Origin of the sequence: Buchnera aphidicola (Mindarus keteleerifoliae) (assembly GCF_039392895.1) — a bacterium.
GTDB lineage: Bacteria > Pseudomonadota > Gammaproteobacteria > Enterobacterales > Enterobacteriaceae > Buchnera_A > Buchnera_A aphidicola_A.
Window position 1 is genome coordinate 230,687 of sequence record NZ_CP135027.1, and the last position, 115,343, is coordinate 346,029.

General features: G+C 23.3%; 95 protein-coding genes, 7 tRNA genes, 1 rRNA gene and 4 pseudogenes (2 of these 107 running past the window's edge). 54 read left to right on the forward strand and 53 right to left on the reverse strand.

The features are described 5' to 3' along the window. Window positions 1–179 carry the 5' portion of an arginine--tRNA ligase gene (gene argS, locus RJT62_RS01030; RefSeq protein ID WP_343153916.1) on the reverse strand. Its footprint begins 1,555 nt before the window's first position, so 179 of the gene's 1,734 nt are visible here — the first part of the coding sequence; it begins with the start codon at window positions 177–179; its stop codon lies beyond the left edge, outside the window. A 303-nt stretch (window positions 180–482) separates the two neighbouring features. On the opposite strand from argS, the gene RJT62_RS01035 reads away from it, so the two are divergent. The 3 genes from RJT62_RS01035 (at window position 483) to RJT62_RS01045 (ending at window position 2,262) form a co-directional block, all read left to right on the forward strand. After that, window positions 483–2,035, forward strand: a 16S ribosomal RNA gene (locus tag RJT62_RS01035). A gap of 62 nt (window positions 2,036–2,097) precedes the next feature. Then, window positions 2,098–2,174, forward strand: a tRNA-Ile gene (locus RJT62_RS01040). 15 nt (window positions 2,175–2,189) lie between these two features. Then, window positions 2,190–2,262 (forward strand) — tRNA-Ala (locus RJT62_RS01045). A gap of 3 nt (window positions 2,263–2,265) precedes the next feature. On the opposite strand, the gene gloB is transcribed toward RJT62_RS01045, so the two are convergent. Together gloB and rnhA are read right to left on the reverse strand one after the other, a co-directional pair. Then, complete coding sequence (gene gloB, locus RJT62_RS01050; protein WP_343153917.1) at window positions 2,266–3,042, reverse strand: hydroxyacylglutathione hydrolase; 777 nt, start codon at window positions 3,040–3,042, stop codon at window positions 2,266–2,268. After that, complete coding sequence (gene rnhA, locus RJT62_RS01055; protein ID WP_343153918.1) at window positions 3,023–3,502, reverse strand: ribonuclease HI; 480 nt, start codon at window positions 3,500–3,502, stop codon at window positions 3,023–3,025. The genes gloB and rnhA overlap by 20 nt, the downstream gene beginning before the upstream one ends. A 34-nt stretch (window positions 3,503–3,536) precedes the next feature. Here rnhA and dnaQ point away from each other — a divergent pair, with 34 nt between their 5' ends. The 5 genes and pseudogenes from dnaQ to RJT62_RS01080 all read left to right on the forward strand — a co-directional run bounded on the left by dnaQ (window position 3,537) and on the right by RJT62_RS01080 (window position 6,844). Beyond that, entirely contained in the window at window positions 3,537–4,286 is a 750-nt protein-coding gene (dnaQ, locus tag RJT62_RS01060) for a DNA polymerase III subunit epsilon (protein WP_343153919.1), read from the forward strand. A gap of 58 nt (window positions 4,287–4,344) precedes the next feature. After that, window positions 4,345–4,418: transfer RNA gene (locus RJT62_RS01065), tRNA-Asp, on the forward strand. A 234-nt stretch (window positions 4,419–4,652) separates the two neighbouring features. Further along, window positions 4,653–5,238, forward strand: a pseudogene (gene lpcA, locus RJT62_RS01070) (D-sedoheptulose 7-phosphate isomerase). Between the two features lie 179 nt (window positions 5,239–5,417). Beyond that, on the forward strand, window positions 5,418–5,879 hold the full coding sequence (gpt, locus tag RJT62_RS01075) for a xanthine phosphoribosyltransferase (protein WP_343153920.1): 462 nt from the start codon (window positions 5,418–5,420) through the stop codon (window positions 5,877–5,879). Between the two features lie 236 nt (window positions 5,880–6,115). Continuing rightward, window positions 6,116–6,844 (forward strand): nucleotide exchange factor GrpE, encoded by a 729-nt coding sequence (locus RJT62_RS01080; RefSeq protein WP_343153921.1) that lies wholly within the window; start codon window positions 6,116–6,118, stop codon window positions 6,842–6,844. 64 nt (window positions 6,845–6,908) lie between these two features. On the opposite strand, the gene RJT62_RS01085 is transcribed toward RJT62_RS01080, so the two are convergent. Further along, entirely contained in the window at window positions 6,909–7,190 is a 282-nt protein-coding gene (locus RJT62_RS01085; protein ID WP_343153922.1) for an RnfH family protein, read from the reverse strand. Between the two features lie 60 nt (window positions 7,191–7,250). On the opposite strand from RJT62_RS01085, the gene smpB reads away from it, so the two are divergent. After that, on the forward strand, window positions 7,251–7,715 hold the full coding sequence (smpB, locus tag RJT62_RS01090) for an SsrA-binding protein SmpB (protein ID WP_343153923.1): 465 nt from the start codon (window positions 7,251–7,253) through the stop codon (window positions 7,713–7,715). Window positions 7,716–7,744: 29 nt separating this feature from the next. Beyond that, a complete protein-coding gene (tadA, locus tag RJT62_RS01095) occupies window positions 7,745–8,203 on the forward strand; it encodes a tRNA adenosine(34) deaminase TadA (protein ID WP_343153960.1) in 459 nt (152 codons plus the stop codon). A 4-nt stretch (window positions 8,204–8,207) separates the two neighbouring features. Here tadA and acpS read toward each other — a convergent pair whose 3' ends face one another. From acpS to lepA, 5 genes are all read right to left on the reverse strand, one after another. Beyond that, complete coding sequence (gene acpS / locus RJT62_RS01100; RefSeq protein ID WP_343153924.1) at window positions 8,208–8,588, reverse strand: holo-ACP synthase; 381 nt, start codon at window positions 8,586–8,588, stop codon at window positions 8,208–8,210. 61 nt (window positions 8,589–8,649) lie between these two features. After that, window positions 8,650–9,480: a GTPase Era gene (gene era / locus RJT62_RS01105; RefSeq protein ID WP_343153925.1), complete on the reverse strand. Its 831-nt coding sequence runs from the start codon at window positions 9,478–9,480 to the stop codon at window positions 8,650–8,652. Beyond that, the gene (rnc, locus tag RJT62_RS01110; RefSeq protein ID WP_343153926.1) at window positions 9,477–10,157 is read right to left on the reverse strand and encodes a ribonuclease III; all 681 of its coding nucleotides are present in this window, start codon (window positions 10,155–10,157) and stop codon (window positions 9,477–9,479) included. Before rnc ends, era begins: the two co-directional genes overlap by 4 nt. Before the next feature lie 76 nt (window positions 10,158–10,233). Further along, window positions 10,234–11,157: a signal peptidase I gene (gene lepB, locus RJT62_RS01115; protein ID WP_343153927.1), complete on the reverse strand. Its 924-nt coding sequence runs from the start codon at window positions 11,155–11,157 to the stop codon at window positions 10,234–10,236. A 17-nt stretch (window positions 11,158–11,174) separates the two neighbouring features. Further along, window positions 11,175–12,968 (reverse strand): translation elongation factor 4, encoded by a 1,794-nt coding sequence (gene lepA / locus RJT62_RS01120; protein ID WP_343153928.1) that lies wholly within the window; start codon window positions 12,966–12,968, stop codon window positions 11,175–11,177. Between the two features lie 187 nt (window positions 12,969–13,155). Between lepA and mnmA the strand changes: the two genes are divergently transcribed. The 8 genes and pseudogenes from mnmA (at window position 13,156) to ribA (ending at window position 22,501) form a co-directional block, all read left to right on the forward strand. Then, window positions 13,156–14,286: a tRNA 2-thiouridine(34) synthase MnmA gene (gene mnmA, locus RJT62_RS01125; RefSeq protein WP_343153929.1), complete on the forward strand. Its 1,131-nt coding sequence runs from the start codon at window positions 13,156–13,158 to the stop codon at window positions 14,284–14,286. 150 nt (window positions 14,287–14,436) lie between these two features. Continuing rightward, the gene (gene purB / locus RJT62_RS01130) at window positions 14,437–15,807 is read left to right on the forward strand and encodes an adenylosuccinate lyase (RefSeq protein WP_343153930.1); all 1,371 of its coding nucleotides are present in this window, start codon (window positions 14,437–14,439) and stop codon (window positions 15,805–15,807) included. A gap of 341 nt (window positions 15,808–16,148) precedes the next feature. Next, window positions 16,149–16,931, forward strand: a complete 783-nt coding sequence (locus RJT62_RS01135) for an enoyl-ACP reductase FabI (protein ID WP_343153931.1) — start codon at window positions 16,149–16,151, stop codon at window positions 16,929–16,931. 124 nt (window positions 16,932–17,055) lie between these two features. Continuing rightward, window positions 17,056–19,005 (forward strand): exoribonuclease II, encoded by a 1,950-nt coding sequence (locus RJT62_RS01140; protein ID WP_343153932.1) that lies wholly within the window; start codon window positions 17,056–17,058, stop codon window positions 19,003–19,005. A 172-nt stretch (window positions 19,006–19,177) separates the two neighbouring features. Next, a complete protein-coding gene (locus tag RJT62_RS01145; RefSeq protein WP_343153933.1) occupies window positions 19,178–19,813 on the forward strand; it encodes a YchE family NAAT transporter in 636 nt (211 codons plus the stop codon). 103 nt (window positions 19,814–19,916) lie between these two features. Next, window positions 19,917–20,543: a lipoyl(octanoyl) transferase LipB gene (gene lipB / locus RJT62_RS01150; RefSeq protein WP_343153934.1), complete on the forward strand. Its 627-nt coding sequence runs from the start codon at window positions 19,917–19,919 to the stop codon at window positions 20,541–20,543. A 102-nt stretch (window positions 20,544–20,645) separates the two neighbouring features. Then, window positions 20,646–21,500 (forward strand): annotated as a pseudogene (lipA, locus tag RJT62_RS01155) (lipoyl synthase); the annotation flags it as partial. Between the two features lie 413 nt (window positions 21,501–21,913). After that, window positions 21,914–22,501: a GTP cyclohydrolase II gene (ribA, locus tag RJT62_RS01160; RefSeq protein ID WP_343153935.1), complete on the forward strand. Its 588-nt coding sequence runs from the start codon at window positions 21,914–21,916 to the stop codon at window positions 22,499–22,501. 954 nt (window positions 22,502–23,455) lie between these two features. On the opposite strand, the gene yciA is transcribed toward ribA, so the two are convergent. The 6 genes from yciA to trpD form a co-directional block, all read right to left on the reverse strand. Continuing rightward, the gene (yciA, locus tag RJT62_RS01165; RefSeq protein WP_343153936.1) at window positions 23,456–23,851 is read right to left on the reverse strand and encodes an acyl-CoA thioester hydrolase YciA; all 396 of its coding nucleotides are present in this window, start codon (window positions 23,849–23,851) and stop codon (window positions 23,456–23,458) included. A 353-nt stretch (window positions 23,852–24,204) separates the two neighbouring features. After that, complete coding sequence (locus RJT62_RS01170; protein WP_343153937.1) at window positions 24,205–24,966, reverse strand: YciC family protein; 762 nt, start codon at window positions 24,964–24,966, stop codon at window positions 24,205–24,207. A 97-nt stretch (window positions 24,967–25,063) separates the two neighbouring features. Next, complete coding sequence (gene trpA / locus RJT62_RS01175) at window positions 25,064–25,876, reverse strand: tryptophan synthase subunit alpha (RefSeq protein WP_343153938.1); 813 nt, start codon at window positions 25,874–25,876, stop codon at window positions 25,064–25,066. A gap of 1 nt (window position 25,877) precedes the next feature. Further along, window positions 25,878–27,065 (reverse strand): tryptophan synthase subunit beta, encoded by a 1,188-nt coding sequence (trpB, locus tag RJT62_RS01180; protein WP_343153939.1) that lies wholly within the window; start codon window positions 27,063–27,065, stop codon window positions 25,878–25,880. 31 nt (window positions 27,066–27,096) lie between these two features. After that, window positions 27,097–28,461: a bifunctional indole-3-glycerol-phosphate synthase TrpC/phosphoribosylanthranilate isomerase TrpF gene (gene trpCF, locus RJT62_RS01185; RefSeq protein WP_343153940.1), complete on the reverse strand. Its 1,365-nt coding sequence runs from the start codon at window positions 28,459–28,461 to the stop codon at window positions 27,097–27,099. Beyond that, complete coding sequence (gene trpD / locus RJT62_RS01190; RefSeq protein ID WP_343153941.1) at window positions 28,454–29,461, reverse strand: anthranilate phosphoribosyltransferase; 1,008 nt, start codon at window positions 29,459–29,461, stop codon at window positions 28,454–28,456. The genes trpCF and trpD overlap by 8 nt, the downstream gene beginning before the upstream one ends. A 183-nt stretch (window positions 29,462–29,644) precedes the next feature. Between trpD and RJT62_RS01195 the strand changes: the two genes are divergently transcribed. Then, complete coding sequence (locus RJT62_RS01195; protein WP_343153942.1) at window positions 29,645–30,592, forward strand: DMT family transporter; 948 nt, start codon at window positions 29,645–29,647, stop codon at window positions 30,590–30,592. 177 nt (window positions 30,593–30,769) lie between these two features. Here RJT62_RS01195 and RJT62_RS01200 read toward each other — a convergent pair whose 3' ends face one another. Then, a complete protein-coding gene (locus RJT62_RS01200; RefSeq protein ID WP_343153943.1) occupies window positions 30,770–31,549 on the reverse strand; it encodes an inositol monophosphatase family protein in 780 nt (259 codons plus the stop codon). 158 nt (window positions 31,550–31,707) lie between these two features. On the opposite strand from RJT62_RS01200, the gene rlmN reads away from it, so the two are divergent. The 3 genes from rlmN to glyA all read left to right on the forward strand — a co-directional run bounded on the left by rlmN (window position 31,708) and on the right by glyA (window position 35,573). Beyond that, a complete protein-coding gene (gene rlmN, locus RJT62_RS01205) occupies window positions 31,708–32,796 on the forward strand; it encodes a 23S rRNA (adenine(2503)-C(2))-methyltransferase RlmN (RefSeq protein ID WP_343153944.1) in 1,089 nt (362 codons plus the stop codon). A 39-nt stretch (window positions 32,797–32,835) separates the two neighbouring features. Then, window positions 32,836–34,122, forward strand: a complete 1,287-nt coding sequence (gene hisS / locus RJT62_RS01210) for a histidine--tRNA ligase (protein ID WP_343153946.1) — start codon at window positions 32,836–32,838, stop codon at window positions 34,120–34,122. A gap of 194 nt (window positions 34,123–34,316) precedes the next feature. Continuing rightward, window positions 34,317–35,573 (forward strand): serine hydroxymethyltransferase, encoded by a 1,257-nt coding sequence (gene glyA, locus RJT62_RS01215; RefSeq protein WP_343153948.1) that lies wholly within the window; start codon window positions 34,317–34,319, stop codon window positions 35,571–35,573. Window positions 35,574–35,676: 103 nt separating this feature from the next. Here glyA and bioD read toward each other — a convergent pair whose 3' ends face one another. Together bioD and bioB are read right to left on the reverse strand one after the other, a co-directional pair. Continuing rightward, window positions 35,677–36,357, reverse strand: a complete 681-nt coding sequence (gene bioD / locus RJT62_RS01220) for a dethiobiotin synthase (RefSeq protein WP_343153949.1) — start codon at window positions 36,355–36,357, stop codon at window positions 35,677–35,679. A gap of 252 nt (window positions 36,358–36,609) precedes the next feature. Further along, window positions 36,610–37,533, reverse strand: a pseudogene (gene bioB, locus RJT62_RS01225) (biotin synthase BioB); the annotation flags it as partial. 89 nt (window positions 37,534–37,622) lie between these two features. Between bioB and bioA the strand changes: the two are divergent. Next, window positions 37,623–38,909, forward strand: coding sequence for an adenosylmethionine--8-amino-7-oxononanoate transaminase (gene bioA, locus RJT62_RS01230; protein ID WP_343153950.1), 1,287 nt, complete (start codon window positions 37,623–37,625; stop codon window positions 38,907–38,909). Window positions 38,910–38,967: 58 nt separating this feature from the next. Here the strand turns inward: bioA and RJT62_RS01235 are convergent, their stop codons facing one another. Beyond that, the gene (locus RJT62_RS01235; RefSeq protein WP_343153952.1) at window positions 38,968–39,963 is read right to left on the reverse strand and encodes a beta-propeller fold lactonase family protein; all 996 of its coding nucleotides are present in this window, start codon (window positions 39,961–39,963) and stop codon (window positions 38,968–38,970) included. A 96-nt stretch (window positions 39,964–40,059) separates the two neighbouring features. Beyond that, window positions 40,060–42,141, reverse strand: coding sequence for a transcription-repair coupling factor (gene mfd / locus RJT62_RS01240; RefSeq protein ID WP_343153953.1), 2,082 nt, complete (start codon window positions 42,139–42,141; stop codon window positions 40,060–40,062). A gap of 994 nt (window positions 42,142–43,135) precedes the next feature. Here mfd and gap point away from each other — a divergent pair. Both gap and RJT62_RS01250 read left to right on the forward strand, forming a co-directional pair. After that, entirely contained in the window at window positions 43,136–44,146 is a 1,011-nt protein-coding gene (gene gap, locus RJT62_RS01245; RefSeq protein WP_343153223.1) for a type I glyceraldehyde-3-phosphate dehydrogenase, read from the forward strand. Window positions 44,147–44,287: 141 nt separating this feature from the next. After that, a complete protein-coding gene (locus tag RJT62_RS01250) occupies window positions 44,288–44,764 on the forward strand; it encodes an Hsp20 family protein (RefSeq protein ID WP_343153224.1) in 477 nt (158 codons plus the stop codon). Window positions 44,765–44,812: 48 nt separating this feature from the next. Here RJT62_RS01250 and queF read toward each other — a convergent pair whose 3' ends face one another. Beyond that, a complete protein-coding gene (gene queF, locus RJT62_RS01255; RefSeq protein WP_343153226.1) occupies window positions 44,813–45,583 on the reverse strand; it encodes an NADPH-dependent 7-cyano-7-deazaguanine reductase QueF in 771 nt (256 codons plus the stop codon). A 34-nt stretch (window positions 45,584–45,617) separates the two neighbouring features. Beyond that, on the reverse strand, window positions 45,618–46,139 hold the full coding sequence (gene fldA / locus RJT62_RS01260) for a flavodoxin FldA (RefSeq protein ID WP_343153228.1): 522 nt from the start codon (window positions 46,137–46,139) through the stop codon (window positions 45,618–45,620). A gap of 227 nt (window positions 46,140–46,366) precedes the next feature. Between fldA and phrB the strand changes: the two genes are divergently transcribed. The 6 genes from phrB (at window position 46,367) to pfkA (ending at window position 54,734) form a co-directional block, all read left to right on the forward strand. After that, the gene (gene phrB / locus RJT62_RS01265) at window positions 46,367–47,797 is read left to right on the forward strand and encodes a deoxyribodipyrimidine photo-lyase (protein WP_343153230.1); all 1,431 of its coding nucleotides are present in this window, start codon (window positions 46,367–46,369) and stop codon (window positions 47,795–47,797) included. 31 nt (window positions 47,798–47,828) lie between these two features. Beyond that, window positions 47,829–48,572: a Nif3-like dinuclear metal center hexameric protein gene (locus RJT62_RS01270; protein ID WP_343153232.1), complete on the forward strand. Its 744-nt coding sequence runs from the start codon at window positions 47,829–47,831 to the stop codon at window positions 48,570–48,572. A 145-nt stretch (window positions 48,573–48,717) separates the two neighbouring features. Then, window positions 48,718–51,498, forward strand: coding sequence for a 2-oxoglutarate dehydrogenase E1 component (locus RJT62_RS01275; RefSeq protein WP_343153234.1), 2,781 nt, complete (start codon window positions 48,718–48,720; stop codon window positions 51,496–51,498). A gap of 17 nt (window positions 51,499–51,515) precedes the next feature. Then, window positions 51,516–52,700 (forward strand): dihydrolipoyllysine-residue succinyltransferase, encoded by a 1,185-nt coding sequence (gene sucB, locus RJT62_RS01280; RefSeq protein ID WP_343153236.1) that lies wholly within the window; start codon window positions 51,516–51,518, stop codon window positions 52,698–52,700. Between the two features lie 148 nt (window positions 52,701–52,848). Further along, window positions 52,849–53,547, forward strand: coding sequence for a 2,3-diphosphoglycerate-dependent phosphoglycerate mutase (gene gpmA / locus RJT62_RS01285; protein ID WP_343153238.1), 699 nt, complete (start codon window positions 52,849–52,851; stop codon window positions 53,545–53,547). Window positions 53,548–53,771: 224 nt separating this feature from the next. Further along, window positions 53,772–54,734 (forward strand): 6-phosphofructokinase, encoded by a 963-nt coding sequence (gene pfkA, locus RJT62_RS01290; RefSeq protein ID WP_343153240.1) that lies wholly within the window; start codon window positions 53,772–53,774, stop codon window positions 54,732–54,734. A gap of 77 nt (window positions 54,735–54,811) precedes the next feature. Here the strand turns inward: pfkA and tpiA are convergent, their stop codons facing one another. From tpiA to serS, 6 genes are all read right to left on the reverse strand, one after another. Beyond that, window positions 54,812–55,573 carry a triose-phosphate isomerase gene (tpiA, locus tag RJT62_RS01295; RefSeq protein ID WP_343153242.1) on the reverse strand — a complete coding sequence of 254 codons (762 nt, stop codon included), beginning with the start codon at window positions 55,571–55,573 and terminating at the stop codon, window positions 54,812–54,814. 112 nt (window positions 55,574–55,685) lie between these two features. Then, on the reverse strand, window positions 55,686–57,365 hold the full coding sequence (rpsA, locus tag RJT62_RS01300; protein ID WP_343153244.1) for a 30S ribosomal protein S1: 1,680 nt from the start codon (window positions 57,363–57,365) through the stop codon (window positions 55,686–55,688). 116 nt (window positions 57,366–57,481) lie between these two features. Further along, window positions 57,482–58,165, reverse strand: coding sequence for a (d)CMP kinase (cmk, locus tag RJT62_RS01305; RefSeq protein WP_343153245.1), 684 nt, complete (start codon window positions 58,163–58,165; stop codon window positions 57,482–57,484). 168 nt (window positions 58,166–58,333) lie between these two features. After that, window positions 58,334–59,620 (reverse strand): 3-phosphoshikimate 1-carboxyvinyltransferase, encoded by a 1,287-nt coding sequence (gene aroA, locus RJT62_RS01310; RefSeq protein WP_343153247.1) that lies wholly within the window; start codon window positions 59,618–59,620, stop codon window positions 58,334–58,336. A 72-nt stretch (window positions 59,621–59,692) separates the two neighbouring features. After that, window positions 59,693–60,778, reverse strand: a complete 1,086-nt coding sequence (gene serC, locus RJT62_RS01315) for a 3-phosphoserine/phosphohydroxythreonine transaminase (protein ID WP_343153249.1) — start codon at window positions 60,776–60,778, stop codon at window positions 59,693–59,695. Window positions 60,779–60,819: 41 nt separating this feature from the next. Beyond that, complete coding sequence (serS, locus tag RJT62_RS01320) at window positions 60,820–62,118, reverse strand: serine--tRNA ligase (protein WP_343153251.1); 1,299 nt, start codon at window positions 62,116–62,118, stop codon at window positions 60,820–60,822. A 388-nt stretch (window positions 62,119–62,506) separates the two neighbouring features. Here serS and trxB point away from each other — a divergent pair, with 388 nt between their 5' ends. The 3 genes from trxB (at window position 62,507) to aspS (ending at window position 66,071) form a co-directional block, all read left to right on the forward strand. Then, window positions 62,507–63,469 (forward strand): thioredoxin-disulfide reductase, encoded by a 963-nt coding sequence (trxB, locus tag RJT62_RS01325; protein WP_343153253.1) that lies wholly within the window; start codon window positions 62,507–62,509, stop codon window positions 63,467–63,469. 60 nt (window positions 63,470–63,529) lie between these two features. Continuing rightward, on the forward strand, window positions 63,530–63,748 hold the full coding sequence (gene infA / locus RJT62_RS01330; RefSeq protein WP_343153255.1) for a translation initiation factor IF-1: 219 nt from the start codon (window positions 63,530–63,532) through the stop codon (window positions 63,746–63,748). 574 nt (window positions 63,749–64,322) lie between these two features. Next, window positions 64,323–66,071 carry an aspartate--tRNA ligase gene (gene aspS / locus RJT62_RS01335; protein ID WP_343153256.1) on the forward strand — a complete coding sequence of 583 codons (1,749 nt, stop codon included), beginning with the start codon at window positions 64,323–64,325 and terminating at the stop codon, window positions 66,069–66,071. 1,283 nt (window positions 66,072–67,354) lie between these two features. Here aspS and pyk read toward each other — a convergent pair. Further along, window positions 67,355–68,797: a pyruvate kinase gene (pyk, locus tag RJT62_RS01340; RefSeq protein ID WP_343153259.1), complete on the reverse strand. Its 1,443-nt coding sequence runs from the start codon at window positions 68,795–68,797 to the stop codon at window positions 67,355–67,357. Between the two features lie 345 nt (window positions 68,798–69,142). On the opposite strand from pyk, the gene zwf reads away from it, so the two are divergent. The 4 genes from zwf (at window position 69,143) to tsaB (ending at window position 74,193) form a co-directional block, all read left to right on the forward strand. Further along, window positions 69,143–70,612 carry a glucose-6-phosphate dehydrogenase gene (gene zwf / locus RJT62_RS01345; protein WP_343153262.1) on the forward strand — a complete coding sequence of 490 codons (1,470 nt, stop codon included), beginning with the start codon at window positions 69,143–69,145 and terminating at the stop codon, window positions 70,610–70,612. A gap of 118 nt (window positions 70,613–70,730) precedes the next feature. Then, the gene (gene htpX / locus RJT62_RS01350; protein WP_343153264.1) at window positions 70,731–71,603 is read left to right on the forward strand and encodes a protease HtpX; all 873 of its coding nucleotides are present in this window, start codon (window positions 70,731–70,733) and stop codon (window positions 71,601–71,603) included. 243 nt (window positions 71,604–71,846) lie between these two features. Then, entirely contained in the window at window positions 71,847–73,439 is a 1,593-nt protein-coding gene (locus tag RJT62_RS01355) for a TerC family protein (RefSeq protein WP_343153266.1), read from the forward strand. Window positions 73,440–73,527: 88 nt separating this feature from the next. Beyond that, entirely contained in the window at window positions 73,528–74,193 is a 666-nt protein-coding gene (gene tsaB / locus RJT62_RS01360) for a tRNA (adenosine(37)-N6)-threonylcarbamoyltransferase complex dimerization subunit type 1 TsaB (RefSeq protein WP_343153269.1), read from the forward strand. A 17-nt stretch (window positions 74,194–74,210) separates the two neighbouring features. Here tsaB and minE read toward each other — a convergent pair whose 3' ends face one another. Genes minE through RJT62_RS01380 form a run of 4 tightly spaced genes read right to left on the reverse strand, consistent with a single transcriptional unit; the run spans window position 74,211 to window position 76,009 of the window. Beyond that, entirely contained in the window at window positions 74,211–74,462 is a 252-nt protein-coding gene (minE, locus tag RJT62_RS01365) for a cell division topological specificity factor MinE (protein ID WP_343153271.1), read from the reverse strand. Between the two features lie 4 nt (window positions 74,463–74,466). Continuing rightward, window positions 74,467–75,279, reverse strand: coding sequence for a septum site-determining protein MinD (gene minD / locus RJT62_RS01370; RefSeq protein ID WP_343153273.1), 813 nt, complete (start codon window positions 75,277–75,279; stop codon window positions 74,467–74,469). Between the two features lie 32 nt (window positions 75,280–75,311). Further along, window positions 75,312–75,653: a septum site-determining protein MinC gene (minC, locus tag RJT62_RS01375; RefSeq protein ID WP_343153961.1), complete on the reverse strand. Its 342-nt coding sequence runs from the start codon at window positions 75,651–75,653 to the stop codon at window positions 75,312–75,314. Next, a complete protein-coding gene (locus tag RJT62_RS01380; RefSeq protein ID WP_343153275.1) occupies window positions 75,650–76,009 on the reverse strand; it encodes a hypothetical protein in 360 nt (119 codons plus the stop codon). The genes minC and RJT62_RS01380 overlap by 4 nt, the downstream gene beginning before the upstream one ends. 201 nt (window positions 76,010–76,210) lie before the next feature. On the opposite strand from RJT62_RS01380, the gene rsmC reads away from it, so the two are divergent. After that, window positions 76,211–77,266, forward strand: coding sequence for a 16S rRNA (guanine(1207)-N(2))-methyltransferase RsmC (gene rsmC, locus RJT62_RS01385; RefSeq protein WP_343153276.1), 1,056 nt, complete (start codon window positions 76,211–76,213; stop codon window positions 77,264–77,266). On the opposite strand, the gene RJT62_RS01390 is transcribed toward rsmC, so the two are convergent. Further along, window positions 77,248–77,332 (reverse strand) — tRNA-Leu (locus RJT62_RS01390). The two genes, rsmC and RJT62_RS01390, sit on opposite strands and share 19 nt — an antisense overlap. Window positions 77,333–77,352: 20 nt before the next feature. Continuing rightward, window positions 77,353–77,423, reverse strand: a tRNA-Cys gene (locus RJT62_RS01395). 221 nt (window positions 77,424–77,644) lie between these two features. Between RJT62_RS01395 and RJT62_RS01400 the strand changes: the two genes are divergently transcribed. Continuing rightward, window positions 77,645–77,729, forward strand: a tRNA-Ser gene (locus RJT62_RS01400). Between the two features lie 51 nt (window positions 77,730–77,780). Here the strand turns inward: RJT62_RS01400 and murJ are convergent. After that, window positions 77,781–79,313 carry a murein biosynthesis integral membrane protein MurJ gene (murJ, locus tag RJT62_RS01405; protein WP_343153278.1) on the reverse strand — a complete coding sequence of 511 codons (1,533 nt, stop codon included), beginning with the start codon at window positions 79,311–79,313 and terminating at the stop codon, window positions 77,781–77,783. A gap of 518 nt (window positions 79,314–79,831) precedes the next feature. Here murJ and RJT62_RS01410 point away from each other — a divergent pair. Continuing rightward, a complete protein-coding gene (locus tag RJT62_RS01410; RefSeq protein ID WP_343153280.1) occupies window positions 79,832–80,293 on the forward strand; it encodes a flagellar basal body L-ring protein FlgH in 462 nt (153 codons plus the stop codon). A 611-nt stretch (window positions 80,294–80,904) separates the two neighbouring features. Here RJT62_RS01410 and rne read toward each other — a convergent pair. Further along, window positions 80,905–83,793, reverse strand: coding sequence for a ribonuclease E (rne, locus tag RJT62_RS01415; protein WP_343153282.1), 2,889 nt, complete (start codon window positions 83,791–83,793; stop codon window positions 80,905–80,907). A gap of 461 nt (window positions 83,794–84,254) precedes the next feature. Here rne and RJT62_RS01420 point away from each other — a divergent pair, with 461 nt between their 5' ends. From RJT62_RS01420 to RJT62_RS01470, 11 genes and pseudogenes are all read left to right on the forward strand, one after another. Continuing rightward, on the forward strand, window positions 84,255–85,205 hold the full coding sequence (locus RJT62_RS01420; RefSeq protein ID WP_343153284.1) for an RluA family pseudouridine synthase: 951 nt from the start codon (window positions 84,255–84,257) through the stop codon (window positions 85,203–85,205). A gap of 196 nt (window positions 85,206–85,401) precedes the next feature. After that, window positions 85,402–85,581: a 50S ribosomal protein L32 gene (rpmF, locus tag RJT62_RS01425; protein WP_343153286.1), complete on the forward strand. Its 180-nt coding sequence runs from the start codon at window positions 85,402–85,404 to the stop codon at window positions 85,579–85,581. Between the two features lie 134 nt (window positions 85,582–85,715). After that, entirely contained in the window at window positions 85,716–85,985 is a 270-nt protein-coding gene (locus RJT62_RS01430) for a hypothetical protein (RefSeq protein ID WP_343153288.1), read from the forward strand. Window positions 85,986–86,022: 37 nt separating this feature from the next. Continuing rightward, complete coding sequence (locus RJT62_RS01435; RefSeq protein WP_343153962.1) at window positions 86,023–86,640, forward strand: ACP S-malonyltransferase; 618 nt, start codon at window positions 86,023–86,025, stop codon at window positions 86,638–86,640. Between the two features lie 134 nt (window positions 86,641–86,774). After that, window positions 86,775–87,376: pseudogene (locus RJT62_RS01440) on the forward strand (SDR family oxidoreductase). Between the two features lie 32 nt (window positions 87,377–87,408). Continuing rightward, the gene (gene acpP, locus RJT62_RS01445; protein ID WP_343153291.1) at window positions 87,409–87,654 is read left to right on the forward strand and encodes an acyl carrier protein; all 246 of its coding nucleotides are present in this window, start codon (window positions 87,409–87,411) and stop codon (window positions 87,652–87,654) included. A 75-nt stretch (window positions 87,655–87,729) separates the two neighbouring features. Further along, the gene (gene tmk, locus RJT62_RS01450) at window positions 87,730–88,362 is read left to right on the forward strand and encodes a dTMP kinase (protein WP_343153294.1); all 633 of its coding nucleotides are present in this window, start codon (window positions 87,730–87,732) and stop codon (window positions 88,360–88,362) included. A 1-nt stretch (window position 88,363) separates the two neighbouring features. Beyond that, window positions 88,364–89,353 (forward strand): DNA polymerase III subunit delta' C-terminal domain-containing protein, encoded by a 990-nt coding sequence (locus tag RJT62_RS01455; protein ID WP_343153296.1) that lies wholly within the window; start codon window positions 88,364–88,366, stop codon window positions 89,351–89,353. 15 nt (window positions 89,354–89,368) lie between these two features. Then, window positions 89,369–90,172 (forward strand): TatD family hydrolase, encoded by an 804-nt coding sequence (locus tag RJT62_RS01460; RefSeq protein ID WP_343153298.1) that lies wholly within the window; start codon window positions 89,369–89,371, stop codon window positions 90,170–90,172. A 149-nt stretch (window positions 90,173–90,321) separates the two neighbouring features. Then, window positions 90,322–91,755 carry a PTS glucose transporter subunit IIBC gene (gene ptsG / locus RJT62_RS01465; protein ID WP_343153300.1) on the forward strand — a complete coding sequence of 478 codons (1,434 nt, stop codon included), beginning with the start codon at window positions 90,322–90,324 and terminating at the stop codon, window positions 91,753–91,755. An 81-nt stretch (window positions 91,756–91,836) separates the two neighbouring features. Beyond that, window positions 91,837–92,178, forward strand: a complete 342-nt coding sequence (locus RJT62_RS01470) for an HIT domain-containing protein (RefSeq protein WP_343153302.1) — start codon at window positions 91,837–91,839, stop codon at window positions 92,176–92,178. A gap of 236 nt (window positions 92,179–92,414) precedes the next feature. Here RJT62_RS01470 and asnS read toward each other — a convergent pair whose 3' ends face one another. The 4 genes from asnS to RJT62_RS01490 form a co-directional block, all read right to left on the reverse strand. Next, window positions 92,415–93,812, reverse strand: coding sequence for an asparagine--tRNA ligase (gene asnS, locus RJT62_RS01475; protein WP_343153304.1), 1,398 nt, complete (start codon window positions 93,810–93,812; stop codon window positions 92,415–92,417). An 87-nt stretch (window positions 93,813–93,899) separates the two neighbouring features. Then, window positions 93,900–94,841: a rhodanese-related sulfurtransferase gene (locus tag RJT62_RS01480; protein ID WP_343153306.1), complete on the reverse strand. Its 942-nt coding sequence runs from the start codon at window positions 94,839–94,841 to the stop codon at window positions 93,900–93,902. 128 nt (window positions 94,842–94,969) lie between these two features. Next, window positions 94,970–97,825, reverse strand: coding sequence for a valine--tRNA ligase (locus tag RJT62_RS01485; protein ID WP_343153308.1), 2,856 nt, complete (start codon window positions 97,823–97,825; stop codon window positions 94,970–94,972). A 92-nt stretch (window positions 97,826–97,917) separates the two neighbouring features. Then, a complete protein-coding gene (locus RJT62_RS01490; RefSeq protein ID WP_428994289.1) occupies window positions 97,918–99,402 on the reverse strand; it encodes a leucyl aminopeptidase in 1,485 nt (494 codons plus the stop codon). Between the two features lie 241 nt (window positions 99,403–99,643). Here RJT62_RS01490 and argF point away from each other — a divergent pair, with 241 nt between their 5' ends. Together argF and RJT62_RS01500 are read left to right on the forward strand one after the other, a co-directional pair. Further along, a complete protein-coding gene (argF, locus tag RJT62_RS01495) occupies window positions 99,644–100,666 on the forward strand; it encodes an ornithine carbamoyltransferase (RefSeq protein ID WP_343153312.1) in 1,023 nt (340 codons plus the stop codon). Window positions 100,667–100,707: 41 nt separating this feature from the next. Next, window positions 100,708–101,106, forward strand: a complete 399-nt coding sequence (locus RJT62_RS01500; protein ID WP_343153314.1) for a Rid family detoxifying hydrolase — start codon at window positions 100,708–100,710, stop codon at window positions 101,104–101,106. 122 nt (window positions 101,107–101,228) lie between these two features. Here RJT62_RS01500 and RJT62_RS01505 read toward each other — a convergent pair whose 3' ends face one another. The 12 genes from RJT62_RS01505 to greA all read right to left on the reverse strand — a co-directional run. Beyond that, entirely contained in the window at window positions 101,229–103,031 is a 1,803-nt protein-coding gene (locus tag RJT62_RS01505) for a DEAD/DEAH box helicase (RefSeq protein ID WP_343153317.1), read from the reverse strand. 409 nt (window positions 103,032–103,440) lie between these two features. Then, window positions 103,441–105,561, reverse strand: coding sequence for a polyribonucleotide nucleotidyltransferase (gene pnp / locus RJT62_RS01510; RefSeq protein ID WP_343153319.1), 2,121 nt, complete (start codon window positions 105,559–105,561; stop codon window positions 103,441–103,443). Window positions 105,562–105,814: 253 nt separating this feature from the next. Then, on the reverse strand, window positions 105,815–106,084 hold the full coding sequence (gene rpsO, locus RJT62_RS01515; RefSeq protein ID WP_343153320.1) for a 30S ribosomal protein S15: 270 nt from the start codon (window positions 106,082–106,084) through the stop codon (window positions 105,815–105,817). Between the two features lie 91 nt (window positions 106,085–106,175). Beyond that, entirely contained in the window at window positions 106,176–107,111 is a 936-nt protein-coding gene (gene truB / locus RJT62_RS01520) for a tRNA pseudouridine(55) synthase TruB (RefSeq protein ID WP_343153322.1), read from the reverse strand. Window positions 107,112–107,123: 12 nt separating this feature from the next. Further along, the gene (gene rbfA / locus RJT62_RS01525; protein WP_343153324.1) at window positions 107,124–107,498 is read right to left on the reverse strand and encodes a 30S ribosome-binding factor RbfA; all 375 of its coding nucleotides are present in this window, start codon (window positions 107,496–107,498) and stop codon (window positions 107,124–107,126) included. 40 nt (window positions 107,499–107,538) lie between these two features. Beyond that, window positions 107,539–110,094: a translation initiation factor IF-2 gene (gene infB / locus RJT62_RS01530; protein ID WP_343153326.1), complete on the reverse strand. Its 2,556-nt coding sequence runs from the start codon at window positions 110,092–110,094 to the stop codon at window positions 107,539–107,541. Window positions 110,095–110,106: 12 nt separating this feature from the next. Then, window positions 110,107–111,594: a transcription termination factor NusA gene (nusA, locus tag RJT62_RS01535; protein WP_343153328.1), complete on the reverse strand. Its 1,488-nt coding sequence runs from the start codon at window positions 111,592–111,594 to the stop codon at window positions 110,107–110,109. A gap of 290 nt (window positions 111,595–111,884) precedes the next feature. Further along, window positions 111,885–111,971, reverse strand: a tRNA-Leu gene (locus RJT62_RS01540). 76 nt (window positions 111,972–112,047) lie between these two features. Next, window positions 112,048–112,278 (reverse strand): preprotein translocase subunit SecG, encoded by a 231-nt coding sequence (secG, locus tag RJT62_RS01545; protein ID WP_343153331.1) that lies wholly within the window; start codon window positions 112,276–112,278, stop codon window positions 112,048–112,050. A 202-nt stretch (window positions 112,279–112,480) separates the two neighbouring features. Continuing rightward, complete coding sequence (ftsH, locus tag RJT62_RS01550) at window positions 112,481–114,307, reverse strand: ATP-dependent zinc metalloprotease FtsH (protein ID WP_343153333.1); 1,827 nt, start codon at window positions 114,305–114,307, stop codon at window positions 112,481–112,483. Between the two features lie 54 nt (window positions 114,308–114,361). After that, complete coding sequence (locus RJT62_RS01555; protein ID WP_343153335.1) at window positions 114,362–114,982, reverse strand: RlmE family RNA methyltransferase; 621 nt, start codon at window positions 114,980–114,982, stop codon at window positions 114,362–114,364. A 117-nt stretch (window positions 114,983–115,099) separates the two neighbouring features. Further along, on the reverse strand, window positions 115,100–115,343 hold the 3' portion of the coding sequence (greA, locus tag RJT62_RS01560) for a transcription elongation factor GreA (protein ID WP_343153337.1). The gene runs 236 nt beyond the window's last position; the window shows 244 of its 480 coding nt (coding positions 237–480); its start codon lies off the right edge, out of view; it ends in the stop codon at window positions 115,100–115,102.

The window sequence follows — 115,343 nt, forward strand, 5'->3', positions numbered from 1 at the left end:
TTTGAAAGTTCATAAGGGTCTATATGCATTTTTTTTGAAATGTTTATAAGTCCATTAACTTGATAATCACTTTTTTGGTTTTTAGAACTTTTTTTTATTCCTAAATCATGATCAAAAGAAACACAAGAATCGATTAATGCCTTTTTAAATATTTTAGACAATTCTGATTTAAGGTTCATATAACATAACTTACTTCGTTTTTAAAACAATAGTATACAACATATTTTTTTTAAAAAATAATATTTTTATTTTTTTGATAAATAAAAAGCAAAAGTAAAAAAAAGAAATTTTTTACTCTTTATTTCTTAAATATTAAAATATTTTAAATAATGCAATAAAGTTATTGACAAGATTAACATTTAATTATAGTATTGTGGGAGTTGAAAAAAGCTCTTTAAAAATATCAGAAAATCTGTGTGGGTACATCAAATTTAATTACAAAATAGAATTTAAAAATACTCTTACGAGTAAAAATTTTTGTTAAATTGAAGAGTTTGATCATGGCTCAGATTGAACGCTGGCGGCAAGCTTAACACATGCAAGTCGAGCGGCAGCGAAAAGAAATTTATTTCTTTGTCGGCAAGCGGCGAACGGGTGAGTAATATCTGGGAATCTACCTAAAAGAGGGGGATAACTACTGGAAACGGTAGCTAATACCGCATAATGTTGAAAAACCAAAGAAGGGGATCTATTTTATAGACCTTTTGCTTTTAGATGAGCCCAGACGAGATTAGCTAGATGGTAAGGTAAAGGCTTACCATGGCCACGATCTCTAGCTGGTCTGAGAGGATAAACAGCCACACTGGAACTGAGATACGGTCCAGACTCTTACGGGAGGCAGCAGTGGGGAATATTGCACAATGGGCGAAAGCCTGATGCAGCTATGCCGCGTGTATGAAGAAGGCCTTAGGGTTGTAAAGTACTTTCGTCGGAAAAGAAAAAGATAAAACTAATAATTTTATTTATTGACGTTATCCGAAAAAGAAGCACCGGCTAACTCCGTGCCAGCAGCCGCGGTAATACGGAGGGTGCTAGCGTTAATCGGAATTACTGGGCGTAAAGAGCGCGTAGGCTGTTTTTTAAGTCAGATGTGAAATCCCTAAGCTTAACTTAGGAACTGCATTTGAAACTAAAAAACTAGAGTATCGTAGAGGGAGGTAGAATTCTAGGTGTAGCGGTGAAATGCGTAGATATCTGGAGGAATACCTGTGGCGAAAGCGACCTCCTAAACGAATACTGACGCTGAGGTGCGAAAGCGTGGGGAGCAAACAGGATTAGATACCCTGGTAGTCCATGCCGTAAACGATGTCGACTTGGAGGTTGTTTCCTTGAGAGGTGACTTCCGAAGCTAACGCATTAAGTCGACCGCCTGGGGAGTACGGCCGCAAGGCTAAAACTCAAATGAATTGACGGGGGCCCGCACAAGCGGTGGAGCATGTGGTTTAATTCGATGCAACGCGAAAAACCTTACCTGGTCTTGACATCCATAGAATCTTTTAGAAATAGAAGAGTGCCTTCGGGAACTGTGAGACAGGTGCTGCATGGCTGTCGTCAGCTCGTGTTGTGAAATGTTGGGTTAAGTCCCGCAACGAGCGCAACCCTTATTCTCTGTTGCCATCAGGTTATGCTGGGAACTCAGAGGAGACTGCCGGTTATAAACCGGAGGAAGGTGGGGACGACGTCAAGTCATCATGGCCCTTACGACCAGGGCTACACACGTGCTACAATGGTTTATACAAAGAGAAGCAACTCTGCAAAGATAAGCAAACCTCATAAAGTAAATCGTAGTCCGGACTGGAGTCTGCAACTCGACTCCACGAAGTCGGAATCGCTAGTAATCGTGGATCAGAATGCCACGGTGAATACGTTCCCGGGCCTTGTACACACCGCCCGTCACACCATGGGAGTGGGTTGCAAAAGAAGCAAGTAACTTAACCTTTTATAAAGGAGAGCGCTTACCACTTTGTGATTCATGACTGGGGTGAAGTCGTAACAAGGTAACCGTAGGGGAACCTGCGGTTGGATCACCTCCTTAAAAAAATATGATTATTTTTGAATGTATCCACACAAATTTTCTGATATTTAAAACAAGTAAAAAGGCTTGTAGCTCAGTTGGTTAGAGCGCACCCCTGATAAGGGTGAGGTCGGTGGTTCAAATCCGCTCAGGCCTACCATATAAATCAATGTATGGGGCTATAGCTCAGCTGGTAGAGTGCCTGCCTTGCACGCAGGAGGTCAGCGGTTCGATCCCGCTTAGCTCCAAAATTAATAAGAGTTTCTTAAAATTCTAAGTTTAATAAAACAATCTATATCATTTGAATTTTTTGATAATCCAATAGAAGTTTTTAACATTTTTTCTTTAGTTCTTAGAAAGATATTTATTTTTTTTTCTAATTTTAGTTTTGTAGGTAAACTACAAAATATTTTTTTTTTAAAATTTTTAATTTTATTTAAGTAATTAATGATATTTTTATCTTCTTTTAATAAAGAAGAGGAAAATTCTAAATTTTTTTTTGTATATTCATGAGAAGGATATATGAATATTTCATTAGGTAATGACAATATTTTTTGAATAGAAGTAAATTGTTCTTCATAAAAGTTTTTATATACTCTTCCACATCCTCCAGAAAATAAAACATCTCCACAGAATAAAAATGGATATGAGTAATAACTCACGTGTTCTTTCGTATGTCCCGGAGTATGCAAAATTTTCCATTTTATTCCTAACAAATCAATTCGTTTTTTTTCATCAACATAAATTATAGTTTTAAACATTTTTATTTCTCTAGGACCATAAATTTTTAATTTTGGAAAATTTTTTAATAAAAAAAATACTCCTTCTATATGATCTTCATGTTTATGAGTTAGAAATACAGACACTGGAATATAATTTCTTTTTCTTAAATATAAGATTAGAAATTTAGATTCTCCAGGATCTACAATAATTACCAATTTTTGGTTATTAACAATAACCCAAACATAATTATCTTTTAGTATTTTTATTTTTTTTATTTTAATTAAATTATTTGAATATAATATCATTGTGATATCCTGTATCTTTCAAAGTTGAAGATGATCTAGCTGCTGACTTTGCTAATTTATCACATTTTTGATTTTTTTTATTTCCAAAATGTGATTTGGTCCATTTCCAAAAAACATTGTGTTTTTGTATCAAATCATTTAATCGTTTCCACAAATCTATATTTTTTACTTTTTGGTTTTTTTTAGTTTTCCAGTTATTTAATTTCCAATTTTTAATCCATTTAGTAATTCCATTTTTTACATATATACTATCAGTAGTTAATTCTACCATACATCTTTCTTGCAAAGATTCCATTGCCATAATTGCAGCCATCAATTCCATTCTATTATTAGTGGTGAAATCATATCCTACTGATAGTATTTTTTTGTTATTTTTATATTCTATTATAGCTGAACAACCTCCAGGTCCTGGATTGCCTAGACAAGAACCATCAGTAAATATTTTGACTAATTTTATCATTGTATTATATAATCTCTGTAAATTAATAGCATATATGTTTATATTTTCTAATCACATGATACGACAAATAGTATTGGATACCGAGACAACTGGTATGAATCGAAAAGGATCTATTTGCAAAAATCACAAAATTATTGAAATTGGTGCCGTAGAATTAATAAATCGTAAATTAACAGGAAATAATTTTCATATTTATCTTAATCCTAATCGAAAAGTTGATTTAGAAGCTTTTAAAATTCATGGAATTTCAGATTCTTTTTTAAAAAAAAAGCCAACTTTTAGAGAAATTTCAACTGATTTTTTAAATTATATAAAAAACTCAGACTTAATTATTCACAATGCTGATTTTGACTTTAGCTTTATTCAATATGAATTTAAATTTTTAAATATTAAAATTCAACCTAAAAAAAATTTCTTGAAATTAATCGATACTTTAATTATAGCAAGAAAATTATTTCCCGGTAAAAAAAATTCATTAGATGCCCTTTGTTCTCGTTATCAAATAAATAATAACAATAGAAAATTACATAGTGCAATAATAGATGCTAAATTATTAGCAAGAGTATATTTACTAATGACAAGTAGTCAAGAAGAAATTAATTTCGAATTAAAAGAAAGCAATGTGGAAAGAGCACATAAGATAAAAAAAAAACATTCTTTTAAAAAAAGCTCTTTTAGTTATTTATTTGCTAATGACCAGGAAAAAAGAGATCACAATTTTTATTTAAAAGAAATAAGAAAAAAGTTTGGAAAATGTTTATGGATCGATTCTTTTAAAAAATAATTAATTTAGTTGACTACTTTTTCAAAAAGTATCATAATGTATTTTTAAAAAAAAATTTGGTGCGGTAGTTCAGTTGGTTAGAATATCGGCCTGTCACGCCGGAGGTCACGGGTTCAAGTCCCGTTCGCACCGAAAATATATAATGTTTATAATCAGTTTTTCTTCTTTAAAAAATTCTACATATAAAATCCTTATTGAAAGTCTTTTTGATTAAAAATAGTAATTTTTGCTAATGTCATATAATTAATTTTGTAAATATTTTATTTCATAAAAATATTCTGAATTAATATTTATAAATGAAAAATATACGCATTATGAATATATTGTTAAATAATATATAATTTTTAACAGTAAAGGATATAATTTATGTATAAAAAAATTATTCGGAATGAACTTCGTTCTGCTTTAAATATATTAAAAAATTTTCTAAATAATGATACTCAATTAAACCTTTTACAAAAATCTGCAATATTAATAGCTAATAGTTTTAAAAAAAAAAAAAGTTATTTCATGTGGAAATGGAGGCTCTCATTGTGACGCTATGCACTTTGCAGAAGAGTTAACAGGTTGTTATAGAAAAATTAGACCCGGATATCCTGCAATAGCTATATCGGATAGCAGTTATCTTTCTTGTGTTGGAAATGATTTAGGTTATGAAAATGTATTTTCAAGATATATAGAATCAGTAGGAAATGAACAGGATATATTATTTGGAATATCTACATCAGGTAATTCTTTAAATATTTTTAATGCAATAAATGCAGCAAGAAAAAAAAATATGAGAATAATTATTCTTACTGGAAAAAACGGGGGGAAAATAGCAGGTTTATCGGATATAGAAATAAATATTCCTCATTTAGATTATTCTGATAGAATTCAAGAAATGCATATAAAAATAATTCATATAATTATATTATTAATTGAAAAAGAAATGAAAAAAGACACAAATTAATGAATATCAAACATTTATCATATTATTTCATCTATTTAATTTTATAAAAAATTATTTATTAATCATATTAATTTAAACTTATTTGAAATTTTTTATATATTTTAAATATTTACTAATTAAAATTATAATTTTATTCCTAAAGTATTATTAATAATAATTTTATAATTTCGGATTTTTTTATGGGTAAAAAATATATTGTTACTTGGGACAAATTGCAAATTTATGCAAGAAGATTAGCTAAAAAATTATTTAAAAAAAAAAATAATTGGAAAGGTATCATAGCAGTTAGTAGAGGAGGTTTAATACCTTCGGCAATTATTGCAAGGGAATTAGGAATAAGATTAGTAGATACTTTATGCATTTCTAGTTACGATTATAATCGTTTAAGGGATATAAAGATAATAAAATTAGCTAAAGGAAATGAAGAAGGAATTATTGTTATAGACGATTTAGTTGATACAGGAGGAACAGCAAAAATTATTCGTGATATGTATCCGAAAGCATATTTCGTAACTATTTTTGCTAAACCTATAGGAAAATTTTTCGTAGATGCTTATGTAATCGATGTCCCTCAAGATACTTGGATAGAACAACCCTGGGATATGTCTATTTCTTACGTTCCCCCTTTATCGGAATTATGATTTTCAATTATAAATAAATTTTATAGTTTTTTATTTTTATAAAAAAATCTTTTATATAAACATTTTATAGAAAAAATTAAAAATTAAGAATTGTCATTCAAAGAACATTTTTTAAATTAATAATTTAAAAAAATTGATTTTAAATAAAATTTTATGTATAAATACGTTTATTTTGTCTTTAATAATTTCCCTTTTAATTTTTAATTAAAAATATTTTTAACGAAGGAAAATAAAAAATGACAGAGAAAGAAAAAAAAAATCATGAATTCGATGCTAAAAAATTAAAAAATACAAGTAATGGCACCGAACCATTTGATGTTGAAAATATAAAAAATACAAGTAATGGCACCGAACCATTTGATGTTGAAAATATAAAAAATACAAGTAATGGCACCGAACCATTTGATGTTGAAAATATAAAAAATACAAGTAATGGCACCGAACCATTTGATGTTGAAAATATAAAAGAAATAGATTTTTTAAAGGTGATCGATGATCCTGAAATAAATGAATTAAAGAATAAAATTTTAAAATCTGAAATTGAATTTTTAAAACAAAAAAATAACTTAGAAAAAAAACTAAATACAAGTAAATATTTATTTAAAAAAGAATTGGAAAAAAATTATAAATTTTGCTTAGAAAATTCAATATCTGAATTGCTGCCTGTATTAGATAATATAGAAAGAGCATTAGAATCGGTTAAAAATAATGTTAACAAAAATTTTTCGGAAAAGTTTTCTAATAAATTAGAAAAATTAATTAGTTTGATTTTAAAAACATTAAATCATTTTAATGTAGAAGTAATCAAAGATAAAAACGTATTGTTTAATCCTAAAATTCATCAAGCAATATCCGTCCAAAAATCTTCTGAAATTAAACCAAATCATATAATTTTTTTAATGCAAAAAGGATATTTGTTAAATAAACGTTTATTACGTCCAGCAATGGTTATAGTTTCTGAATAAATAAGTATTTTATTAATAGAGTAAACAGAGGTTTTAGATAAACTAATACCTCTGATATAATTTTTTATTTTATTTTTTTAAGATTTTTAATTCTTAGTTCTTGAGGAGTAAAAAAAAGATTCCTATAAATTTCAATTCTATCTCCTTCTTCAACAAAATCATTTAACGATACAATTTTTCCATATATTCCTATTTTATTTTTGGATAAATTAATATCATTTGAAAAATTTAAAATCTTAGATTTTAAAATTACTTCCTTTACAGTTGAATGTTTTAAAATTCTAATTTTTAAGATATATTGTATTTCTAAATATGCATATACTAATGAAACATTTATTTTCTTCATAAACATTTTAAGAAATAAAATTTATTTCGACTATTTAATCAATAACTTGGAATACTTTAAATGTCAAAAAAAAATAATAATATTATTAATAATAACAAAGCTTATTATAATTTTTCTGTTAAAAACACTTTTATAGCAGGAATTGTATTAAAAGGTTGGGAAGTTAAATCAATAAGAAAAAAAAAAATAGATATCAGTAAAGGATATGTTCTTTTTAGATTTAATGAATTGTATTTAAATTCAGTAAAAATTGAATTTATTCAAGCAAAAAAAAATTATGAAGAAACAAACGCTTTAAGAGAAAGAAAATTATTATTAACTAAAAAAGAAATAAAATTTATATATGAAGAAATTAAAAAGAAAAAATATACAATAATTCCCTTATCATTATTTTGGAAAAAAAATTGGTGTAAAATTAAAATTGGGCTTTCTAAAGGGAAAAAAAAGTATGATAAAAGAAATACAGAAAGGAAAAAAAGTTGGAAAATGGAACAATTAAAAATTATGAAAAAAAATACCAAGTAATTATATAAAAAATTATAAGAAATATGAATATCAAATTTAAAAAAAAAGATGAATATTGGATGAAATATAGTTTGAAATTAGCAAAGTTAAGTGAAAAAAATAGAGAAATTCCAGTTGGAGCAATATTAATTTTAAATGATAAAATTATAGGAAAAGGATTTAATTCTTCCATAAAAAATAATGATCCTACTGCTCATGCAGAAATTGTTGCTTTAAGATCAGGTTCCAAAAAAATAAAAAATTATAGATTATTGAACACTACATTATATGTAACTTTAGAACCATGTATAATGTGTCTAGGAGCCATTATACACAGTAGAATTAATCGTTTAGTATTCGGAACTAAAAATAATAGACAAATAATCAATATTAAAGATATAATAAATTATAAAAAAAAATTTAATCAAATAAAAAATTTAGATTTGCAGAATAAATGTTCAATAATTTTAAAAAATTTTTTTTGTAAAAAAAGAAAAAATAAAAAATAAAAAATTATTTTTCCATGATTACAATAGCTGAAACATATGATTTCTCATCAGTAAAACTGACATGGATAAATTTAATTTTGTTTAGCAAAGCTATCTTTTTAGCTTCTTTAAACAAATTTAATTTTGGTTTTCCTAGAGAATCTTTTTCTATTTGAAAATTTTTAAAGGATATTTTTTTTTGAATACCCATCCCTAATGCTTTTGAAGCAGCTTCCTTTATCGAAAAATATTTAGCTAAAAAAGAAATTTTATTTTTTTGAAATAAAAACTCTTTTTGTTCTGCTTCAGATAAAATTCTTAAAGCTAATTTGTCACCCAATCGAAATGCTATTTTCCTAATTCTTTTAATTTCGACAATATCTATTCCAATTCCAAAAATACACATGTTAAAAATAACCTTTATTATTTATGTACTTAGTAATTAATTTTAAAATTTTTCTAGTTTTTTAAATAACTGTTAAAAAGAAATGAACTCTTTTTTTTAAAAAAATTTGTATTTCTTTTCTAGCAGAAGTACTTAATTTTTTTATCATGCTTCCATTTTTTCCAATAAGAATTTTTATATATTTTGAATATTTTGTTTTAATAACAGCATTAATATAATATTCACCTTTAATAATTTTTAGTTTTTTAATTAAAACTTGTATATTATACGGTATTTCTTTTTTTAAAAAAAATAATATTTTTTTTCGAGTTATTTCAGAAATCATAAAAGAAACAGAAGAATGGGTAGTATAATTTTTTGGAAATATATGGGGTCTTAAAAGTAATTTTTGTTTTATTAAAGAGATTAATCTATCTATGTTTTCTCCTGTTTTTGAAGAAATAGGAATAATTTCTGAAAAAATAAATTTATTTTTTATTTTTTTTATATAAGATAAAATATTTTCTTTTTTTTTTATAGTATCTATTTTGTTAATTAATAAAATAACAGGAATATTATATTTTTTTATATCTTTCAAAAATAAAAAATCTTCATTATCCCAATATAAATACTTAGTTAAGTATAAAATACTCATATATTTTCTTTCTGTTTTAATAATTCTTTTAATAATTTCTTTTTGTTTAATATTATTAATTGTTCCTGGAGTATCTAAATAAACACATTGAAATTCTTTATCAGTTTTTATTCCTGTTATGCAATTTTTAGTACTATTTGTTCTAAACGAAGTAATAGAAATATTTTTATTCATTAATCTATTTAACAACGTAGATTTTCCTGTATTAGATTTTCCTAAAATTATTAATGAACCGAAATAAGTTTTTTTATTTTTCACAGTAATCCTAATTTTATTAAAGCATGTTGAGCAGCATCTTGTTCAGCTTTTCTTCTACTAACCCCTACTCCTATTAAATTTTCGTTAATTCCTGAAATTTCACAATTAATTGTAAAAAGTTGATTATGAGCTTCTCCGTATACTTTAACTATTAAATAAGAAGGTAACGGTAAATGTTTAGCTTGTAAATATTCTTGCAATCTTGTTTTAGGATCTTTTTGAGTATTAATGGGATTTATTTTTTTTAATTTATTTCTATACCAATTAAGAATTAATTTCTCTATTTTGTTAATATTACTATCTAAAAATATAGCTCCTATCAATGCTTCAACAGTATTAGCAAGAATAGATTCTCTTTTAAACCCCCCACTTTTAAGTTCTCCTTGCCCTAATTGCAAATATTCCCCTAAATCAAATTCATAGGCAATGGAAGCTAGAGCATGTCCGCAAACTAACGATGCTCTTATCCTACTCATATCTCCTTCATTGATATGAGGAAAATGTTTATATAAGGCATTGGCTATAATAAAACTTAAAATAGAATCACCCAAAAATTCTAGTCTTTCATTATGTTGACTACTTGCACTTCTATGGGTTAATGCTAGAATTAATAATTCTTTATTTTTAAATCTATAACCTAATATTTTTTGTAGTTTATTTATTATTAAATTTGTCATTTTATAGCAATTCCAAATTTTTGGTAATTGAGTGACATATATAACAGAAATAAACAATAGCAGTATTTAATATTTTTTAATGAATTTTCCCTATTCTATTAATTTGAATTCCAGTGGGCCATTGATTTTCTTTTTTTTTAAGACTCATCCAAATTATTGTTGCTTTTCCTAAAATATTTTTTTTTGGAACAAATCCCCAAAATCTACTATCTAAACTATTATCTCTATTATCACCTAAAACAAAATAAGAATTTTCTGGTATTACCCATTCAAAAATGTTTTTATTTAATAGATTTGTATTTATATTCATTTTTTTATTTTTTTGATCTAACAAACATATTTTATGAACTTTATTTTTTAATTTTTCTTCATAAGTGTTAAAAGATGAAATAATATAGTTTTCACTGTTTTTTATTTGAATTTCATTTAAAAAATTGCATTCATTTATAAACTTTTTTGAATAATTAAAAATTTTTATTTTGCATTTTTCTTTTATATTACATTTATTTTGAATAATCACTTTTTTTTTAAAAAAATCATAAAAAATTTTTTCCCCAGGTAAACCAACAACTCTTTTTATAAAATTCAATCTAAAATTTTTAGGATATTTAAAAACTATGATATCTCCCCTTTCAGGGAATCTTTTTTTAGAAAAAAATTTTTTTATAAATGGAATTTTTATTTCATATTGAAATTTTTTAACTATAATAAAATCTCCTGGAAATAAAGTTGGAACCATAGAACTGGAAGGAATTTGAAAAGGTTCAAACAAAAAAGATCTGACAAAAAAAATTGAAGAAATGATTAAAAAAATTAAAAATGTTATTTTTTTTGTAAATAATATTAGTAAATTGATTATTAATTTTAAAAAAACATTTTTTTTAAATAAAAATTTATGAATAATTATTTTTTCTTTGAAAAAGAATTTTTTAATTAGTAACAATACTCCTAAAATTAAGGTTAATGAAAAAAAAACTGAAAATATTATTTCGTTTTGCATAAAATTTCCTTAAAAAATTATTTACTATAGGTATTTAAAACTGAAAAAAAAGCTTCTTTTGGCAAATTCACACTTCCAATTTTTTTCATTCTTTTTTTTCCTTTTTTTTGTTTTTGAAGTAATTTTTTCTTACGACTGATATCTCCTCCGTAACACTTAGATAAAACGTTTTTTCTTAATTGTTTGATTGTGGATCGAGCAATGATCTTATTTTTTACTTTAGCTTGTAAAGCTATATCAAATTGATGTCTAGGTATAAACCATTTCATTTTTTTTATTATTTCTTTACTTTTATGGTGAACTTGACTTTCATGTATGATGATTGAAAATGCATCTATTTTTTGAGAGTTAACTAATATATCTAAACAAACCATGTTAGACGCTTTGAACTTTTTAAAATCATATTCTAACGAAGCATAACCACTTGAAATAGATTTAAGTTGGTCAAAAAAATTTAAAACAATTTCTGACATTGGAATTTCATAAGTTATAGAAACTTGTTTTTCATAAAAAAAGATTTTTGTTTGAATTCCTCTTTTTTCATTACATAACTTCATGATATTTCCTAAATATTCAGTTGGAGACAAAATAAGGCATTCTGCAATAGGTTCTTTGAACGATTTTATAGTTTTAAATGAAGAGATTTTTGAAGGTGTATCTATATATGATAACTTTCCATTTTCTTCTTCTATTTCGTAGATAACAGTTGGGGCTGTTGAAATTAAATTCAGTTGATATTCTCGTTCTAAACGAGCTTGAATAATTTCCATATGAAGCAATCCTAAAAAACCGCATCTAAAACCAAACCCGAGAGCAACAGAACTTTCTGGTTCATAAAATAAAGATGAATCATTTAAACTTAATTTACCTAAAGCGTCCCGAAATATATTATATTCTTCTGAAGAAACTGGGAACAATCCTGCATAAATTTGAGGTTTAATTTTTTTAAATCCAGGAAGTAGATTAATAGCTGGTTTTTTTGAAGATGTTATAGTAGACCCTACCGGAGCAGCTGAAATATTTTTAATTCCACAAATAATCCAACCAACTTCTCCACAACATAAAATATTTTTTTTTGTTTGTTTAGGTGTAAAAATACCAATATCTTCTACAAAATATTTTTTTTTAGTATTCATGATTTCTATTTGTTGATTTTTTTTTAAAAATCCGTTTTTTATGCAAATAAGCGATACTACTCCCAAATATTTATCAAACCAAGAATCAATTATTAAAGCTTGTAATCGATTTTTAATATTTCCATTAGGAGGTGGAATATCTGTAATTATTTTTTCTAAAATATCAATAATTCCAAATCCTGTCTTAGCAGAGCATTCAATTGAATTTTTGGATGAAATTCCAATTATTTCTTCTATATCTCTTTTAATTTTTTTAGGATTTGCCGTAGGTAAATCTATTTTGTTGATAACAGGAATAACTTTTAGATTTTTTTCAATTGCTGTATAGCAATTTGCAACAGTTTGTGCTTCAATACCTTGACTAGCATCTATTACTAATAAAGCACCTTGACATGCTGATAGTGATTTAGAAACTTCATAAGAAAAATTTACATGCCCCGGAGTATCAATAAAATTAAATTTAAAATTTTGTTTTTTTTTTGAGAGATAATTTATGGTAACGCTTCTAGCTTTAATTGTAATACCTCTCTCCCGTTCCAATTCCATAGAGTCTAAAACTTGATTAGACATTTCTCGAGTAGAAAGTCCCCCGCATATTTGGATTAAACGGTCTGAAATAGTTGATTTTCCATGATCAATATGTGCAATAATAGAGAAATTTCTTATATATTTCATCTTAAAATTAAGTTACCGTTATTTAAAATTAATTATGTTATTGACATAAGTTTTATCAAAAACGAATTGAATATTACTTAAATGTCATTTGCTTTATTTAAACAATAATAATATCATCAAAGATAAAAAACATCTTATTTTATTTAGTAAATATAAAAAATTGATATTTAATTATAGATAATACAATATGAAAATTATTAGAGAAAAAAGAAAAAAAATTAAAGTTATAGTTGCAATGTCAGGAGGAGTAGATTCTTCAGTTTCTGCTTGGTTATTAAAAAAACAAAATTACGAAGTAGAAGGTTTATTTATGAAAAATTGGGAAGAAGATGATACTTTTGAATATTGTCGATCCAAAGAAGATTTAAGTGATGCAAAATTAGTATGTAATCAATTAAATATTCAATTGCATACTGTAAATTTTTCTTCAGAATATTGGAATTATGTTTTTAAAGTTTTTTTATCAGAATATAAATTAGGAAGAACTCCTAATCCTGATATATTATGTAATAAGGAAATAAAATTTAAGTTTTTTTTAAATTTTGCATTAAAAGTATTAGGAGCTAATTTTATTGCAACTGGACATTATGTTCGAAAAAAAGAAATTTTAGGAAAAACATATTTATTAAAAGGTAGAGATCTTAAAAAAGATCAAAGTTATTTTTTGTATGCAATTTCTCTTAGTGCTTTAAAAAAGACTTTATTTCCATTAGGAAAATTTCATAAAAAAGAAGTCAGAAAAATTGCCGAAAAATTAAATTTAGTAGTAGCAAAAAAAAAAGATTCTACAGGTGTTTGTTTTATAAATCCTAAAAATTTTAATCTTTTTTTAAAAAAATATTTTCCAATTAAAGTTGGAAAAATTGTTACAACAAAAAATATTTTTTTAGGAAACCATTATGGATTAGTGAATTATACAATAGGACAAAGGAAAGGATTAAAAATTGGTGGGAAAAAAAATTTTTTTCCTGAACCATGGTACGTAGTTGAAAAAAATATTATTACAAATTCTTTAATTGTTGCCCAAGGTTCGAATAATTCTTATTTACTTTCTGTTGCTTGCATTGTCAACAATTTATCATGGATAAATAACTGTTTAATTTTATGCAATTTTAAATGTACAGTTAAAATCAGATATCAACAAAAAGATATAAAATGTTTAATAAATAAAATTAGTCATAATTTAATTTTAGTAAAATTTAAAAAACCTGTTCTTTCAGTAACTCCTGGACAATCAGCAGTTTTTTATTTAAAAGATATTTGTTTAGGAGGGGGTATTATTAAAAAAAGAATTTTATTGAAAAAGATATGCATATAAAAATTAAGAAAATAAATTTATTATTAAAGTTAAAAACTATTTAAATATTTTTTTTATAAAAAAAACTAATTCAATAATAAAAATGTTTTAAATATATGAAAAATATTTTTTTGATTTTTCATTAGATTTATTAAAAGAGGAATTATATTAATGAAATTAAATGATCTAATGGCTATTTCTCCTATTGATGGAAGATATTGCAAACAAACTCTTTTGTTAAAAGAGATATTCAGTGAGTATGCTTTTTTGAAGTTTAGGGTCAAAGTAGAAATTAATTGGTTGAAAAAATTGTCATCTATTAATGAATTAAAAGAATTACCCTTATTTGACAAAAAAACAACTGAAATACTAAATGAAATTTATGAAAAATTCAATAAGGAAGATGCTTATCAAATTAAAAAAATTGAAAAAAAGATTAAACATGATACAAAAGCTATTGAGTATTTTCTAAAAAAAAAAATATCAAAAATAAAAAAATTAGATTCGATCATAGAATTTATTCATTTTTCTTGTACGTCTGAAGATATTAATAATCTTTCATACGCTTTAATGTTAAAAACTTTTATTAAAATTTCTTTGTTACCTAATTGGGAAAAAATTATTTCTTTACTTAAGAAACTTTCTTTTTCATCTAAAAATCAAGTAATGCTATCTAGGACTCACGGTCAACCTGCAACCCCAACTACAATGGGAAAAGAAATAGCAAATTTTATTTTTCGCTTAAATCGACAACTTAATCAGATAAAAAAAATAGAAATTTTAGGAAAAATGAATGGTACGGTAGGAAACTATAACGCTAATTTAGTTGCATATCCTAATATTGATTGGATAAAAGTAAGTAGAGAATTCGTTAATCAGCTAGGTATTGAATGGAATCCTTATACTACTCAAATAGAGCCACATGATTACATTTCAGAATTATTTAGTTGCATTTCTAGATTTAATTTAATATTGATCGATTTAGCAAGAGATATTTGGGGATATATTTCTTTAGGATATTTTTCTCAAAAAAAAATATTGAAAGAAATAGGGTCTTCGATAATGCCTTACAAAATAAATCCTATAAATTTTGAAAATGCTGAAGGAAATTTAGGACTTTCAAATGCAATAATGAATTTTATAGGAGAAAAATTACCGGTATCTCGTTGGCAAAGAGATTTAAGTGATTCGACTGTACTGAGAAATTTAGGCGTAGCGCTAGGATATTCAATTGTTTCTTATACTTCTATACAAACAGGTATTCAAAAAATTAAAATAAATAAAAAAGTAGTTGAAAAAGATTTAAATAATCATTGGGAAATATTAACAGAGGCTATGCAAACTATATTAAGAAGATATGGAATAAAAAATTCTTACGAAAAGTTAAAAAAAGAAATTGAAAAAAATAAAATTAATTCGAAAAATATCATTTATATTATTGAAAAATTACCCATTCCAGAAAAAGAAAAAAATAAATTAAAAACATTAACACCTAATAAATATGTAGGATTATCAATTGAATTGAATGATAGAATTTTTTAAATAGCCAGGAGTTACATACAAATTTAAAAAAATAAACATATTAATTAAAGTTTTTTTATTTTAACTAATAGATTTGTGTTGTTTTTATAACAATTTAAAAAATATGTAATTTGTACAATAACTTTTATTTTTATTTTTTTAAATTTAATGCTGTTTTAAATAATCAAACTGATTTTTAAAAAAATGATTTTGTTTGAACAAAAAATAAAAAATTTATTGACCACATTCAGGAACATTTAAATTTTAATGTTAAAAATCTTATTTATTCAAAGAAAAATATGTTAAATTTTTTAGATATTTTATAAAAAAATTTTAATAAAAAAATATGAAGTAATTATAATATGAAAAATTATCAAAAAAAAATATTATTGGGTAAAAAAATACTTATTACTGGAGTTTCAAATAAACTTTCGATAGCATACGGAATAGCGAAAATAATTCGTAGCTATGGAGCGAAATTAGCATTTAGTTACTATCCTGAAAAAAATAAAAAAAAAGTAATAAAATTAGCAAATTTATTTAAATCAAATATTGTTTTTTTTTGTGATGTAAAAAAAGATGATAGTATTAAAAATTTTTTTTTTAATTTAAGTAAAATTTGGAAAAAGTTTGATGGAATTATTCATTCAATTGCTTTTGCTTGTAAATCGCAATTGTCAGGAAATTATTTAGATGTACTTACTCGAAAAGATTTTATACTTTCTCATGAAATTAGTTCATATAGCTTTTCAGCCTTAGCAAAAGAGTCTAAAGATATGTTGAATAATTTTTCTTCTTTGATAACCATTTCTTATATAGGCTCTAATAGAGTAGTTCCAAACTATAATGTTATGGGACTAGCTAAAGCTTCTCTTGAATCAAATGTTAGGTACATGGCATTTTCTTTAGGAAAAAATAATATTCGCGTTAACGCTATTTCTTCGAACCCGATTAAAACTGTTTCTTCATACTGTATTAAAAATTTTAAAAAAATTATGGATCATTCTATTAAAAATAGTTTTATTAAAACTCCTATAGATACTTTAAAAATAGGAAATTCAGCAGTTTTTTTACTTTCTGAATTATCCTCAGGAATTACCGGGCAAGTTATTTATGTTGATGGAGGATTTAATATTTCAACTTAGAATTAATATTTTTTGTGCATAAAAATGTTGCATTTATATTTAAAAATATAAAAAAATAATTATTAAAAAAATTATTTTTTTGTAAAAAAATTCATGTATTTCTTGAAAATTAGGTTGTAATGTTATGTTTTATAAAAATCCATTATTAATAGAGTTAAAGAAAAAATTAGGAAAAAAAAAATCTATAATAGAAATAGAAGGAATAATTAAAACTACTCAAAAAAAATTTGGTTTTCTAGAAACAAATACTCGTAAATCTTATTTTATATCTTCAAAAGAAATGAAGAAAGTGATACACGGAGACAGAGTAAAAGCAGATATTATTTTAGATAATAATAAAGAAACTGTATATATAAAAAAATTATTAGCACCTTCTTTAGATAAATTTATAGGAAAAATACAAAAAAAGAAAGATGTATTTTTTATAGTTCCAGAAAATTCATTAGTGAAACAAGATATTTTTTGTTCTAAAAAAAATGATATTTTACATACATTTCAAGAAGGAGATTGGGTAATTGCAAAATTAGTAAACCATAAATTAAATGGATATAAATTTTTTTTTGCTGAACTTATAGAATTTATAATAAGTTCGAATGAACCATTTTATTTTTGGAATGTAATTTTATCTAAATATAATTTAAAAAAAAGAGAACCTTTAATCGATATTAAAAATGATATAGAATTTATTCCGGATGAACTAAACAGAAAAAATTTAACAAATTTAGATTTTTTTACAATTGATAATGATAACACCAAAGATATTGATGATGCTTTATTTATTCAAAAGAAAAAGAATGGTAATGTTAAATTAATAGTTGCCATTGCAGATCCTACTTCGTATATTTCTGTTGGAAGTAAATTAGATGAGTTAGCTAAAGATCGTTCTTTTACTAGTTATTTTCCAGGATTTAATGTACCTATGTTACCTAGATCATTGTCAGAAAATTTATGTTCGTTACGGCCGAATAAAAGAAGACCATCATTGGTATGCAAAATGCTTATCGATGAATTTGGAAACATTCTTCAAAAAAAAACTAAATTTTTCTTAGCTTGGATAAAATCTAGAGAACAATTAACTTATCTAAATGTTTCTAACTGGTTAAACAATATTGGAAATTGGAAGCCTAATAATTTTTCTATAAAAAAACAATTAATTTTATTAAAAAAATTTTGTTTACTTCGTATTAAATGGAGAAAAAAAAACGCTTTGATCTTTAAAGAAAGACCTGAATATCGATTTCAGATTGATCCAAAAGGAAAAATTATAAACATATATACTGAACCTAGAAAAATAGGAAATAGAATTGTAGAAGAAGCAATGATTTCTGCAAATATAAGCGCAGCAAACATTTTATTTAAAAAATTAGGTTTTGGAATATATAACACTCATGTTGGATTTAATTCAAAAAATGCTGAAAATACAAGTAAATTATTAATTAATTATGGAATTTTTATTGATAGTCAAGAAATTAATACTTTAGAAGGATTTAAAAAATTAAGTTCTATTATTGAAAACTTATCTAATAATTATCTTGAAGCTAGAATACGTAAGTTTCAAGCTTTTGGAAAAATAAGTAGACGACCTAAACCTCACTTAGCATTAGGATTAAAAATATATGCAACTTGGACCTCTCCTATCAGAAAATATGGAGATATGATAAATCATCGACTTTTAAAATCTATCATTAAAAAAGAAAAGATTGAGATTCCAGAAAAATCTATATTGTCTAAAATAAATGAACAACGAAGAAAAAATAAAATGGCTGAAAGAGAAATACAAGGTTGGTTATATTTAAATTTTTTTAAAAAAATAGATGAAAAAAACAAAATTTATACTGCAGAAATCATAGATGTTTATAATAATGGAATAAAAGCAAGAATTATTCAGAATGGAGCATATGTATTTATTCCTTTATTATTTTTACATTCCAAAAAAAATGAAGTAGTATGCAATAGAGAACATGGAATTATAGAAGTTATGAAACAAAAATTTTATAAGATATCAGATATATTAAAGGTAACTATAGTAGATATTCAAATGAATAGAAGAAGCATAATAGCTTCTCCAATATAAAAAATAATATTTTTCTGTTTAAAAGTTTTTTCTAAAAAAATATTTTTAATTAATTTTTATTTATAAGTTATAAATAAAAACTTAATTTTTATAAATTAAGTATTTTTTTAAAAAAATATCCATTTAATTTATTTTTTTTAAGTTTTTAACTTTAAAAATAAGGAAATAACATATGAATATGTTTTTTATTGATTTTTTTATTTATATAAAATTTTTTTTTAGTTTGTTTGCATTAGTAAACCCTATAGGATTAATTCCAATTTTTACTACTATAACTAGAAAAAAAACGATCGAAGAAAGAAATCGAACTAATTTAATTGCTAATATATCCGTCAGTATTATTTTATGTGTTTCATTGATTTTTGGAAAAATTATTTTAAATACCTTTGGAATTTCAATTAATTCTTTTCGAATTGCTGGAGGTATATTAGTCATAGCTATTGCTTTTTCTATGTTAAATGGGAAAATTTTAAAAGAAAAAAACAAAAATTCTTCTAAATGTAATTCTGAAAATGATGATGTCAGTGTAATTCCCTTAGCAATGCCTTTAATAGCTGGGCCAGGAGCTATTAGCTCCACTATTGTTTGGGGTAGCCAACATTCTAGTTTACAAAATTTAATCATTTGTAGTGTAACAATTTTAATATTTTCATTTTTTTGTTGGGCATTATTTAAAATATCTCCCTGTATAGTTAGATTTCTTGGAAAAAATAGTATTAATATTATGACTAAAATTATGGGTTTATTATTGTTTTCTATAGGAGTTGAGTTCATAATTGCTAGTATTAAATCTATTTTTAATGTATAAAAAATATTTTTATGTATTAATGGTTTTTAAAAAAATAAACAAAAATTCAATATTTGTTTAATTGAAAAATTTTTATCTTTTGAAGATTAAATAGGAATTAAATTTGTATAATCAAAAAATTATAATTCGTGATTTGGGTTTAAAAAATTGGAAAAGCATTGTTGATTCTATGTTTGAATTCAATTCATTAAGAAAAAAGAGTACTTTAGATGAAGTTTGGTTAGTTGAGCATTATTCTATTTATACTCAAGGTCAAATAAAAAATAAAAAAAATATTATTAATGTTATCGACATCCCAGTTGCTAATAGTGATAGAGGAGGACAAATTACTTATCATGGACCAGGGCAAAAATTAATGTATTTTTTAATTGATTTAAAAAGAAGAAAAATACATGTTCGACATTTAATTGAAATATTACAAAAAATTATTTTGAATACGTTAAATATTTTTAATATTTTTGGGAATATTAAGAATAATATGCCAGGAGTTTTTATAAAAAATAAAAAAGTTTGTTCGTTAGGATTAAAAATACAAAATGGATGTTCCCTATATGGTTTATCATTAAACGTAAATATGGATTTAAGTCCTTTTCGAAACATTATTCCTTGTGGGAATAAAACAATAAAAATGACTAATATTGTTAATTATACATCTAACAAAAAATTAAAAAATATTACGAACCTCTTAAAAAAAAATATAATAAAAGAATTTAAAAATATTAATAATTAATTATTTTTCTGTTAATTTTTTTCTTTTTTTTATGCTAGAATTGGTAGATTGTTTAAAATTAAATGATTTTTATTTAAAAATAAATATTTTTCATAAATTATGCTAAAAAAACCAAATTGGATAAAAATAAAAGTTCCAATAAATTCAGAAAAAGTTAATGATATAGTTGATAAACTAAGAAAAAAGAAACTAAATTCTGTTTGCGAAGAAGCGAAATGTCCGAATTTAAGGGAATGTTTTCAGCGTGGTACAGCTACTTTCATGATTCTTGGAAAAGTTTGTACTAGAAAATGTCCTTTTTGTGCTGTAAATAATGGAAGGGCTATGCCTTTAGATAAAAAAGAACCTAAAAATTTAGCTTTGACCATTTTAGATATGAATATAAATTATGTAGTAATTACTTCTGTTGCAAGAGACGATTTACATGATGGAGGAGCAAAACATTTTTCAAATTGTATTAGAGAAATAAGAAAAGTAAAAAATGTAAAGATAGAAATTTTAGTACCTGATTTCAGAAAAAAAATTAATATTGCTTTAAAAATAATCAAATCAGAACTTCCTGACGTATTTAATCATAATTTAGAAAACGTTCCTCGATTGTATTCAGTAATAAGACCTGGAGCTAATTATTTTTCATCTTTGAGTTTATTAAATACTTTTAAAATTAAAAATCCTAAAATTCCAACCAAATCTGGATTAATGTTAGGTTTAGGTGAAACTGATAAAGAAATTATTCAAGTGATGAAAGATCTAAGAAATAATGGAGTAAATATGATAACTATAGGTCAATATTTACAACCTAGTAAATTTCATTTACCTGTAAAACGTTATGTTACTCCTAAAGAATTTAAAGATTTCGAAAGAGAAGCTTTTTCTATGGGTTTTACAAGTGCTTTTTGCGGTCCTTTTGTTCGTTCCTCTTATCACGCAAAAGATCAAATTAAAATTTTTAGGTAAGAAATAGATAATTTAGATTTTTAATTTAAACAAAATTTTTTTTAAAATTTATTTCAAATTATTTTAATAAATAATAAATTGTATTTTTCTAAATTTAAAAATCAGTAAGTAATAATAGTAATTCAATTTATAGATATATTTTAAATATCTTAAAATTTAAGGAATTAAATAATTTAATTTTTTGTAAATATATATACGTTCTTAATGTAAAAAATATTTTTTGATAAAACTTTAATAATTTAAAATATATAAACTAAAAAAATAATTTAAAAAAAATTTTATCGAAAATAAGATTTATAAAATATATATTAACTTCATTTATAATAAATTAAACTTATTAATGTTTATTTTTGATCATTATCAGTAAAAATTTAATTTTTTTTCGGTACATTTTAAATAAATAGGATTCTATTATGCAACTTAAAAAAATATCAGAAGCTAATTTACCTACCCCATGGGGTAATTTTTTAATTATGGGATTTAAAGAAAAAAATAGTGATAAAAATCATGTAGCTTTAATTTTTGGAGATGTAAGTAAAAATATTCCTATATTGTCAAGAATACATTCTGAATGTTTAACAGGAGATGCTTTTTTTAGCTTAAGATGTGATTGTGGATTTCAATTAAAAAAAGCGTTAGAATTAATTTCCTTAGAAAATAGAGGTATTTTAATTTATCATCGACAAGAAGGAAGAAATATTGGTTTGTTAAACAAAATTAAAGCTTATTCCTTACAAGATAATGGATTAGATACTGTAGAGGCAAACCAAAAGTTAGGTTTTTCTGCAGATGAAAGAGATTTTTCTATTTGTATAGATATATTTAATTTATTAAATATAAAAAAAATAAAATTGTTAACCAATAATCCTATGAAAATAAAAATTTTTAATGATTCAGGTATAGATGTTATAGAAAGAGTATCTATTATTGTAGGAAAGAATTCCAATAATTTAAATTATTTAACTACCAAAGAAAAAAAAATGGGACACTATTCAAAATAAACATTTAAAATGTTAAAAGTTTATACTTTTTAACATTAAAAAATGGTTTTATTAATGCAAACAAAAACTATTTTTTTATTTTTAATCAATTCAATTGCTGTTTAAATTAAAATAATTTGTTAGTTTTCTGGTAATATGCTAAGAATATCATTCTTATAAAATTTTTTATTACTTCATGAAAAAGTAGATCACATCTAATTTAAATTATTTTTTTTAAATTTTTTATTTTTACTAAATTAAATATAAAAATAAATTTATATTATATTAATATTTTGAATATATAAAAAATATATATCTTTTTTTTAATAAAAGAAAATCCTTTAATTTTTTTCTTCTTTTAAAATTACTATTTTTATAGTAATGGACATTTTACCCTTCCCTATTCTCATTTTAACTTTACTATTTTCGTTAGTATACTTATATTTTTCGAAAAAAATTGATTTATTTTTCTTGTTTATAAGTTTTTCAAGTTTATTTTTTTTGATAATTTTTTAGGATTAATCTCATCTTCTTGTAACATTTTTGTGTATTAATTATTTTTTTTATCTTTGGTTTTACTTTTTCTTTTAATTTTGCTCTTTTTTTTATTTTTATTAATAATAGTCTTAAATTTTCTAGAATTTCTTCTAAAACGTTTAATAAAGAACTTTTATGTTTGGAAACTTAAAATTTCAAGATCATTAAATTTTTTAAGCTTATCTTTTATTTGGATAATTTTAATATTTAGATTCAAAAATTATTTTAACCAATAATCAAAAAATTAATTTTCTTTGATTAAAAACTGTTTCTATTTAAAATGTTCTTTTTATATATGATAATATTGATATATTCATGTATGTTTTTCAAAACATAAAAAAATTTTTTATGAAAACATACATGAAATGTAAAACATTAGTAAATTTATGTAAATTTTTTCATACATAAATTTTAAAAAAATTATTGTTTTAATCTTTTTTAGATTAAAAAAATGCGAGGTTTTCCTGTATCGTCAATAGCTACATATATAAAATTTGATGTTGCAACAATATATTTTTTTTTTGTGGATTTAGAAAAAATTTTCTTTATCCATATTTCTATATTAATGGAAATAGAACTTTTCCCTATTTTTACAAGATCGACATAACAACTAACGATATCTCCAATAGAAACTGGTTTTAAAAAAGTTATGTTATTAACTTGAACAGTAACTACTTTTCCTTGAGAGATTTCTTTAGCAAGAATAGCTCCAGCTATGTCCATTTTTGACATTATCCATCCTCCAAATACGTCTCCATTTGAATTGGTATTCAAATTTGTAGGTACTGTACGTAAAACCATTTTTCCTGTAGGTCTATTTTTTTCTATTTCCATATCGAAACTATTTTCCTTATTAAATTTAAAAATTGTTTTTTCTTTTTAATATAAAACATATAATAAATATTTAATAAAAATGCAACTAGTCCACCAAATTATTTTTATAATAAATAAATACTAAAAAAATAAATTCAAAGAGAACATTATTTATATTTTTTGCTGAATTGATTGTTATTATTAATATTTTATAAATTATTTTAAAAATATTAAGAGATTAGTATTCTACAAAAAATAAAAAATTGTTATGTTTAATAAACATTAATAATAAGAAATTAAAAATAAGAATAAACGAAGTAATAGAAATATTATATTTAATATATAAAAAAAACAGTTTTTTTACACATCTATTTTTATAAAAAATTTTTATCTTTAATAATAACAAGTACATAAAAACGAAATAAATAAATTATTAAAATAGACAATAAAATATTATTAATTCCATACAATAAAAAAATGTTTAAATATGGAGGAATTATTATATGAGAAATTAAACTAACAATTAAAATTAGCATTTTACTAAACATCCAAAATATTATGCTAGGAAGAATAAATTTCATATTTTTAAAAGTTAAATTTATACTTTTTTTAATTGAAAAAATTACATTTTTTTCTTCAATAAATAATATAATAGGAGATAATGACAATAAACTTGATATAAATAAACCAGGAATTATGAATATCATAGAACCAAATTGAATAATTACTGTTAATATAATCACTAATAATAATAAATTTGGAAAAAAAATAATCATTTTATGAATTTTTTTTTTCCATGAATCGAGTTTATTTAGAAAAATGAATTCAAGAAAACCTATTATTCCAATTAATAAAATTGTATTTCCTATTAAATAAGAAAAAATTTTTGCAAATAATGTTCTAAATAATATTTTTTGTTCTGAAAAATGCATATTTTGAATTTTGTTAAATAAATAACCAGCATTATATTTGTCTAATTCATAAAAAATATTTAGTTTTCTATAATCTGGAGCAATAAAATAATTTATAATTATTGCTACTAGCGCTGAAAATATGGAAATTAATAATATTGTTCCAAAATTTTTTGTAAAAAAATTTTTAGTATCATTGAGTATTAATTTATTTGTAAAATACATATCTCGCCATCCTTTATATAGAACTGAATTTCTAAAAAAATCTTATTTAAAATTTATACATTAATTTTTTTAAAAAAAACAATGATTCATTTTAATTTTAAAATATATTTTTAGTAGATAATTTAAGAAACTTTATTTTCTTTTTAATTTTTTTAAGTATTTTTTTTTCTTCAGAATACTTTTCTATTATTTTGATTAAGACTGATCCGCAGATTATTCCTGATGTTCCCATTTCAATGGAATCTTTGATTTCTTTTTTTTTATGAATTCCAAATCCCTGTAAAATAGGAACTGAAGTATATTTTTTTAATGTATTAATTATATTGTTATCAATAGTATAAGATTTTTTTTCAATTCCTGTTACTCCAGGTCTAGATACCATATAAATATATCCTTTTGCATATAACGAAATTTTCTTTAAAAAAGAAATATTTGCATTAGGAGGACAAATAAAGATTTGAGATATATTTTTTTTTATTGATTCTTTATAAAAAGGTAAAGATTCTTCTATTGGTACATCTGGTATTAAAATAGAGTCTATTCCAACATGACTACATTGAGTATAAAAATTCGATATTTTATATTTATAAACAATATTGGCATATACTAATATTCCAATAGGAATTTTAGGATATTTTTTTCTAATTTTTGATAATAAAGAAAAACAAGTTTCAATGTTAATACCTGCTTTAAAAGCTCTTAAATTTGCCTGTTGTACAACAGGGCCATCTGCCATAGGATCTGAAAAAGGAATTCCTAACTCTAATGCATCAGCTCCATTTTTTATAAGAACATCAATTATTTTTAAAAAAAAGTTAAAAGAAGGATCTCCTACTGTTATAAATGGAACAAGAACACCTTCATTTTTCGTTTTTTTTTGAAGATTAAACATATACTTGTATCTTGACATATTATTTCTCTTTTTTAATTAAAGAATTATAAACAGTATTAAGATCTTTATCCCCTCTTCCTGAAAGATTTACAATGAATAATTGTTTTTTACGGGGATTTTTTTTCATTAATTTAATAGCATAAGATAAAGCATGAGCAGATTCTAAAGCAGGAATAATTCCTTCTGTTTTACAAAGAATTTCGAATGCTTCTAAAGCTTCCATATCATTTATAGAAAAATATTCAGCTCTACCAATAGATTGTAACCAGGCATGTTCTGGTCCTACAGAAGGAAAGTCTAATCCTGCCGAAATAGAAGAAGAATTTCTAATTTGACCTTCACTAGTTTGTAATATTTTAGATTTCATTCCAAAATATATACCTGTTTCTCCTAATGTTAATGAAGAACCATGGTGATTAGTATTTAACCCCTTTCCACCTGCTTCAACTCCTATTAATCGAACACTTTTATGTTTAATAAAACTAGAAAATATTCCAATAGCGTTAGAACCTCCTCCTACACATGCAATTACAGCATCAGGTAAACGATTTTCTTTTTTTAAAATCTGAATTTTACTTTCTTTTCCTATAATTTTCTGAAATTCTTTAACAATACTAGGATATGGATGAGGTCCAGCAGAAGTTCCTAACATGTAATAAGAACGATCATAACTGCCTGACCAATCTCTTAACGCTTCATTGCAAGCATCTTTTAAACTAGAAGAACCAATGCTTACAGGAATTATCTTAGAACCCATTAATTTCATTCTAAAAACATTTAATTTTTGACGATTAATGTCTTTGGCACCCATATAAATTCTACATTTTAATCCTAATAGAGAACAAATCATGGAAACAGCTACCCCATGCTGCCCCGCCCCTGTTTCTGCTATAACTTCTTTTTTATTCATTTTCAGACATAACAAACCTTGAGCTAACACTTGATTAGTTTTATGAGCACCTCCATGTAATAAATCTTCTCTTTTAATGTAAATCCGAGTATTTGTACACTTGGTTAAATTTTTACATAAAGTTAAAGGAGTGGGCCTACCTGCATAATCTTTTAATAATTTAGATAAATCTTCATTAAATTTTTTTTCTTTTTTACAATTAATAAATACTTTTTCTAAATCATATAAGGCTGGAATTAAAATTTGAGGAACATACATACCTCCAAATTTTCCAAAATATGAATTTAATATTTTCATTGTTTCTTCTTATTTTTTATTTTTTTTCATGTTAAGAATAGTTTCTTAATATTTTAAATACAGATTTAATTTTTTTGTTACTTTTTATTCCAATTTTTTTTTCTACACCAGAATTAAAATCTAATCCACAAAAACCCAATTTTGAAGCTGATAAACAATTATTTTTGTTAATTCCTCCACTTAATAACACTTTTCCTAATTTTTTGTTTTTAACAATGGACCAATCAAATGTTTTTCCACTTCCTCCATTTAAATTATCAAATAAATAGTAATCTACGTTTTTTAAATTTAAAGAAGGAAATTTTTTAGAAATACTATAGACTTTCCATATGGCAATATTTTTAGGAATTTTTTTTCTTAAAGAAGAAATATATTCTTGATTTTCATCTCCATGCAATTGAATAGCTTTCAAAGTTACTTTTTTTATTACTGATAAAATGAAATCCATAGAAGAATTTTGAAATACTCCAACATAATTAAAATTAATTGAGTTTGTTAATATTTTCGCAGTATTAATAGATATTTTTCTTTTAGAATAAGGACAAAAAATTAGTCCTCCATAAATAGCACCTGAATTTTTTACTTTTTTTGCATCTTTTAAATTGGTTAAACCACAAATTTTATTATTTCCTAAAATTAACTTTCGTATATCTAAATTTAAATTATTTGATTTCATTAAAGATGTACCAATTAAAAATCCATCTACTATTTTGCTTAATTTTCTTATTTGAGAATAGTCATTTATTCCTGATTCACTAATTGTTATAATATTTTTAGGAATTAAAGGAGCTAATTCTTTTGTTTTATTAATATTTACAGATAAATCATTTAAATTTCTATTATTAATTCCAATTATTTTAGCTTTTAAGTAAATAGCTCTATTTAGTTCTTTTTTATCGTGTATTTCGGTAAGTATTCCCATGTTTAGTTTTTTTGCTAGATCTGAAAGAAAAAGATATTGATGATCATTTAATATCGATAACATTAATAAAACGGCATCTGCTCCATAATAACGGGCTAAGTATATTTGATATGGATCAATAAAAAAATCTTTGCATAGAATTGGTTGACTTACATTTTTCCTTATGATATTTAAGTATTCAAATTTTCCTAAAAAATACTTCTCATCAGTTAAAACCGATATTGAATTAGCATATTTTTTATATATTTCAGAAATTTTTGAAATGCTTAGATATTTGTTAAGAATACCTAAAGAAGGAGATTTTTTTTTATATTCTAAAATAAAATTTGGTTTTTTTCTTGATAAAGAAGAATAAAAATTTCTTTCAGATTTTTTTAAAAAATTCTGAAATTTATCTAGAGGTTCTTTTTTTTTTCTATCTTTAATCCAACTAATTTTATCTATTACAATTTTTTTTAAGATAGAATTAATCATAATTTTCCTTTTTCGAAAAATTTTTTATAAAGTTATAAACTTTCCCACTTTTAATACTTTTGAAGGCTAAATTAGAGTTTTCTTTTAAATTTTTATGACCAAATAACTTTAATAATAACCCTACGTTTGCTGATATCGTTTCAGTGTAAACGGAATCTCCTTCACCTTTTAGAATAGATTTCATAATTTCGTAATTTTCTTTTACCGTACCTCCTATTAATGCCTGTTTAGAATATGAATTCATACCAAAATCCTCCGGACATAAAGTATAAGATTTTATTTTGTTCTTATATAATTCTACAATTTTTGTTTCATTACATAAAGTTACTTCATCACATTGATTGCTATTTACTAAAATTACATGTTGATATTTTAATTTTTTTAATATTTTACTAATTGGTACTAATAATTTTTTAGTATAAACACCAATAACAGCTAAAGCAGGTCTGGCTGGATTTAATAACGGTCCTATAATATTAAAAATAGTACTAGTTTTTAATTCTTTTCGAACTGATGTTGAAAATCGAAAACCAGAATGATATTCTGATGCAAGTAAAAAACAAATATTATTTTTTTTAAGTGATTTTAAAGAATGTTCAACTGAAACTTTAGGATTAATGCCATATGATTTTAAAAAATCAGCGGATCCAGATTGACTTGAGATACTATAATTACAATGTTTTATAATTTTAAAACCACAATATGCAGCTACAAAAGCACTAATAGTTGAAATATTAATTTTGTTTAATTTATCTCCTCCTGTACCAACGATATCTGCAAAAATATGAGATGGGGCTGGAAAAGGTTTTGAATATTTTAAACATGCTTGAACAGCTCCTAATATTTCTAAGTCTGTTTCTCCTCTTATTTTCATTGATATTAAAACTGCTGACAATTGTATTGATGTTAATTTTCCTTTTATAATATTTTTAAATAATATATAACTTTCTATTTCAGTTAAATTCTTTTTTTCATATATTTTTTTTAATATCTTTTTCATTTTTTATTTTTTATTTTTTATTTTTTATTTTTTATTTTTTATTAATATTATTATTAACATAAAATATATAACTTTTTTAATTTTTTATAAAAATTTTTTTTGGTTTAAATGATTTTAAAAGTTAATTTTTTTATAAAAAATACTCGTTTAATTTTATTCGTTATATAAAATAGGAGATTTTTGGTGCAAACAGTGATAATAATCTCATTATTTACTTTAATTTCTTTTATATGGGGAACAACATGGATCGCTATGAAAATAGCAACTGATACTATTCCTCCCTTATTTGCTACCGGATTTCGATTTTTATTGTCATTTCCGATATTACTAATAATTGCTTATTTTAAAAAAGTTCCTTTATTTTTTCCTAAAGGTCAAAAAAAATTTCAATTTTTAATATCTATTTTTTATTTTTTTCTTCCATTTTCATTAATGTTATATGCAGGTAGTATTTTGAATTCTGTTTTAGCATCAATTATATTTTCAAATATGCCTGTAATTGTATTAATATCATCTATTATTTTATTAAAAGAAAAAATATATTTTCTAAGGAAATTAGGAATATTTACTTCAATGTTATCATTAATCCTCTTGTTAGGAAAAGAACTATATTTATGTCATTATAATGTTTTAATTGGAATGGTAGCATTAATAGGTGCAATGATTTGTCATGCTATTATTTATATACAATGTAAAAAAAAATCTTATAGAGTTTCAATTATTACATTTAATACTGCGCCTTCCCTTTTTTCCGGTTTATTGTTAATAACAATTTCTTGGTTTATTGAATCTCCTTGCATAAAGAAATTTTCATTTGTCTCTATAATTTCAGTTTTTTATTTAAGTACTTTTGTTAGCATAGGTGCAATTTTAATGTATTTTTATCTTCAAAAATATATCAATAATTTTTATGCTTCAATAGTATTTTTAATTATTCCTATAATTTCAGAAATATTAGAATTTTTTCTTTATGGAAAAAATATTTCTTTATATCAACATTTGTTTTTTATTCCTACAATTGTAAGTGTATTCTTAACTTTATTACCAGAATCATTTTTTAAAAATAATATTTTTTTATTTAAAAAATTGTTTGATTTCATCAATAATTGCAAAAAATTTTACATAGGTTAGAAAAGTTTTTCAGTTAATTGTTAAATATACGAAATTTATATCTCAGAAAAAATTTTCGTATATTTAAAATAAATTATATAGATTAAATATTCGATATAATTATAATTAAATATAAATTTAAACAAAAAATTCTAAAGAAATAAAAAATTTTATTGATACTCATTAACATAATATGTATTAAACATTATCAAGAATTTTTTTCAAACAAGAGGAATTTCCTATTAATATTGAATTTTTTTCTAAAAAATTATTTTTTTCATAAAAATTTCTAATTAATCCACCAGATTCTTGTACTTGCAATATTCCAGCCATATAATAATCTGATATATTAATTAAATTAAAATAACATAATCCATCTAATCTACCACTAGAAAAATATGCTAAATCTAACATTTTAGATCCTGTGCATCTAAAATATATATTTTTAAAATGAAAATTTCTAAATATTTCTTGATAATATAAAATATTTTTTTTACAGTTAAATGGTTGATTTATTCCTATTATTATTTTTTTATATACGTAATCGTTATTACATCTAATTCTATAACCATTTAATTGAGCCCCTCTTCCTTTAACAGCAGTAAATAATTCGTTTTTTAACGGATCATAAATTACTGAAACTTCTAAATTAAAATTTATTATTATTGCAATTGAAATACAGAAATGAGGAAAATTATTTTTAAAATTTTCAATTCCATGCAAAGGATTAATTAACCATTGAATTTTCTTAATTTTATTTTTTTTAAAATTTTTGTTAATTTGACATATATAATGCGTAGGGTAAGTTTGAAAAATTATGTTTTTCATTGTTTGATAAGAAAAAAAAATAGTTTTTTCTATTTTTTTTAAATATTCGGGATTTTTTTTTAAAAAAATGTTTTGACTGTCGAAATCATGAGCAAGAATGGTTCCACCTTGTCTAACTGCTCTGATGGCAATGTTTAACATTGGATGCATATTATTATTCTTACATAAATATAAATAAAATTAATTATATCAGTTAAGTGCTTATGTGTCTTTGACATTAATTAATCAGCAATCACGAAATGTTTTTTAAAATCATATTATTATATATAGTATGTATATATATACATTTTTCTACGGGAAAGAAAAAAGTGAATATTATTTCAAATTTTCAAACTAATTTTCAGACAATTTCTAAGATAAATTTATTAAATTTAAATCTTCAAAAGATGCGTGGTTTTTTGATTAACATTGAAGAAAAACCTTTTAGGGCAAATCAAATTATGCATTGGATATATCATTATTTTTGTGATGACTTTTCAAAAATGTCTAATTTAAGTACAAAGTTAAAAGAAAAATTAAAAAAATATTCTATTATTTATTCTCCAAAATTCATCAAAAAAAAGAAATCAATTGATGGAACAATAAAATGGAGTTTTTTAACTAATAAAAAATATGTTGAGACTATATATATTCCAGAAAAACATAGAACAACCATTTGTGTTTCTTCTCAAGTAGGTTGTGCTTTAAAATGTGATTTTTGTTATACAGGGAAAATGGGATTTAAAAAAAATTTGCAAGTTTTTGAAATTGTAGGACAATTATGGAATTTAATGAAATTAGCTTATGACAAAAAAAATAGAATAAAAAAAATAACTAACATTGTTTTTATGGGTATGGGAGAACCTTTATTAAATTTAAAAAATGTAACAATAGCATTAGATATTATATTAAATAAATATGGTTTTAATTTTTCAAAATATAAAGTGACTTTATCAACAGCAGGTATAGTACCTATAATTGACAAATTAAGTAAAGTTCAAGATATTAAAATTGCTATTTCTTTACATGCCTCAAACGATCAAATTAGAAGTAAACTAATGCCTATCAATAAAAAATATAATATTAAATCGGTATTACAGTCAGCAAATAATTACCTCAAAAATTCTAAAGCCAATAAAGGAAAAATAACTATAGAATATGTTATGCTTAATAATATTAACGATTCTTTAAAAGATGCTAAAGAGTTAGTAACAATTTTAAAAAATATTCCTAGTAAAGTTAATTTAATACCTTGGAATTGTTTCCCGAATTCTATGTACAAAAGTAGTACTAAAAAAAACATATTTTGTTTTTCAGATTTTTTAACAAAAAAAGGAATTTTTAATTCTATCAGAAAAAATAGAGGAAAAGACATTACAGCCGCATGCGGACAATTAAACAATAATATAAAAATATGAAAAATTGTTATAAAGTTTATTAATTTACAGGAAAAACAAATGAATGGTAAGATCCAAATTGTAAGAGGTATGCATGATTTAATACCAACTGAAGTTATTGAATGGAACTTAATAGAAAATATTTTTAAAAAAGTATTGATCAATTATTGTTATGATGAAATTCGATTTCCCATTATAGAAAAAAAAATGCTTTTTAAAAAATCAATTGGTACAGTTACTGATATTTTCGAAAAAGAAATATATTCTTTTAAAGATAAAAGTAAAAATGAAATTTGTTTACGTCCAGAAGGAACAGCTAGCTGCGTTAGAGCTTCTCTAAATCATGGTTTGATATATAAAAAAAAACAAAGATTATGGTATATTGGACCAATGTTTAGATATGAAAGACCCCAAAAAGGAAGGTACAGACAATTTTATCAATTAGGAATCGAAGTGTTTGGGTATTTAGAGCCTGAAATTGACTTAGAGATTATATTACTTAATATTAGTTGGTGGAAAAAACTTAACATTGAAAAATATTTAACTTTAGAAATTAATACTATTGGTTCGATAGAAGATCGAGAAAAGTATCAAAAGGCATTAATTAAATTTCTTAGTAAAAAAAAATCAGTTTTAGATCAACAATCTAAAAATCGATTATTTAAAAATCCACTGAGAATTTTGGATAGTAAAAATAAAAAAATTCAAGAAATTCTTATTAGCGGACCTAAATTATTTGATTTTTTAAGTAAAAAATCTATTCTTCGATTCAATTTCTTATGCAAATTATTAGATTCTATAAACATCAAATATAAAATTAATAATAATTTAGTTAGAGGATTAGATTATTACAATGATACTGTTTTTGAATGGAAATGCGAGTCTTTTAACCTATCTCAAAATACAATATGTGCCGGAGGTAGATATGATAATCTTGTAGAAAAAATTGGAGGCTATTCTACCCCAGCAATTGGGTGTGCAGTTGGAATGGAAAGAATTTTATTCTTACGTTCATTAATTTTAAATAAATCAAACTCATCCATTATAAAAATTGATGTATATATTGTTTTTTTTGATAAAAACTTATATTTAGAATGTTTAAAACTAAGTCAAAAAATAAGAAAAAAATTTGGAAATATAAAAACATTATTAGAAATATCTTTTGTAACTAAAAAAAATTATTTAAAAAAAGCTAGTAAATTAAATTCAAGATTTTGTATTGTTGTAAGTTCAATAAAAAAAAATGAAAAAAATATTTTAGTAAAAGATTTGAAAAAAAACGTTAATTTAAAATGTTGTGAGCAAAAATTACTAATGTTTCTTGAAAGAGAATATTATTCTCAATAATGATCTTATAGATTTAATTCAAAACATTATTAGTAAAAAAATTTTATGATTTTTTTTTAAAATAATCATAAATTGTATAATAAAGCTATTAATTTAAAATTTATTTTTTTTAATACAAAAACTTGTTTTACAAAAAAATTTTGTTTCTAGCACAACAATAAACATTGTTTGTAATATTTACTTTAGGAGAAAAAATGTTTCTTCCTCAAAAAAAAATTTCTAATTATGATATGGAACTATGGAATATATTAGAAAAAGAAAAAAATCGTCAAGAAAATCATATAGAACTCATAGCATCAGAAAATTATGCTAGTTTAGCTACAATGGAAGCCCAAGGAACATGGTTAACTAATAAATATGCTGAAGGCTATCCTTACAAACGATATTATGGAGGTTGTAAATATGTAGATAAAATAGAAAATTTGGCTATAAATAGAGCAAAAAAATTATTTAATGCTGATTATGCTAACGTTCAACCTCATTCCGGATCTCAAGCTAATTTTTCTGTTTATACAGCTTTACTAAAACCTGGAGATTGTATATTAGGAATGTCTTTATCTCATGGAGGACATTTAACGCATGGAGCATCAGTAAATTTATCCGGAAAATTATACAGAGTTATTTCATACGGATTAAATAAAAAGGAAGAAATTAATTATTATGAAATAGAAAAATTAGCAAAAAAATATAGACCTAAAATGATTATAGGAGGATTTTCAGCTTATTCAGGAATTTGTAATTGGGAAAAAATTCGAATTATCGCAGACAAAATAAATGCATATTTTATGGTAGATATGGCTCACATCGCTGGTTTAGTAGCAGCAAATTTATATCCTAATCCTATAGATTACGCTCATGTTGTAACTTCAACTACTCATAAAACTTTAGGAGGACCTAGAGGCGGATTAATTTTATCAAAAAATCAAAGTGAAAAGTTTTATTCTTTACTGAATTCTTCAGTATTTCCAGGAAATCAAGGAGGTCCTCTGGTTCATATTATAGCTGCTAAAGCAATATCATTTAAAGAAGCAATGGAATCTTGGTTTGTTTCATATCAAAAAAAAATAATAAAAAATGCAAAAGCGATGGTAGATATCTTTATAAAAAGAAACTACAAAATCGTATCTGGAAAAAGTGAAAATCATTTATTTTTAATTAATTTATCAAATAAAAAGATAACAGGAAAAGAAGCTGATTTAACCTTAGGTAAAGCCAACATTACCGTAAATAAAAATACGGTTCCTAACGATAACGAAAATCCGTTCATAACTTCAGGGATTCGAATAGGAACTCCTGCTATAACTAGAAGAGGATTTAAAGAATCAGATGCTCGTCAAGTAGCAATTTGGATTAGTGATATATTAGATGATATTCAGAATCAAGGAAGAATTATTGAAATAAAGAAGAAAGTTTTAGAATTATGCAAAAAATATCCTGTTTATAATATTTAACTTTTTAAAATTAAATGACGATTTATAAAACTAATTTTCTTTTTAAAATTAAGAAAGTTAGTTTTTTGACTTTAACATTTTTTAAATTTAATCGTGATGAAAATTACATATCTGGTAAAATCAAATTACTTTTAAAATCGTGTCTTTTTTTCTTATTTTTAATATATGGGATTGTTCCAAGAAAAGGAGAAGATATTATATTTTTAATGTAATCTACGTATAAGAATGAATTTCGAGTTTTATTGTCAATGTGATTAGCTATCCATCCTGAAAGATTTAAACCAGATTTTTTAATAGCTTCGCTGGTTAGAATAGCATGATTTATACATCCCATTTTTATTCCTACTACTAATATTACATTTAATTTTTCTTCAATAACCCAATTAGAATAATTAAAATGTAAAGATAAAGGAGTATGCCAACCACCAGCTCCTTCGATTAAAATCCAATTAGCTTTTTTAGATAATTCAATCAAACCTATAGACATTTTTTTAAAATGTTTATCTTTCATTTTATTTTTTTTTAAAAAAAAAGAAGGAGGTGAAAAAAATTCATAAGCATAAGGATTAATTTTTTCATAGGATAAATTTATAGTACTGTATTTTTTCAATAAAATAGCGTCTTTATTTCTTAATCCAAATCTAGTTTTTTTGCAACCTGCAGCGAAAGGTTTATATCCAATAGCAGTATAACCTAACTTTTTTGCTATTTTTAACAAAAAAATACTTGCGGTAGTTTTTCCTACATTAGTATCTGTTCCGGTAATAAAATATTTTTTTTCCATTTTTTTTTAAATATAAAGAACATTTTTATAAATATAGCATAAAATAATTAATAATTTATGGTTAACAACCAATTACTCTCAAAAAAATTAATTTTAAATATAATTCTAAAATTATTTAATTTTAGAATTATATTTTATTTAAAAAATTTTATACTTATGTTTTATAGATGTTATTTATTTAGAACACAAAAAATAATTTTTCGAATAAAAAATTATTTTTTATTTTTCTTTGAAAAATTTTGTATTAGTTTTAAGTCCTAATTTTTTAAATAAATAAAAATCTTTTTTTTCAGCAATATTTTTAGTAGTTAATAACTTTGATCCATAGAAGATCGAGTTTGCACCTGCCATAAAACACATAGTTTGCATTTCATCACTCATTTGCTCTCTTCCAGCCGACAAACGTATGAATGATGTAGGCATCATTATTCTTGCAACTGCTATAGTTCTAATAAAATCAAGATTACTAATATTTTTGTTTTTTTCCATAGGTGTTCCAGGAATTTTAACTAACATATTAATAGGTATACTTTCTGGAGGTTTAGGTAAACTAGATAGTTTTATCAATAACTTTATTCTGTCTTCTTTAGATTCTCCTAATCCCAAAATTCCACCTGAACATACTTTTATTCCTATTTTTCTAATTATATTAATAGTGTCTAACCGTTCTTGATAGCTTCTTGTAGTTACTATTTGTTTATAAAATTCTTCTGAAGTATCTAAATTATGATTATAGAAATCTAAACCAGCATTATTTAATCTTTTAGCTTGTTCAAAAGAAAGAGAACCTAATGTCATACATGTTTCCATTCCTAATTTCTTAACTTCTTGAATAACCTTTTCTAAATAAGCCATATCTCTTTCTTTAGGATTTTTCCATGCAGCACCCATACAAAATCTTTCAGAGCCCGATTTTTTTGCTTTTTTTGCCGCTTTTAATATATTTTCTATTTTAATTAAATTTTCATTTTTTATATTGGTTTTATATCGAGAACTTTGAGAACAATATTTGCAGTCTTCGGGGCAAGATCCTGTTTTTATAGAAAGTAATGTACTGATTTGAATCTTATTAGGTTCAAAGTTTTTTCTATGAATTTTTTGAGCATGAAACATAATGTCTAAAAAAGACATTTCAAAAAGTTTTTTGGTTTCTAAAACAGACCACAATTTTCTCATATTTAACCTTATAATTAATTTATGGAATTTTTAAAGTAAAAGTTTATAATAAATATTATACGAAAATTTATATTTTTTATATATTTGAAATGAATAAAGATGATTTAATTTTTAATTCTAAACATATTTGGCATCCTTACGATTCAATAAAAAATCCATTACCTTGTTATCCTATAATCTCTGCTAAAGGAATTTATTTAACATTAAATAATGGAAAAAAGTTAATTGACGGCATGTCTTCTTGGTGGGCAACCATACATGGTTATAACCATCCTCGTTTAAATCAAGCCTTAAAAAATCAAATAAACCGAGTTTCTCATATCATGTTTGGAGGAATAATTCATCCTCCTGCAATATCATTATGCAAAAAATTAATTTCTATGACACATAAAAAGTTGCAGTATGTTTTTTTAGCTGATTCTGGTTCAGTTGCTATTGAAATAGCTATGAAGATGGCTCTTCAATATTGGGCTAAAGAAGATTCTGAAAAAAAAAATTTTTTAACCATTAAAAGTGGGTATCATGGAGATACCTTTTCAGCTATGTCAATTTCTGATCCGAAAAATTCAATACATCGATTGTATAGAAAATACTTACCTCTTCATTTGTTTGCTGAATCGCCTAAATCAAAATTTGGAGAAAAATGGAAAAAAGGAGATATAGATTCTTTCGAAAATTTAATAAAAAAAAATTTTAAAAAAATTGCTGCTGTTATTTTAGAACCAATAGTTCAAGGAGCAGGAGGAATGAAATTCTATCATTCAAAATATTTAAAAAAAGTTAAATTACTTTGCAAAAATTACAAAATTCCTTTAATTTTAGACGAAATTGCTACTGGCTTTGGAAGAACTGGAAAATTGTTTGCATACGAACATTCTAAAATTTTCCCTGACATTCTATGTTTAGGGAAAGCAATTACAGGAGGTACCTTAACTTTATCAGCTGTATTAACTACCAAAAAAATTTCTGAAAAAATTAGCAATAATTATCCAGGATATCTGATGCACGGACCTACTTTTATGGCAAATCCATTAGCATGTGCTGTTGCTAGTGAAAATTTAAGTATATTAAAAGAAAATATTTGGAAAAAACAAGTTTCTAAAATTTATAGAATTTTATCAAAATACTTATTTCCAATAAGAAATCATTATATGGTTCATGATATTCGCATCCTAGGCGCCATAGCAGTTGTCGAATGTAAAAAAGAAATAAACATAAAAAAAATACAATATTTTTTTGTTAAAAACGGTGTTTGGATTAGACCATTTAAAAAATTAATATATATCATGCCTGCTTATATCATAGATAAAAAATCATTAAAAAAAATTATTGAATTAATAATTCAATCGTTAAATTATAAAAAGTTTTTTATATGAAAACATTTATTTATTTTAAATAAAATTTATAAACTTAAAAATGTAAATAAATAAAAAATTATTTATATAGGGTTTCCAACCAGATTGGGCCTTTTCCTACTAAAATAGATTTTTCTTTTAAAAGGTATCCTGTTTTTGAACATATATTATATATAATCATTCGATTAGATTTTTGTCCAAGAACAATTAATTTTTTGTTTTTTTCATCGATGTTAAAAGAACGAGGTTGATTTTCAGTTTTAAAACATTTCTCAAATTTAAGTAAATTTGTTTCTTCATTTATTGAAAAAAGAGAAATAAGATTTGCTGCTCGATCTGAAGTATATAAAAAATTATTAAATAAATTTAAACGTATTTCAGCAGCCCACCTACTTCCTATATAATTATTCGGAAGAATATTTATTGTTTGAATACATTTTATTTTTTTTATATTTTTACTTAATTTCCAAACATTTACTGTGCTATTAAGTTCATTAATTGAATATGCAATTTCTTTTTTCTTATGAAATGCCATATGTCTTGGACCAGATTTTTTATTCGTTTCTATGTAAAAAAAATTTTTTTCTTCTAATCCTATTTTTTTTTTAAAAGGATATAAATAAATTTTATCTTTTAGAAGAGAAGTTACAAACAAAGTATTAGTTCTTTCTTCTAAATAAGAAAAATGACAACCATCTAGGATTGATATCTTTTGTGTATATTTTTGGGGAACATAAAAATTATCTAAAGGCAAAAGAACGATACTTCCATATTTATATGAACTAACGAATAAAAAATTCTGATTTATATCAGAAGAAATGTGGTTTGGAGAAACAGGCAATCTTGTTCTAGAAAATTCATTTAAAGTACCATCTAGATTGATATTATACGTAATAATACTGTATTTTGGTCTAATTCCTACATAAAGTTTATTGATTTTTTTTATAATTTTAATGGGTTGAGCCTGTCCGGGTGTAAATATCTTTTGAATTAATTCTATAGAATTAGAATTTTTAAACTTCCAAACTTCAATAGTTTCATCTTCAGGACAGGATATATAAATAAATAGTTTCATTAATACTCCTCAATAAAAATATTTTTTTTACAACAATAATTTATATATTTTAACACGTGAATATATAAATATTATTACATATTTTTTTATAAAAAATCATTTTTTTGTATATTTTATTTTTTTTAATATAGTTTTAAACCAAATTAAACATTCTACCTTTTTGAAAAATTTTTTTTTAAAAGAAATAGATGAATTTTTATTTATCTTCCAAACTTCTGTTTCTAAATTTAATATTTTAAACAAATTTTTTACATGAATTTTATTTTTTTTTAAAAAATCTATTTTCCCATTTTTTTCAGAAAATGCAATATAAGTAATTCCAACTTTCTTTGCTAAAAAACGAATTTTTTCAATTTCAAATAAATTTTTGGTGACATTTGGAATAACTCCAAATTTTAAGAATAATTCGTTTTTCAAAATATCTAGCTCTTTTTTTGTTTGGCAATCAGATATTTTTCTGTAAAAAAATAAACGAGTGTTTACATCAGAAATGTATTTAGATGGTAATAAAGCTGATATTTTTAGATCTATTTCTGGTTTATAAGAAGTTATTTTTGATAATGAAAAATTTCTTTTATTTTTTAAATTCCAAATAGCATTTTTTAAAATTTTTGAATACAAAGAAATTCCAATTTTTTTTATATGTCCACTTTGTTTCTTTCCTAACAATTCCCCGCTTCCTCTAATTTCAGAATCATAGGTCGACAAGGTTAATCCAGCTCCGAAATATTTTGAAGAAGAGATAGCAGCTAATCTTTTTTTAGCATCTTCTGTGATTTTTTCATAATCATAAACTAACAACCAGGCATAACCTTGATGAAAAGATCTCCCGACCCTACCTCTTAATTGATGTAATTGAGACAAACCAAAATTATCAGCTTGTTCAATAATAATTGTATTAACATTGGTTATATTAATTCCAGTTTCTATAATAGTTGTGCATACTAAAACATTAAACTTTTTATGGAAAAAATTTTTTATAACTTTTTTTAAATCTTTTCCTTTCATTTTTCCATGACCTACATCTATAATGGCTTCAGGTACTAATTTTTTTATTTTATTAGCTATTTTATAAATATGCTTTACCTTATTAAATAAATAATAAACTTGACCTCCTCTATTAATTTCTTTAAGAATAATTTTTCTAACCAATTTAGAATCGTAATTTTTAATAAATGTTTTTACTTCTAATCTTTTGTTAGGAGGGGTGTTTATAATAGAAATGTCCTTAATTCCATTTATAGACATATTTAAAGTCCTAGGTATGGGAGTTGCAGTTAAAGTCAATATGTCAATATCTATATTAAACTTTTTTATTAATTCTTTTTGTTTTACCCCAAATCTATGTTCTTCATCAATAATTAATAATCCAAGATTATACCATTTTATCTTTTTAAATAATATTTTATGGGTTCCTATAAGTATATCGATCTTTCCATTTTCAATCTTATCTAAAGAATCCTGTTCTTTTTGTTTTGTGCAAAATCTTGAAAAGACAGAAATTTTTGTTTTAAAATTTTTAAATCTTTCTTTGAAAGAAAAAAAATGTTGTTGAGATAATAAAGTTGTCGGTACTAAAATAAGTACTTGTTTTTTGTTAGATGTTGCTACAAATGATGCTCTCATTGCTATTTCTGTTTTTCCAAATCCTACATCTCCACAAATTAATCTGTCCATAGGAATTGGTTTATACATATCTTGTAATACGGAGTTAATAGCATTTTGCTGATCTGGAGTTGTTTTAAATAAAAAATTTGAACAAAATTTATTGTATTTAACAATATTTTTCTTAAATGAAAACCCTCTTTTTACTTTTCTTCTTGAATATATATCTAATAAAGCAGTTGCAGTGTCTTCAATGTTTTTAATTGTATTCTTCCGTTCTTTTTTCCAATTTTCGTTTCCTAACTTATCTAAAATAACATTTTCTCTTTTAATTCCCCTGTATTTTGAAATTAAATGCAATGAAGAAATTGGAACGTATAATTTTGTGTTATCTGCATAACCTAACATAATATATTCCGATTCAATTTCATTATTTTTTAAATTAATTAATCCCAAATATTTTCCTATTCCATGTTCCAAATGTATAACAGGTTCATTTATTAAAAAAAACTTTTTTTTTTCTTTATTTCTTTTATTTTTATCAAAACAATCTAGAGAAAATAATGAAAACATATTGAATAAACCATAATTAAGTTTTTAGAAGATAGAAATCTAATTCCAATAATTATTTATGATAACAACTCTAATTTAATTAGATTAATTATTAAATTTTATATAAAAATTATATTTTTAGAAAAATAATATTATTGACAATAATTAAATAATTAATGAAAATATAAATATAACTTATAAGTTGTTTATTTTTTAATATTCATAATTTTTACGTTATCATATAATAAAAATTATCTTTATGATTTCTAATGTATTAGCAATTCTTTTATAAATACATTCGAAAATTTTAAGATGAAAAATTCAACAATTTAAATTTTAATCAATCAAAAAATTAAAAAATATTTTTAAAAAAATCTTTACAAAAATAAAAAATTATTTTTATATAATTGAATGATGAAATTGAATAAATGAATGTATTTATATTTTGAAAAATATTAAAAAAATTATTTTTATATAATTAAATATTCTTTATTTTTTAGATTTGATACAATATTATCAAAAATATAGTTATTTTAAAATTAAAAATAAAAAATAAGTAATTTTTAAATTTGAAAATATTTAAAATTATTTTTTTTTTAAAATATTCGCCTTGAATAAATGTACTTAGACATAAAATTAATAGTTTAAATTTCTATATAGAATAATTTTCTAATCTAGAAATAAACATTTACTTAGAAATTTAAAAAATACAACTTTTTACATATTAATCAATTCTATAATTATCTAAAAAAATAAATATATTTAGGTATTAATATATTTTTTAAAAGATTTTTTGTTCTTTTAAGTAAATTAAATTTTGTTAATTTCTTTATTATAAATATTTTTATTCTAAAAAAATCTTAATATTTTATTCGAAATTGTTATTAAACAAAATATTTATTTAAATTTAACAAATTATTTAAATATTTTTTAGCAATATTAATAAAAATTAATATTTTATTATCATTTTAATTTCAAAATTTTTTTGAATTATAACTTTAAAGAGAACAAAGTAATGACTATTAAAATAGGGATTAATGGATTTGGAAGAATTGGTAGAATAGTTTTTAGATTAGCTCAAGAAAGATCAGAAATACAGGTAGTAGCTATAAACGATTTAGTTGATATAAATTATTTAGCATATTTACTTAAATACGATTCTACTCATGGAACATTCAATAAAAAAATTGAAATAAAAAACAATTTTTTATTAATAAACAAACAAAAAATAAAAATTTTTTCAGAAAGAAATCCTGAAGCCATAGATTGGAAAGGAGAAAATGTCGATACTGTAATAGAATCAACTGGTATTTTTTTAACAAAAGAAACTGCCTATAAACATATTATAGCTGGAGCCAAAAAGGTTATTATTACTGGTCCTTCAAAAGATGAAACACCTATGTTTGTCAGAGGAGTAAACTTCGATAAATATAAAGGAGAAGAAATTGTTTCAAATGCTTCATGCACTACAAATTGTCTAGCACCCATAGCAAAAGTTATTCATAAAAAATTTAATATTATTGAAGGACTGATGACTACAATACATGCTACAACTTCCACTCAAAAAACAGTAGATAGTCCATCAATAAGAGATTGGAGAGGAGGTAGAGGGGCTTTACAAAATATCATTCCTTCTTCTACAGGAGCTGCTAAAGCTGTAGGTAAAGTTCTACCTGAATTAAAAGGAAAATTAACTGGGATAGCATTCCGAATTCCTACAGCCAATGTATCAGTAATCGATCTCACCGTTAGACTTAAAAAATCAGTTAGTTATCTTGATTTATGTAAAGTTATAAAATTTGAATCAAAAAATAAAATGAAAAATATCATAGGTTATACTAATAAAGAAGTAGTTTCTTCTGATTTTAATGGAAATAAATGTACATCTATTTTTGATGAAAGAGCAGGATTAGCTTTAAATAACAATTTTATTAAAATAATTTCTTGGTATGATAATGAAACGGGTTATTCAAGTAAAGTTTTAGATCTAGTTGTTTTAATAAATAAAAGAAAATTCCAGTCTTAACGAACATTTTTTGAAAACCATTAAGAAAAAAATATTTTTTCGTTTATATTGAAAAAAAGAAAAATGACTCAATATACCTTATCAAGGTATTTATATATAAATAAAAAATTTTAATAAAATGCCGTTTAAAAGGAGGATAGCATGAAATTTCATTCTTTATCTTTAATGCCATCATTTAGCGAAAATATTTTTTCTGATAGATTTAATCAAATAGATAAAATGTTTAGTACTCTGACAGGAGAAAAACCAATATCCTCTTCACCTGTTTACGATTTGATTCAAAAAAACGAAAAAAAATATGAATTGATTATCAGCTTACCAGGATATTCTGAAGATGATTTAGATATAAGTGTTCATAAAAATCAACTTAAAATTATAGGAAATCAAAAAAAATCTAAATTAATCGAAAAAAAAGAAAAAATTCTACACAGTGGAATTAGAAAAAATAATTTTTCTTTAGTATTTAATTTAGATAATCATGTAGAAGTTAAAAAAGCAAATTTAAATTTAGGAATACTTACAATAGAATTTGAATATGAAATTCCAGAAAAAGAAAAACCAAAAAAAATAATTATTGAAAATAAAAAAGAAAAAATAACAAATAGTCCTTCTACTTAAAGAACTAAAAATACAATCTACTATGCTCTGTGGAGCATAGTAGATTACCTATTGCCTAACTAACCTTTTATGTGAAGGAGAAAAATTAATACAATTACTTCTCCAAGGATTAATATCAATTCCTCCTCTTCTATTATATCTAGCATATACAGAGAGTTTTATCGGTTTACAAAAATGATTAATATCTGAAAAAATTTTTTCAACACAATCCTCATGAAATTTGTTAATATCTCTAAAATTTATTAAATATATTAATAATGATTTTTTATTTATAGGGAAACCTTTATATGAAATTTCTACTGATGCCCAATCAGGTTGTTTTGTTTTAGGACAATTGGATCTTAATAAATTACTACATAAAGATTCTTCTACTATTTCTTTATTTTGATCAATAGTTAAAACATTTTTTATATCATGAAAAAGATTAATTTTTTCATTATCTATGTTAATTCCAGTAAGAGTTCTAATTCTATTAAATTTTTTATGACTTAAATTAAACAAATTAAAAACTAATCTTCCTTGAACAATTTTTTTTAAATCCATTTTTACTTTTTCTTTAAAATCTTCTTTAGAAAAAAAAATACTATTATTCAAACTATGTAAATAAAGCTTAAAACTTTTTGATTCTATTAAGTTAATACTTTTAGCATCAATTTCTAATATTCCTAAAGCTAATTGAGGAATTTTTTCTTTATTTAACCAAGAAAGTTCATATAAATTCCAAATATCAAATCCAATAAAAGAAATATTTTTAAAATCGAATGTTAATTTTTTTCGGATATTTTCTCTTGAAATTCCCTTTAACATTTTTAAGAACATAATTTTTACCTCAAAAAAATAATTTTAAAAAAAATTATTTTTTAATGTTTTCAAATTCAAAAATAAGATTTTTAATCCAAATTTCTATTCTTTTTTGAGTAAATTCAGGTTGTCTATCTTCATCTAGAGTCAAACCTAAAAAATGATTTTTATCTAATAAAGCTTTTGAAGATTCAAAGAAATAATTTTTACTTGGCCATCTCCCAATTACTTTCCCTTCATTATTTTTAACTACATCATAAACAATTCGCATTGCGTCACAAAAATATTCTCCGTAATCTTCTTGATCTCCACATCCAAAAAAAGCAACAACTTTTTTTTTGAAATTAATTTTTTTTAAAATTGGTAAAAAATCATCCCAATCAGATTGTATCTCACCATAAAACCATGTAGGAATACCAAAAATTAATCGATTAAATGATTCTACTTCTTTTTTATTACTATTTGCAATATCGAACAATTTTGATTTTTTTTCTCCTAAATAATTGAAAATTTGCTTCGCAACCAATTCAGTATTTCCTGTATCACTACCAAAAAAAATTCCAATTTTTTTCATTTTTTTATTTTCCTATTTTTATTTTTTAAAATATCTATTTAAACCATACAAAATTTTTAAATTATTTAAAATTAATTAATGTTAAAAGTATATTTTTTATATTAAAACATAAAGGCACTTCGTTCTAGAAAAAAATAAATAGAATTTACAATTCAAAAAAAATTTCTTAAAAGAAATTTTTTTTTTACATTATAATGTATTTATATAATATTTTATTTAAAAAAAATATGAACATCAATTTAGTTTGGTTTAGAAATGATCTTCGTGTACGCGATAATACTGCTTTATTTAAAGCATGTAGAAGCAAAGAAGATAAAATTGTAGCTATTTACATAGCTACTCCAAAACAATGGAAATCTCACAATATGTCTCCTAAACAATCTTTTTTCATTTATAAAAATTTACTTTTGTTAGAAAAAAAATTATTTTTATTAAAAATTCCATTTTTTTATTTTGAAATTTCAAACTTCGATTCTCAAATACTGTTTTTAGTTGAATTTTGTAAAAAAAAAAATATTCACACTTTATTTTATAATAAACAATATGAAATAAATGAAATAAAAAGAGACCAAAAAATAAAAAAGATATTAAATTCAAAAAAAATAAATATGATTGGATATCATGATTCAATTTTAATTTCTCCAAATTTAATTTTTAATTCTAATAAAAAAAGCTATATAAAATATACTCCCTTTAAAAATAAAATTTTTAGTTATTTAAATAAAAAAAAAATAAGATGTTTTCCCGTTCCTGATGTTCGTTCTATAAAAGAAAAAGAATTTTCATCAAAAATTTTTTCTTTTACATATCCAAAAGAAAAATTTTCTACTAAACTTTTTCCAATTGGAGAAAATAATGCTATTAAAAAATTAAATTTTTTTTTAAACCAAACAACAATGAGTTACTCTTTAACAAGAAATTTTTTTGGAATGAATTCTACAAGTTTTTTATCTCCTTATTTGAGTATTGGAATTTTATCTCCAAGACAATGTCTAAGTGCAATATTTAAGGAAAAAATTTCTTTTGAAAGTGTTAATAATGATAAAATAACTTGGGTGGAAGAATTGATATGGAGAGAATTTTATAAACATACTATGAATTCATATTCTTTGATAAGTAAAGAAAAGTCCATTTTTCATTGGGAAAAAGAAATAAAATGGAATAATAATAAAAAACATTTTTCTTTGTGGAAAAAGGGATTAACAGGATATCCTATTATCGATGCTGCTATGAGACAATTAAATCAATTAGGATGGATGCATAATAGATTGAGAATGATAACTGCTTCTTTTTTAACTAAAAATCTTTTGATAGATTGGAGAAAAGGAGCAAAATATTTTATGTCTAAATTAATAGATGGTGATTTTTCTTCTAATATAGGAGGTTGGCAATGGGCAGCCTCAGTGGGATTTGATTCCGTTCCATATTTTAGATTTTTTAATCCTTTGATACAAAGCAAAAAATTTGATCCTAATGGGAAATTTATATATTCTTTTATTCCTGAATTAAGAAAAGTACCTATTAATTTTATACATGATCTACAAAGATGGAGAGAAAAAAATCCAAATACAATTGATTATCCTCATCCGATTGTTAATTATAAATTAACAAAAAAAGAATTCTGTGAAAAAATTAAAAAAGCTAAAAATTCATTTTAAATGTTTTTTAATAAATGTGGAATAATTAAAGATGTTAAATATGACTTTAGAAAAGATAATTAATAAAGAACTAAATAGTAAAAACATTAAAGACTATGTACCAAATGGATTACAGATTGAAGGGAAAAAAAATATTACAAAAATAATTACAGGAGTAACAGCTTGTCAAGAATTATTAAATTTAGCAGTAAAAAAAAACGCAGATGCGATTATAGTACATCATGGATTTTTTTGGTTTAGTGAATTTAAATCTATTACAGGAATTTTAAAAAAAAGAATCAAAACATTGATTACTAATGATATTAATTTATACAGCTGGCATCTTCCATTAGATATGCATATGAGAATGGGTAATAACAGACAAATAGCAAATAAATTAAAAATAGAAATTTTAGGCAAAATATTACCTATATTACCTTGGGGAAAATTTAAAAAAAGAGTAACAGGAGAAGAACTAACTAAAAAAATTATTAAAAAATATAAACGAGTCCCATTTTATTATGGACCTAGTAAAAATAAAAACATTAAAAGTATAGCTTGGTGTAGTGGAAGAGGACAAAAATTTTTACAAGAAGCTGTTAATTTCGGAGTAGACGCATTTTTAACAGGAGAAATGTCTGAAGAAACATTACATTTTGTTAAAGAAAATAAAATTCATTTTTTTTCAATAGGACATCATGCAAGCGAAATAGACGGGATAAAATCTTTAACCAAATGGTTAAAAAAAAATTATAATTTTGATACCGAATTTATTAATATTAATAATCCTGTATAAAACAAAATTTATATAAATACATTTTTAGTTGAATATTAAAATATTCTATGTAAAAAAAAATTTTAAAAAATGTTTTTAAAAACAATAAAAAAATTTTATTTTTTTGTAAGAATCATATTCTATTTCAAAATTTTAAGGAAATTTTATGAATGATGGACATGAAAAATATTGGGGTAATTTTCTTAATATAATTAATAGTAATCAGTTTTATATACAATACTTATATAAAAAATTTTTAAAAAATTCAAATTCAATTGACAATTGTTGGGAAAAAGTATTTCTACAGTTTTCTAAAAAGATAAAAAATAAAAATAAAATTTTTAATAACAAAATTTTAAAAAAAATAAAGTTATTAAATAAAAGGGATAACTTTAAAGATAATTGTTCTTTTCGAATAATTAAGTTAATCAATTTATTTAGGAAATATGGACATCATTATGCTAATTTAGATCCATTGGAAAAAAATAAAAGAAAATTTCATATTGATATGAAATTATCTACTTATAATAAAAAAGAAAATAAATTTATTCAAGATGAGAATTTCTTTTATTTAAATAATAAAAAAAAATATAGTTCCTTAGAAAATCTCTATTCTGATTTAAAAAAAATATATTCAGATTCTATGGGTATAGAATATATGCACGTTGAAAACATTAAAGAAAAAAAATGGATACAGAAAAATGTTGAGTCATTAGTTCAGAATTCTTTATGTAACGAATATGAACAAAAAGAAATTTTAAAAAATTTAATTTCAGCAGAAAGTTTAGAAAAATATTTGAATATAAAATTTCCAGGAGTTAAAAGATTTTCTTTGGAAGGATCAGAAACTTTAATACCTATGTTATCTAACATAATATCGCAAACTATTAAATCAAAAGTTTCAAAAATATTATTAGGGATGGCTCATAGAGGTAGAATTAATGTTCTAGCAAATATAATTGGTAAAAAAATAAGAAATATTTTTTATGAATTTTCTTCTAAAATAAAAAATAATTTTTATAGCGGAGATGTAAAATATCACATGGGTTTTAAATCAATATTAAAAAAAACAAATAATATTTTAATAGATTTAAAATTTAATCCTTCTCATTTAGAAATTGTATCTCCAGTTGTTCTTGGTTCTGTTAGAGCTCATTTAGATCAACAAAAAGAATTTAATACTAATAATGTTCTTCCATTAATCATTCATGGAGATGCTTCAATTACGGGACAAGGAGTTGTGCAAGAGACTTTAAATATGTCCCAAACTAGAGGGTATACAGTCGGAGGAAGTATACATATTATAATTAATAATCAAATAGGGTTTACAACTTCAGATCAAGCTGATTTAAGGTCTACAAAATACTGCACTGATATAGCTAAAATGATTCAAGCACCTATATTTCATGTTAATGCAGATAATCCAGAAGAAGCTGTTTTCTTATCTAAATTAGCTTTAAAATATAGAAATATTTTTAAAAAAGATATTTTTATTGATTTAGTTTGTTATCGAAGATTTGGACATAATGAAATTGATGATCCTTCTGCTACTCAACCAATGATGTATCAGAAAATAAAAAATCATAAAACTGTTAAAACATTATATGAAGAAAAATTAATCAATTCTAAGTTGATTACATCAAATGATGTTTCAAAAATATATTTAGATTATAAAAAAAAACTGGATATTGAATATGAAAAATATCTTTGTTTAAAATCTAAAAAAAAATTTTTATTTTTATTAAAAAAAAATGAAAATTTTGATTTAAAAAATAATGAAAAAAAAAACTCTGTTAAAAACATTAAAAATATAGCTAAAAATATTTTTTCTTTACCTACATCAATTAATCTACATAAAAAAGTTCAGAATATTTATCAAGAAAGATTAAAAATGGCTAATGAAAAAACAAACTTTGATTGGGGTAGTTCAGAACTTTTAGCGTATGGAATATTATTAAATCAAAATATTTCCTGTAGAATAACAGGAGAAGATGTTTCTAGAGGAACGTTTTTTCATAGACATGCTATGATCCATGATCAAAAAAATGGGCAAGTTTATACACCTTTAAAAGTTTTTTGTAAATTCAAAAAATCTAAATTTTATATCTGGGACTCCGTTTTATCAGAAGAATCAACTTTAGCTTTCGAATATGGATATAGTTCTACCAATCAAAACATGTTAGTTGTTTGGGAAGCTCAATTCGGAGATTTCTCTAATGGAGCACAAATAGTAATTGATCAATTTTTAAGTTCTAGCGAACAAAAATGGGATGAAACAAGTGGATTAGTAATGTTATTACCTCATGGATATGAAGGACAAGGACCAGAACATTCTTCAGCACGTATAGAACGTTTTTTACAATTGTGTGCTCAAAAAAATATGCAAATTTCTGTTCCTACAACATCTGGACAATTACATCACTTATTAGTTGAACATGCTTTTAAAAAAAACAAAAAACCTTTAATTATTATTTCTCCAAAATCTCTTTTAAGAAATCCATTAACATTTTCTTCTTTACAAGAACTTAAATATGGAAAATTTCAATCAGTAATTTACGATATTAAAAAAATTAAAGAAAAAAAAATAAATAAAATTATTTTTTGCTGTGGAAAAATATATTATGAATTATTATCAAATCAAATTAAATATCAAAAAAATAATATTTTTATAATTAGGATCGAAAATTTATATCCTTTTCCAATCAAAGAAATAATGAAAATATTTCAATCATTTAACAAAATTAATGATATTATTTGGTGTCAAGAAGAACCTAAAAATCAAGGTGCTTGGAGCTACATTAAAAACTATTTTGAAAAAAAAATATTTAAAAATACAAAAATAATCTATATAGGAAGAAAAAAATTAGCTGCACCAGCAGGTGGTTCTTTTTATTTACATCAAAAAGAACAAAAAAAAATAATTTCTGATGCTTTGAATATAATTTAGTAATAATGAAGGAAAAAATGAAAAAAATAGATATATTAGTACCTGATCTTCCAGAATCTATTATAACTGCTACAGTTGCATCTTGGCATAAAAAAACCGGAGATGTTATTTTAAAAGATGAAATTATAGTAGATATCGAAACTGATAAAGTAATATTAGAAATACCATCTTCATCAGAAGGTATTCTTTCTAAAATTTTTGAAAAAGAAGGTTCAACTGTAAGTTCAAAACAAATTTTAGGAGAAATTATTAAAAATAAAAATAAAAATAAAAAAATAAAAGAAAAAGATTTATCAATCATACCTGAATCTAAAAAACATTTTAGTCCTTCTTTAAGAAGAATTTTATCTTATAAAAAAAATAGTACTTTAAAAAGTCAAAATATTTCTTATTTAGCAAAAAAAAATGATTCTTTAAAACAGGAATCTAATTATTTTAAAGATAAAAAAGACGAAAAAACGTTTAATTTAAATGAAAAGAAAATCAATTTTGATAAAAGAGAAAGATTTATTACAAGAAAAAAAATGAGTCCTTTGAGAAAATGTATAGCTGAACGATTACTTTACTCAAAAAATTCAACAGCTATGTTGACAACATTTAATGAAGTAAATATGAAATCTGTTATTAAGTTTAGAAAAAAAAATACTGATTTTTTTAAAAAAAAGCATGGAATTAAATTAGGCTTAATGTCTTTTTTTGTTAAATCAATAGTAGAATGTTTAAAGAGTTTTCCTTCAATTAACACTTCGATCGAAGATGATAATTTAGTATTATTTAATTACTTTGATATTAATATTGCAGTTTCTACTGAAAGAGGCCTAATTACCCCTGTTTTAAAAGATGCTAACAAAATGAGCATTTCAGAAATAGAAAAAAAAATAAAATATTTTTCTGAACAAGGTAATAAAGGAAAACTAGATATAAGTGATTTGGAAAATGGTACTTTTACAATTACCAACGGAGGGGTTTTCGGGTCACTTTTATCTACTCCTATAATCAATTTTCCGCAAGCAGCCATATTAGGTATGCATGCCATAAAAAATAGACCTGTTGTTATAAATAACGAAATAAAAATAGCTCCTATGATGTATTTAGCTTTATCCTATGATCATCGAATAATAGATGGAAAAGAATCTATAAATTTTTTAAATCACTTAAAAAAAATGCTTGAAAATATATCAACGTTATTTTTAGAGCTTTAAGTTAAAAAACTAAATTTTTTCTATTTATAAAAAAATCAATAACAATTAAAATAAATATTAAAATTTATTTATTGTTTTAAATAGCCATTTATTATTTTTAAGTAAGTATTTAAACATAAATTAAAAAAAATAAAATTAAGGAATAAATATGAAAGTTACAAAAATGGTTTTACTTCGACATGGAGAGAGTAAATGGAATAAATTAAATAGATTCACGGGATGGCATGATATTGATCTATCTAAAAAGGGAGTGTTAGAAGCTAAGAATGCCGGAAAATTGTTAAAATCTAAAAATTTCTTCTTTGACTATTCTTATACTTCTTTATTAAAACGAGCTATTCATACAACATGGAATATTTTAATTGAATTGAATCAATCTTGGATTCCAGTTAAAAAAACATGGCGTTTAAATGAAAGACATTATGGATTATTACAAGGTGCAGACAAATCAGAAACGGAACTAAAGTATGGAAAAGAAATAGTTTCGAAATGGAGAAGAGGATTTAAAATTGCTCCTCCAGAACTAAAAAAAATTGATCAAAATTATTCCGGATATGATCGAAAATATGAAAAATTGAATAACTTTAAAAAACCAATGTCTGAAAGTTTGGAAATGACAAAACATAGAGTTATTCCAATTTGGGAAAAAAGTATTTTTCCAAAAATAAAAAATAACAATACAATTTTAATTGTAGCACATGGAAATTCATTACGAGCATTAATGAAACATTTATCTAATATTAAAGATGATCAAATAAAAAATTTAGATATTCCTACTGGAACTCCAATTGTTTATGAATTTGATGAAAAATCAATGCCGATTAAATATTATTTTCTTGAAAAATAAAATTTTCTAAAAATTCAAAATTTACATCTATTGTTTATTTATAAAAAAAATAAAATTTATTTTTTTTTAAAAAATTCTGTTTTTTTTAAATTTTTATATTTATGTTTTAAACTATAAATAACATATTCTTATTTATTTAAAATTTATAAAATAAAAAAATAGATTTAAATTATTTTAAAATTTAAAAAACTTAAATATACAATTTAAATTATCTGGAGATAAAAATGATTAAGAGAATTGGTGTACTCACTAGTGGAGGAGATTCTCCAGGTATGAATGCAGCTATCCGAAGTGTAGTAAGGGCTGGAATTACTGAAAATTTAGAGGTTATTGGAATATACGATGGATTTCTAGGTTTATTTAGAAATAAAATGGAAATTTTAGATAGGTATAGTGTATCTGACATTATCAATAAAGGAGGAACATTTTTAGGATCATCTAGATTTCCTGAATTTTGTAAAGAAAACATACGTTCTATTTCAATTTCAAATATGAAAAAAAATAAGATAGATTTCTTAATAGTTATTGGAGGAGATGGATCTTATATAGGTGCTAAACTAATTTCAGAAGCTGGATTTCCCTGTATTAGTTTACCGGCTACTATTGATAATGATATTCCTGGAACAGATTATACTATAGGGTATTTCACAGCATTAGGGACAGTAGTTGAAGCAATTGATCGTTTAAGAGATACTTCCTCTTCTCATCAAAGAATTTCCATAGTAGAAGTTATGGGAAGAACTTGCGGAGACTTAACATTAGGTGCTGCAATAGCAGGAGGTTGCGAGTTTATATTATTACCCGAATTAGAATATAAAAAAGAAGAATTATTATTAGAAATCAAAAGAGGTATTAAAAAGGGAAAAAAACACGCTATAGTTGCTATTACAGAATATATTTGTGACATAGAAGAACTAGCAAAATATATTGAAAAAGAAACAGGACGAGAAACAAGAGCTACTATTTTAGGACATATTCAACGAGGAGGTTCTCCTGTAGTATACGACAGAATATTAGCTTCCCGTATGGGAGCTTATTCCATTAAATTATTATTGCAAGGACATACCAATCGGTGCATTGGCATAAAAAATGAAAAAATGGTTCATCACAATATCGTCGATGCATTAAAAAATATGAGACGTTCTTTTAAGCAAGATTGGTTACATACTGCTAAACAATTATTTTAAATATTAGGTGCCGGATCAACTTCCCGGCGCTAGTTATTTATCTATTACTAGTAATTTAAAAAATATTTTTTTAAACTTTATTTAGAAATCTTTTCTAAAATTTTAAAAAATGAATCAAAATTCAAACATGCGTTACCTAATAAAAATCCATCTATATCTTTCCTCTTACAAAAACTATCAATGTTATTTTCATTTATAGAACCACCGTATAATAAATAAAAATTATTTAAAGAATACAACATTTTTTTTCTAATATAATTACGTAAAGAACCTAAAATAAATTGTACTTCTTTCGGGTCAGCAGATTTTCCTGTTCCAATAGACCATATAGGTTCATATGCAATAACAGTATCATTAAATACATTTTTATCTTTAGATTGAAAAATAAAATCTATTTGTTTTTTACAAATTTCAATAGTTTCATTATTCTTTCTTTCTTCTTGAGTTTCACCAATACATAAAACAGGAGTTAAATTACAATTTTTTAATAAAAAAAACTTTTTGCTAATTAAATGTTGACTTTCATAATGATTAATTCTTCTTTCAGAATGCCCTATTAAAACATTTTTTACTGACATATCCTTTAACATTAAAGCTGATACTTCTCCTGTAAAAGATCCTGATAAATGAATATCTACGTTTTGTGCACTTAAAGTTAAATATTTATGTTTCTTTATAATTTTCTTGAATTTATACAAGTAGACATAAGATGGAGAAATACTTAAATTGCATTTTTTTTCAATTTTTTCTTGATTTTTTTTCAAAAAATTTAATAATAAAGAAAAAGTTTCTTTATTTCCATTTAATTTCCAATTTGCTATTACTAAAGGCAACTTCATATGTTTTAGCTCCAAAAATACATAAAAAAATTTTTGAAGTGCTTTTAAAAGCACTTCAAAAAATTTTAATTTAAAAAAAATTTATTACTTTATTTAAATCTAATAACAAAAATTACTCACTATTTTTTGCTGCTTTAAATGCTTCAAACATAATATTAGAAAATTTTTCATCTTTTAATTTTAATTTTTTTACATTATTTATTTTTTTTTCTTTATTTTTTTCTTTTTCATGAATAGAAAGATAAATAATCCTATTTTTTCTATCGACATTATTAACTTTTACCGAAATTATTTGACCTATTTTATAAATATTCGTTTTTTTATTTTTATTTGGATTTTCTATAATTTCTGAAAGTTTTATGATTCCTTCTAGATTATTTTCTAAACTAGCAATAATACTTTTATTATCAATTGAAAGTATTTTCCCTGAAATTATCAAGTTTTTTTTGCTAATATTTATAAATTGATTTAATGGATCTTCACTTAATTGTTTAATTCCTAAAGAAATTCTTTCTCTATCAGAATCAACTTGTAAAACAACGGCCTTAATTTCATCTGTTTTTTTATATTTTTGAACAGCAATTTCTCCAGGAATTGTCCAAGAAATATCTGACAAATGAACTAAACCATCAATTCCTCCCTTTAAACCTATAAAAATTCCAAAATCAGTAATAGATTTAATTTTTCCAATAACATGGCATCCTTTTTGATGAGTTTCAGAAAATTCTTTCCAAGGATTTAACGTACATTGCTTTAACCCTAATGAAATTCTTCTTCTTTCTTCATCAATATCTAAAACCATGACTTTCACTTTATCATTAACATTAACTACTTTAGACGGATGTATATTTTTATTTTTCCAATCCATTTCCGAAACATGAACTAATCCTTCTACACCTTCTCTGATTTCAACAAAACAACCATAATCTGTCAAATTTGTTACTCTACCTTTTAACTTAGTTCCTTCCGGATATTTTTTAGCAATTTCTACCCAAGGATCTTTCCCTAATTGTTTTAATCCTAGTGAAACTCTAACTTTTTCTCTATCAAATTTTAAAACAATTACTACAATATCATCTCCTATACTAACAATTTCGCTAGGATGTTTTACTCTTTTCCATGCCATATCTGTAATATGTAGTAAGCCGTCTACACCACCTAAATCTACAAATGCTCCATAATCTGTTAAATTTTTAACTATTCCCTTAACCTTCACTCCCTCTTGAAGACTTTCTAACAATTGATTTCTCTCAGCACTATTTTCTGATTCAATAACCGCTCTTCTAGAAACAACTACATTATTTCTTTTTTGATCTAATTTAATAACTTTAAATTCCAATTCTTTTCCTTCGAAATGGATGGTATCTCTAACTGGACGAACATCTACTAATGAACCTGGTAAAAAAGCTCTAATATCATTTAGTTCAACAGTAAAACCTCCTTTTACCTTTCCATTAATTATTCCAACTATTGTTTCAGAATTTTCATAAGCTTTTTCCAGTGAAATCCAAGCTTCATGCCGTTTTGCTTTTTCTCTAGAAAGTATTGTTTCTCCAAAACCATCTTCAATAGCGTCTAGTGCTACATCAATAATTTCACCAACGGAAACTTCTACTTTTCCTTTAGAATTTTTAAACTGTTCAATTGGAATAACCGATTCGGATTTTAATCCTGCATCTACCAATACCATATCTTTATTGATTGCAATAACGGTTCCTTGAATAATTGATCCAGGTTGAGTTTTAATCTCTTTAAGAGATTCTTCAAATAATTTTGAAAAAGATTCAGTCATATTAATAGTTCTTTAGAAAATTCATGTTAAATTTCTAATTAGAATCCTTCTAATTAAATATTTTTTATATTTATTTATAATATCCATTTCATAAAACCATAAATTAAATGTTCTTTTTAAACATTTTTTTTATATTTTTTATATATATGATCCATGCATAATGCAAGTACTTCTTTAATAGTCATATTTGTTGAATCAATAATTATAGCATTTTTTGCAGGTACTAAAGGAGAAATAGTTCGAGTATAATCTCTGTTATCTCGTTTCTTCATTTCTAAAAAAAGTTGATTTGTATCAATATAAAAACCTTTCTTCTTTAGTTCTAACATTCTTCTATTGACACGACTAATTAAATCAGCTTTTAAAAAAAATTTTATTTTAGCTTCTGGAAAGACAACTGTTCCCATATCTCTTCCATTAGCTACTAATCCAGGAAACTTTTGAAACATTCGTTGTTTTTTTAACAAAGCTTTTCGTACGTGAGGAATCATGGCTAATTTTGAAGCAATGTTGCTTACTTCTTGAAAAATGATTTTTTTAGATATGTTTTTCCCATTAGAAAAAAATAAAAAATTATTTTTTTTCTTTAATATTTTAAATTTTAAATTTTTCGAAATTGAAATTAAATCTACATCTAAAATAGATATATTATTCTCTATTACTATTAATGCTAAAGCTCTATAAATGATTCCTGATTCTAAAAAAAACCAATTTAATTTATTTGCTATAGCTTTACATATAACACTTTTTCCGGCCCCACTGGGTCCATCTATAGTAATTACAGGAGCAAGTATTTTCATTTTTTTCTCCTGTTAAAACCAAATTAGTGTATTTTAATTATAAATATTTTTTATTTTATATTTTTTAAATCTTTACTAATTTAGTTATTTAAGATTATTTTTTTTTAAAGTACCTAAAATATATTATATAAAAAAAAAAATACAAATGAATTAATGTAATTTAAAAAATTAATTGTAAAAACTAATTTTTTCAAATTCAGTAAAATAAGAAGGAAACGTTTTATCTACACAATTAGGATCTAAAATAGTTACTGAGATGTCGGATAACGCTATGAGCGAAAAACACATAGCTATACGATGATCATTATAAGTATTAATTTTTGATTTCACAAATTTTGAAGGGGGTTCAATAAAAATATAATCTTTTCCTTCTTCAATCTTTGCTCCTATTTTTTTTAATTCTGTAGCCATGGCCGATAAACGGTCACTTTCTTTTAATCTCCAATTGTATACATTTTTAATCTTAGTTATTCCATTGGAAAATAAAGCTACCATTGCTATAGTCATTGCTGCATCCGGAATATGATTCATATCTAGTTGTACAGCATTTAATTTATTTTTAGTACAAGAAATAAAATTTTCTCCCCAACTAATATTTGCTCCCATTTTTTTTAAAATATTAGCAAAATCAATATCTCCTTGAAAAGCGTTTTTTCCAATACCGTGGACTTTGACAGTTCCTCCTTTAATAGCAGCAGCTGCTAAAAAATATGATGCTGATGAAGCATCTCCTTCTACTAAAAATTTACCTGGACTTTTATATTTTTGATTTCCTTTAATAAAAAATGAAGAATATTCATTTTTTTTAACTAAAACACCAAATTTTTCCATTAATTTAATAGTTAAATCTACATAAGGTTTAGATACCAATTTCCCTGAAATAAAAATTTTTGTATCATTTTTTGATAAAGGCGACGCTATTAATAAAGAAGTTAAAAATTGACTAGAAATATTTCCTTTGAGATAAATCTCTCCTCCTACATATCCTCCTTTAATATGAATTGGAAGAAACCCATCTTTTTTAAGATATCTAATATCTGATCCTCCTTGTCTCAGCGCATTTACTAAATGACCTATTGGTCTTTCAAGCATTCTAGGTTCGCCTGTTAAAATTATATTATTTTTTTTTAATGAAAAAATAGCTGTTAAGGGCCTTACTGCTGTTCCTGCATTACCTAAAAAAAGAGTAGTTTTTTTTAAAATTTGAAAAGAATTTATATTTCCATGAATTATACAAGATTTATTGTTATCAAATAATTTGTATTTAATTCCTAAATTTTGCAATGCTTTAAGCATATATTTAGTATCATCACTATCTAATAAATTACTTATAGTTGTTTTTTTATCCGATAAAGCAGATAAAAGTAATATTCTATTAGAAATGCTTTTCGAACCGGGTAAATAAACTTCTCCATTTATTTTTTTTATAGATCTTAATTTTATTTTTTTATTCATAATATAAAACTCAAATATTTATTAAAATTTTATTTTTAAAATTGTTATAAAATCTTCAAAAACAATTAAAATTTATCGATATTTTTTTTCAAAGTAAGTCATAAAACTTATTAACTTTTGAATTCCCTTTATAGGCATAGCATTATAAATAGAAGCTCTCATTCCACCTACTATATAATGACCTTTTAAGGCATATAATCCATGAGAAAAAGCTTCTTTTAAAAAAACTTCATTTAGTTTTTCGTCTTTCAAATAAAATGAAATATTCATAAATGACCTGTATTTTTTACTAATATTATTATAATAAAAATCAGTATCATCTATTTTTTCATAAAGTAATTTTGCTTTTTTCTCATTTTCTTTTTCTATTTTTTTTATTCCTCCTTTTTTTATTAGCCACTTAAAAACTAAACTAGCCAAATACCAAGAAAATGTAGCCGGCGTATTAAACATAGATTGATTGTCTACTGCAACTTTATAATTTAAAAAAGAAGGCACCAAAGATTTTTGATCTTTAACTAAATCTTTTCTAATAATGACTAAAGTTATACCTGCTGTAGAAATATTTTTCTGAGCACTAGCATAAATTAGACCATACTTATTAATATCTATACATCTAGATAATATGGTTGAAGAAAAGTCTCCTATGATTATTTTATTTGAAAAATTCGGTTCTTCTTTTATTTCTATTCCTTCAAGAGTTTCATTAGGACAATAATGAATATAACTTGATTTTTTATTTAGTTTCCATTTTAAAGAAGGAAGAACATCTTTAATATTATTGTTAATTTTAACAATATTTATTTTTTTGGGTAAACAGTACTTTTTAGCTTCTAAAAAAGCAGCTTGAGACCAGTAACCGCTACAAATATAATCAGCATATTCATTTGATTTTATCAAATTCATAGGAATAGCAGAAAACTGAGCTCGTGCGCCACCTGAAAAAAATAAAACATGATAATTACTTGGAATGTTCATTAAGAATCTTAAATTCTCTTCACATTCATTTATCATTTTTGTAAATTCAAAACTTCTGTGACTAATTTCAATAATCGAAACCCCTAAATTTTTCCAATTGTAAAATTCTTTTTTGTATTGAATTAAAACATCAGTAGGAATCATCGAAGGACCAGCACTAAAATTATAAATTTTATTCATATAATTCACCAGTATCTTTTAAAAAACATATAAAAATATTATTAAGATAATATTTTTAATCCGTTCATGTATTTTTTTTGTAATACTTTTGGAACTTCAATTGTTCCATTTTCTAATTGATAATTTTCTAATACTGCTCCCAACGTTCTACTTAGAGCTAATGCAGAACCATTTATAGTATGAAGTAGTTTTTTTTTAGTTTTATCAGAAACACTAATATACCTTGATTTCATCCTTCTTGCTTGAAAATCAGACATGTTAGAACAAGAAGATATTTCTCGATATTTTTTTTGAAATGGAAACCAAACTTCTAAATCATAAGTTTTTGTAGAAGAAAAACCTAAATCATTAGGACATAATTGCACTTTTCTATAAGGTAAATCTAACAACTTTAATATTTCTTCAGCATGCGAAGTTAATTCTTCTAATGCTTTCATTGAACTTTTAGGATGCACAATTTGTACTATTTCTACTTTTTCAAATTGATGCATCCTAATTAACCCTCTAGATTCTTTTCCATAAGAAGGATTCTCTAACCTAAAACAGGGAGTGAGAGCCGTTAACATTATAGGTAATTCTTCTTTACTAACAATTCTATTTCTTACCAAATTTGTTAAAGGAACTTCTGCAGTCGGAATTAACGTATATTGAAAATTTTGACTATTTTTTTCGGGAGATTGAATATGAAATAATTCTGAACTAAATTTAGGTAGTTGTCCAGTACCATACAAACTTTCAGAATTGACTATATATGGTACATAAGTTTCTAAATATCCATGTTTAATAGTATGAATATCTATCATAAATTGACTTAAAGCTCTATGCAATAAAGCAATTTTTCCTTTCATAATAACAAATCTTGAACCTGAAATTTTAACCGAAGATTTCCAATCTAATCCTTGTAATTTTTCACCTAACTCAACATGATCTTTGATCTTAAAATCAAATTTTTTAATTTTACCCCATTTTATTATTTCTTTATTTTTGTTTTTTAAACAATTTAAAATAGTATCTTCTGATGGAAGATTAGGAATTTCATTATAAATTTTTAATAATTTTTTTTTAAAATATTTTAATTTTATTTGACATCTTTGTAATTTTTTATTTATTTTTAAAACTCTATCTTTAATTTTTAACGTTTCTTTGTTTTCTTTTTTTAAAATTCCTATTTCTCTGGATAAAACATTCCGAATAGCTTGTAAATTTTCAGTTTTTATTTGAAAATTTTTTCGATTTTTTTCCATCTCTTTAATTTTTTCAGTTTCTAAGATGAATCCTCTAATCAACAATTTTTTTTTTAGAGAATCTAGTTGATAGCGTAGTAAATTTTGATCAATCATAATATCAATATTTTCTTGTTTGGTTAATGTTCTAATTATAATATAATATTTTTAGATACAAAAAAATATTATTATTATTTATAAAGAAACAAAAAATATTAATTTTTAACATTTATTTAAATTTAGATAAAAATTTAAAAACAATTTTCATCAAAAAAATATCGGGAATTTTAAATAGTTTTTTAAAAAAACATTTCTATTTATATAGAGTATTTATTCTATATAATTTAAATAAATAATAAACGTTTTAAATAACTGTTAAAAAAAAAAAATCATGTTATAATTTTTTACTTAAAGTTATTAAAAACTTTTTTTCAAGAACAAGAACTATTAATTTCCTAATTCTTAATAAAAAACTAAAAAAATATTTTTTAGAGAAAAATATAAAATGAAATTATTAAAAAAAAGAAAAATAATTATTATAGGATCTGGACCGGCCGGGTATACTGCTTCAATCTACGCTGCTAGAGCAAATTTAAAACCTACTTTAATTACCGGAATAGTTCCAGGCGGACAATTAACAAAAACTGAAAATATTGAAAATTGGCCAGGAGATATAAATTCTATCCCTGGAACACTTTTAATGGATCGTATGAAAAATCATTCTTTAAAATTCAACTCTGAAATTATATCTGATAATATATTAAGTGTAGATTTTAAAAGTTTTCCTTTTAAATTATTTGGAGAAGAATATAACTATTCTTCTAGTTCTGTAATTATTGCAACTGGAGCATCGGCTAGATATTTAAATATAAAATCTGAAAAAAAATTTCTTGGAAAAGGAATTTCAACTTGCGCAATATGCGATGGTTTTTTTTACAAAGATAAAGAAATTGCAGTCATAGGAGGAGGTAATACCGCTATAGAAGAAGCTTTATATTTATCAAATATTGCGTCTAAAGTTTATTTAATTCATAGAGGATCAAAATTTACTGCAGAAAAAATTTTAGTCGATAGACTAAATAAAAAAATTCAAGAAAAAAAAATTTTTACATATATGAATCATTCGGTAAAAAAATTTGTAGGAAATAATATTGAATTGAAAGAAATAAAAATTATTTCTACAAAAGAAAATCTTTTTACTAGCAGAATTAATGTTTCAGGTGCTTTTATTTGTATAGGAAATATTCCAAATACAAAAATGTTTAAAAAACAGTTGCAAATGAATAATGGTTATATAAAAACGAATTTTTCCAATTTTCATGGATACAAAACTCAAACAAATATAAAAGGAGTTTTTGCTGCCGGAGACGTTACAGATCATATTTATAGACAAGCAATAACTTCATCAGCTAGTGGCTGTATGGCTGCTATAGATGCAGAAAAATACCTTCAAATTTCTTCTATTTAATTCATTTAAAAATAAAAATCTTAAAAAAAATAATAAAAATATATCTTAATCGAGAAAACTATGTCAAAAGAAGAAAATATAGAAATGCAAGGAATTGTTGTAGATACCCTACCTAATACTATGTTTCGTGTAAAATTAGAAAATAATCATTTAATAATAGCTCATATATCAGGAAAAATGAGAAAAAATTATATTCGAATTCTTACTGGAGATAAAGTTACTGTACAATTAACACCTTATGATCTTAGCAAAGGAAGAATAATTTTTAGAAGTAGATAAAACACTTTTAAATATTCTTAATTTAAAATTAAATTAAGCGATAATTTATTAAATTATTTATTTGGTACAAAAATATATTGATATAAATTTTTTTTAGGGAAAAAACATTTTTTTTAATTTTTATTTTTTCAAAAAAAACAAAAATTAATTAAAAATAATAGTTTTTATATATAAAAAAATATTTTCATAATTTTAAAAAATATTTTTATATAGTATTTAAAATAAGATATAAATACACCTGAAATAAAATTTGCATATTTTTTTTGTCGAATTCTAAAAATTATATTTTATATGTACGTAAAATATTGTTTTTTAAAAAATAGTTTTCTTTTAACTATTTAAAAAATTTTTATTTTTTTAAAAAAAATATGTAACTACTAATTTTTTACTTAATGGTTTACAATTATTTAAAAATTTAAAATCTTAATTTAATTATTTTTATGTTTAAAATTAAAATATAACTAGAATTTTTTTTATTTGATGAACAAATACATTCATTTAAATATTTTTATAAACTTATAAAAATAAGATATAAATATTAATATATCTGATAAAAAAAATAAGTAGGATTGATATGCGAACAAAATATTGTGGACAACTTAGATTATCTGATCTAGAAAAAAATGTACGATTATGCGGATGGATTAAAAAAATAAGAAACTTAGGTAATATTATTTTCGTAGACATGAAAGATAAAGAAGGAATTGTTCAAATAGTTTTTGATTCAAAAAATTCAAAAACTTTTTATAAATCTACTTTTTTAAAACAAGAATCTTGTATTCAAATTTTAGGAATAGTTAAAGAACGAAAAGAAAAAAACAAAAATTTTTTTTTACCTACTGGAGAAGTAGAAGTAGTAGTCGAAAAACTAAAAATTTTTAATATTTCTAAACCATTTCCGTTAGATTTTAACCATAAAAATAATGAAAAAATAAGACTAAAGTATCGTTATTTAGATTTAAGAAATGAAAAATTGTTTAACAATTTAAAAATCAGAAATAATATTTCAATATTAATTCGAAATTTTATGCAAAAAAATAATTTTTTAGACATTGAAACTCCTGTTCTAACGAGATCAACCCCAGAAGGAGCAAATGATTATCTTATACCTAGTAGAATCCATAAAGGAAAATTTTATGCACTACCTCAATCGCCTCAATTATTTAAACAATTGTTAATGATATCAGGATTCGATAAATATTATCAAATTGCTAAATGTTTTAGAGATGAAGATTTAAGGTCTGATAGACAACCGGAATTTACTCAAATAGACATTGAAATGTCGTTCGTAACAAACAAAAAAATACGTCAATTAATTGAAAAATTGATTCGTAGAATTTGGAAAAAAACTATTAATTTTAATATTAAAAAATTTCCTATTCTTACATATCATCAAGCAATAAACACTTACGGATCGGATAAACCAGATTTGAGAAATCCTCTAAAATTAACTGAACTCAGTAATATTTTTAAATATGATTTTTCTTTTTTTAATTTAAATAATAATAAAAATTATAGAGTGGCAGGTTTGCATATTTCCAATATCTTAAAAATAAGTTTAAAAAAAATAAAAAGCTACGAAACTTTCGTTAAAAATTATAATATTGAAAAATTACATCTGATCAAAATATTAGATATATCTAGTAAAAAAAATAAATTTAAAAGTTCCATAAAAGCTATACTTTCGACAAAAAAAATTGAAAAAATATTAAAAAAAACAAATTTTAAAAATAATGATTTGATGTTTATCATTGGAGGTAAAGAAAATATTGTTAATTTCGCTTTAGGAAAACTACGAGAAAAAATAGGAAAAGATTTTTTTTTACTTAACAAAAATACTTGGAAACCCTTATGGATAACAGATTTTCCTATGTTTAAAAAAGATGATTTTGGAAATTTTCATTCCATTCATCATCCATTTACTGCTCCTAAAAAATACAATATTAAAGATTTAAAAAAAAATCCAGAAAATATATTGTCAAATTCCTATGATCTTGTCATTAATGGATATGAAATTGGAGGTGGTTCTATTAGAATCAATACTGAAGAAATGCAAAAGACTATTTTTGACATACTAAAAATTTCTAATCAAGAACAAAAGAAAAATTTTGGATTTTTTTTAAAAGCATTAAAGTATGGTACTCCACCTCACGGAGGAATCGCTTTAGGATTAGATCGAATAACGATGCTGTTGACAAATAGCAAAAGTATTAGAGATGTAATAGCATTCCCTAAAAGTACAAGTGCTACTTGTTTAGTTACAAAATCTCCGAGTAAAATAAATAATTTAGAATTAACAGAATTAGGAATAAAAAAAATATAAAATCCATTTATTTTTTGCATTATTTAATTTCAAAAATAAATAACTTAAGTAATTACTATTTTTTTTAAAATTGTTAAATAAAGAAATAAATTCTAATATTTTTGAGTTTTTATTTAACATAACTTTTATACATTAAATTTACTTTTTCTTAAAAAAAAATTTATTTCAATGCTAATATAAAAAATATATTCATTAAATAAAATTAAAAAATTATAAATACTGAACTTTTCATACTTTTAAAAAAGTAAATAATTTCACTAATATAAAACTTAATTTATATAAAGATATGTACATTAGTTCATGAATAAAATCTTTAAATATTATATGTAAATTCTTTTATAAAATTTTAAAAAACAAAAAAATTTGTATGTTTAAAACTATACGCAAGAAGAAAAACATTTTATTTTTCAAATATAAAATTTCTAAAAAAAATACGTTAAGAAAAAATTTTCCTAAAAATAATGTTTTTATTAAAAATATTTATGAAATTATACAGTCAAATAATAATTTAAATAATTTTAAAATAAGAAAAAAAAAATTGCTAAGAAATTAGATAATTAAATAAAAAAAATTTCTAAAATGGAATATTTTTAAATTACAAATTAAATTCTTTTTTAATTTTTTAAAAAATACAAAATAAAAACTAAAAATTTTAGACATACGAATTTAATATAAAAATATTAATTGCTATTTAATAGATAAAATAAAAAAATTATTAGTAAAAAAAAGATTTTTTTTCTTTAAAATTAAATAATTTCTCTAGTTCTTAAAAAATATAGAAATTTATCTTCATTCAATTTAGATTAATTGTATTTAATCAAAAAAAAGATTCTTCCTCATAAAAAATTAATTTAAAAGTTTCTTTTAATACTTCAGTGTTTTCAGTAAATAATAAAGATATTTTAAAAGATAGACATTTAAAATCAGCTGGAAATTATATTTTAATATAACACAGAAAGATATTTTTAATTAGATATGTGCATTTAAAAAAATATTAATTAAATAAGGAAATAAAATAAATAAAGAAGATACGGTTATCCTTTCTGTTAGCACTAGAAATTCAACAAGTTCTCATTCATATTTTAAAATATAAATAAATAACATTTCAGTTAATTCAACATCAAAAAAAAAATTTATTAGACTTTCCTGCTAAAAAATAACAATTTATATTGTATATATGCAACTGAATTTAAAAAATGTAAAAAATAAATTTATAAAAAAATAATTTATTTTATTAAGAGTTAACTATATTAAAAAATATATTTAATTCTTAATAAAAAATGTTATTTTACTTTTAAAATTCTATTTGTATTTGTTTTTCCTGATTGATGCGATACATCTCCTTGTGTAATAATAACAAGATTACCTTTTCTTAAAAATCCTTTTTTACATAATAAATCTATAGCTTGATTGGAAGCATTTAATCCAGTTTCTGTGCTATTAAAATAAATTGGAATCACTCCTCTATATAAAGAAACTATTTTTAATGTTTTTATATTTCTTGACAATGCAAATATAGGTAATCCAGAAGTGATCCTTGATGTCATTAAAGATGTTTTCCCAGATTCTGTTATTGTAATAATAGCAGAAATTCCTATTAAATGATTAGCAGTATACATAGCCGACATTGCTACTGCTTCCTCTATATTAGTAAATTTTACGTCAAGACGATGTCTAGAAACGTTAATACTAGGTATTTTTTCTGCCCCCCGACAAACATTTGACATTTTTAATACTGTTTCTACAGGATATTGTCCCGAAGCTGTTTCTGCTGATAGCATAACAGCATCACTTCCATCTAATACTGCATTAGCAACATCCATTACTTCTGCACGAGTTGGAGTTGGATTTGATATCATTGATTCCATCATTTGCGTAGCCGTAATAACAATTTTATTTAATTGACGAGCTCTTCGAATTAATGTTTTTTGTACTCCTACTAATTCTGGATCGCCTATTTCAACCCCTAAATCTCCTCTAGCTACCATAATAACATCTGAACATGTTATAATATCTTCTATAATTTTTATATCAGAAACTACTTCTGCCCTTTCAATTTTTGCTATAATCTTTGCATCGCTCCCTGCTTTGGCTGCTAACTTTTTTGCTAAGATTATATCTTTTGAAGATCTTGGAAAAGAAATCGCTAAATAATCAATTCCTATTCTTGCCGCTAACTTAATATCGAGTTTATCTTTTTTTGTTAATGCTTTTGCTGAAAGTCCTCCTCCTAATTTATTAATACCTTTATTATTAGAAAGATATCCTCCTATCATTACTTTAGTAAATATTTTTCTTTTAACTATTTTTAAAACTTTTAATTGGATTTTTCCATCATCTAATAATAAAATATCTTCTGGTAATAAATCCAAAGGTAAATCATAATAATCTATGCCTACTGATTTCAAATCTCCTTCGTTTTTTGGTAAATCTGAATCTAAAATGAAAGAATCATTAAAAGATAATAATATCTTATTTTGTTTAAATTTAGAAATTCTGATTTTAGGTCCTTGCAAATCCCCTAATAAAGGTACATATAAACCTAATTTTTTAATTAAAAAATTAGCTTTTTCAGCTCTTAATATATGATCTTTACTACTTCCATGAGAAAAATTTAACCTTAACATATTAGCTCCAGCTAATAATACTTTTTCTAAAATTTTTTCATTATCTGTGGATGGTCCCAAAGTAATAACTATTTTAGTTCTTCTCATTCTTTTTGGCATTATAATCTCATTATTCTCGACTAATTTAATCTTTAAATAACTAAAATATTTTTATTAAAAATAAATATAAATATATTTTAAAAAAATACATTACAATATATAGTACACATTAAATTAGTATATATCTATATCTTTTAAAAACTTACAAAAACAAAAAATAAAAATTTAATAAAAAGTAAATAGATTTAATGAAAATTACTTTCAAGATAATTTAAACTATATAATAGTATGATTAAACTATTTATTAAATAATATTTAAAAAACAAAATTCATTTGTTCATAAATTTAATTTATTACAGATTTTAAAATTAAAAAATAAATTTCATCTAAATACAAGGTTAAAATATGCACATAGAAAAAAAAGAAAAATTATATGATTTAGTAATTTTTGGTGCCAAAGGAGATCTTACTATAAGAAAATTATTACCATCTTTATATAAATTAGAAAAAAATGAAAAAATTTTTAAAAACACAAGAATTATAGGAATAGGAAGAGCAAACTGGAATAGAATTGAATATTTTAAAATTGTGAAAAAAGCATTGATAAATTATTTACATTTTCCTTTAGAAAAAAAAGTTTGGAAACTATTTAAATCCAGAATTTTTTTTTATAATTTGGACATAAATGAAAATGTTTGTTTTGAACAATTGAAGAAAATTTTAAACCCTACTGAAAATATTACAATTTATTATCTGGCAATGCCAGCTAATACATTTGAAACAGTTTGCAAAGGACTAAACTTTTTTAATTTAAATGGAAAAAATACTAGGATAGTTATAGAAAAACCTATAGGAGATTCTTTTAAAAGTTCTGAAATTATCAATAAAAAAATAAATACATATTTTAAAGAATCTCAAATATTTAGAATAGATCATTATTTAGGAAAAGAAACTATATTAAATTTATTATCATTGAGATTTGCAAACACATTATTCTTCAATAACTGGAGTAATAAAATTATCGATCATATTCAAATTACTGTTTCGGAAGAAGTTGGTATAGAAGGAAGATGGAAATATTTTGAAAAAACTGGTCAAATAAAAGATATGGTTCAAAATCATTTATTACAAATATTATCAATTATTGCTATGTCTCCTCCAAAAAGTTTGAATGCAAATGATATAAGAAATGAAAAAGTGAAAGTTTTACAATCTTTACGTCTTATAAATCGGCAAAATATATTAAAAAATACAGTTTTAGGACAGTATTCTTTTGGAATGATTAATGGAAAAAAAATTAAATCTTATTTAAATGAAGAGGGAATAAAAAAAAACAGCTGTACTGAAACTTTTGTTGCCATACGAACAAAAATTGATAATTTTCGTTGGAAAGGAGTTTCTTTTTATTTAAGAACAGGAAAAAGATTGCCTAAAAAATGCTCAAAAATAGTAATTTATTTTAAAAAAATGCCTATTAACTTATTTAATCATTCTTGTATAAATATTCCTCAAAATAAATTAACTATTCATTTAGAGCCTAATGAAGGAATAGATTTTCAAATAATTAACAAGATTCCTGGTTTGCAACCTAAATACTTATTAGATACTGTTAAGTTGAATTTTAATTACTCAAAAACTTTTTCTAAAAATTCTCTATCAGATGCTTATGAACGATTATTATTGGAAAGTATGACGGGAAATCAAGCTTTGTTTGTTAGTCATAAAGAAATTAAAGCTTCTTGGAAATGGATAGATGCAATAACTAAATCTTGGTTATCTACTAATCAAACTCCTATTTTATATAAAGCAGGAACATGGGGGCCAGAAAAAGAATCAAATGAATTAATTAATCAAGACAATCAAAATTGGGATTAATTAAAAAATAAAAAATAATTTATTAATAAAAATTGAAAGAATACAAATTCTATGTAAATATTAAATTAATAATATATTTTTTTTATTTTTAAAAACAAGGGAGAATACATAAAAAATTATGATGAGAATTATTCTTTTTTTGTTTACTAACCTAGCTGTAGTAATAGTATTCGGAGTCGTTCTAACATTAACAGGAATTAAGACAAATAGTCTTTATACTTTGTTAGTTATGTCAATCTTATTTGGTTTTGGAGGATCTCTAATATCATTATTAATGTCTAAATGGATTGCTTTAAATTCGGTTAGTGGGAAGATATTATCGATTCCTTTAAATGAGCAAGAAAAATGGTTATTTCGAATCGTTGAAGATCAATCTTCTTTGTTAAATATTAAAGTTCCTAAAATAGCAATATATCCCTCTTCTGATATCAATGCATTTGCTACTGGTCCACATAAAAATTCATCTTTAATAGCAGTTTCTTTAGGATTGTTAAAAAATATGAACAAAGAAGAAACAGAAGCGGTTATAGCACATGAAATGACGCACATTAAAAACGGAGATATGGTTACCATGACTTTAATACAAGGAGTCATTAACACCTTCGTAATCTTCATTTCTCGTGTTATAGCTAATATAGTTACTAGTTTTTTTAGTAATAAAGATGAAAATAGATATTCTAATAATTCTATGACTTACTTTTTAATTTCTGGAATGTTAGAACTTATTTTTGGAATTTTAGCTAGTTTAATTACTATGTGGTTTTCTAGATATAGAGAATTTTATGCTGATGCAGGATCTGCTAAATTGGTAGGAAGAAAAAAAATGATTGCTGCTCTAAAAAAAATAAAAACAAGTTATGAACCTACAGAAGATAATAGTATTATAGCTTTTTGCATTAATGGAAAATCTCATTCTTTTCTTAATTTATTTATGTCTCATCCTCCAATAGATCAACGTATCATCGCATTATATAATAAAAAATATATGTAATTTCAAAAATAAAAGAGAATATAAATTCTAAAAAAAATAATTCTCTTTTATTTTTAATAATTCATTATCTAATAAACAAAAAAAATAATGATTTTATCAAATTTTTAAAAAATTATTTTTAATAACTATTTAAAAAAATGCTTAATATGAATATATGTTAATTTAAAACTTAATTTTAAAATTAAACATTTAAAATGGAATAAGCATATATTTTATTGTTTTACTTTCTTACGGAGTTTAAAAATGGAGTTTTTTTTAGACCCATCTACATGGATAGGTCTACTTACCTTAATTACATTAGAAGTAGTACTTGGAATTGATAATTTAGTTTTTATTGCTATTTTAACTAAAAAATTACCTCCTTCACAACGTGATAAAGCAAGAATAATAGGGTTAAGTTTAGCCTTGTTAATGAGGTTAAACTTATTACTATTGATATCTTGGATAGTAACCTTAACAACTCCTATTATACAAACTAAATATTTTGTTTTGTCAGGGCGAGATTTACTCTTATTATCAGGAGGATTGTTTTTGATCTTTAAAGCTACAATTGAATTGCATGAAAGATTAGAAAATTATCCTGAAAATAACTCTAGTAATAAAAATTATGCTAGTTTATGGGCTGTAATAATACAAATTATAGTTTTAGATGCTGTTTTTTCATTAGATGCTATTGTTACTGCAGTTGGAATAGTTAATAATTTACCGATTATGATGACAGCAGTAATTATCTCAATGACAATAATGTCATTCGCATCTAAATTTTTAACGAATTACATTAATCATCATCAAAGCGTAATTTTACTTTGTCTTAGTTTTTTATTGATGATAGGATTTAATTTAGTAGCTGGGGCATTTCAAATACATATTCCAAAAGGATATATCTATGCTACTATAGGATTTTCTATAATGATAGAATTATTTAATCAAATTTCATATAATAACTTTATTAAAAATCAATCTCGTCGTTCTATGCGTCAAAGAACTGCAGAAGCAATTTTACGATTAATGATAAAAGAAAATCCAGAAGAAAAAAATAATTTACCCGAAAAAACGGATAAAAATAACTTAAAAATAAATTTTTCAAATACGAACTTATCTGAAACTTTTAAAGAAGAAGAAAGATATATGATGAATGGTGTTTTAACATTAGGAATGAGATCAATCAAAAGTATGATGACTCCAAGAGGAGAAATTTCTTGGGTAAACTTAGAAAAAAGTATAAATGAAATTAGATGTCAATTATTGGCTACTCCTCATAGCTTATTTCCTGTATGTAAAGGAGAACTAGATGAAATTATAGGGGTAGTTAGAGCTAAAGAATTATTGTTTGAAATAGAAAAAAAAATGAATCTAATTGAATTTTCTTCTAAAAATCCTCCCATTATCATACCAGATACACTAGATCCCATTAATTTATTAAAAGTATTGAGAAAATCTAAAGGAAAATTAGCCATCATTACTAATGAATTTGGAGTTGTGCAAGGATTAATTACTCCTTTAGACATTTTAGAAGCTATTGCAGGAGAATTTCCAGATGAAGATGAAACTCCAGAAATAATTTCTGAAAATGATAGTTGGCTTGTAAAAGGAGGAACCGATTTACATTCTTTAGAACAATTATTAAATACTAAAGAATTAATCAAAAAAGAAGAAAATCATGTTTCATTGGCAGGATTGTTGATATCTCAAAAAGGACAATTGCCCTCTCCAGGAGAAATTATTTCTATACCTCCTTTTCAATTTCATATAATTGAAGCAACAGAATATCGAATTAATTTAGTAAGAATTAAAAAAAATGTTATTTCTAAAAAAGAAAAATTATTTCAAAAATAAAATCGATAAATTAATAATTATTTTTTGACATAGTTGAAAAAAAATATATTTAGTATACCTTATATAAAAAAATATTTTTAAGTGAAAAATGAATAAAACGATATTATCTATAGATGCTTCTTGTGCTGTTTGTTCAATAGCTTTATTATATAATAAAAAAATAAGCTCTACTTTTGAAAAAAATAAGAAAAACCAGACAAAAAAGATTTTAATCATGATTAGTAAAATTTTTAAATCTAGAAAAATTTCTTTAAAATTAGTAGATGCTATTACGTTTACAATAGGTCCTGGAAATTTTACAGGAATTCGAGCAGCTATAAATGTAGCTCAAAGTCTTGCATTAGGAACAAATATTAAATTGTTTCCACTTTCAACTTTAGTTGTTATAGCTGAACAAGCTTGGAGAAAACTAAATTTGAATAAAGTATTAGTTTTATTAAATGCCAATAATAATCAAGTATATTGGGGAAAATACATTAGAAATAATGAAGGAATTTGGGAAAAAATTAAAAAGGAAAATTTAATTACAAAATCCGAACTAAGCAAAAAAATCAATTTTCTAAATAATAGTTGGACAATTGTAGGAAATTTTCGGAATGAATTCTTCCTTAATTCTAAAATTAAAATTAACAAAAAAATATTTTTTTCGAAAGCTATAGACGCAATATATTGCACCCAATTAAATATCAATAAAAATAAAAATAGCAATATTAAAAAAATTTTTCCTAATTATTTAAATTCATTAGGATTATAATGATTTTATGAAAATTGTTATTTTGAAAAAAATATGTTTAATTCTAAAATTGAAAGATTTCTATTTTTAGAATTTATCTTTATTTGTATCATTTTAGGCTTTATTTTAGTGTGTTTGTAAACAACTTGATATATTTCATTTTTTAATCCTGGAAAATAGTCAGAAATCTGATTAATTTTTTTTTGTTCGGATATTATGATCTTTAATCTTTTTTTAGCAATATGGGCAGTATTATTTTTTCTAAATGTAAAAAAATTTAATATTGTCATATTTTTATCTCCTAAATAAACGTTGAAAAAAACTTTTTCTTTCTTCTTTTATAAACCTTAATGGTATCTTATTTCCTAACAATCGATTTACTGTATCAGAATAAGCTTGACCTGCTATTGAATTTAAATCTAAAATTATAGGGATACCTTTGTTAGAAGCTTTCAATACAGATAAATCTTCTGGTATTACTCCTATAAGTTGAATTTTAAGAATATCTAAAACATCTTCTACACTTAACATTTCTCCTTCATTTACTCTAGAAACATTGTATCTTGTTAATAATAGATATTCTTTTATGGGATTTTGATTTGTTTTCGCTTTATATGATTTAGATGAGATTATTCCTAAAATTCTATCCGAATCTCGCACAGAAGAAACTTCTGGATTTGTTGTTACTATAGCTTCATCAGCAAAATAAATAGCTAATAAAGCTCCTGTTTCAATCCCTGCAGGAGAATCGCATATGATGAAATCAAATTTCATTTTTATTAAATTTTTTAAAACTTTGCAAACTCCATCGTATGTCAAAGACTCTTTGTCCCTTGTTTGAGAAGCAGGCAAAATATATAAATTTTTTGTATGTTTATCTCTTATTAAAGCCTGATTTAATGTAATATTATCATTTATAACGTTTATAAAATCATATACTACTCTTCTTTCACATCCCATAATTAAATCAAGATTTCTAAGCCCAATATCAAAATCAATAACTACAGTTTTTTTTCCTTTTTTTGCTAATCCTGTAGCTATTGCAGCACTAGAAGTAGTTTTTCCTACACCTCCCTTTCCCGATGTCACTACAATTATTCGAGACATATACATTTTCCTTTTATACATAAATTATATGATCATATTTCGTTTAATTCCAAAATTCCATTTCTTAAAAAAATATCTACTGTTTTTCCTATAAAATTTTTTGGAATTTGCTCCATCACCATATATTCCCCAGAAATAGAAATTAATTCTGAACGTAAATTTAAACAAAAAATATGAGAAGAAATATCTCCCTTTGCACCAGCCAATGCTCTACCTCTCATTGTTCCATATACATGAATATTTCCATTAGCTATTAATTCCGAACCAGCATTAACATTATTTATAATTATTAAATCGCCTTCAGGAGCATATATTTTTTGTCCTGCTCGAACTGGAAACTTAATTACTTTAGATTTTTGAATGGACTTATTTATAAAAGTAGTTTTTTTTTATTAATATTATCTAAAAATAAATCAGTATTTTTTTTTCTTTCCAAAAAAATCGGAATTTTTTCTTTTTTATTTTCTATTTTAATCCAATTGCTAGTGGTGCCGATTACCCCCACCATTAATATTCCTATATTAAATAATTTTCTTTTCAATTTTTTTAAATCAATTTTTTTTTTTAAATAAGATATGTTTACTATTAAAGGAGTGTTTTGAAAAAAAATAGAATATTTACTCATTTTTTCATATAACGAACTTAAAATTTTTTCCATTTTATTACTAAATAAATAAAGTACCAATATCGTAAAAGAATTACTTTTTAATTTAATAGGATTTTTTTTCATATTTTATATTGTTTAGAATACTTAAATAAAATGCAACTTATATAGTTATACATAAATTTTCATATAAAATACAGATTTTTTATTTAATTAACTAATTAAATTTCATCTATAAAAAATAAAAAATTATTTAAAATAATTAAAATTAATATAAAGTAAATTTATATAAATATAAAAATTAATATCAGTATGGATTTAAAAAATATGAACAAAAAACAGATAAATAACATCAGTACTTTATTAATTAAAAATCAAAATATCTTTTTAAATAAAAAAGTTTTTTTTTCAGGTTTAAATTATGATGTAATTATCAAAGAATTAAATTTAAAATTTTTCAAAATTCATACTAATCAATATAACGTTTGGAAAAAATTAAAAAACAAAAAAAATATTTATATTCAACATGTTTTGTTACCTAATAGTAACACTATTGCTGATAGTAATACTTTAATGTTTTTTTGGAAAAAAAATGTTTTAGAAAATATTTTCCAGTTAACAAATCTATTTTCTTTATTTCCTATCGGTTCTGATATCTATATTATAGGAGAAAATAAAAGCGGAATAAAAAGTAGTCCTGCTAAATTAAAAAAATGGATTTTTTTAAAAAAAATAAGTTTTTTAAGAAAATGTTCTCTTTTACATGGAAAAATTACAAAAAAAATATTTTTTTCAAAAAAAAAATTTGTTAAATTATTATTTTGGAAAGATTTATATTTGTGTTTTTTTCCTGGTGTATTTAGCTACAATAAAATTGATGAAGGAAGTAAATTACTACTATCTACATTTTTACAAAAAGTTAAAGGAGATATTTTAGATATCGGTTGCGGATGTGGAATTTTATCTGCTTTTTTATTAAAAAATAATAATAATAAAATTAATGCAATACTTTCAGATGTTCATTTGGCAGCACATGAATCAAGTAAGTTAACTTTAAAAAAAAATAAGTTAAAAGGAAAATTCATTCTTAGTGATGTTTATTCAGAAATCAATGGAAAATTTGACTTAATTATTTCTAATATTCCATTGCATGAAGAATTAAACATTAACTTAAAAATTGGTATTTCTATAATTAAAAACTCGATTGATCATTTAAAAAATAATGGAGAAATTAGAATTGTTTTTAGTTCTTTTATAAATATTCTAGAAATTTTTAAAAAGTTTTTTAAAAGTTATAAAATATTAAAAAGAACAAAGAAATTCATCGTGTTACAAGGGTATAAAAAAAACGCCTATACCAATTTTACCCGGAGCGGGACTTGAACCCGCAAAGCTATTAAAGCCGAGGGATTTTAAGTCCCTTGTGTCTACCAATTTCACCATCCGGGCTGAATTAAATCATACTTTTTAGGCGCATCCCGGAATCGAACCGAGTTTTACGGATTTGCAATCCGCCGCATCACCAATCTGCCAATGCGCCAACCATTGTAATAAACTTTTTTGATTATATCAATAATTTTGTATTGAGACAATCAAATTCATTTTAAAAATTAAACTTTTTTATCATAAAAATTTAATAATGCATTTTTATAATATCTTTTAATTTTAAATTTATTATAATTATTTATGAAATAATCAATTAAAAGACTTTACAGATACATTTATGCTATTTATAATTCTATTTGAATATTTTACAAAATAGGAGGGGTGGCCGAGTGGCTGAAGGCAGCGGTCTTGAAAACCGCCGATAAGAAATTATCCGAGAGTTCGAATCTCTCTCCCTCCAAAACATAAATTTAAAAAAAAATAATAGCTATTTTATTTTTTATGTATTTTTTTAAAATTTGCAAAAAAAAACAGAAAAACAAATTCCTAAAAGAAAAAGAAAAGAAAAATATCCTATGATCCCTATCAAACAAATTATAAAAAGAATTATTAATCTATTCATCATTTTCAAAAAGAAATAATAAGAAAAAAAATGTAACATAATTAACATTAATATAGACATAAAAAAAACTGAAAGAGTAACTTTAAATAAAAAACAAACCCAATCATATTGAAAACATAACAACCTTTTTTCGGATAATTTTAGATATGATATTAAAATACTAATCCAACTTGAAATACTAATAGATAATGCAAATCCAGAATGTTGAAAATAAGGTATTAAAATAAGATTTAGAATTTGAGTTAAAAAAAAAGAAACTAACGATATAGAAGTAGGTGTTTTTATATCGTTTATAGAATAAAAAACTAAAAAAAATATTTTATTTATAATAAAAGCAACTAGACCTATGGAATAAAAAATAAGAACTTTTTGAGTCATTAAAGTATCATAAAATGTAAATTTTCCGTATTGAAAAAGTGACAAAACAAAATATTTTGAAAGAATAATAAGAGCTATAGAACTAGGAAATGAAAAAATTATAGTTATTTTTAATGCCCAATTAATAACTTTTTTAGATTTTTTCAATGTACTAAAATTTATTTTTTTTGATAATAAGGGAAGTACTATAGTACTAATTGAAAAACTTAATATTCCAGAAGGAAATTCAATCAACCTTTCAGCATAATATACCCAAGATATTGAACCAGAAACAAGCAAAGAAGAAACAATTGAATTTATTACTAAAGAAATTTGATTAATAGAAACTGAAAAAACTGAAAGGCTCATTTTTTTCAAAATACGCAATGTTTTCACATTAAATATATTAATAGAAGGAACAATAAACATGTTTATTTTTTTTAATAGCGGAATTTGATACAAAAACTGTATTACACCTGATACTACAATTCCCCAAGCCATTGATAAAATAGGAGGATCAAAAAAATCTGAAATGAAAAATATACTAGATATTACACTAATATTTAATATTATAGGCGAAAATGAAGGAATAATAAAATAATTCCAAGCATTCAAAATAGATGAAATAAATATAGTTATAGATACAAAAAACATATATGGAAATGTAACGGTTAATAATTTTATTGTAAGTTCTAATTTTTTATGATCGTCTAAAAATCCTGGTGCTATTAACAATACTAATTTTCTGGAATTAAATATTCCTAACAAAGTAATTATAGACAATAAAAAAATTACTAGTCCTAATATTCCGGAAAGAACTTTTTTTATTTCTTTTAATTTTTTTTTATTTTTAATTTTCGACAAAATAGGTATCAAAACTTGGGAAAAGGCTCCTTCAGAAAATACTCTTCGAAAAAAATTAGGAATTTTAAATGCAATAAAAAAAGCATCAGTTTCATTACAAACTCCAAAAGAATAAGCTATGTAAACATCTCTAACACAACTTAATAATCGAGACAGTATTGTTATTACCCCTACAGAAACTAAACGCTTAAATAATTTCATAATTTAAAAATAATCCTAAATCTCAATTAGAAGACTCTAATATTGTTAATAAATTTTATACTAAAAGAATATTCATTACCATTTCAAATATTTTTTAACAAAACTTATTTTGCACAAAAATTTAATAGAAAATTAGTTAATAAAACAAAAAATGTGAATGATTAATTTTTTAATATAATATTTACAAATATGGAAAATTCGTAATAATATATTATTATTAATTTAAAAAATACGTATAAATATACTATATAAAAATTTTTATATTTAAAAATGAAAAAAAAAATAATACTTAAAATTTTTTTTACAATATTTTTATTATTTTTAATAATTTTTTTTTCTTTATTAAAAACATTAAAAAAAAAACACGATTTATTCCTGAAAAAAACATAATTTTTACTATCGATTGTAAAAGAAAAAAATTTTTTTATTCTAAAAAAAATATTAATTTAATTAAAAATAATTTCTATTCAATTTTAAAAAATTGTCCGAAAGAATATTTTGTTGGAGATCTATTGATCATGGTTTTACATGAAAATATTAAAATTGGAAAAAGTTCTACTCTAAATATTATAAAAAATAATAATCATTATACTAAATTAGGAGCTTCTGGATTAAATATTTTTCTTAAAAATTTATTTAAAAAAAATCAAATTAATTTATATAAAAATAAAAAAATTAGAAAACTAAAAAATAAAAAATTATTTATTAATAATGTTTTTATAAACACATTAACAGTCACAATTAGCAAAATTTTATCCAATGGAAATTTTATTATTATAGGGGAAAAAAAAATTTTTATAAATAATCACAAAGAATATCTTCATGTTTCAGGAATTGTGGATCCTAAAAATATAAATAAGAAAAAAATCATTAATTCAGCTCAAGTAGCTAACTTAAATATTAAATATTTTAAATCTAAAAAAAAATATAGTAAAAAATACACTTGGTTTAAAAAATTTTTTTATTTTTTAAAAAAATAAAAATATATTCTGATGCTAATAAATTTAGAATAAAAAGATCTTGATTTTATTTACACTGATATACATTTTAATAATTTATACTACATAAACTATATCTATTTTAAATGTAAAAGAAAAGATTTAAACTTTATAAAAAATGATATTCTTTCTATATGATAGATTAATTAATTACATACCCTATGTTTAAAAAGATAAAGATATAAAATAATTTATCCTTTTTTAAGATATTTTAAAAAATAGAAATTTAAAATAAATTACTATAAATAAGAATAAAATGTTTTTTAAGAAAATGTTAAGTTTAAAAATAACTTTTTTTAGAAATGAGTAAGTTGCTCATATCTTAATGTTTGATAAAAAACATTAATTTAAATATAAAATTTAAAAAATTTTCAATAAAATTGTTCTATTAAATTTTTAAAAAAAAATAATAAAATTGATATTTTTTATCAAGAAAAAACAAAATTAAAAATTATTTAATTTTAATAAAATTAATTCTAAAATGTTAAAAACTACTTTTTCAAGTAAGAAAAAAAACTTTTTTAAAAAAATAAATAATTTGTTTTTTAGAAGAAAATTAATATAAAACTATTAATAGTTTTATATTAATTTTTTTATTTTATATTAATGTTTTCAGGTTTACACATAGGAGAATTAGAAATATTTTTTGCCATATGAACACCTGCTGCAGTTTTTTTTTGATTTTTTTTACGGATATTTTGATTGGTTTTACTAGAAAATAAATTACTATCTTTAAATGAAAAAGATGCTTTTGTAACTGGAGAATTTGAATAATTTTTTTGTAAAAAAATATTTTTATATTTAGAAGAAAAATTCTTTTTTAAAACAGAAATTTTTTTATTTTTTTTGACTGATATTAAATCAACAACTTGATCTTTTTTATAAAAAAAATTTTTTTTATGCGAACATTTAACTGTTCTTTTAATATATTTAATATATTTTTTTATAAAAATTTTATAAAAATAAATACTTTTAATATTTAAAAAACTTAAATTTATTTCAATTATTTTTTTATTTTTATCTTTCAAAAAAATGTTATGTACTTTAAGTAAAATATTGTTTTCTGAAAAAAAAGAAATAAAAGTTTTTCCCTTTATTTTTTTTAAAAAAACATTTTTTTTAAAAAATATTTTTTTTACATAAAAATATTGAATTAAAAAATTTTTATTTTTTTTTTCTTTATTGTTATTTTCAAGAAAAATGAAAAATTTATTTAGAACCCAAATAGGAAAATTATAATAAAAAAAATAAGAATCATAAAAAATATTATATAGTTGAAAACTAAAAAATATTTTTCTAAAAATTTGGTATTCTGAAACATTCTGTAATTTATATCTTTTTACTGCATCTATATTTTTTTTAATAAGAAAAAAAAGTTCAGAGCATTTTTTTAAAAAAAAAGAATTCTTATAAAATAAAGATTTTTTTTTTGTATTAATTCCAAATAAAAAATTTTTTTCTATTTTTTTAAAAATATTTTTATTATTTTTTTTTAAAAAAAAATCATTTTTACAATTTTTATAAATTTTATTTTTTAAATTAACCAATTCTTTAGTTATAAAAAGAAAAAAATTTTCATTTCCAAAATATTTATTAACTTTAACCAATTTTTCTTTATTACTAAAAAAACTTTTCTTTAAATTAAACTTACTTTTTTTATTTTGATTTGAATAAATTGGAATTACTTTTTTAACAATTTCTGTCTTAAAGTTATTTTTTCTCAGCACGCACTTTTGTGATCTATTAATTATATTAGTAGTGCTAAAAACAGAATAACCTATATATGATACTAAATCTTTTTTTACTTTGTTTTTTGAATTCATTTCCTTGGTATTTTTTTTATAAAAATTAAAGGAATTTTTTTTTAATTCATTATTAACTAATATAGATTTTCTGAAATTTGAAAATTCATTTTGTTTTTTCTCGACATTTTTTATTTGTAAAGCATTTAAGAAATTAATGCGATGAAAATTTGGTAAATGATAACTAGTTGATTTTATTTTTTCTCCTTTTCTAATTCTTAATACTGAATAATTAGGAGTTTTCATTTTATTATTAGGAATAATAATTATTTTTCCTGAAAATTGACGTTTTTCTATTGAATTAACAGCTGCTCTTTTTTCATTTAATAAATAACAAGCAATTTCTATAGGAACAATAGCATGAATTTCACATGTGTTTTCTTTCAATGATTCTTCTTCAATAATTCTTAAAATAGATAAAGATAACGACTCATTATCTCTAATAGTACCAGTTCCTGTACATCTAGGACAAATATGATGAGTAGATTCTTTTAATGAAGAACTTATACGTTGCCTAGACATCTCTAATAAACCAAATTTAGAAATAGATCCTATCTGAATGCGAGCTCTATCATGAGATGCTAACTCTCTTAATTTATTTTCAATTTTCTTTTGATTTTTTAATACTAACATATCGATAAAATCAATTACTATTAGTCCTCCTAAATCTCTTAATCTCAACTGTCTAACTATTTCTTCAACAGCTTCAATATTAGTATGAAATGCTGTTTCTTCAATATCTGTTCCTTTTGTAGAACGAGAAGAATTAATATCAATTGCTGTCAATGCTTCAGTAGTATCAATCACAATTGATCCTCCTGAAGATAATCGAACCTCTCTTTGAAAAGCTGAACTAATTTGTGATTCTATTTGATAATAACTAAATAAAGGAACATCCCCGGTATATAATTTAATTTTATTTTTAAAATCAGGCCTTCCTAAAAAACTAATATGTTGTCTAGCAACATCAACTACATTGGGATTGTCAATGACTATCTCTCCTATCTCTTGACATAAATGATCTCTAAATGCCCTCACCATTATATTACTTTCTTGATGGATTAAAAAAGGAGCAGATTTATTTTTCGAAGATTTAATGATAGCATCCCAATGTTTCATTCTAATACTTAAATCCCACTGTAATAATTCTAAAGATTTTCCTAATCCAGCTGTTCTGATGATTAATCCCATATTTTTAGGCAAATTCAATAAAGATATTAATTTCTTCATTTCTATTCTATTAGAACCTTCAATTCTTCTAGAAATTCCAGTTATATTAGGATTATTTGGCATTAATACCAAATAACTTCCTGCTAAACTGATAAAGGTTGTTAAAGCAGCGCCTTTGTTTCCTCTTTCTTCTTTAGTAATTTGAACGATTATTTCTTGTCCTTCTCTTAATAAATCTTTAATATGTGAATTAGCAGAAAAAGAAGTATTAGAAAGAAAATAATCCTTAGAAACTTCTTTAAAAGGTAAAAAACCATGTTTTTTTGAACCATAATCTATAAAAACTGCTTCTAAACTAGGTTCAATTCTAGTAATTTTCCCTTTGTAAATACAGGATTTTTTTTGTTCATGACCGAAATGTTCTATATCAAGATCATATAATCGCTGACCATCGACAAGTGCAACTCTCAGTTCTTCTTGTTGAGTAGCGTTAATTAACATTCTTTTCATTAAAAATCTCTTGTTTTATATATAATTTAAAAGTTTTTTAAATTATATTTAAATTAAAGTGAAAATGTGAATATATTTGTACAAAATGTCTTTATATTCAAAAAAAAAGTAAAAAATTCATTTTTTAAATGTTTTTAATATTTCATTGATTATTTTCTAAAGTTAGAAATATAATTTTTTACGTTTAATGAATTAAAAAAAAATAACAACTATTAATAAAAAAAATTACAATAATCAATTGCTTTTTAATAACTAATTTTTAACTTTAAAAAATTATTTTCTATGTAAAATACGAAAAATATTTTCATGCTCTTTACCTAAAAAATAATAAAACTACTTATTAACATTTTAAACAATTTTTTTTAAATAACATATTTATATTTTTATAATACATAAAACATATTAAAATAATTGCAATTGTCCTAAGTTTTTTAAAATATATATAAATATTTAGAGGAAAAATGAAAAAAAATATCGTACCTATACAAACAATACTTATATCAAAAAATATGATAGAACAAAGAATTGATAATTTTTTAATTAAAAAAATTAAGAAAATTCCTAAAAGTTTTATTTATAAAATTATACGAAAAGGAAAAGTAAAAATTAACGAAAAAAAAATCCTTCCCAAATATAAATTAAAAATTGGAGATGTAATTAAAATTCCTTCAATGAAAATGGAGAAAAAAAATGAAAATTCTATTTCAATTGAAAAAATGAGAGAAATCTTTAATTTAAAAGGAAAAATTTTATACGAAGATAATTTTCTTTTAATTATTAATAAACCTTCAGGAATAGCAGTACATGGAGGCACCGGATTACGTTTTGGAATTATAGAAAATCTTCGATTACTATATCCTAATTATTCTTATTTAGAATTAGTTCATCGAATCGACAAGCTTACTTCAGGAGTCTTAATGATAGCTAAAAAAAGATCTACTCTTCGTAATTTACATAAACAAATAAGAGAAAAAAAAATAAAAAAACAATACTTAGCATTAGTTCACGGACATTGGAAAAAATATAAATCTATCATATCCGTTCCATTACAAAAGAAAAAGAATAAAAATGTAAAAAATCCAGTTTTTGTACATAAACAAGGAAAAATTTCAGAAACAAAATTTCAAGTAAAAAAATATTATAAAAATTGCACCTTAATGATAATAACACCAAAAACAGGAAGAACCCATCAAATTAGAGTACATTCTGCCCATGCTGGACATCCTATTATTTTTGATGAATGTTATGGAAAACCCGAATTAGATAAAAATTTTTTGTTTCTAAATGAAAAAAAAAGTTTATTTCTTCATGCTAAAAAAGTTTGTTTTTTGCATCCTAATATTAAAAAAAAACTTTTTATCTCAGCTCCTATTGAAAAACGCTTTCAATCAAGTTTATTAAAACTTATTTAACTAAATTTAAAATTAACCATTTAATTTTTTTATCAAAATAAAAATATATCTTTTGTTCAAAACATTGTATAAAATTAGATATTTTATTATTTTAAAGATATTAACTGTATTTTATCATATAAAAATAATAAATAGCTATTTATAGAAAAATATTTTATTATTAAGATAATATTTAAACCTTTTAAAGGAAAAAATTATGGCAGTTCAAAAAAATAAACCTTCTAGATCAAAAAGAGGAATGAGAAGATCTCACGATTCATTGAAAGATAATTGTATTTCCGTAGATAAAACATCTGGAGAACATCATTTGAGACATAACATAACTAAAAATGGTTTTTATAAGGGGAAAAAAATAATTTTTAACAAAAAAAAATAATATTTGTTATTTTTCATAAATATAAAAAATAATTATTAATAAAATTTAATTATTTATACGTATGAATGTTTCAAACATTCAAAAAACTTTAATTTTAAAAAAAATATTTTTTATATTAATTTAAAGGAATTTTTATGAATAAATATGCTATGATTTTTTCAGGACATGGTGCTTATTCTAGTTACATGCCGGAAATTTTTAAAAAAAATAACCCAATAATTAAAAAAACATTTGATTTAGCTTCTTCTTGTATTAAATATAATCTGTGGAAAGGCTTAAATAATAACGAAATTTCAAATCAAAAAAATCAAAAATATTTACAACCTTTATTGCTAACTATTTCAGTAACTCTATTTAAATTATGGATAAAAAAAAAATTTTCCTATTCTTGCAGCAGGACATAGTTTAGGAGAATATTCTGCTTTAGTTTGTTCTGGAGTAATAAATTTTACTAATGCTCTTAAATTAATTAGATTACGATCTTTTCTTATGTATAAAATAACTAAAAAATATCCAAGTGCAACACAAGCTATAATAGGATTAGATAAAAAAATTATAATAAATCTTTGCTTAAACCTTTCTAAAAATAAAATTGTTTCACCAATAGCTTTTAATTCAAACAACCAAACTATTGTTTCTGGAGATAAAAAACTAGTAAAAAAAATAGTTTTTTTATGTAAAAAACTAGGTGCGAAAAGAACAATTAATTTAAACATCAATATTCCTTTACATTCCTTACATATGAAAAAAATTTCAACAAAAATGTTCTTAGCTTTAAAAAAAATAACTTTTAATGTTCCTACTTTTCCAATTATAAATAACGTAGATGTAAAATGTGAATTTTCTTCAAAAAATATTAAGGATGCTTTGATTCGTCAGTTGTATAATCCTGTAAGGTGGGATGAAATCATGAAATTAATTATTTCCTATAAAATAAAAAACATAATAGAAATTGGCCCGGGAAAAATACTGAGCAATATAAATCAAGAATTTAAAGAAATACAATCAATCTCTCTATATAAAAATAAAAACTTTTTTTCGAATATAGGAAATAAATAACAAAAAATTATGAATAAAAAAATTGTTCTAATTACAGGTGCTACTAAAGGAATTGGAAAATCAATCGCAAAAGAATTTATAAAAAAAAAAATTTAGTAATTGGAATATGTTCTTCGAACAAAAATAAAAAAACAATGGAAAAATATTTAAAAAAAAATGGAATTGCAATTGTATGTGATATTAAAGATTCTATTTTATTAAAAAAATGTATTGAAGATATAAACAAAAATTTTAATTCAATCGACATATTAATAAATAATGCAGGAATAACTCAAAACAAATTAATTTTTAATACTAGTTTGTCAGAATGGTCTTCTATTCTATCAACTAATTTAACATCTGCATTTATTTTATCTAAATCGGTACTACCAAACATGATAAAAAAAAAAATGGTAGAATTATTACAATAGGTTCTATAATAGGACAAATAGGAAATTTAGGACAAACCTGTTATGCTGCTTCTAAATCAGCATTAACTGGATTTAATAAATCTTTAGCTTTGGAAGTTGCTAGATTTGGAATTACTGTAAATTTAATATTTCCAGGTTTTATAAAAACAAAAATGACTGCTAATTTAAGTGAATCTATGTTAAAAAAGTACTTATTTGAAATACCTGTTCGAAAATTTGGAACACCTTCAGATATTGCTAATGCAGTCTTATTTTTAGCTTCAGAAAAATCGTCATACATAACTGGACAAACACTTCATGTAAATGGAGGAATGTATATGATATAATCACTCTAAAATAATTTTAAAAAAGTAATTATATGTTTAATATTGAAAAGAGAATTAAAAATATTATATCTATACAATTAGACAAAAAAAAAGAAAAGTTAAAACCATTTACTAGATTTGTAGAAGATCTTGGAGCTGATTCTTTAGATATGATTGAACTTTTTATGTCTTTAGAAGAAGAATTTAATGTTCATATTCCTGATGAAGATATGGAAAAAATAATTGATATACAATCAGCTTCATTATATATCCAAAAAAAATGTAAAAAAAATATTTAAGTTTTATAAACTATAGGTCTATTAAAAATACAAAAAATTTTTTAAATAAATTTATATTTAAAAATCGGAAAAATTATGATAAAAGGAAAATTTATTGTTCTTGAAGGAATAGAAGGATCTGGAAAAACTCTAGCATGTCAAATAGTATTAAAAACTTTAAAAAAACATAATATTAAAAATATTAAATTAGTTAAAGAACCAGGGAGTACCTACTTAGGAGAAAAAATTAGGAAAATAATAAAAAATTATAATAACAAACAAAATTTAAACAATAGTGCTGAACTTTTATTATTTTATGCTGCAAGAATACAGCTTGTAGAAAGTATTATTAAACCTGCTTTAAATAAAGGAATTTGGGTGATCAGTGATCGATATCAATTATCTTCTTTTGCCTATCAAGGTGGAGGATACAATATACCTTTAAAAAAAATTAAAATATTAAAAACCATGTTTTTAAAAAAAATTGATCCAGATCTTACTTTTTACCTCGATGTTTTTCCAAAAGTTGGATTAAAAAGAGCTTCTAGAAGAAGTTCTTTAGATCGAATTGAAAAAAATTCAATAAATTTTTTTAATAAAATTAGAAACACTTACTTAAATATAATTTCTAAAGAAAAAAAAATAATAAAAATTAACGCTAATCAAAAAAAAGATCTAGTTAAAAAATCTATAAAAAATGAACTTTATATTTGGTTAAAAAGTAACTAATATGAATAAATATCCTTGGTTAACCCACACTTATAAAAAAATAATTCATCAATACACTATTAATAAATTACATCATACCATTTTAATTAATTCTGTTAAAGGAATAGGTATACCTTATTTAATAAGATTAATTGGTTATTGGCTTTTATGTATGAATAAAAAAGATTATAAAAATTGCAAAAAATGTAATGGATGTAATCTAACAAAATCTTTAAACCATCCTGACTGGTATTTTTTAACACCAGAAAAAGAAAAAAAAAGTATAAATATTGAGAAATTAAGAAAATTAAGTAAAAGAGTTGTTATGTCTCCTCAACAAGGTAAAATTAAAATTATTTGTTTTTTAAATACAGCCTTTCTAAATGATTATACTATTAATACTTTATTAAAAATATTTGAAGAACCACCTAAAAATACTTTTTTTTTATTAGTTAGTTATAATTTAATTGAACTTCCTCTCACTCTAAAAAGTAGATGTTTTTTATTAAATATAAAAAGTCCTTCTAAAAAAAAATGTTTAATTTGGTTTAGAAAAAACAACTTTATTATTGATGAAAAAAAGTTTTTAATTGCTCTTAACATATCAGAAAACGCTCCTTTAACAGCAATAAAATTAATTAAAAGTCAATTATGGGAAGAAAGAAATAATTTCTACGAAAAATTTATTTACTTTCTTCAAAAAAAAAAATTAATACTATTTCTTCCTTATTTAACTGGAAAAAATGCGTTATTTAAAATAAATTGGATTTATTCAATTTTATTAGATTCTATTAAATATAAAAACAATATGTCAAAAACTATATCAAATTTAGACAAAAAAGATTTTATAAACTTAATTTCTTCTAAATACTCTTATCGTACATTAGATAAAAGTCTACGTTTGTGGTTAAAATGTAAATTTTACTTATTAAATGTATCTAATATTAATCAAGAATTATTATTCGCTAAAAAATTGTTAAATTGGGAACTTTTTTTAAATAAAAAATTTTAAAAAAGAGAAAATAATATGTTTTTAATAGACTCTCATTGTCACCTACATAATTTAACATGTAGAAAAGAAAAAAACGGAATTAACAATATCATTAAAAGAGCAAATAAAAAATATGTAAAAATGATTTTAGTAGTATCAACTTCTATTAAGGATTACTATGTATCTCAAACCTGCATAACAAAAAATCCTAATATTTTGTATTCTTGTGGAATTCATCCAAATAATATAAAAAATTATAAACATAATATTAAAAAATTAAAAGATATTACTATGAATAAAAATGTTGCTGCCATAGGAGAAACAGGTCTAGATTATTTATATTCTTTAAAAACAGCTTCTATACAGAAATTATTATTTCGTGAACATATAAAAGTAGCTAAAAAATTAAAAAAACCTATTATTATTCATTGTAGAAAAGCTATACATGATGTTTTGCATATACTAAAAGAAGAAAATAATCAACCGTACAAGGGAATTATACATTCTTGTACTGAAGATTCTAATACCGTTAAAAAATTAATAGATTTAGGTTTTTATATATCATTTTCTGGAATCGTTACTTTTAAAAATGCATCTTTATTAAGAAATGTAGTTAAAACTGTTCCAGTTGAAAAAATTTTGATTGAAACGGATTCGCCTTATTTGTCTCCAGAACCTTATAGAGGAAAAGAAAACGAACCTTCATATTTATATGAAATAGCAAAATTTATAGCAAAACTAAAAAAAATTAATGTAGAAACATTAGCAAAAAAAACAAAAAAAAATTTTTTTAAATTATTTAATTTATCAACTAATAAAAAAAATACTAATTTTAATTAATATCAAATTTAAATTCATTTATAGTTAAATAATCAATTTTATTAATTAAGCAATAAAGTACCTTTTTTTAAAATACATTTTTTATTTAAAAATATTATTAATGATAACTTATCTCAAAAAATCCTGATAATATTTAGGAGTTTTAAAATATGTTAAAAAACGTATTTTCAAATATGCAAAAAATAGGAAAGTCATTAATGTTACCCGTTTCTGTACTTCCCATAGCTGGTATATTATTGGGAATAGGATCAGCTCATTTTAATATAATTCCAATAGCAATATCTAATATTATGGCAGAAGCAGGAGGATCAGTATTTTCTAATATGCCTTTAATATTTGCTATTGGAGTTGCATTAGGATTTACAAAAAATGATGGAGTATCAGCTTTAGCGGCAGTAATAGCTTATGGGATAATGATAAAAACATTATCAATAGCAATGCCTATTTTTTCAGATATGAACATAATAAAAATTCCTCAAAAAAATTTAATAGATACTGGAATAATAGGAGGAATTATTGCTGGTTCAATTTCAGCTTTTATGTTTAATGCATTTTATCAGATTCAATTACCAGAATATTTAGGTTTTTTTGCCGGTAAAAGATTTGTACCTATTGTTTCCGGGTTAATGTCAATTTTTGTTGGATTACTATTATCTCTAATATGGCCTCCTATTGGAAATATTATACAACATTTTTCCGAATGGGCTGCTTATCAAAACCCTATATTTGCATTTGGAATGTATGGATTTATTGAAAGAATTCTAGTTCCTATTGGATTGCATCATATCTGGAATGTACCTTTTCAAATGCAAATAGGAGAGTATACTAATTCAATTGGACAAATTTTTCACGGAGATGTAGCCAGATATATGGCAGGAGATGATACAGCAGGAAAACTTTCAGGTGGATTTTTATTCAAAATGTATGGTTTACCAGGTGCTGCTCTAGCTATTTGGCATACAGCAAAAGCAAAAAATAAAGTTAAAATAGGTAGTATGATGTTCTCTGGTATGCTTACAGCCTTTCTAACTGGTATTACTGAACCTATAGAATTTTCATTTTTATTAACTGCTCCTATATTATATGGAATTCATTCAATTTTAGCTGGATTATCTTTTCCTATTTGTATTTTGTTAAATATGAGAGCTGGAAATAGTTTTTCTCATGGATTAATAGACTTTATCATCTTAAGCGGAAATGGAAATAATATCTGGATGTTTCCTTTAATCGGCGTATTTTACTGTTTACTGTATTACTTTATTTTCTATTTTTTCATTATAAAGTTTAATTTGAAAACACCAGGAAGAGAAAATCTTAAAAATATATTGAATAATCTTAGTAATTCTGAACTTGCACCTTATTTAGTAAAAGCATTAGGTGGGAAAAAAAATATAACTAACTTAGACGCTTGCATTACTCGTCTTCGCATTTCTGTTTTGAATACATCAAACGTAAATATTTCAAAACTAAAAAAAGCTGGAGCTGTTGGAGTATTTATTTCTGGATTAGGTGTACAAGTAGTTTTTGGAACGAAATCAGATAACTTAAAAACTGAAATAGAAAAATATATTAAAAAAAACTAGTTTTTTACTAAATTAAGGAGAGTAAAAAAAATAACTCTTCTTAATTTAACATAAAATTAATTATTTGAGAGACAAAAAATTATGAAAAAAAATAACGTTTTTAAAGACATAGTAGAAAAGAAAATTCCATCTGAAATTTTGTATCAAGATAAAAAAATTACTGTTTTTTCAGATATTTCACCTAAAGCACCTGTTCATTTTCTTGTTATTCCAAATAAAATTATTCCTTCTTTAAACTACATTAAAAAAAGAGATAAAAATCTAATTTTTCATATGTTAAGAACAGCAATAGCTATTGCAAAGAAAAAGAAAATTTATCGAACAGGTTATAGATTAATTATTAATTGCAACAAAAATTCCGGACAAGAAGTACCTCACTTACATATCCATATATTAGGTGGAAAAAAATTACCATCAATTTAAAATTAATCAATTAACTATTTGTATTAGTTAATTGAACAACTTAATGTTTTTAAAAAATTTATTTTGATTTTAAATTTTGAATTTTAAATAACAAATATATTCTATTTCTTTTCATATTTAAAATTTATAGAAACACCAAAAAAATCTTCTTGCTTCCTAATATTCTAGTACATGTACGTTTTTTAACTTATTTTAAAAAATTTAAAATAATTTAGTTATTAAATTAATTTGAAAAGTTAAAACTGACTATTTCGAATAGTTCTAGGAAAGGGTATTGCATCTTTAATATTACTTATTCCTGTAATATATTGCAATAATCGTTCAAAACCTAAACCAAATCCAGAATGTGGTACTGTTCCATATTTTCTTAAATCTCTATACCACCAATAATTTTTTTTATTTAATTTTAGCTCAAAAAAACGATCATCTAGAATTTCTATTCTTTCCTCTCTTTGAGATCCTCCTACAATTTCACCAATTCCTGGTACTAACATATCTATACTTGCAACAGTTTTATTATCTTTATTTAATCTCATATAAAAAGCTTTTATCTCCTTAGGAAAATTTTTAATTATTACAGGAGAATCAAAATATGTATCTACAATGTACTTTTCATGTTCTGAATTTAAATCTAATCCAAAAAAAACTGAGTTGGAAAATGATTTTTTGCTTTTTTTAAGAATTTGAATAATTTCAGAATATTCTACTTCAATTATTTTTTCGCTCAAAACTTTTTCTAATTTATTAATTATTTTCAAATTATATTTTTTTTCAAAAAACATTATTTCTGAAATACAAGAGTTTAAAACAACCTTAATTGAATGTTTAAAGATTTTTTTTACTAACTTAATGAGATCTGAAAGGTCAAAAAATGAAGCTTCAACTTCCAACATCCAAAATTCCGACAAATGACGTTTAGTATTAGAATTTTCAGCACGAAAAGTAGGACCGAATGTGTATACTTTTGACATAGAACATGCATATGTTTCTAATGTTAATTGTCCTGAAACAGTTAAAAAAGTTTCTTTTCCAAAAAAATCTTTAGAAAAATCAACTTCTCCTGATTTTTTTTTCGGAGTTTTACTAAAATCAAACGTAGAAACTTTAAACATATCTCCTGCTCCTTCTGCATTAATAGCAGTAATAATTGGGGTAGGAACCCAATAATATTTTTTGCTATTTAAAAAAGCGTGTAAAGATTGAAATAAACAATTTCTAATTCTACTTACTGATCCAATAAAATTGCTTCTTGAACGCAAATGAGATACAGATCTAAGATATTCATTAGTATGTTTTTTTAAAGATAAAGGATATTGATTAGGATTTTCAATCCATCCTATAACTTTTATATTAAGAGCAAATATTTCAACTTTTTGTTTTTTTCCAAAAGAATCCACTAATTTTCCGGTTACAATTATTGAACATCCAGTTGTTAACATTAAAATTTCATTTTCATAATTAAATAATTTTTTGTTTGCTATTATTTGTACAGGAGATAAATGTGAACCATCATACAAATGAATAAAACAAATACCTAATTTAGAACTTCTTTTACTTTTAACCCATCCTTTAATAGTAATAATACTATTAATTACTATTTTTTTTTGATGAATATCAATAACAGAAACTAACATTTTAACTATTTCCTATTAAAATAAACCAAACTTATTTTTATCTTTTTAAAAAATTAAATTCTAAAAATTATTCAGTTTAATAAAGAATTAAGCTTCTATTTTTCTTTTGCATTTTGAAGAACAGCAATTACTTAGTTTTTCTGAACACTTTTGACATTGAATCATAAGAATATGACAAGAATCATTATAACAATTTGTATATGAATCATTTGGAGTATTACAATTTTTACAATTTGATAAAATATCTTGAGTAACTTTTTCCTCCATTCTTGAATCAAAAACAAAATTTTTTCCTTTAAAATTTACAGATAAATTATTCAAAACTGCATCTTTAACATAACCTATAATACCATTTTTAATTTGATACACATTTTTAATTCCATTGAAAATTAACCAAGAAGCAACCTTTTCGCAACGAATTCCTCCCGTACAATAAAGAATGATATTTTTTTCTTTGAACTTACTTAAATAATTTAAAATTAATTTTATTTGTTGTCTAAAAGTACTTCCTGGAAATTTAACTGAATTTTTAAAATAACCAATTTTATGTTCATAATTATTTCTAACATCCACTAAAACAGAATTTTTTTCTTTCAACATTTTATTTACTTCTTTAGCATTTAAATATTTTTGGGAAAAATTCATAAAAAAATTTTTATTTGAAATACCATCAGCTACTATTTTTGTTTTAACTTTAACTACTAAAACCCAAAATGATTTTTTATTTTCCTCAAGACATTTATTGAGATATATACATTTAAAATTTTTATCTATTTTTTTTAAAAAATTTTTTACTGTATGAAAAAAATTATAAGGAACACTAATCTGAGCATTAATCCCTTCTTCAGCAATATAAACTCGTCCTAAAATTTTTAATTTATTAAAATTAATATAAATTAAATTCCTAAAATAAAATGGATCTTTTATAAAAAAATACTTGTAAAAAGAAAGAGTAATTCTTTTAACATTATCACTAAATATTTCTTTTTTTAATTTTTTTTTAGATTCAATGTTATGTAAAACATTCATAAAATGATCTTCCTTATCTCATTAACAACGTTAACTTAAAATATTCATTATAAAAAAAACTATTAAACATTTTTAATTAAATTGTAAAAAATAAAGAAATGCTACCTATTAATTTTGTGAAAAATTTATTAAATTTTTTTTATTAATTTTTGATAATTTAATAAATCTCTTTTTTCCATTTTTAAAAAAGAAAGCATCTCTTCATTTTTTTTTATAACAACTTTAGGAGCATTTAAAAGAAAATTATTGTTTTTAAGTTGCAACTGAACTTTTTTTATTTTTAATACTATTTTTTTTAATTTAACAGAAGTTTCTAAAAATTCTTTTTTTTTGTTAATTAAACCTAAAATTGGTACCATTATCTCTGTTTTATCAATATTTTTTTTAATACAAACAGGAATATTTTTATTTGAAGGTAAAATTTTGATGCTACGTAGACCTACAGAAAAAAGTATATATTTTTCATATTTTTCAATAATGTACTTAATAACATCACTAGGTTTGTAAAACATTACAGAAATTAAAATTTTATTAGATAATTTCATAGAAAGTCGAATTTTTCTAATTATAGAAATAATTTTTTTCATATTTATGACATACAAAATCGAATCATGATCAACTAATTTAAAGTTAAACTTAGGAAAATTTGATACCATAATACTAGTAGAATCTATTTCTAAAATATTTTTTATTTTTTTCCAAATACATTCAGTTATAAATGGAATAACAGGGTGAGAAAGTCTTAACAAAATTTCTAAAACTGTAATTAAAGTATATCGATTTCCTTCTTTTTCTTTTTTAGAACCATGTATCAAAGTTATTTTTGAAAATTCTATGTACCAATCACAAAATTGATTCCAAATAAAATTGTATAATATGTTGGCTGCAATATCAAAACGATACTTTTTTAAAGCTTGAGTAAATGATTTAATAGTATTATGTAATTCTGAAAAAATCCATTTATCTATTTCCGATAAAACATTATTTTTAATAGAATCATTTTGTGTATTTTTAATGTTTAAAAAAATGAATCTACTTGCATTCCATAATTTATTACAAAAATGTTTATAACCTTTTAGACGACTCATATCCCAATTAATTTCTCGATTTAAAGATGCTAATGCCGCGCAGGTAAATCGTAAAGCATCAGCTCCAAAACTTTTTATACCTAAGGGAAACTCTTTTTTTGTAAGTTTAGTTATTTTTTTAAATAAATTTGATTTGATTAAATTCTTTGTTCTTTTTATTAACAACTCATCAAATGAAATCCCATCGATCATATCTATCGGATCTATAATATTTCCTTTAGATTTAGACATTTTTTTCCCAGATTCATCTCTAATTAATCCTGTTATATAAACTTTTTTGAAAGGTACTTGAGGAACATTATTTTTGTCTTTAAGAATAAACATCGTCATCATAATCATTCTAGCAATCCAAAAAAAAATAATGTCGAAACCGCTAACTAAAATATTTGTTGGATGAAAATAAATTAATTCTTTTGATAATTTGGGCCAACCTAATGAAGAAAAACTCCATAAAGCTGAAGAAAACCAAGTATCTAAAACATCTTTTTCCTGAAATAAAAAAATTTTTTCTGAAAGACCATATTTTTTTCTTACATTTTTTTCATCATATCCAGCATAAATATTATTTTTTTTATCATACCAAATTGGAATTCTATGTCCCCACCATAATTGCCTAGAAATACACCAATCTTTAATGTTTTCCATCCAATAAAAATACAATTTTTTATACTTAGAAGGTAAAAATTGAATTTTTCCATTTTTAACAGCTTCTATTGCAACTTTTGATATCTTTTTTGTCTTTAAATACCATTGATTAGTTAAAATAGGTTCTATGATTGAATTACTTCTTTCACTTATAGGAACACTATGTTCATATTCTTTTACACATTTCAAAAAATTATTTTTCTTAATTTCTTGAATTATTTTTTTTCTAACTAAAGATTTTTCCAAATTTCTAAATTTTTTAGGTATATAATTACTATATGTATTGGACAATTTTCCTTTTATATCTTGTATTTCCAATAAATTAAGAACTTTACCTTCGAGTGTAAAAATATTAATTAAAGGTAAATTATGAGAAATAGCAATATCATAATCTTGAAAATCATGAGCTGGTGTAATTTTTACACATCCTGTTCCCTTTTTAATATCTATTCTTTTATCCGAAATTATAGGAATAGTTCTATTAATTAAAGGGACTGAAACTTTTTCACCAATATACTCTTTATAACGTTCATCCTCAGGATGAACAGCTATTGCTGTATCTCCTAATAATGTTTCAGGTCTTGTAGTAGCTACAACTAAATATTTTTTTTTTAATGAACATTTTCTTTCAGGAACGAAAAAATATTTTATATACCACATTTTCCCTATTTGAACCCTGTTATTAACCTCTAGATCTGAAACAACAGTTTTTAAATTAAAATCCCAATTAGATAAACATTTTTTTTTATAAATTAATTTTTTTTCATAAAGATAAATAAATACTTTTTTTACAGCAATCTTCATGTCTTGGTCTAAACTAAATCTTTCACTAGACCAATCTACTGAACAACCTAAACGTCGTATTTGATATGAAATTCGTTCATGTGATTTTTTTTTCCATTTCCAAATTTCATTAACAAACTTTTTTCTCCCTAATTCTCTACGAGTTTTTTTAAATTTTTTTATGCATATATTTCGTTCTACTATCGCTTGCGTTGCAATACCAGCATGATCAGTACCTACTTTCCATAAAGTATTTTTTCCTTTCATTCTATTGTATCGAACCAAAATATCCATGATAGTTTGTTGAAAAGCATGTCCCATATGCAAACTTCCCGTTATATTAGGAGGAGGCATAATAATGCAAAAATTTTTCTTATTTTTGTTGTTAGTTGGTTTAAAAAAATTACTTTTTTCCCAAAAAGAATATATTTCCTTTTCAATATCTTTAGGATTATATTGCTTGTTCATATAGATAAACCTTTAAATTTTATTCAAATTTCTGAAATATTCAAAATAATATTTTTAAAAATAAATATTAGTAATTGATTAATTCGTTGAGATTAATAATTATATCCAGATTTATTTAACAAAAATTGACATAATAAAGAAACTGGACGACCAGTTGAGCCTTTTTTACTATTCCATGCAGTTCCAGCAATATCTAAATGCGCCCACTTATATTTTTCAGTAAAAAAAGATAAAAACATACCAGCACTTATAGCCCCTGCTTGAAAACCCCCTGAACTAGAAAAATCTGCTATACTAGAATGTAATAATTTTTTATATTCTGCATATAAGGGAAGTTGCCATATTTTATCTTCTGTTAATTTTCCTGCATAAATTAAATCATTAGCCAAATTTTCATTATTAGACATTATTCCACTTGCAACATTCCCTAAAGCAACAACACAAGCACCTGTTAAAGTTGCAATATCTATGACAATATCAGGATTAAATTTTTCAACATAACTTAAAATATCACATAGAATTAATCTTCCTTCTGCATCTGTATTTAATATTTCAACAGTTTTTCCAGAAAATGTCTTAAGAATATCTCCTGGTCTGAAAGAGTTTCCTCCTGGCATGTTTTCACAACCAGCCATTATTCCAATTATGTTTAAAGGTAAATTTAGTTTAGCTATTGCTAAAATTGTTCCATACACTACTGCTGCTCCTGACATGTCGTACTTCATTTCATGCATATTTTTTGAAGGTTTAATTGAAATTCCTCCAGAATCAAAGGTTACTCCTTTACCTATTAAAACTATTAATTTTTCTTTTAATTTAATTTTTTTTCTATAACTTATTACTGACATATAAGAAAGATTTTTAGAACCTTTACCTACTGAAAAATAAGCATTCATTCCAAGTTTTTTAATTTGATTACCATCAAATATAGTAGTACTAATTGTAGATTTATATGTTTCTGCTAATAGTTTGGCTTTTTCTGTTAAATATAAAGGTGTACAAATATTAGGAGGTGTATTAGATAAATCTTTAGCAACATTTTTACCTTTTAAAATTGATAAAGAATGTTTTAATGCAATTTCCGCCTTTTTAACATAACGTTTATTAAAAATATAGAAAATAATTTTTTTAATTTTAAAAATATTCATTTGAATATTTTTAAATTTATTAAAATTGTAGATCCTATCTCCTATAATATCTACAGCTATTCTAATTTTCCAATACAAATTCATTTTCTTTACTAATAATTCTGTTAAAAACCAAGAAGAATTCTGTATCTTATTTAATTTTAAAAAATTAATTACATTTGAAATTATTTTAATAAATTCTTGTTTGCTTAATTCTATTTTTTTTCCACACCCAACTAATAAAATAGAATCAAAACCAATATTTGGAACATTATTTAGCAATGTTAATCTTCCTAACTTACATATAGATTTATTTTTTAAAAAAAAATTATTAATGTAATTACTAGTATATTTATCAACGAAACAAAATAATTCGGAAAATTTTTTTGTTTCTGAAATTCCAAAAATTTTACATGGAGAAGAAAAACATTTGTAACTTATATTATTTATTCTTAGTTTCATAAATTTCTTAGTTTTGAATATTTCGATTTTATTTAGTTAAATTATTTTTTATATCATTACAATAATTAATTTATTAGAATCATAAACATATTAAAAATAACAGTGGACGTAATTAAAATAAACTAATAACATTATAATATCAATTTAATCGTTTGAAAATTTATTCATAAAAATTTTTAATAATTAATAAATAATACTAATATTTATTTACTTTATCTATAGGAAAAAGATGTCTAATTTATATCAAAGAAACTGTACTAGATTATTGGATTTTTCCGATATTGAAATACAAAAAATAATTAACTTAGCTTCTGTATTAAAAAAGTTAAAAATAGAAAAAAAAGAAATTCCATATCTAAAAAATAAGAAAATTGCCTTGATTTTTGAAAAAGAATCTACAAGAACAAGATGTTCTTTTGAAGTAGCTGCATTTGATCAACAAGCAAATGTCACATATTTAGGACCAGGTTCAACACATTTAGGAAACAAAGAATCATTACAAGATTCTGCAGAATTTCTATCTTCTATATATGATGGCATTCAATATAGAGGACATGAACATAATAATGTCATTACTTTGTCAAAACATTCAAAGGTTCCAATTTGGAATGGATTAACCAACAAATTCCATCCAACTCAATTGTTAGCCGATCTATTAACTATGCAAGAAATAACAAACAACAAATCTTTAAAGAGAAAAAAACTTGTTTATATTGGCGATGCTAGTAATAATATTGCTAATACAATATTAGAAGCATCAGCAATAATGGGTTTAAACTTAACTATTATTGCTCCTAAAAAATATTGGCCAGAAAAAAAACTTTTTCTTGATTGTCAATCAATTGCAAAAAATAAAGATATCAAAATAGAATGTACAGATTCGATATCTGAAGGAATTAAAAATTCAGATTTTATTTACACTGATGTATGGATATCAATGGGAGAATCCAAAAAGACTTGGGAAGAAAAGATTGAAACTTTACTTCCTTATCAAGTTAATGAAAAATTGATTAAATTATGCAATAAAAAAAATGTGGAAGTTTTACATTGTTTACCTGCTTTTCATGATAATAAAACTATTATGGGAAATATTTTACTAAAAAAAATGGGACTGAAATATGGATTAGAAATTACTAAAAAAGTTTTTAATACATACAGAAAAACTATTTTTAAACAAGCTGAAAATAGAATTCATACTATTAAAGCTTTAATGATTACTACATTATTAAAAGAAAAATCATACAAAAACTAAAAAATTTGTATATATATTGATTTTAGAAATACGAGGAAAAAATGAAATTTAATCAAATAATTTCAGAAAATGCGCCAGAAGCACTAGGTCCCTATTCACAAGGTGTGTTATTTAACAATACTTTGTTTACATCTGGACAAATTCCTATTGATAGGAAATCAAATGAAATACCCAATTGTATATTTAAACAAACAACTGTTTGCCTACAAAATATTCAATTTATTTTAAATGAGTCTAAGTTTCACATAAATGAAATTATTAAAATAACTATTTTCACAACTAAATTAGAAAAACTAAATGTAATTAACGAAGCATATAAAAAATTTTTTGATTGTCATCAAAGTGTTTTACCAGCAAGAACATGCATAGGCGTATCCAAATTGCCTAAAAACGTAAATATTGAAATTGAGGCTATAGCTTTTAAAACAAAAAAAGAATAGAAAGAGGAAAGAATAATCCTCTTTCTTTTTCAAAAAAACATTTGAATGATGTCACTTATACAATAAATTTGAATGAAAAATAAATTATGTTAATGAACTATTCATTATTATATGAAACTAAATTAAACGGTTTTTTCTTTAGAAAAAAAAACTGAACCAACAGATTTTTTAAAACTTTTAAACTTTTTTTTTCGTTCTTTCAAAAATTTTAATTTCTTATTTTTTTCATAATTAAAAAATGTTTTTCCTATCGTTCTTTTTATATATAAATTATTTTTTTTAAATAAACGAATATTTATTAATTTATTTAATATTTTAGTATTAGAAAATCTATTTAATATTTCTTTAGATAGCTCTTTAGGTAATTCAATAATAGAATATTTTTCATATAACCTAATATTACCTATTTTTTTGTTACTAATATCTCCTTCATTTGCAATTGCTCCTACTATATGTCGAACTTCTACTCCATCTTCTCTACCAACATCAATGCGATATAAATCAGCGTTATTTATTTCTCTTCTTTCTCTATTAAACCTTCTTTTTTTAATATCTTCATATTTATTCTTTTTTCTAAAAGTTGAACGAATAAAGGTCTTTTTATAAACATCAGGTTCAACAATCAAAGGTCTTTCTCCTTGAGCCATTTTTAATAAAGCAGCCGCCAATGTTTCAAGATCAAAATTTTCTTCAGAAAATAATTTTGGCAATAAAGATCTATACTCTTTTAAATCTTTACTTTGTATTTGTTTTTCAATTTTTTTAGAAAATTTTTCAAGACGACGTTTGCTTAATAACTCTTGATTTGGAAGATTAACCTCTGGTATCCTTGATTTTACAACTCTTTCTATATTTCGAAGTAATCTACGTTCTCTATTTTCTACAAATAATAAAGCTCTTCCTGTCCTACCTGCTCTTCCTGTACGACCTATTCGATGAACATAAGACTCAGCATCCATAGGAATATCATAATTTATTACCAAACTAATTCGATCAACATCTAATCCTCGAGCTGCTACATCAGTTGCTATTAAGATGTCTAATCGGCCATTTTTTAATCTTTCTAAAGTTTGTTCCCTAACTGATTGATTCATATCTCCATTTAATGCTGCACTATTATAACCACTTCTTTCTAAAGCTTCTGAAACCTCTAAAGTAGCGTTTTTTGTACGAACAAAAATAATTGTTGCTGAAAAATCTTCTACCTCCAAAAAACGAATCAAAGCATCTGTTTTTTTTCCATAAACTATCCAATGACTCTGTGAAATATCAGGACGTGTCGTTATATTAGATTTTATTCGAATTTCTTTAGGATTATTCATAAACCTTTTTGAAATTCTTCTAATAATTTCAGGCATAGTAGCAGAAAATAAAGCTGTTTGATGATTTTTAGGAATTTCTGCCATAATATTTTCTACATCTTCTATAAAACCCATTCTTAACATCTCATCTGCTTCATCTAAAACTAATGCTTGTAAATGAGATAAGTTTAGTGTTCCTCTTTTTAAATGATCTAAGAGTCGACCTGGAGTTCCAACAACAATTTGAGGACCTTTTTTTAAAGCTCTTAATTGCAATTCGTATCTTTGTCCTCCGTATAGCGGTAAAACTTGAATTTCTCTAATATATTGAGCAAAATTAGAAAATGCTTCTGCAACTTGCACAGCTAACTCTCTTGTAGGAGCTAAAACTAAAATTTGAGGAAATCTCAATTTTTTATTTATATTATGCAATAAAGGTAAAGCAAAAGCTGCTGTTTTTCCACTTCCAGTTTGAGCCATGCCTAAAACATCTCGACCTGATAAAAGTAAAGGTATACATGTTAATTGTATTGGAGAAGGTTTTACGTATTCCATTTTATGTAAAGCTTGAATAATAAAAGGATTTAAACCAAAAGTAGAAAAATTTGTTTCTGTATGAGTCATGCAGTAGATTTGCCTCTTAAGTTGCAGGAGCCAGTCTACATAACTCATCATAAAAATAGTTAATTTTATTTATTCTCATTGAAAAGTATGAACTGGCTTAAATTATATGATTAATTAAAACAATAATAGAATAAATTTATTAAATCTTAAAATTTAATAAAAAAATTTATATACTATTTTACTTATATATATCGAAAAAAATAGAATTTTTATTCTAATTTTTTAAACAAAAAATATTTTTTTAAAAAATGTTTTTAAAATATTTTTTCTAAAAATTTCTTTCCTTTTTTAAAATAAAATAATTGTTAGTGTACCTTAATATAAAGCAAACAACAAAAATATAAATTAAATTTATAAACATTTATTATATAATAAATGTTTATTTAAAAAAATAAATTTTATTTTCAAATTAAATATTTAAATTGAATATTTCTTTTTTTGATAAAACTTTTTTTACTTCTTTAATACTTAATCGAATCCGACCTTGACGATCTACTTCTAGTACTTTTACCGGCATGGTTTGATCAATTTGAAGATGATCAGCAACTTTTTCAACACGTTTATCCGAAATTTGAGAAATATGCACTAATCCTTCTTTTCCAATACCAATAGAAACAAATGCTCCAAAATCAACAATTCTTGTTACTTTTCCTACATAAATTCTTCCTACTTTAATTTCTGCAGTTATTGCTTCAATACGACGAATTGCATTTTTAGCTTTTTCTTGAAGATTAGCAGAAATTTTAATCGTTCCATTATCTTCAATTTCAATAGTAGTTCCTGTTTCTTCAGTAAGCATTCGAATAACAGAACCTCCTTTTCCTATAACATCTTTAATTTTTTCTGGGTTTATTTTAATAGTATGAATTCTTGGAGCAAGTCTAGAAATTTCATTTCTTGCTGAAGATAAGGCTTCATTCATAACTTTAAGTATATGCAATCTGGCACTTTTAGCTTGATAAAGAGCAATTTTCATAATTTCACTAGTTATACCTTCTACTTTCATATCCATTTGTAAAGCAGTAATACCTTCTGAAGTTCCTGCTACTTTAAAATCCATATCTCCTAAATAATCTTCATCACCTAATATATCTGATAAAACTACGTATTTTTTCGAACCTTTAACCAAACCCATAGATATACCAGCAACTGCTGATTTTATCGGAACTCCTGCATCCATTAAAGCTAAAGAAGCAGCGCATACAGAAGCCATAGAAGATGACCCGTTAGATTCAGTAATTTCAGAAACAACTCTAACAGTATAAGGAAATTCTTCTATTTTAGGCATAACTGCTAATAAACTTCTTTTAGCTAATCTTCCATGACCAATTTCTCTTCTTTTCGGAGAACCAACCATTCCTATTTCTCCTACCGAATATGGTGGAAAATTATAATGAAATAAAAAATTTTCTGTTCTATCTCCTAAAAGCTCATCTAAATTTTGGGCATCTCTAGCAGTGCCTAAAGTAGTAGAAGCTAATGACTGAGTCTCTCCTCGAGTAAATAATGCTGATCCATGTGTTCTAGGTAATATTCCAGTTCGTATATCCAAAGCTCGAATCATATCCTGATCGCGACCATCTATACGTGGCTTTCCATTTAAAATTCTGTCCCTAACAATTTTTTTTTCAATAGATTGAAAAATACTTTCAACTTCATAATCATCTAAATTTGAATATTCATTAATCAGCTCTTCTACAATTTCAGCCTTAATAAAATTTAATTGTTCATACCTTTTTTGTTTATCTTTAATAAGGTAAGCATTTCGAATTTTAGATTCTGATAAAATTGAAATTTTAGAAGACAAAATTCTATTTATAGGAGGAATATAGAATTCAAAAGGTAATTTATTTACATCATTTTGTAATTTTAAAATATTTTTAATAACTATTTGTTGTTTTTCGTATCCTATAGATATAGCTTTTAACATTTTTTCTTCACTTAAAATTTTTGCTTCTGCTTCAACCATAAGTACAGCATTTTTAGTTGCTGAAACAATTAAATCTAATTTACTGTTTTTCATATCTTCCATATCAGGATTTAAAATATATTTTCCATCTATATATCCCATTCGAGCTGCACTCAAAGGTCCTTGAAATGGAATTCCTGACAAACTTAATGCTGCTGATGTTCCTATTATTGAAATAATATCCGGATTAATTTTTGGATTTACTGATACAACAGTGGCAATAACTTGTACTTCATGTAAAAATCCACTAACAAAAAGCGGTCTAACAGGTCGGTCTATTAATCTTGCTATTAGAATTTCATTTTCAGTTGGTCTTCCTTCCCTACGAAAAAAACCTCCAGGAATTTTTCCTGCTGCATATGTTCGTTCTTGATAATTAACTGTAAGAGGAAAAAATTTCTGACCAGTTTGAACTTTTTTTTGTACAACAACAGTTACAAAAACTGCTGTATCGTCCATACTTGCCATAACAGCTGCTGTAGCTTGACGAGCCATTACTCCTGTCTCTAAAGTTATAGTATGCTTTCCATACTGAAATTTACGTATAATAGGGTTTAACAAAATATTTTCCTTAAAAAATAATTAAATTATAATATATATAATTTTATCAGTTATAAAAAATTAAAAATAGCTATACATGACCATCACTAATTTTATATGATATATTATATCATCGAGTATAAACTATCTTGAATATATAAGATTCAATTATTTAAAAGAAAAAATTTTAAGTGCACATTTTAAAAAAGAGCTTTCAAAAGCTCTTTTGCATGTTCCATCAAAATAAAAAATCCATCTTTATAATTTAAGTATGCTATTTTCGTAAATTTAATCTCTCTATTAAATTAGAATATTTTAAAATACTTTTATGTTTTAAATAATCTAATAATTTTCTTCTTTTAGAAACCATTTTTAATAAACCTCTTCGACTACAATGATCTTTAACATGTACAGAAAAATGATTTTGAAGATAATTAATTTTATGAGTTAATAATGCTATTTGAACTTCTGAACTTCCGCAATTTCTATTAGTATTTCCATATTCTAAAACTAATTTTTCCTTATTAACTTTTTTTATAGACATACTTAGAATCCTTTTAATTTAATTAAAATTATTTGTTTAATAAATTCATTATAATTAATTTGAATTAAATATTCTTAACTTTCTCTAAATTTCAATTTTTTAAAGAATTATTAAATGATATTAAACGAATAGGGAATAAATTTCCAAATTTATCATTTTTTCCAACCCCTACAAAAATTTTATTTTCTCCTTCTGTAACTCTAACTAATCCAGAATAATTAATAAAAGAAAAAATTTTTCTTCCTAATTTAAACCAGTAAATATTTTTTGAAGAAAGATTTATTGTTGGAAAAGTAGATAAAGCACTATCCATAGGCATCAATAATTTATTCAACAAATAATTTGAAACAAATTTATTCTTATTTTTTTTATAAGTATATAAAGTATTTAAATCGACTAATTTTGACTTTGAAAAAAGACCTACTTGAAACCTTCGTAAATATGTAACATGTGCTCCACAACCAAGACGTTCTCCCAAATCATCTATTAAGGTTCTAATATACGTTCCTTTAGAACAGATAACCTCTAACTGTAATATTTTTTTATCATAAAAAACATATTTAAGATCATATATAAATATTTTTCTTTTTTTTCGATTTATTTCAATTCCTTTCCGAGCATATTTATATAATTCCAATCCCTTATGTTTTACTGCTGAATACATTGGAGGAATTTGATAAATTTCACCTACAAACTCTTTTAAAACATTTTTTATGCAACTAGAAGAAACGTTAACTGAACGAATAGAAATGATTTTTCCTGTAGAATCTAAAGTAGATGTTTTTTCTCCAAATTTAGCAATAACTTGATAATGTTTATTAGAATTTAACAAATACGTTGAAAATTTAGTTGCTTCTCCTATACAGATTGGCAACATTCCAGTTGCCAAAGGATCTAGTGATCCACTATGTCCTGCTTTTTTAGCTCCAAAAATTTTTTTTACTTTCTGAAGAACAAAATTCGAAGAATAACCTTTTGGTTTATCTAATAACAAAATACCATTTTTCTTTAACTTAAAAAAAGACATTTTCTACCTTTTTTATTTTTTATTAATTCTTTTTTTTATAATGTTATTAATTACTTTGTCTATTTTTAATCCTTTTTTTAACGAATCATCATAAATAAAAAAAAGTGACGGTATTTTTCTTAAATATATATGTTTAACTAATATTTTTTGAATATATTTTGATGCAGATTGCAAAATCTTAATATTTCTTTTAATATCAATAGTTGAATTTAATTCTAAAAAACTTATAAATACTTTTGCATTACTCAAATCTTTAGAAACTTTTACTTGAGAAATTGTAAATATTTTATTAATTCTAACATCATCAATATGAAACCGAAGAATCAATGCTATTTTTTTAATTAATTCTTTTTCTACTCTGTCTAATCTTATAGATTGAAAAAGCATGACGAATATTCTCTTAATTAATTTTATATATTACTGAATATTAATTAACAACTTTAGTTTTTTTAAATGTTTCTATTTTATCTCCTATACGAATATCATGGTAATTTTTAATACCAATACCACATTCCATTCCACTTCTTACTTCGTTAACATCATTTTTAAATCTTTTTAAAGATTCTAACTCTCCATGATGTATAACTTTTCCATTTCTAAATATTCGAACAGAATTTTTTCTTTTAATTAACCCCTCTGTTACCATGCATCCTGCAATAGTACCGAATTTAGGTAAAGTAAACATATTTCTTACCTCTGCAGAACCAATAATTTCATTTTTATATTCAGGCGAAGATTGTTCTTTAATCATATCTTTTATGTCATTAATTAACTTATAGATAACCGAATAGTATAAAAAAGTTATACTTTCTAATTCAATCATTTTTTTCGCAGGCACATCGGGTTTAACATTGAATCCTAATATTATCGAATTGGATGTAGCCGCTAAAGAAACATCGGTTTCAGTAATTCTTCCCACACCTTCACCAACTATTTTAAATTGAACTTCATTTTTTTTAGGTAATTGAATCAACGAATTTTTAATTGCTTCTAATGAACCTTGTACATCTGATTTTAAAATAATATTTAATCCAAAATTAACATTTTTATCTATAGATTCAAACATTTTTTCAATTTCAATTTTATTTTTTTTGATAAATCTTGATTGTCTATATTTTAACTTTCTTTGAAAAGCAAGTTCCTTTGCTTTTTTTTCTTCTAAAACCACTAAAATTTTTTCTCCTACTACTGGCATTCCCGATAATCCCAAAATTTCTACAGGTAAAGAAGGTTCTGCAAACATAATATTTTTTCCTTTTTCATTCCTTATAGCACGAACCCTTCCATATTCAAAACCACATAAAATTGAATCACCTTTTCTTAAAGTTCCCTCTTTTATTAAAACACTAGCTATAGGACCTGTTCCTTTATCTAATCTTGATTCAATTACTACTCCATTTGCTAATCCTTCAAAAGCAGTTTTTAATTCCAAAATTTCTGCTTGCAATAAAATTGAATCTAATAAATTTGAAACACCTTCTCCAGATTTAGAAGAAAATTTTACAAATATGTTTTCACCTCCCCATTTTTCAGGAACTATATCATATTTGTTTAATTCTTTAATAATATTTTCAATATTTCCACTCACTTTATCAATTTTGCTAATTCCTACGATAATTGGAACTTTAGCTTCTTTTGCATGATGAATTGCTTCAATAGTTTGAGGTTTAACACCATCGTCAGCTGCCACTATTAAAACTACTATATCAGTAGTTTGAACCCCTCTAATTCTCATAGAAGTAAATGCTGCATGACCTGGAGTATCTAAAAAAGTTATTTTTCCTTTTTTAGTCTTTACTTGATAAGCTCCAATATGTTGAGTAATTCCCCCTGCTTCTTTTAAAACAATTCGAGTAGATCGTATATAATCTAATAAAGATGTTTTTCCATGATCTACATGTCCCATTATAGTTACAATAGGAGGTCTTGTTCTTATTCCCTTTTGACTAATGAATCCATCTTGAATTATCAATTTTTCTAATTTGTCTTCATGTATAACATCAACCTTATGTCCCATTTCTTCTGCTATCAATTGACTGGTTTCTAAATCTAAAATTTCATTTCTAGAAACCATTATCCCCATCTGATTTAATTTTTTTATAACAAGTTCACTTTTTACTGCCATTTTATTTGATAAATCTGATACTGAAATACTTTCATTAATAACTATATCTCTATTAACGATTTTAGCAGGTTTTCTAAAAGATTGTTGTAAAACACTTTTTTTCTTGTTTTTCTTTTGATAAGGAAATTTATTCTTTTTACTTAATTGAATATTTTCACTATTAGATTTAGATAAAAAAATTTTTCTTTTTTTATTATTTTTAATAAATTTATTCTTTTTTTCATTTATTTTAGTGTTTTCTTTTTTGTTCTTATATAAAAAGTTTTTTTTTGAATTAACATCTTTTTTTCTTTTTTTGTTTGTACTCTGATCTGAAGAATCATTAATATTATTTTTCTTTTGAGAAAAACTTTTTGATTTTGAATAATTTAAGTTAAGTTTATTATTCGAACGATTTATGTTTTTTTTTTGAACAAATTGATTAGAATTTTTTTTTAAATTATTTAAATTATTTTTTTTAATATAAACTTTAGCATTCAAGCTTATTTTTTTTTTAATTTTTACTTTATTATTATCAACAATATTTTCTGATTTAATAATTTCATTTTTATTTAAAACATTATTTTTTTTATTATTCAAAATATTTCTTTTATATTCTCTTATTTTAATAGGAATAGTTTTGTTTTTTTTATTAATATTTAAAATGTTCAATTTACTTCTTTTGTTTCTTTTCAAAATAACTTTTTCTAATTTAGAACTTTTTTTTTCATTAAAAAAATTTAATAAATTTTTTTTTTCATCTTTAGTAATTAATGTTTTTTCTGTTTTTTTTATTCCTAAATTAAAAAAATATTCTAATATTTCCTGCACTGATATTTTAAGTTCATCAGCTAAATTTTTTAATATTACATTTCTCATTTTTCTTCCTTACTATTTTACGCTTTTATTAAACCAACAAATATTTCTAGCAGCCATAATTAACTTTCCAGCTTTTTTACCATCTAAATCATAGATATCAACTAAATCATTAATACTTTGATCCGCTAAATTTTCTAGAGTACATATATTTTTTTTAGCTAGCTTTTTTGCTAAATTAATATTCATACCTTTCAAATTTAAAAGATTTTCGTCAATTTTAGGAAATACTTTTTTATCTTTATACAACATCTTATTTTCAAAAATCTCTTTTGCTGTTTTTCGAATAGAAATTGCTTCTGATTTTTTTAAACCCGAAATTTGAAACAACTCATTTAAAGATACATGAGCCAATTCTTCTATTGAAGAAAATCCTTCATTTATTAATAAATAAACTAATTTATCACTAATTAACAATTTTTTTTTAAACAAACAAAAAATAGTTTCTTCTTCTTTTTTATATTTGTTATTTAAATCTTCAGTAGTCATCACATTTAACTCCCAAGAAGTTAATTGACTTGCTAGTCTAATATTTTGTCCGTTTCGACCAATTGCTTTAGCAAGATTTTTAGCTTCAACAGCAATATCCATGATATGATCTTCTTTATTTACAATTATTGATGAAACTTCAGATGGTGCCATAGCATTAATGACAAATTGAGCTGGATTTTCATGCCACAAAATAATATCTATTTTTTCACCACACAACTCGTTAGAAATTGCTTGTACCCGAGCTCCTCTCATACCAACACAAGCACCTATAGGATCTATTCTTTTATCATTTGTTCTAACAGCTATTTTTGAACGTAATCCAGGATCTCTAGCAGCTGCCTTTATTTCTATAATTTCTTCTCCAATTTCAGGCACTTCAATTTTAAATAATTCAATCAACATTTCAGATTTTGATCTAGTGATATACAATTGAATTCCTTTTTGTTCAGGATTTACTGAATATAGAACTCCCCTGATTCGATCACCTAATCTAAAATTTTCCCTTGGTAACATATCTTCTTTAGTAATAACTCCTTCTGCATTATTACCTAAATCTAATATGACATTATCTCTATTATTTTTTTTAACTATTCCAATAACGATTTCTCCTATATATTGAGTAAATTGATTTACAATCATGAATCTTTCTGCTTCCCTTACCTTTTGTACTATTACTTGTTTAGCGGTTTGTGTAGTAATTCGATCAAAAGTTACAGAATCAATTTGATCTTCTACATAGTCACTGACTTTAACATTAACATTTTCAAATTTTGCGGCATCTAAAGTTATTTCTTTTGTTGGATAAACTACTTCATTAACTACCTTCCATCTTCTAAATGTTATAAAATTTCCATTTTTTCGATTAATTTTTACCCTGACATCAATTTCTTGTTCATATTTTTTTTTAGTCGCTGTAGCTAATGCGATTTCTAAAGCTTCAAAAATTTTTTCTCTTGGTAAAGCTTTTTCATTTGAAACAGCTTCGACAACAGCCAAAATTTCTTTATTCATTTTGTTTAACCTCAATTTATACATTAAAAATGTACAATTAGATTTAATTTTCAAATCTATTTAAAAATAAAAGCTTTATTAAAACTGTACGATACATTATCATCTTCAACAGAAACATTAATGAACAATCAATTTAAATATTATAAAAATTTAAATAAATATTTTTTTATATATTTGTCTGTTTTTAAAAAAAAATTTTAAAATAGTAAATTTCCTACATAATTTAATTAACTAAATTATACAGAAAAACGATTTAATTTATTTTTAAATATGATTAGTATATATTTTTATACCGAGGATGGGACTTGAACCCATAAACTCATTAAACGAGTACTACCTCCTCAAGATAGCGTGTTTACCTATTTCACCACCTCGGCAAAAAATATTTTAATATTGTTTTTTATTATTTACGTTGTGATTAAATTATTTTAACAACAATTTTAAAAGCTACGATTAAAGACTACTAACATTAGAAAGTATTAAACTAAATATAAAAAACAAAATAGCCGTAAAACCTGTAATTATAACAACTACATCACTATTAATATTCATAGATAAAGATTTTTTTTCACTATTATTATTTAATGAACTAATTATTTCAGAACCATTTTCTGATTGAAACATAATTAAAAAAATTAAGAAAAAAGATGATAAAATAAAAGAAATTAAATAAAAATTTAACATAAAAATATTCCTTCTTTCTTCGAAAGATCAGATTTTTTAGTAAAAAATCATATTTTTTAAAAAAAATAAAATTAAAATAATTATTGTTACCAGGAATAAAACTAATTTAACCTGGCAACAAATTTACATTTTAACATTTTACAGCAATCATTTAAATTATAAATAAATAAAACCTTTTATTTTTAAAAAATAAAAATTTCTACTAACAATTTTTTATTTTCGTTTCTTTGCTCTTTAATGTTTTTCTATTCATTAAATTATTTATCTGCACTGAATCAAGGGTTTCGTATTCTATTAATGCATCTTTCATGGCATGTAAAATATCTAAATGATCATGAAGAATTCTCTTCGCACGATTATAATTTTTTTCAATTAAAACTTTTACTTCTTCATCAACAATTCTTGCAGTTTCGTCAGATATATGTTTCGATTTAGAAACTGTTCTTCCTAGAAATATTTCTTCTTCTTCTTCGGCATATAATAATGGTCCTAACTTTTTTGAAAAACCCCATTGAGTTACCATATTTCTAGCTAAATTAGTAGCTACTTTAATATCATTATGTGCTCCAGTTGATACAAAATTTTCACCGTAAATTATTTCTTCTGCTAATCTTCCTCCATATAATGTAGAAATTTGACTTTCTAACTTTTGTTTACTTATACTTAAAAAATCTTCTTCTGGTAAAAAATAAGTAACTCCTAATGCCCTTCCTCTTGGAATAATAGTTACCTTATGTGCTGGATCGTGTTGGGGAACTAATCTACCAACAATTACGTGACCGGCTTCATGAAATGCTGTACTTTCCTTTTGTAAATCACTCATTACCATAGATTTTCTTTCTGAACCCATAATCATTTTATCTTTAGCTAATTCAAATTCGTTCATAGAAACGACTTTGTAATTAAATCTAGCTGCAAATAATGCTGCTTCATTTACTAAATTAGCTAAATCAGCTCCAGAAAAACCAGGAGTACCTCTTGCTATGATTTTAGAATCAACATCATTATTTATTAATATTTTTTTAATATGAACATTTAAAATTGCTTCTCTTCCTTTTATATCTGGAAGAGATACAATAACTTGACGATCAAATCTACCTGGTCGTAATAAAGCTGGATCTAAAACATCAGGACGATTAGTAGCTGCTATTAATATAATCCCTTCATTTCCATCAAAACCGTCCATTTCTACTAACATTTGATTTAAAGTTTGTTCTCTTTCATCATGTCCCCCGCCTAATCCTGTTCCTCTTTGACGACCAACTGCATCTATTTCATCTATAAAAATTATACAAGGTGCTACTTTTCTAGCATGTTCAAACATATCTCTTACCCTAGAAGCACCTACACCTACAAACATTTCTACAAAATCAGAACCTGAAATTGTAAAAAAAGGAACCTTAGCTTCTCCGGCAATAGCTTTAGCTAATAATGTTTTTCCTGTTCCAGGTGGACCTACCATTAATACACCTTTAGGTATTTTCCCTCCTAATTTCTGAAATCTAATTGGTTCTTTTAAATATTCAACTAATTCACTAACTTCTTCTTTTGCTTCATCGCATCCTGCAACATCGGAAAAAGTTGTTTTTATCTGATCTTCTGTAAGCATCTTTGCTTTACTTTTTCCAAAAGACATTGCTCCTTTTCCTCCTCCAAGTTGCATCTGTCTCATAAAAAAAATCCAAATCCCTATTAATAAAAAAGTAGGAAACCATGAAATTAAAACGGACATAATTATTCCAGGTTCATTAGAACCTTCTCCTATAACCCGAACATTTTTTATTAAAAGTGTATCTAATAATCTCGGATCATTGATAGGAATGTATGTAACATATCGATTATTATCTTTTTTAATAACATTTATTTCTCTACCATTAATACGCGCTTCTCTAACTTGATCTTGATTGACTTCAGATAAAAATGTTGAATATTCAATTTTTCTATTATTTAAATTATTTGTGGTAAAATTTTGAAAAATAGACATTAATATAACAGCAACAACTAACCAAAGAATTAAGTTTTTAACCATATCACTCAAAATACTACCTCGCATTACAACTAAGTTAACAAAAAACTTAGACTACTATATTTTTCGTCCAACCGCTACAATGAAAACTTCTCTAGAAGAAGAACGAGAAGAATTTGGTTTATATATATATACTTTTAAAAAAAGTAAACGCAATCTATGAATATAATCAGAAAATCCACTTCCTTGAAATAATTTAATTAAAAAAATCCCATTTTTTGTTAAAATTTTTTTAGTTAAATTTAAAGCTGATTCAGACAATTTTAATATTTTAACCATATCAATATCAAAAAAACCAGATATATTTGGTGCCATATCCGACATTACTAAATTTACCTTTTTAATATTTTTATTTTTATAAAAAAAATTTAAAATCTTTCCTTTATTAATATCCTTTTGAAAAAAATCTACACCAGGAATGGGTTTCATAGGTAATATATCAAATGCCAAAAAAAAACTTTTTTTCCCTACTATCTTTATTGCATATTCAGACCAACTACCAGGAGATGATCCTAAATCAACTAATGACATTCCTTTTCTAAGAATCTTAAACTTTTCTTGAATTTCTTTCAGTTTAAACCATGCCCTAGAACGAAAATTATATTTTTGACATTCTCTAACATAAAAATCTCTGAAGTGATTTTTTAACCATTTTTTTTTTACATTTCTTCTTGACATGATTAATTATTACCATATTTTTAAAAAAATTAAAAAAACTAAAAGGGAATAAAATTCTTTTTTTATTCCCTTTTTATTTTTCTAATCTATTCGCATATTTTAAATTTTCTAAAAATGTTATATGTACTCTACATTTAATATTTTATAACTTACAATTCCTGAAGGAGTTATAACATCAACAATATCATTTTTACATTTTCCTATTAAACTTCTTGCAACTGGAGAATTAATTGAAATTAAATTTTTTTTAAAATCTGCTTCATCATCTCCAACAATTCTATAAGTAGAAGATTTAGATTTTATTACATTAACAATGGTTACAGTTGAACCAAAAATTACCCTACCGGTATTTTTTATTTTT

Bases quoted from the DNA above. Each gene is read 5' to 3' on its own strand.
- gloB (WP_343153917.1), bottom strand. From the start codon at position 3,042: ATGATATTATATTCAAATAATTTAATTAAAATAAAAAAAATAAAAATA.
- rnhA (WP_343153918.1), bottom strand. From the start codon at position 3,502: ATGATAAAATTAGTCAAAATATTTACTGATGGTTCTTGTCTAGGCAAT.
- dnaQ (WP_343153919.1), top strand. From the start codon at position 3,537: ATGTTTATATTTTCTAATCACATGATACGACAAATAGTATTGGATACC.
- gpt (WP_343153920.1), top strand. From the start codon at position 5,418: ATGGGTAAAAAATATATTGTTACTTGGGACAAATTGCAAATTTATGCA.
- RJT62_RS01080 (WP_343153921.1), top strand. From the start codon at position 6,116: ATGACAGAGAAAGAAAAAAAAAATCATGAATTCGATGCTAAAAAATTA.
- RJT62_RS01085 (WP_343153922.1), bottom strand. From the start codon at position 7,190: ATGAAGAAAATAAATGTTTCATTAGTATATGCATATTTAGAAATACAA.
- smpB (WP_343153923.1), top strand. From the start codon at position 7,251: ATGTCAAAAAAAAATAATAATATTATTAATAATAACAAAGCTTATTAT.
- acpS (WP_343153924.1), bottom strand. From the start codon at position 8,588: ATGTGTATTTTTGGAATTGGAATAGATATTGTCGAAATTAAAAGAATT.
- rnc (WP_343153926.1), bottom strand. From the start codon at position 10,157: ATGACAAATTTAATAATAAATAAACTACAAAAAATATTAGGTTATAGA.
- lepB (WP_343153927.1), bottom strand. From the start codon at position 11,157: ATGCAAAACGAAATAATATTTTCAGTTTTTTTTTCATTAACCTTAATT.
- lepA (WP_343153928.1), bottom strand. From the start codon at position 12,968: ATGAAATATATAAGAAATTTCTCTATTATTGCACATATTGATCATGGA.
- mnmA (WP_343153929.1), top strand. From the start codon at position 13,156: ATGAAAATTATTAGAGAAAAAAGAAAAAAAATTAAAGTTATAGTTGCA.
- purB (WP_343153930.1), top strand. From the start codon at position 14,437: ATGAAATTAAATGATCTAATGGCTATTTCTCCTATTGATGGAAGATAT.
- RJT62_RS01135 (WP_343153931.1), top strand. From the start codon at position 16,149: ATGAAAAATTATCAAAAAAAAATATTATTGGGTAAAAAAATACTTATT.
- RJT62_RS01140 (WP_343153932.1), top strand. From the start codon at position 17,056: ATGTTTTATAAAAATCCATTATTAATAGAGTTAAAGAAAAAATTAGGA.
- RJT62_RS01145 (WP_343153933.1), top strand. From the start codon at position 19,178: ATGAATATGTTTTTTATTGATTTTTTTATTTATATAAAATTTTTTTTT.
- ribA (WP_343153935.1), top strand. From the start codon at position 21,914: ATGCAACTTAAAAAAATATCAGAAGCTAATTTACCTACCCCATGGGGT.
- yciA (WP_343153936.1), bottom strand. From the start codon at position 23,851: ATGGAAATAGAAAAAAATAGACCTACAGGAAAAATGGTTTTACGTACA.
- RJT62_RS01170 (WP_343153937.1), bottom strand. From the start codon at position 24,966: ATGTATTTTACAAATAAATTAATACTCAATGATACTAAAAATTTTTTT.
- trpA (WP_343153938.1), bottom strand. From the start codon at position 25,876: ATGTCAAGATACAAGTATATGTTTAATCTTCAAAAAAAAACGAAAAAT.
- trpB (WP_343153939.1), bottom strand. From the start codon at position 27,065: ATGAAAATATTAAATTCATATTTTGGAAAATTTGGAGGTATGTATGTT.
- trpCF (WP_343153940.1), bottom strand. From the start codon at position 28,461: ATGATTAATTCTATCTTAAAAAAAATTGTAATAGATAAAATTAGTTGG.
- trpD (WP_343153941.1), bottom strand. From the start codon at position 29,461: ATGAAAAAGATATTAAAAAAAATATATGAAAAAAAGAATTTAACTGAA.
- RJT62_RS01200 (WP_343153943.1), bottom strand. From the start codon at position 31,549: ATGCATCCAATGTTAAACATTGCCATCAGAGCAGTTAGACAAGGTGGA.
- hisS (WP_343153946.1), top strand. From the start codon at position 32,836: ATGAATGGTAAGATCCAAATTGTAAGAGGTATGCATGATTTAATACCA.
- glyA (WP_343153948.1), top strand. From the start codon at position 34,317: ATGTTTCTTCCTCAAAAAAAAATTTCTAATTATGATATGGAACTATGG.
- bioD (WP_343153949.1), bottom strand. From the start codon at position 36,357: ATGGAAAAAAAATATTTTATTACCGGAACAGATACTAATGTAGGAAAA.
- bioA (WP_343153950.1), top strand. From the start codon at position 37,623: ATGAATAAAGATGATTTAATTTTTAATTCTAAACATATTTGGCATCCT.
- RJT62_RS01235 (WP_343153952.1), bottom strand. From the start codon at position 39,963: ATGAAACTATTTATTTATATATCCTGTCCTGAAGATGAAACTATTGAA.
- mfd (WP_343153953.1), bottom strand. From the start codon at position 42,141: ATGTTTTCATTATTTTCTCTAGATTGTTTTGATAAAAATAAAAGAAAT.
- gap (WP_343153223.1), top strand. From the start codon at position 43,136: ATGACTATTAAAATAGGGATTAATGGATTTGGAAGAATTGGTAGAATA.
- RJT62_RS01250 (WP_343153224.1), top strand. From the start codon at position 44,288: ATGAAATTTCATTCTTTATCTTTAATGCCATCATTTAGCGAAAATATT.
- queF (WP_343153226.1), bottom strand. From the start codon at position 45,583: ATGTTCTTAAAAATGTTAAAGGGAATTTCAAGAGAAAATATCCGAAAA.
- fldA (WP_343153228.1), bottom strand. From the start codon at position 46,139: ATGAAAAAAATTGGAATTTTTTTTGGTAGTGATACAGGAAATACTGAA.
- phrB (WP_343153230.1), top strand. From the start codon at position 46,367: ATGAACATCAATTTAGTTTGGTTTAGAAATGATCTTCGTGTACGCGAT.
- RJT62_RS01270 (WP_343153232.1), top strand. From the start codon at position 47,829: ATGTTAAATATGACTTTAGAAAAGATAATTAATAAAGAACTAAATAGT.
- RJT62_RS01275 (WP_343153234.1), top strand. From the start codon at position 48,718: ATGAATGATGGACATGAAAAATATTGGGGTAATTTTCTTAATATAATT.
- sucB (WP_343153236.1), top strand. From the start codon at position 51,516: ATGAAAAAAATAGATATATTAGTACCTGATCTTCCAGAATCTATTATA.
- gpmA (WP_343153238.1), top strand. From the start codon at position 52,849: ATGAAAGTTACAAAAATGGTTTTACTTCGACATGGAGAGAGTAAATGG.
- pfkA (WP_343153240.1), top strand. From the start codon at position 53,772: ATGATTAAGAGAATTGGTGTACTCACTAGTGGAGGAGATTCTCCAGGT.
- tpiA (WP_343153242.1), bottom strand. From the start codon at position 55,573: ATGAAGTTGCCTTTAGTAATAGCAAATTGGAAATTAAATGGAAATAAA.
- rpsA (WP_343153244.1), bottom strand. From the start codon at position 57,365: ATGACTGAATCTTTTTCAAAATTATTTGAAGAATCTCTTAAAGAGATT.
- cmk (WP_343153245.1), bottom strand. From the start codon at position 58,165: ATGAAAATACTTGCTCCTGTAATTACTATAGATGGACCCAGTGGGGCC.
- aroA (WP_343153247.1), bottom strand. From the start codon at position 59,620: ATGAATAAAAAAATAAAATTAAGATCTATAAAAAAAATAAATGGAGAA.
- serC (WP_343153249.1), bottom strand. From the start codon at position 60,778: ATGAATAAAATTTATAATTTTAGTGCTGGTCCTTCGATGATTCCTACT.
- serS (WP_343153251.1), bottom strand. From the start codon at position 62,118: ATGATTGATCAAAATTTACTACGCTATCAACTAGATTCTCTAAAAAAA.
- trxB (WP_343153253.1), top strand. From the start codon at position 62,507: ATGAAATTATTAAAAAAAAGAAAAATAATTATTATAGGATCTGGACCG.
- infA (WP_343153255.1), top strand. From the start codon at position 63,530: ATGTCAAAAGAAGAAAATATAGAAATGCAAGGAATTGTTGTAGATACC.
- aspS (WP_343153256.1), top strand. From the start codon at position 64,323: ATGCGAACAAAATATTGTGGACAACTTAGATTATCTGATCTAGAAAAA.
- pyk (WP_343153259.1), bottom strand. From the start codon at position 68,797: ATGCCAAAAAGAATGAGAAGAACTAAAATAGTTATTACTTTGGGACCA.
- zwf (WP_343153262.1), top strand. From the start codon at position 69,143: ATGCACATAGAAAAAAAAGAAAAATTATATGATTTAGTAATTTTTGGT.
- htpX (WP_343153264.1), top strand. From the start codon at position 70,731: ATGATGAGAATTATTCTTTTTTTGTTTACTAACCTAGCTGTAGTAATA.
- RJT62_RS01355 (WP_343153266.1), top strand. From the start codon at position 71,847: ATGGAGTTTTTTTTAGACCCATCTACATGGATAGGTCTACTTACCTTA.
- tsaB (WP_343153269.1), top strand. From the start codon at position 73,528: ATGAATAAAACGATATTATCTATAGATGCTTCTTGTGCTGTTTGTTCA.
- minE (WP_343153271.1), bottom strand. From the start codon at position 74,462: ATGACAATATTAAATTTTTTTACATTTAGAAAAAATAATACTGCCCAT.
- minD (WP_343153273.1), bottom strand. From the start codon at position 75,279: ATGTCTCGAATAATTGTAGTGACATCGGGAAAGGGAGGTGTAGGAAAA.
- RJT62_RS01380 (WP_343153275.1), bottom strand. From the start codon at position 76,009: ATGAAAAAAAATCCTATTAAATTAAAAAGTAATTCTTTTACGATATTG.
- rsmC (WP_343153276.1), top strand. From the start codon at position 76,211: ATGAACAAAAAACAGATAAATAACATCAGTACTTTATTAATTAAAAAT.
- murJ (WP_343153278.1), bottom strand. From the start codon at position 79,313: ATGAAATTATTTAAGCGTTTAGTTTCTGTAGGGGTAATAACAATACTG.
- RJT62_RS01410 (WP_343153280.1), top strand. From the start codon at position 79,832: ATGGTTTTACATGAAAATATTAAAATTGGAAAAAGTTCTACTCTAAAT.
- rne (WP_343153282.1), bottom strand. From the start codon at position 83,793: ATGAAAAGAATGTTAATTAACGCTACTCAACAAGAAGAACTGAGAGTT.
- RJT62_RS01420 (WP_343153284.1), top strand. From the start codon at position 84,255: ATGAAAAAAAATATCGTACCTATACAAACAATACTTATATCAAAAAAT.
- rpmF (WP_343153286.1), top strand. From the start codon at position 85,402: ATGGCAGTTCAAAAAAATAAACCTTCTAGATCAAAAAGAGGAATGAGA.
- RJT62_RS01430 (WP_343153288.1), top strand. From the start codon at position 85,716: ATGAATAAATATGCTATGATTTTTTCAGGACATGGTGCTTATTCTAGT.
- acpP (WP_343153291.1), top strand. From the start codon at position 87,409: ATGTTTAATATTGAAAAGAGAATTAAAAATATTATATCTATACAATTA.
- tmk (WP_343153294.1), top strand. From the start codon at position 87,730: ATGATAAAAGGAAAATTTATTGTTCTTGAAGGAATAGAAGGATCTGGA.
- RJT62_RS01455 (WP_343153296.1), top strand. From the start codon at position 88,364: ATGAATAAATATCCTTGGTTAACCCACACTTATAAAAAAATAATTCAT.
- RJT62_RS01460 (WP_343153298.1), top strand. From the start codon at position 89,369: ATGTTTTTAATAGACTCTCATTGTCACCTACATAATTTAACATGTAGA.
- ptsG (WP_343153300.1), top strand. From the start codon at position 90,322: ATGTTAAAAAACGTATTTTCAAATATGCAAAAAATAGGAAAGTCATTA.
- RJT62_RS01470 (WP_343153302.1), top strand. From the start codon at position 91,837: ATGAAAAAAAATAACGTTTTTAAAGACATAGTAGAAAAGAAAATTCCA.
- asnS (WP_343153304.1), bottom strand. From the start codon at position 93,812: ATGTTAGTTTCTGTTATTGATATTCATCAAAAAAAAATAGTAATTAAT.
- RJT62_RS01480 (WP_343153306.1), bottom strand. From the start codon at position 94,841: ATGAATGTTTTACATAACATTGAATCTAAAAAAAAATTAAAAAAAGAA.
- RJT62_RS01485 (WP_343153308.1), bottom strand. From the start codon at position 97,825: ATGAACAAGCAATATAATCCTAAAGATATTGAAAAGGAAATATATTCT.
- argF (WP_343153312.1), top strand. From the start codon at position 99,644: ATGTCTAATTTATATCAAAGAAACTGTACTAGATTATTGGATTTTTCC.
- RJT62_RS01500 (WP_343153314.1), top strand. From the start codon at position 100,708: ATGAAATTTAATCAAATAATTTCAGAAAATGCGCCAGAAGCACTAGGT.
- RJT62_RS01505 (WP_343153317.1), bottom strand. From the start codon at position 103,031: ATGACTCATACAGAAACAAATTTTTCTACTTTTGGTTTAAATCCTTTT.
- rpsO (WP_343153320.1), bottom strand. From the start codon at position 106,084: ATGTCTATAAAAAAAGTTAATAAGGAAAAATTAGTTTTAGAATATGGA.
- truB (WP_343153322.1), bottom strand. From the start codon at position 107,111: ATGTCTTTTTTTAAGTTAAAGAAAAATGGTATTTTGTTATTAGATAAA.
- rbfA (WP_343153324.1), bottom strand. From the start codon at position 107,498: ATGCTTTTTCAATCTATAAGATTAGACAGAGTAGAAAAAGAATTAATT.
- infB (WP_343153326.1), bottom strand. From the start codon at position 110,094: ATGAGAAATGTAATATTAAAAAATTTAGCTGATGAACTTAAAATATCA.
- nusA (WP_343153328.1), bottom strand. From the start codon at position 111,594: ATGAATAAAGAAATTTTGGCTGTTGTCGAAGCTGTTTCAAATGAAAAA.
- secG (WP_343153331.1), bottom strand. From the start codon at position 112,278: ATGTTAAATTTTTATTTAATTTCTTTTATTTTATCATCTTTTTTCTTA.
- ftsH (WP_343153333.1), bottom strand. From the start codon at position 114,307: ATGGTTAAAAACTTAATTCTTTGGTTAGTTGTTGCTGTTATATTAATG.
- RJT62_RS01555 (WP_343153335.1), bottom strand. From the start codon at position 114,982: ATGTCAAGAAGAAATGTAAAAAAAAAATGGTTAAAAAATCACTTCAGA.